General features: G+C 44.4%; 103 protein-coding genes and 3 tRNA genes. 60 read left to right on the top strand and 46 right to left on the bottom strand.

Features of this window, described 5'->3' with window-relative positions; genetic code table 11:
• The first annotated feature begins 247 nt into the window (after positions 1–247).
• Positions 248–418 (top strand): periplasmic nitrate reductase, NapE protein, encoded by a 171-nt coding sequence (locus WH96_RS08290; RefSeq protein ID WP_047763701.1) that lies wholly within the window; start codon positions 248–250, stop codon positions 416–418.
• 43 nt (positions 419–461) lie between these two features.
• Here WH96_RS08290 and WH96_RS21285 read toward each other — a convergent pair whose 3' ends face one another.
• The 10 genes from WH96_RS21285 to WH96_RS08240 form a co-directional block, all read right to left on the bottom strand.
• A complete protein-coding gene (locus tag WH96_RS21285) occupies positions 462–2,264 on the bottom strand; it encodes an ATP-binding protein (RefSeq protein WP_053005776.1) in 1,803 nt (600 codons plus the stop codon).
• A 280-nt stretch (positions 2,265–2,544) separates the two neighbouring features.
• Positions 2,545–3,156, bottom strand: coding sequence for a NapC/NirT family cytochrome c (locus WH96_RS08280; protein ID WP_047763700.1), 612 nt, complete (start codon positions 3,154–3,156; stop codon positions 2,545–2,547).
• Between the two features lie 8 nt (positions 3,157–3,164).
• A complete protein-coding gene (locus tag WH96_RS08275) occupies positions 3,165–3,617 on the bottom strand; it encodes a nitrate reductase cytochrome c-type subunit (RefSeq protein WP_047763699.1) in 453 nt (150 codons plus the stop codon).
• A 1-nt stretch (position 3,618) separates the two neighbouring features.
• Positions 3,619–6,126 carry a nitrate reductase catalytic subunit NapA gene (gene napA, locus WH96_RS08270; RefSeq protein ID WP_047763698.1) on the bottom strand — a complete coding sequence of 836 codons (2,508 nt, stop codon included), beginning with the start codon at positions 6,124–6,126 and terminating at the stop codon, positions 3,619–3,621.
• A 44-nt stretch (positions 6,127–6,170) separates the two neighbouring features.
• Complete coding sequence (locus tag WH96_RS08265; protein ID WP_047763697.1) at positions 6,171–6,509, bottom strand: chaperone NapD; 339 nt, start codon at positions 6,507–6,509, stop codon at positions 6,171–6,173.
• Positions 6,510–6,694: 185 nt separating this feature from the next.
• Positions 6,695–7,858 (bottom strand): ABC transporter ATP-binding protein, encoded by a 1,164-nt coding sequence (locus WH96_RS08260; protein WP_047763696.1) that lies wholly within the window; start codon positions 7,856–7,858, stop codon positions 6,695–6,697.
• A 78-nt stretch (positions 7,859–7,936) separates the two neighbouring features.
• The gene (locus WH96_RS08255; RefSeq protein WP_047763695.1) at positions 7,937–8,770 is read right to left on the bottom strand and encodes a carbohydrate ABC transporter permease; all 834 of its coding nucleotides are present in this window, start codon (positions 8,768–8,770) and stop codon (positions 7,937–7,939) included.
• Between the two features lie 12 nt (positions 8,771–8,782).
• Complete coding sequence (locus WH96_RS08250) at positions 8,783–9,715, bottom strand: carbohydrate ABC transporter permease (RefSeq protein WP_047763694.1); 933 nt, start codon at positions 9,713–9,715, stop codon at positions 8,783–8,785.
• 88 nt (positions 9,716–9,803) lie between these two features.
• Positions 9,804–11,075: an ABC transporter substrate-binding protein gene (locus tag WH96_RS08245; protein WP_047763693.1), complete on the bottom strand. Its 1,272-nt coding sequence runs from the start codon at positions 11,073–11,075 to the stop codon at positions 9,804–9,806.
• Between the two features lie 63 nt (positions 11,076–11,138).
• Positions 11,139–12,035, bottom strand: coding sequence for an N-acetylmuramic acid 6-phosphate etherase (locus tag WH96_RS08240; protein ID WP_204248152.1), 897 nt, complete (start codon positions 12,033–12,035; stop codon positions 11,139–11,141).
• A 279-nt stretch (positions 12,036–12,314) separates the two neighbouring features.
• Between WH96_RS08240 and WH96_RS08235 the strand changes: the two genes are divergently transcribed.
• The 7 genes from WH96_RS08235 to WH96_RS08205 are packed head-to-tail and all read left to right on the top strand — an operon-like array spanning position 12,315 to position 19,534.
• On the top strand, positions 12,315–13,208 hold the full coding sequence (locus tag WH96_RS08235) for a BadF/BadG/BcrA/BcrD ATPase family protein (RefSeq protein WP_156176751.1): 894 nt from the start codon (positions 12,315–12,317) through the stop codon (positions 13,206–13,208).
• Entirely contained in the window at positions 13,205–13,966 is a 762-nt protein-coding gene (locus WH96_RS08230; protein ID WP_047763691.1) for a GntR family transcriptional regulator, read from the top strand. The genes WH96_RS08235 and WH96_RS08230 overlap by 4 nt, the downstream gene beginning before the upstream one ends.
• A 17-nt stretch (positions 13,967–13,983) precedes the next feature.
• Complete coding sequence (locus WH96_RS08225; protein ID WP_047763690.1) at positions 13,984–15,015, top strand: SIS domain-containing protein; 1,032 nt, start codon at positions 13,984–13,986, stop codon at positions 15,013–15,015.
• Positions 15,015–16,175, top strand: a complete 1,161-nt coding sequence (nagA, locus tag WH96_RS08220) for an N-acetylglucosamine-6-phosphate deacetylase (RefSeq protein WP_047763689.1) — start codon at positions 15,015–15,017, stop codon at positions 16,173–16,175. The genes WH96_RS08225 and nagA overlap by 1 nt, the downstream gene beginning before the upstream one ends.
• 39 nt (positions 16,176–16,214) lie before the next feature.
• Entirely contained in the window at positions 16,215–17,306 is a 1,092-nt protein-coding gene (locus tag WH96_RS08215; RefSeq protein ID WP_047763688.1) for a Gfo/Idh/MocA family protein, read from the top strand.
• A 39-nt stretch (positions 17,307–17,345) separates the two neighbouring features.
• On the top strand, positions 17,346–18,419 hold the full coding sequence (fbaA, locus tag WH96_RS08210; RefSeq protein ID WP_047763687.1) for a class II fructose-bisphosphate aldolase: 1,074 nt from the start codon (positions 17,346–17,348) through the stop codon (positions 18,417–18,419).
• Positions 18,420–18,436: 17 nt separating this feature from the next.
• Entirely contained in the window at positions 18,437–19,534 is a 1,098-nt protein-coding gene (locus WH96_RS08205) for a carbohydrate kinase family protein (RefSeq protein ID WP_047763686.1), read from the top strand.
• 27 nt (positions 19,535–19,561) lie between these two features.
• On the opposite strand, the gene WH96_RS08200 is transcribed toward WH96_RS08205, so the two are convergent.
• Positions 19,562–19,804, bottom strand: coding sequence for a CDGSH iron-sulfur domain-containing protein (locus WH96_RS08200; protein ID WP_047763685.1), 243 nt, complete (start codon positions 19,802–19,804; stop codon positions 19,562–19,564).
• Positions 19,805–20,408: 604 nt separating this feature from the next.
• Between WH96_RS08200 and WH96_RS08195 the strand changes: the two genes are divergently transcribed.
• From WH96_RS08195 to mnmC, 3 genes are all read left to right on the top strand, one after another.
• Positions 20,409–21,266, top strand: a complete 858-nt coding sequence (locus WH96_RS08195; protein WP_047763684.1) for an OmpA family protein — start codon at positions 20,409–20,411, stop codon at positions 21,264–21,266.
• Between the two features lie 142 nt (positions 21,267–21,408).
• Positions 21,409–23,445, top strand: a complete 2,037-nt coding sequence (locus WH96_RS08190) for an AsmA family protein (RefSeq protein ID WP_053005775.1) — start codon at positions 21,409–21,411, stop codon at positions 23,443–23,445.
• A 124-nt stretch (positions 23,446–23,569) separates the two neighbouring features.
• On the top strand, positions 23,570–25,579 hold the full coding sequence (gene mnmC, locus WH96_RS08185; protein ID WP_162200134.1) for a bifunctional tRNA (5-methylaminomethyl-2-thiouridine)(34)-methyltransferase MnmD/FAD-dependent 5-carboxymethylaminomethyl-2-thiouridine(34) oxidoreductase MnmC: 2,010 nt from the start codon (positions 23,570–23,572) through the stop codon (positions 25,577–25,579).
• A gap of 37 nt (positions 25,580–25,616) precedes the next feature.
• Here mnmC and hutC read toward each other — a convergent pair whose 3' ends face one another.
• From hutC to hutU, 3 genes are all read right to left on the bottom strand, one after another.
• Positions 25,617–26,339, bottom strand: coding sequence for a histidine utilization repressor (gene hutC, locus WH96_RS08180; protein ID WP_047763682.1), 723 nt, complete (start codon positions 26,337–26,339; stop codon positions 25,617–25,619).
• 194 nt (positions 26,340–26,533) lie between these two features.
• Positions 26,534–28,066 carry a histidine ammonia-lyase gene (hutH, locus tag WH96_RS08175; protein WP_047763681.1) on the bottom strand — a complete coding sequence of 511 codons (1,533 nt, stop codon included), beginning with the start codon at positions 28,064–28,066 and terminating at the stop codon, positions 26,534–26,536.
• Entirely contained in the window at positions 28,063–29,727 is a 1,665-nt protein-coding gene (gene hutU, locus WH96_RS08170) for a urocanate hydratase (RefSeq protein ID WP_047763680.1), read from the bottom strand. Before hutU ends, hutH begins: the two co-directional genes overlap by 4 nt.
• 160 nt (positions 29,728–29,887) lie before the next feature.
• On the opposite strand from hutU, the gene WH96_RS08165 reads away from it, so the two are divergent.
• The 17 genes from WH96_RS08165 to WH96_RS08085 all read left to right on the top strand — a co-directional run bounded on the left by WH96_RS08165 (position 29,888) and on the right by WH96_RS08085 (position 50,629).
• On the top strand, positions 29,888–30,976 hold the full coding sequence (locus tag WH96_RS08165) for an aminoglycoside phosphotransferase family protein (protein WP_053005774.1): 1,089 nt from the start codon (positions 29,888–29,890) through the stop codon (positions 30,974–30,976).
• Positions 30,977–31,054: 78 nt separating this feature from the next.
• Positions 31,055–31,915, top strand: coding sequence for a pyridoxal kinase (gene pdxY / locus WH96_RS08160; protein ID WP_047763679.1), 861 nt, complete (start codon positions 31,055–31,057; stop codon positions 31,913–31,915).
• Positions 31,916–32,253: 338 nt separating this feature from the next.
• Positions 32,254–33,705: a siroheme synthase CysG gene (cysG, locus tag WH96_RS08155; protein ID WP_047763678.1), complete on the top strand. Its 1,452-nt coding sequence runs from the start codon at positions 32,254–32,256 to the stop codon at positions 33,703–33,705.
• A gap of 28 nt (positions 33,706–33,733) precedes the next feature.
• Positions 33,734–34,063, top strand: coding sequence for a DUF2849 domain-containing protein (locus WH96_RS08150; protein ID WP_047763677.1), 330 nt, complete (start codon positions 33,734–33,736; stop codon positions 34,061–34,063).
• Positions 34,064–34,067: 4 nt separating this feature from the next.
• Positions 34,068–35,720 (top strand): nitrite/sulfite reductase, encoded by a 1,653-nt coding sequence (locus WH96_RS08145; protein ID WP_047763676.1) that lies wholly within the window; start codon positions 34,068–34,070, stop codon positions 35,718–35,720.
• Positions 35,713–36,483, top strand: coding sequence for a phosphoadenylyl-sulfate reductase (locus tag WH96_RS08140; protein WP_053005773.1), 771 nt, complete (start codon positions 35,713–35,715; stop codon positions 36,481–36,483). Before WH96_RS08145 ends, WH96_RS08140 begins: the two co-directional genes overlap by 8 nt.
• A gap of 114 nt (positions 36,484–36,597) precedes the next feature.
• The gene (locus tag WH96_RS08135) at positions 36,598–37,131 is read left to right on the top strand and encodes a DUF934 domain-containing protein (RefSeq protein WP_047763675.1); all 534 of its coding nucleotides are present in this window, start codon (positions 36,598–36,600) and stop codon (positions 37,129–37,131) included.
• Between the two features lie 48 nt (positions 37,132–37,179).
• Positions 37,180–37,536: a ferredoxin FdxA gene (fdxA, locus tag WH96_RS08130; RefSeq protein ID WP_047763674.1), complete on the top strand. Its 357-nt coding sequence runs from the start codon at positions 37,180–37,182 to the stop codon at positions 37,534–37,536.
• A 183-nt stretch (positions 37,537–37,719) separates the two neighbouring features.
• Entirely contained in the window at positions 37,720–38,031 is a 312-nt protein-coding gene (locus tag WH96_RS08125) for a hypothetical protein (protein ID WP_047763673.1), read from the top strand.
• A 69-nt stretch (positions 38,032–38,100) separates the two neighbouring features.
• Positions 38,101–40,617, top strand: a complete 2,517-nt coding sequence (hrpB, locus tag WH96_RS08120; protein ID WP_047763672.1) for an ATP-dependent helicase HrpB — start codon at positions 38,101–38,103, stop codon at positions 40,615–40,617.
• A gap of 104 nt (positions 40,618–40,721) precedes the next feature.
• On the top strand, positions 40,722–41,483 hold the full coding sequence (locus tag WH96_RS08115; protein ID WP_047763671.1) for a DeoR/GlpR family DNA-binding transcription regulator: 762 nt from the start codon (positions 40,722–40,724) through the stop codon (positions 41,481–41,483).
• Positions 41,484–41,755: 272 nt separating this feature from the next.
• Positions 41,756–42,712 (top strand): ABC transporter substrate-binding protein, encoded by a 957-nt coding sequence (locus WH96_RS08110; protein WP_047763670.1) that lies wholly within the window; start codon positions 41,756–41,758, stop codon positions 42,710–42,712.
• Positions 42,713–42,851: 139 nt separating this feature from the next.
• Positions 42,852–43,883 (top strand): quaternary amine ABC transporter ATP-binding protein, encoded by a 1,032-nt coding sequence (locus tag WH96_RS08105; RefSeq protein WP_047763669.1) that lies wholly within the window; start codon positions 42,852–42,854, stop codon positions 43,881–43,883.
• 8 nt (positions 43,884–43,891) lie between these two features.
• Positions 43,892–45,901 (top strand): ABC transporter permease, encoded by a 2,010-nt coding sequence (locus tag WH96_RS08100; RefSeq protein ID WP_047763811.1) that lies wholly within the window; start codon positions 43,892–43,894, stop codon positions 45,899–45,901.
• Positions 45,902–45,909: 8 nt separating this feature from the next.
• Positions 45,910–46,797 carry a choline kinase family protein gene (locus WH96_RS08095; protein WP_047763668.1) on the top strand — a complete coding sequence of 296 codons (888 nt, stop codon included), beginning with the start codon at positions 45,910–45,912 and terminating at the stop codon, positions 46,795–46,797.
• Positions 46,794–49,253, top strand: a complete 2,460-nt coding sequence (locus WH96_RS08090; RefSeq protein WP_047763667.1) for a GcvT family protein — start codon at positions 46,794–46,796, stop codon at positions 49,251–49,253. Before WH96_RS08095 ends, WH96_RS08090 begins: the two co-directional genes overlap by 4 nt.
• 197 nt (positions 49,254–49,450) lie before the next feature.
• Positions 49,451–50,629 carry an iron-containing alcohol dehydrogenase gene (locus WH96_RS08085; protein WP_204248151.1) on the top strand — a complete coding sequence of 393 codons (1,179 nt, stop codon included), beginning with the start codon at positions 49,451–49,453 and terminating at the stop codon, positions 50,627–50,629.
• A 99-nt stretch (positions 50,630–50,728) separates the two neighbouring features.
• On the opposite strand, the gene WH96_RS08080 is transcribed toward WH96_RS08085, so the two are convergent.
• Complete coding sequence (locus tag WH96_RS08080; protein WP_047763666.1) at positions 50,729–51,955, bottom strand: TIGR03862 family flavoprotein; 1,227 nt, start codon at positions 51,953–51,955, stop codon at positions 50,729–50,731.
• Between the two features lie 107 nt (positions 51,956–52,062).
• Positions 52,063–52,302 carry a hypothetical protein gene (locus WH96_RS08075; protein WP_047763665.1) on the bottom strand — a complete coding sequence of 80 codons (240 nt, stop codon included), beginning with the start codon at positions 52,300–52,302 and terminating at the stop codon, positions 52,063–52,065.
• 281 nt (positions 52,303–52,583) lie between these two features.
• On the opposite strand from WH96_RS08075, the gene WH96_RS08070 reads away from it, so the two are divergent.
• From WH96_RS08070 to WH96_RS08060, 3 genes are all read left to right on the top strand, one after another.
• Positions 52,584–53,312: a hypothetical protein gene (locus WH96_RS08070; protein ID WP_047763664.1), complete on the top strand. Its 729-nt coding sequence runs from the start codon at positions 52,584–52,586 to the stop codon at positions 53,310–53,312.
• 25 nt (positions 53,313–53,337) lie between these two features.
• A complete protein-coding gene (locus WH96_RS08065) occupies positions 53,338–54,159 on the top strand; it encodes a hypothetical protein (protein WP_047763663.1) in 822 nt (273 codons plus the stop codon).
• Between the two features lie 143 nt (positions 54,160–54,302).
• Positions 54,303–55,202, top strand: a complete 900-nt coding sequence (locus tag WH96_RS08060; protein WP_047763662.1) for a tetratricopeptide repeat protein — start codon at positions 54,303–54,305, stop codon at positions 55,200–55,202.
• 31 nt (positions 55,203–55,233) lie between these two features.
• On the opposite strand, the gene WH96_RS08055 is transcribed toward WH96_RS08060, so the two are convergent.
• From WH96_RS08055 to WH96_RS08020, 8 genes are all read right to left on the bottom strand, one after another.
• Positions 55,234–56,211, bottom strand: a complete 978-nt coding sequence (locus WH96_RS08055; protein WP_053005772.1) for a type II secretion system F family protein — start codon at positions 56,209–56,211, stop codon at positions 55,234–55,236.
• On the bottom strand, positions 56,208–57,221 hold the full coding sequence (locus WH96_RS08050) for a type II secretion system F family protein (protein ID WP_047763661.1): 1,014 nt from the start codon (positions 57,219–57,221) through the stop codon (positions 56,208–56,210). The genes WH96_RS08055 and WH96_RS08050 overlap by 4 nt, the downstream gene beginning before the upstream one ends.
• A complete protein-coding gene (locus WH96_RS08045; protein ID WP_047763660.1) occupies positions 57,218–58,849 on the bottom strand; it encodes a CpaF family protein in 1,632 nt (543 codons plus the stop codon). The genes WH96_RS08050 and WH96_RS08045 overlap by 4 nt, the downstream gene beginning before the upstream one ends.
• Entirely contained in the window at positions 58,849–60,093 is a 1,245-nt protein-coding gene (locus tag WH96_RS08040) for a P-loop NTPase (protein ID WP_047763659.1), read from the bottom strand. Before WH96_RS08040 ends, WH96_RS08045 begins: the two co-directional genes overlap by 1 nt.
• A gap of 14 nt (positions 60,094–60,107) precedes the next feature.
• On the bottom strand, positions 60,108–60,842 hold the full coding sequence (locus WH96_RS08035) for a CpaD family pilus assembly lipoprotein (RefSeq protein WP_047763658.1): 735 nt from the start codon (positions 60,840–60,842) through the stop codon (positions 60,108–60,110).
• 3 nt (positions 60,843–60,845) lie between these two features.
• The gene (locus WH96_RS08030) at positions 60,846–62,228 is read right to left on the bottom strand and encodes a type II and III secretion system protein family protein (RefSeq protein ID WP_053005771.1); all 1,383 of its coding nucleotides are present in this window, start codon (positions 62,226–62,228) and stop codon (positions 60,846–60,848) included.
• A complete protein-coding gene (gene cpaB, locus WH96_RS08025) occupies positions 62,228–63,115 on the bottom strand; it encodes a Flp pilus assembly protein CpaB (protein WP_053005770.1) in 888 nt (295 codons plus the stop codon). Before cpaB ends, WH96_RS08030 begins: the two co-directional genes overlap by 1 nt.
• 203 nt (positions 63,116–63,318) lie before the next feature.
• Positions 63,319–63,498 carry a Flp family type IVb pilin gene (locus WH96_RS08020; RefSeq protein WP_047763657.1) on the bottom strand — a complete coding sequence of 60 codons (180 nt, stop codon included), beginning with the start codon at positions 63,496–63,498 and terminating at the stop codon, positions 63,319–63,321.
• A 295-nt stretch (positions 63,499–63,793) separates the two neighbouring features.
• Here WH96_RS08020 and WH96_RS08015 point away from each other — a divergent pair, with 295 nt between their 5' ends.
• Positions 63,794–65,287 (top strand): cobyric acid synthase, encoded by a 1,494-nt coding sequence (locus tag WH96_RS08015; protein WP_047763656.1) that lies wholly within the window; start codon positions 63,794–63,796, stop codon positions 65,285–65,287.
• A 35-nt stretch (positions 65,288–65,322) separates the two neighbouring features.
• Here the strand turns inward: WH96_RS08015 and WH96_RS08010 are convergent, their stop codons facing one another.
• From WH96_RS08010 to WH96_RS07975, 8 genes are all read right to left on the bottom strand, one after another.
• Positions 65,323–66,012 (bottom strand): fumarylacetoacetate hydrolase family protein, encoded by a 690-nt coding sequence (locus WH96_RS08010; protein ID WP_047763655.1) that lies wholly within the window; start codon positions 66,010–66,012, stop codon positions 65,323–65,325.
• A 76-nt stretch (positions 66,013–66,088) separates the two neighbouring features.
• Positions 66,089–66,460, bottom strand: a complete 372-nt coding sequence (locus WH96_RS08005) for a HesB/IscA family protein (protein WP_046504982.1) — start codon at positions 66,458–66,460, stop codon at positions 66,089–66,091.
• Between the two features lie 208 nt (positions 66,461–66,668).
• A complete protein-coding gene (locus WH96_RS08000) occupies positions 66,669–67,070 on the bottom strand; it encodes an iron-sulfur cluster assembly protein (RefSeq protein ID WP_047763654.1) in 402 nt (133 codons plus the stop codon).
• A complete protein-coding gene (locus WH96_RS07995) occupies positions 67,070–68,353 on the bottom strand; it encodes an aminotransferase class V-fold PLP-dependent enzyme (protein WP_245629469.1) in 1,284 nt (427 codons plus the stop codon). Before WH96_RS07995 ends, WH96_RS08000 begins: the two co-directional genes overlap by 1 nt.
• A 28-nt stretch (positions 68,354–68,381) precedes the next feature.
• Complete coding sequence (sufD, locus tag WH96_RS07990; protein WP_047763653.1) at positions 68,382–69,707, bottom strand: Fe-S cluster assembly protein SufD; 1,326 nt, start codon at positions 69,705–69,707, stop codon at positions 68,382–68,384.
• Positions 69,707–70,456, bottom strand: a complete 750-nt coding sequence (gene sufC / locus WH96_RS07985; protein WP_047763652.1) for a Fe-S cluster assembly ATPase SufC — start codon at positions 70,454–70,456, stop codon at positions 69,707–69,709. The genes sufD and sufC overlap by 1 nt, the downstream gene beginning before the upstream one ends.
• A 53-nt stretch (positions 70,457–70,509) precedes the next feature.
• Positions 70,510–71,967 carry a Fe-S cluster assembly protein SufB gene (gene sufB, locus WH96_RS07980; protein WP_047763651.1) on the bottom strand — a complete coding sequence of 486 codons (1,458 nt, stop codon included), beginning with the start codon at positions 71,965–71,967 and terminating at the stop codon, positions 70,510–70,512.
• Positions 71,968–72,002: 35 nt separating this feature from the next.
• On the bottom strand, positions 72,003–72,464 hold the full coding sequence (locus WH96_RS07975; RefSeq protein WP_047763650.1) for an SUF system Fe-S cluster assembly regulator: 462 nt from the start codon (positions 72,462–72,464) through the stop codon (positions 72,003–72,005).
• Between the two features lie 373 nt (positions 72,465–72,837).
• Between WH96_RS07975 and upp the strand changes: the two genes are divergently transcribed.
• Entirely contained in the window at positions 72,838–73,470 is a 633-nt protein-coding gene (upp, locus tag WH96_RS07970; protein WP_047763805.1) for a uracil phosphoribosyltransferase, read from the top strand.
• Positions 73,471–73,511: 41 nt separating this feature from the next.
• Here upp and WH96_RS07965 read toward each other — a convergent pair whose 3' ends face one another.
• The 3 genes from WH96_RS07965 to WH96_RS07955 form a co-directional block, all read right to left on the bottom strand.
• A complete protein-coding gene (locus WH96_RS07965) occupies positions 73,512–74,174 on the bottom strand; it encodes a substrate-binding periplasmic protein (protein WP_162200133.1) in 663 nt (220 codons plus the stop codon).
• A gap of 232 nt (positions 74,175–74,406) precedes the next feature.
• Positions 74,407–75,600: an MFS transporter gene (locus WH96_RS07960; RefSeq protein ID WP_047763648.1), complete on the bottom strand. Its 1,194-nt coding sequence runs from the start codon at positions 75,598–75,600 to the stop codon at positions 74,407–74,409.
• 204 nt (positions 75,601–75,804) lie between these two features.
• Positions 75,805–77,295, bottom strand: a complete 1,491-nt coding sequence (locus WH96_RS07955; protein WP_047763647.1) for a DEAD/DEAH box helicase — start codon at positions 77,293–77,295, stop codon at positions 75,805–75,807.
• A gap of 244 nt (positions 77,296–77,539) precedes the next feature.
• Here WH96_RS07955 and WH96_RS07950 point away from each other — a divergent pair, with 244 nt between their 5' ends.
• Positions 77,540–78,085, top strand: a complete 546-nt coding sequence (locus WH96_RS07950; RefSeq protein ID WP_162200132.1) for a hydrolase — start codon at positions 77,540–77,542, stop codon at positions 78,083–78,085.
• A gap of 4 nt (positions 78,086–78,089) precedes the next feature.
• Positions 78,090–78,794 carry an alpha/beta fold hydrolase gene (locus WH96_RS07945; protein ID WP_047763645.1) on the top strand — a complete coding sequence of 235 codons (705 nt, stop codon included), beginning with the start codon at positions 78,090–78,092 and terminating at the stop codon, positions 78,792–78,794.
• A gap of 43 nt (positions 78,795–78,837) precedes the next feature.
• Here the strand turns inward: WH96_RS07945 and WH96_RS07940 are convergent, their stop codons facing one another.
• From WH96_RS07940 to parE, 3 genes are all read right to left on the bottom strand, one after another.
• Positions 78,838–79,485 carry a class GN sortase gene (locus WH96_RS07940; RefSeq protein ID WP_204248150.1) on the bottom strand — a complete coding sequence of 216 codons (648 nt, stop codon included), beginning with the start codon at positions 79,483–79,485 and terminating at the stop codon, positions 78,838–78,840.
• Between the two features lie 2 nt (positions 79,486–79,487).
• Complete coding sequence (locus WH96_RS07935) at positions 79,488–81,758, bottom strand: marine proteobacterial sortase target protein (RefSeq protein WP_053005768.1); 2,271 nt, start codon at positions 81,756–81,758, stop codon at positions 79,488–79,490.
• 200 nt (positions 81,759–81,958) lie between these two features.
• Positions 81,959–83,950: a DNA topoisomerase IV subunit B gene (parE, locus tag WH96_RS07930; protein WP_047763644.1), complete on the bottom strand. Its 1,992-nt coding sequence runs from the start codon at positions 83,948–83,950 to the stop codon at positions 81,959–81,961.
• Between the two features lie 344 nt (positions 83,951–84,294).
• On the opposite strand from parE, the gene WH96_RS07925 reads away from it, so the two are divergent.
• Complete coding sequence (locus tag WH96_RS07925; RefSeq protein ID WP_047763643.1) at positions 84,295–84,678, top strand: hypothetical protein; 384 nt, start codon at positions 84,295–84,297, stop codon at positions 84,676–84,678.
• A gap of 400 nt (positions 84,679–85,078) precedes the next feature.
• Positions 85,079–85,243, top strand: a complete 165-nt coding sequence (locus WH96_RS21955; RefSeq protein ID WP_020593633.1) for a hypothetical protein — start codon at positions 85,079–85,081, stop codon at positions 85,241–85,243.
• Between the two features lie 203 nt (positions 85,244–85,446).
• Here the strand turns inward: WH96_RS21955 and WH96_RS07920 are convergent, their stop codons facing one another.
• Together WH96_RS07920 and WH96_RS07915 are read right to left on the bottom strand one after the other, a co-directional pair.
• On the bottom strand, positions 85,447–85,653 hold the full coding sequence (locus tag WH96_RS07920; protein WP_047763642.1) for a hypothetical protein: 207 nt from the start codon (positions 85,651–85,653) through the stop codon (positions 85,447–85,449).
• Between the two features lie 202 nt (positions 85,654–85,855).
• On the bottom strand, positions 85,856–87,169 hold the full coding sequence (locus tag WH96_RS07915) for a PAS domain-containing protein (RefSeq protein WP_053005767.1): 1,314 nt from the start codon (positions 87,167–87,169) through the stop codon (positions 85,856–85,858).
• 481 nt (positions 87,170–87,650) lie between these two features.
• Here WH96_RS07915 and WH96_RS07910 point away from each other — a divergent pair, with 481 nt between their 5' ends.
• Both WH96_RS07910 and WH96_RS07905 read left to right on the top strand, forming a co-directional pair.
• Positions 87,651–88,124 carry a FecR family protein gene (locus tag WH96_RS07910; protein ID WP_053005766.1) on the top strand — a complete coding sequence of 158 codons (474 nt, stop codon included), beginning with the start codon at positions 87,651–87,653 and terminating at the stop codon, positions 88,122–88,124.
• Between the two features lie 26 nt (positions 88,125–88,150).
• A complete protein-coding gene (locus tag WH96_RS07905) occupies positions 88,151–88,756 on the top strand; it encodes an OmpA family protein (RefSeq protein WP_047763641.1) in 606 nt (201 codons plus the stop codon).
• Positions 88,757–88,778: 22 nt separating this feature from the next.
• Here the strand turns inward: WH96_RS07905 and WH96_RS07900 are convergent, their stop codons facing one another.
• Positions 88,779–90,839 carry a CHASE2 domain-containing protein gene (locus WH96_RS07900; RefSeq protein ID WP_047763640.1) on the bottom strand — a complete coding sequence of 687 codons (2,061 nt, stop codon included), beginning with the start codon at positions 90,837–90,839 and terminating at the stop codon, positions 88,779–88,781.
• Positions 90,840–91,053: 214 nt separating this feature from the next.
• Between WH96_RS07900 and WH96_RS07895 the strand changes: the two genes are divergently transcribed.
• On the top strand, positions 91,054–91,680 hold the full coding sequence (locus WH96_RS07895; RefSeq protein ID WP_047763639.1) for a response regulator transcription factor: 627 nt from the start codon (positions 91,054–91,056) through the stop codon (positions 91,678–91,680).
• 317 nt (positions 91,681–91,997) lie between these two features.
• Here the strand turns inward: WH96_RS07895 and glnA are convergent, their stop codons facing one another.
• Complete coding sequence (gene glnA, locus WH96_RS07890) at positions 91,998–93,407, bottom strand: type I glutamate--ammonia ligase (protein ID WP_047763638.1); 1,410 nt, start codon at positions 93,405–93,407, stop codon at positions 91,998–92,000.
• Positions 93,408–93,472: 65 nt separating this feature from the next.
• Positions 93,473–93,811, bottom strand: a complete 339-nt coding sequence (locus WH96_RS07885; protein WP_047763637.1) for a P-II family nitrogen regulator — start codon at positions 93,809–93,811, stop codon at positions 93,473–93,475.
• 536 nt (positions 93,812–94,347) lie between these two features.
• Between WH96_RS07885 and WH96_RS07880 the strand changes: the two genes are divergently transcribed.
• The 13 genes from WH96_RS07880 (at position 94,348) to WH96_RS07820 (ending at position 106,317) form a co-directional block, all read left to right on the top strand.
• A tRNA-His gene (locus WH96_RS07880) sits at positions 94,348–94,424 on the top strand.
• Positions 94,425–94,607: 183 nt separating this feature from the next.
• Positions 94,608–94,961, top strand: coding sequence for a PilZ domain-containing protein (locus tag WH96_RS07875; RefSeq protein ID WP_047763636.1), 354 nt, complete (start codon positions 94,608–94,610; stop codon positions 94,959–94,961).
• A gap of 109 nt (positions 94,962–95,070) precedes the next feature.
• Positions 95,071–96,024: a tetratricopeptide repeat protein gene (locus WH96_RS21280; protein WP_053005765.1), complete on the top strand. Its 954-nt coding sequence runs from the start codon at positions 95,071–95,073 to the stop codon at positions 96,022–96,024.
• A gap of 162 nt (positions 96,025–96,186) precedes the next feature.
• Positions 96,187–97,659, top strand: coding sequence for an NAD(P)H-hydrate dehydratase (locus WH96_RS07865; RefSeq protein ID WP_047763635.1), 1,473 nt, complete (start codon positions 96,187–96,189; stop codon positions 97,657–97,659).
• A gap of 136 nt (positions 97,660–97,795) precedes the next feature.
• A complete protein-coding gene (locus WH96_RS07860; RefSeq protein ID WP_047763634.1) occupies positions 97,796–98,047 on the top strand; it encodes a hypothetical protein in 252 nt (83 codons plus the stop codon).
• 316 nt (positions 98,048–98,363) lie between these two features.
• Entirely contained in the window at positions 98,364–99,107 is a 744-nt protein-coding gene (locus WH96_RS07855; RefSeq protein WP_047763633.1) for a DUF4197 domain-containing protein, read from the top strand.
• Positions 99,108–99,256: 149 nt separating this feature from the next.
• Positions 99,257–99,341 (top strand) — tRNA-Leu (locus tag WH96_RS07850).
• A gap of 105 nt (positions 99,342–99,446) precedes the next feature.
• Positions 99,447–100,874 carry a trigger factor gene (gene tig, locus WH96_RS07845; protein ID WP_047763632.1) on the top strand — a complete coding sequence of 476 codons (1,428 nt, stop codon included), beginning with the start codon at positions 99,447–99,449 and terminating at the stop codon, positions 100,872–100,874.
• A gap of 145 nt (positions 100,875–101,019) precedes the next feature.
• A complete protein-coding gene (gene clpP, locus WH96_RS07840; RefSeq protein WP_047763631.1) occupies positions 101,020–101,664 on the top strand; it encodes an ATP-dependent Clp endopeptidase proteolytic subunit ClpP in 645 nt (214 codons plus the stop codon).
• A 188-nt stretch (positions 101,665–101,852) separates the two neighbouring features.
• Positions 101,853–103,118 (top strand): ATP-dependent Clp protease ATP-binding subunit ClpX, encoded by a 1,266-nt coding sequence (clpX, locus tag WH96_RS07835; protein ID WP_047763630.1) that lies wholly within the window; start codon positions 101,853–101,855, stop codon positions 103,116–103,118.
• Positions 103,119–103,253: 135 nt separating this feature from the next.
• Entirely contained in the window at positions 103,254–105,653 is a 2,400-nt protein-coding gene (gene lon / locus WH96_RS07830; protein ID WP_047763629.1) for an endopeptidase La, read from the top strand.
• Between the two features lie 168 nt (positions 105,654–105,821).
• Positions 105,822–106,097 (top strand): HU family DNA-binding protein, encoded by a 276-nt coding sequence (locus WH96_RS07825; RefSeq protein ID WP_046505047.1) that lies wholly within the window; start codon positions 105,822–105,824, stop codon positions 106,095–106,097.
• A 144-nt stretch (positions 106,098–106,241) separates the two neighbouring features.
• Positions 106,242–106,317, top strand: a tRNA-Val gene (locus WH96_RS07820).
• Positions 106,318–106,598: 281 nt separating this feature from the next.
• Here the strand turns inward: WH96_RS07820 and WH96_RS07810 are convergent.
• A complete protein-coding gene (locus WH96_RS07810; protein WP_047763627.1) occupies positions 106,599–107,120 on the bottom strand; it encodes a CBS domain-containing protein in 522 nt (173 codons plus the stop codon).
• An 83-nt stretch (positions 107,121–107,203) separates the two neighbouring features.
• Between WH96_RS07810 and WH96_RS21745 the strand changes: the two genes are divergently transcribed.
• Complete coding sequence (locus tag WH96_RS21745; RefSeq protein ID WP_082130386.1) at positions 107,204–107,389, top strand: hypothetical protein; 186 nt, start codon at positions 107,204–107,206, stop codon at positions 107,387–107,389.
• Positions 107,390–107,562: 173 nt separating this feature from the next.
• Here the strand turns inward: WH96_RS21745 and nqrM are convergent, their stop codons facing one another.
• Together nqrM and WH96_RS07800 are read right to left on the bottom strand one after the other, a co-directional pair.
• Positions 107,563–107,790 carry a (Na+)-NQR maturation NqrM gene (nqrM, locus tag WH96_RS07805; protein WP_047763626.1) on the bottom strand — a complete coding sequence of 76 codons (228 nt, stop codon included), beginning with the start codon at positions 107,788–107,790 and terminating at the stop codon, positions 107,563–107,565.
• Positions 107,791–107,808: 18 nt separating this feature from the next.
• Positions 107,809–108,855, bottom strand: a complete 1,047-nt coding sequence (locus WH96_RS07800; protein WP_047763625.1) for an FAD:protein FMN transferase — start codon at positions 108,853–108,855, stop codon at positions 107,809–107,811.
• 162 nt (positions 108,856–109,017) lie between these two features.
• On the opposite strand from WH96_RS07800, the gene WH96_RS07795 reads away from it, so the two are divergent.
• Genes WH96_RS07795 through nqrF form a run of 6 tightly spaced genes read left to right on the top strand, consistent with a single transcriptional unit; the run spans position 109,018 to position 114,862 of the window.
• A complete protein-coding gene (locus WH96_RS07795) occupies positions 109,018–110,361 on the top strand; it encodes a Na(+)-translocating NADH-quinone reductase subunit A (protein ID WP_047763799.1) in 1,344 nt (447 codons plus the stop codon).
• A gap of 4 nt (positions 110,362–110,365) precedes the next feature.
• Entirely contained in the window at positions 110,366–111,565 is a 1,200-nt protein-coding gene (locus tag WH96_RS07790) for an NADH:ubiquinone reductase (Na(+)-transporting) subunit B (RefSeq protein ID WP_047763624.1), read from the top strand.
• Positions 111,558–112,364 carry a Na(+)-translocating NADH-quinone reductase subunit C gene (locus tag WH96_RS07785; RefSeq protein ID WP_047763623.1) on the top strand — a complete coding sequence of 269 codons (807 nt, stop codon included), beginning with the start codon at positions 111,558–111,560 and terminating at the stop codon, positions 112,362–112,364. The genes WH96_RS07790 and WH96_RS07785 overlap by 8 nt, the downstream gene beginning before the upstream one ends.
• Positions 112,364–113,017, top strand: coding sequence for an NADH:ubiquinone reductase (Na(+)-transporting) subunit D (locus WH96_RS07780; protein ID WP_047763622.1), 654 nt, complete (start codon positions 112,364–112,366; stop codon positions 113,015–113,017). The genes WH96_RS07785 and WH96_RS07780 overlap by 1 nt, the downstream gene beginning before the upstream one ends.
• Positions 113,017–113,625, top strand: a complete 609-nt coding sequence (nqrE, locus tag WH96_RS07775; RefSeq protein WP_047763621.1) for an NADH:ubiquinone reductase (Na(+)-transporting) subunit E — start codon at positions 113,017–113,019, stop codon at positions 113,623–113,625. Before WH96_RS07780 ends, nqrE begins: the two co-directional genes overlap by 1 nt.
• A gap of 13 nt (positions 113,626–113,638) precedes the next feature.
• Positions 113,639–114,862: an NADH:ubiquinone reductase (Na(+)-transporting) subunit F gene (nqrF, locus tag WH96_RS07770; protein ID WP_047763620.1), complete on the top strand. Its 1,224-nt coding sequence runs from the start codon at positions 113,639–113,641 to the stop codon at positions 114,860–114,862.
• Positions 114,863–115,343 lie beyond the last annotated feature (481 nt).

The raw sequence follows: 115,343 nt of genomic DNA, 5'->3' as shown, positions 1-115,343 counted from the left end.
TGTATGATCTACAGTAAGCACTCTTGATAGAGCCGTATTATGAAACTGGAATCCTGATATCTTAAATTTACGACCAAGATAGATTATTTATTGCCGGACAAATTTATTGCTGGGCGAATTTATTGAATGAAAATTGATATGAATCAAAACTGTTTTTACCAGTGAGTGTATTATTGAGACCTGATTTAAAGTTTTCGTGCGTCTGCAAAGACGTTTTGTCAACCGATGTTAACCAGAGGGATGTAACGTGCAAGAAACCCCGACTGCAACACATGAGCAAACTAAGACACAAGAAGTGTCATTGTTCATGTTTTTGGCCGCAGGCCTCATTCCTGCGCTAACGATTGGCTTGGTTGGTGCTTATGGCTTCTCAATCTGGATGTATCAGATCTTCATCTCAGGCCCGCCAACGCAGTAATTAACCAGTACAATATAAGGATAATATTTATTGCGATGCAAAACTAAGAAGCTTTTTTTGCCTTTGTTTTGTTGTATTGATTGATTGCCGAGCGTAATTCTTGTTCGGAAAAGGGTTTTGATAAAACAGCATCCATCCCCATTTCTATAAATTGCGAATGACGTTCAGTAAACGCTTCGGCTGTTAATCCCACGATGGGTGTATCACTTCCGAAATCAAGCTGTCGTATGAGTTTGGTGGCCTCAAGGCCGTTCATCTCTGGCATATGGATGTCCATAAAAATCATGTCTGGTATGGAATTTTTTATTTCATCAATGGCTAATTTTCCATTTTCTGCAATGCGTACTTTATGTCCAAATTTTTCCAAAAAAGCACGAGCAATCATTGCATTTACCGGGTTGTCTTCGGCAACCAAGATATCAAGACCGTGATGATGTATGATTTGATCATGGTCTTTGTGATTTAGAAATATGTGCTGTTGGGAAGCAGAAGCAATTTCAAACGGTAAATAAACGTCAAAACAAGATCCCTCGTCTTTAATACTTTCTGCTTGAATATAACCACCCATTAATTCAACCATATTCCGAACGATAGAAAGACCTAATCCTGTTCCTCCATGTGTTCTGGTGATTGTATTATCTTCTTGTGTGAAAGGGTCAAAAATTATTTGAAGGCGTTCGGGCTCTATTCCTTTTCCGGTGTCTTCTACACGGAGACGTAAAATAGTATCTTTTAGTGTGATACGCTTATCTTCTACTTTTTCGTTCGTAAGTGTTACTGTGACACTTCCTTTATCAGTAAATTTAATTGCATTACTGATCAGGTTCCAGAGAATTTGCCTTATTCTTACAGGATCACCGATTAGATAATCTGGACAATCATCTGATTTGTTAAGTCTAAACTTTAATCCTTTTTCAGTGGCAAGACTTTCAACGGCTGTCATCGTGGTTGATGTAAAATCAGATAAACTGAAAATAGTATTTTCCAGTTCCACCGCGCCGGCTTCAATTTTACTCATATCAAGGATGTCGTTGATTATTGCGAGTAAAGTCTGTCCGGAAGACTGTATGGTTTGTATTTTATTTTTTTGATCTTGGTCCAATTTAGTATCTGCTAATAGCTGCGTTACACCTAAAATTCCATTTAACGGAGTACGAATTTCGTGACTCATTGTTGAAAGGAAATTGGTTTTTGCTTCATTTGCGCGTTTGATATTAGTTTGCCATTTTCTAAATGAACGAAAGACCATGATCCAGCCAACACTGAGAATTATGGCTATGCCAGAGATGACAATAATTTGGATTTGACTATTTTGTTGGCGCTGATTCTCTGCGTTAGTAATGGCATTATATAGGCTTCTTTCAAAAGCAATCATGCCTGTTGTGTAAATTGCTTTTTGTGTTTCATATCTTTTTGAATAAAGGAGCTCTTTAGCCTTTGATATTTGTCCTTTGTTAATGAAAGAAAAAGCCTGTTCTTCCATTTCAACTAGAGCGAGATTGGCGGCATCAACATTAGATATATTTTCTATATTCTGTACTTCAGGCACAAGCTCAATAGCACGTTCAATTTTTTGCCCTAGTTCAGCTTCATGTTTTCGGTATCTGCTTTCCCAATTCTGCTTCCCGGTTTCAGCAGCAAGACGTGCTGATGATGAAAGAATTTCATCCAATAAAATAATGTCACCACGTAAACTTGTTACTTCTAGTGTCCAGGCATTCTGTAACGATGCGTCGCGGAAATTTACTGAATAGATTGACCAGGTAACCCAGCAGAGCCCCATAATCGTCATAATTAATGTGGATAGTAAAATCCAAAGGGGAGATTTTTGTGAATGATTAACCATAATCTAGAGATTTCCTACGGCAAAACACTGCTGTTAAAGCATCCATTCTTCATAAATTTCATTTATATAATTAATTTAATGAGAGAGTATGAATACTTTATTTATATTCATCTTCTTATGGCTGTGTTTTGCTAGAGTTGAAATTACTATTAAGTAAGCTTTCCTTTATTTTGTGTTGAAGTATTTGTTCACTTTCATTTTATTTATATGAGGGAATAAAAAAACGGACCGTTAAAAGGTCCGTTTTTTTAAAGAGTATCCTTATTGCAAGTCAGGTTTCTTATTCCCAGCCTTCAACGCCTGTCATATCTGGTAGCTCGTGTGCGATACCTTTGTGACAATCAATACAGGTCTTTTCACCTGTAAAGAGGAAGGCTTGATGTGCTTCGGCGGCCCGAGTGGACTGGACGGTGATGTCCATTGACTCAGTAGAGTGACAGTTCCGACATTCCAATGAATTGTTTGCTTTCAGACGGTCCCATTCATGTCCGGCAAGACGTCTTCGTTCTGCTTGGAACTTTTCTCGGGTGTTAATCGTGCCAAACAGTTTGCCCCACACTTCTTTGGATGCCTGCATTTTACGAGAGATCTTGTCCGTCCAATTATGCGGAACGTGACAGTCCGGGCATGTAGCTCTTACACCAGATCTGTTGCTGTAGTGAATGGTTGGTTTTAACTCAACAAAAACGTTGTCGCCCATTTCATGACAGCTGACACAGAATTCTTCGGTATTGGTATATTCCAGGGCGGTGTTAAAACCACCCCAGAACATGACACCGGCGACAAAACCACCAATAGTCAGGAAACCAATAGAAAGATGTTTAGCTGGGCGATTGGCGCTGGACCAGATCCTGCAGACAAATCCCCATAATTTTTTGAAAGGTGTCAACATGGTTTTGCCTATTCACCCTTTATGATGTTTTCAACGTCAGTGAACTCGTTTTCTACAAGCGGAGGTGCTGTGACTTGAGTGACGTGACATTGATTACAGAAATATCTGCGAGGTGAAACGGTTGCGAGGACCTGATTATCCCGGTCCATATAGTGGGTCACGCTTACCATTGGTGCCTGTGATTCACCCGTCCGTGTTCTGGCATGGCAGGACATACACTTGTTTGCATTTAGCGAGATTTCATAGTCCCGGGTTTTGTGCGGAATGGTTGGCGGTTGCTCAGGATAGTTCCGAACCCGCTTAACATCATTGTTTTCCACCTTGGTTATTTTCGGTGCCTGAGGTTCTGAGGCAATTGGTTCACCCTGTCTCAAGGTAGCTGCACCGTCAGAGAATGCTGCTGTGCTTGCAAGTGCTAGAAGGCCAATCGTAGTGGTGATATGTATAAGAAAGCGTTTCATTTTATGCTCTCCCCGTTGCAACAATTTTAACAGCACATTTTTTAAAGTCTGTTTGCTTGGAAAGTGGGTCGGTTGCATCCAATGTGACCTTATTGATCAATTGACTTGCGTCGAACCAAGGTACAAAAACCAGACCTTTTGGTGGCTTGTTACGTCCGCGGGTTTCTACACGAGTAACCATTTCGCCACGTCGGGAAATAATTTTTACTTCCTGTCCGCGTCTCAAACCTCGTTTCCCTGCGTCATCCGGGTGCATAAAGACAACGGCGTCCGGGAAGGCTTTGTATAGCTCTGGTACACGTTGTGTCATTGATCCAGAATGCCAGTGTTCGAGAACGCGGCCGGTTGATAGCCATAGATCATATTCTTCATCCGGACTTTCTGCGGCAGGCTCGTAGGGAAGGGCAAAGATAATGGCGCGCCCATCCGGCTTACCATAGAAGTCATAATCACTGCCCGGTTTGGCGTATGGGTCGGAACCTTCTTTGAAGCGCCATTTGGTTTCTTTACCATCAACAACAGGCCATCTCAGGCCACGCTCTTTGTGGTATGTATCAAACGGTGCGAGATCATGAGCATGACCACGGCCAAAGGCTGCGTATTCTTCAAAAAGGCCTTTTTGCACATAGAAACCAAAGTCACTTGATTCCTGATTGGAATAATCTTTATGAGTTTGTTCCAATGGATACTTATCTACAGATCCATTTTTGTAGAGAACATCGTAAAGTGTTTTGCCTTTGTATTCTGGGTTCTCTTTCAGAACGTCTGCAGGCCATACTTCGTCAGTTGTGAAGCGTTTGGAGAATTCCATTAGCTGCCACAAATCAGACCGTGCTTCGCCCGGTGCCTCAACAAGCTGGTGCCAGAACTGTGTTCTGCGTTCTGCATTACCATAGGCACCTTCTTTTTCCACCCACATAGCTGTTGGCAAAATAAGGTCAGCTGCTTCGGCTGTTACGGTTGGATATGGGTCAGAAACGACAATGAAGTTTTCCGGGTTGCGATAGCCGGGATAACCTTCTTCATTGAGATTTGGTGCAGCTTGCATGTTGTTGTTACACATCACCCAATAGGCATTGAGTTTGCCATCTTTGAGCATACGGTTTTGCAATACAGCGTGAAAACCCGGTTTTGGGGGAATAACACCAGCGGGAATTTTCCAAATCTTCTCTGCTATGGCCCGGTGTTTTGGGTTTTTCACAACCATATCAGCAGGAAGACGATGCGAGAACGTTCCTACTTCACGGGCTGTACCACAAGCGGATGGCTGACCAGTAAGAGAGAAGGGGGAATTTCCGGGTGTAGAGATTTTACCAACAAGAAGGTGGATGTTGTAAATCAGATTGTTACACCAGACACCGCGTGTATGCTGGTTTACACCCATCGTCCAGAAAGAAACCACTTTACGATCGGGATCGGCGTAAAGTTCAGCCAATTCGACAAGGTGTTTTTCGGAAACACCTGACAGCTTGGATACTTTTTCAACAGTATAATCGGCAACAAAGGTTTTGAATTCTTCAAAAGACATTTCGGAAGAACCGCCAGCTTTATCCGCGTTCTTCGCTTTCTTCTGAAGTTCGTGTTCAGGGCGCAAACCATAACCAATGTCATCATTACCACGACGGAAGTTTACGTGCTTTGAGACAAAATTTTGATTTACCTTGTCGTTCTGAATGATGTAGTTGGCAATGAAATTCAAAATTGCCAAATCGGTCTGTGGCGTGAAAATCATTGGAATGTCTGCAAGATCGTAACAACGGTGTTCATAGGTTGAAAGAACCGCGACCTTGGTGGTGTCTGGTGCACTTAGTCGACGGTCTGTGACCCTGGTCCAAAGGATGGGGTGCATCTCTGCCATGTTAGAGCCCCAGAGAACAAAGGTATCTGTTGCTTCGATATCGTCATAACAGCCCATTGGTTCATCAATACCAAAGGTACGCATAAAGCCGCCAACGGCAGAGGCCATGCAGTGACGCGCGTTTGGATCAATATTGTTTGATGCAAAACCAGCTTTCATCAGTTTGGATGCGGCATAACCTTCCCAAACAGTCCACTGACCAGATCCGAACATACCAACAGAAGTTGGGCCTTTTGCTTTAATGGCGGATTTGAACTTATCAGCCATGGTATCAAAAGCAACATCCCAGGATACTGGGGTGAATTCACCTTCTTTATGGTATTTGCCGTCTTTCATGCGCAGAAGCGGTGTTTTGAGGCGGTCTTTCCCGTACATAATCTTAGACAGGAAGTAGCCTTTTACACAGTTCAAGCCGCGGTTGACTTCAGCCTTAACATCACCGTGTGTGGCGACAACTTTGCCTTCTTTTGTGCCAACCATCACACTACAACCTGTACCGCAAAAACGGCAGGGGGCTTTGGACCAGGTTAGGGCTGTTTTAGAACTTTCGGTAAGCAGATTGCTCGCGGCACTTGGCGCGGTCATTCCCGCAACACCTGCGGCGACAGCAACGGCGTTAGCCTTGATATAGTCACGTCTTGATAGCTTCATGACATAGGTTCCTCAGTTAATCTGTTGAATTTCAGATTTAATTTTCAAACTTCTTCGTGTTGGTAGACGGGGGTGAAAGAATAGACGTTTGCCAAAGATTGAATACTTTCAATAGTTCTGATGGCATCCTTGCTTGTGGGGGCGTCTACTAGAACAACCAGTTTTCCTTTGTCGTCGACCATGGGAACATCTGCATGGGGGTGTTCCATGATGGCACGAAGAGTTTCTTCAAGGTGCTCTGGTGGTGTCTGTGCGATATGGCTTGAAATAAATAACTGAGTGTCATCTGTCATGTTATCGTAATTCCCAAAGCCGTTGTTAACTGTCGCGGTTATTACCGGGTTTGTTCCGGTTGCTCGGTTGTTTTCAGTTAACTGTCTCATCTCTCGTGTCGTCTCTATAGATATTGTTTTGATATATCTTATAGAGACGACAAAATTTATCTTTGATATGGATCAAAGAAAGCAGTATCTGACGTGCTTGTTATTTAGAGAGGATAACACAAAAAAGCCCTGAAACTCGCATAAGTTTCAGGGCGCGTGGTATTTGTGGCTTATGGGTGTGTGTTTTATGCGCTTAATTGGGGGGCGATATACTTCTCGTCGCTGGTTGTGCGTGCCAAAGCGTTACCCTCGGCATTAAAAACGTGGACGGCAGAAAAGTCAGCGCAAAGCTCAACTTTATTACCTGACTTCGTTGTGCTGTGCCCATCTGTTTTCACACAAAGTGGATCGTTATCCCCATTTTCCAGATAGAGATAGCTGGCTTCGCCAAGTCGCTCGACGACATTTACTTTGGCCGACAGCTTGAAGGATTGGTCATTACCTTCTTTCATGTGCTCTGGGCGAATACCAATAGTGACTTTGTCACCAACTTTTGTTTCGTCGGGATGAATCGGGATACTTGCCGTGCTGTTATTATAATCCAGGAGCACATCAAGACTTCCGGCATGAACCGCAGTAATAGTTCCCTCTAGGAAGTTCATGGAGGGTGAGCCAATAAAGCCTGCGACAAACTTATTTGCCGGGTGGTGGTAAAGTTCTAGCGGAGAACCGCATTGGGCGACATGACCGCCGTTTACCACAACGATTTTATCGGCCAAGGTCATGGCTTCAACCTGATCGTGGGTAACGTATATGATTGTTGCTTCCAGATCTTGATGGAGCTTGGCTATTTCCAGACGTGTGTTCACGCGTAGAGCAGCGTCAAGGTTACTTAAGGGTTCATCAAAGAGGAATACATTCGGGTCACGAACAATCGCACGCCCAATAGCAACCCGTTGGCGTTGTCCACCGGAAAGTTCGCGGGGATATCGATGGAGATAATCTTCAAGTTTGAGGCTCTTTGCTGCCTTTTGAACTTTCTCATCAATCAGCTTTTTGTTTTCTCCGCCGCCAAGGAGACCGCCCAACGGTCCTTTATCGCCGAGGGTCAAACCAAAGGCCATGTTTTTGTATACAGTCATGTGTGGGTAAAGCGCATAGGACTGAAAAACCATGGCGATTTTTCGCTGCGAAGGCGTCATGTCGTTGACGGTTTCTCCGTCAATTTGGAGTTCCCCGTCAGAAATGGTTTCCAAGCCGGCAATTAACCGAAGTAGTGTTGATTTTCCACAGCCTGATGGGCCGACAAAAACCACGAACTCTCCATCTTTGATGTCGATATCTATCCCGTGCAGCACTTCCGCTTTGCCATAGGATTTCTTAATACCTGAAAGCTTGATATCAGCCATGAATCTATCTCTCCTGATGCACAGCTGTGCATGTCGTTATGAGTATTTTTAAGTTTTTTATATGTTGTTCGCGCAAGCTCATTTGACGGCCCCCGAGGTTAATCCACGTATCAACTGGCGAGAGAAGATAACGTACAGGATCAAAATAGGGACGATCGCAAGTGTCAGTGATGCTAATACGGCATTCCAGTCAGTAACGTATTGTCCGATGAATTGCTGGATGCCGAGTGTCACGGTTGCTGTTTCCTGACTTGGTGCAAGGATGAGCGGAAACCAGAGATCATTCCAGATCGGTATCATGGTAAAGACGGCAACAGTTGCCAGTGCTGGACGAATAAGCGGCAGTATAATAGACCAGAAAATCCTGTATTCAGAAACACCATCACAACGGGCCGCTTCCTTGAGATCATTGGGGATTTGCGCGATAAATTCCCTGAGTATAAATATTGCTAGGGGTAATCCCTGGGCCGTATAAACCAGGATAAGCGCAGTGAGCGTGTTCACAAGACCCATGCCGACAATCATTTTTAAGAGGCTAACACTGCCCAAGCGGATAGGGATCATGATGCCGATGGCAAGATAAAGTGCCATCATATCACTGCCGGGGAAATCGTATTCGGCCAATGCCCATGCAGCCATTGCACCAAGAAGCAGGACAAATATCAGGCTGATAACTGTGACCGATATAGAATTGGTGAAATAGACATCAAATGATGACCTGGCGATGACTTTTTCAAATCCGACGAGATCAAAAGTCGTCCCTGTTGGAAGGGCGAGCGGGTCTCTGAAAATTCCTTTTTTGCTTTTGAAGGAATTCATGATCACAAGGTAGATGGGGAACAGCGCGATAACTGTATAGCACATTAGGACGGCATGAACGCCTAACGGGCCAACGCGTTTTGAGAGTCTCATTAGTCCGTCCTTCTAAAGTTGATAGCGCTGTAAGCGACGTTGAATAACAAAAAGGTAGAGCATGACACCGCAAAGAATGACCAGGAACATCAAACTGGCAACGGTTGCACCCAAGGTGGCGCTGCCGGGTTGAAGTTGGTATCCAAAGAACGTTCGGTAGAACATTGTGCCCATGATATCTGTTTCAAAGTTAGGTCCTGCAAGAGCGCCCTTTACTGCATAAATCAGATCAAATGCATTAAAGTTTGCAACAAAAGTCAGGACAGAAACCATTGCAATTGTTGGTAAAATCAAGGGAAGCTTTATGCGCCAAAAGGCTGTCCATTGGTTCGCGCCATCAACAATGGCTGCGTCGACCAAATCGTCCGGGACGTTTAGCAGGGCGGCATAGATCAGCATCATTGGGATACCGACAAATTGCCATACAGATATAAACGACAGCGTAATCAAGGCTGTGGACTCTTCGCCAAGAAGAGCGGGTAGGCCGTCTGTCATTCCGACAAAACCAACCAAAGTATCGCCAACACCCCATAACGGGCTAAGGATCAACTTCCATATAAAGCCAATGATCACAACGGATAGCATTGTCGGCATGAAGATCAGGGTGCGATAGCTGTTCGCCATCTTTAATCGCGGTAGGCTTAATAAAGCAGCGAGAAGCAGGCCGATGGGGTTTTGAACAAACATATGAATGACAAAGAAGATAAAGTTGTTCTTCAGCGCATTGCTAAAGTCGGTCCACCAACGTTCATCAGTAAGAATGAGTATGTAATTATCCCAACCGACAAAAGCTGTAAGACCTTCGGTTGTTTCGTCATAAAAGCTGTATCTGACTGTATCGATCAAGGGTATGATCATAAACAGGGTGTAGATTAGGGCCGCAGGCAAAAGGAACACGAAGACATGTGTTCGAAGGAACGATCCCCTTTGGTTTTTTAAAGCCATATGGATAGGTACTCACTTCGATTGGGACATAGTTTATATGCAAAACGCCGGTACCGATCAGGCACCGGCGTTTATATTATACCAGATTTTATTGCTGTGGTTTGTACCAGCTAGCAAGTCCGTCCTGTGCTTTCTTGGCCGCTTCTTCAGCTGTCATGCTGCCGTTAATTACGCCAACAGAAGTATTCCAAAGATCGTTTTCGAGGTTTGGTGTGCCACGTGAAAGGATCTGATAGGAATTACGAATAGAAGATTCACACTTGCCGCGCCAGCTTACGAATTCCTGAGCAACAGGATCGCTGATGGTAAGTTCGTGCTTTGACAGGGCGTAGAAACCTGGCAGTGCATTTGAGAAAATGGAACCAGCTTCTGCTGATGCCATCCAGCTAAGGAAAGTTTCAGCGGCTTTTACATTTTTAGATGCTGCATTGATGCCAAGGCCAATGTCAGTGTGATCTGAAATGTAGCAAGTTTCCTGTCCGGCTGGAACGGGTGGTGGGAAAGCACCGAACTCGAAGTCAGCCTGACCATTAAATGTTGAAATATCCCATGATCCAGCAGGGTAGATTGCTGCACGACCCAGGCTAAAGAGGTTTTGGCTATCAGGATAAGACTGTCCTTTGTAGCCTTTGCCAAGATATGGTCCCCATTCAGCAAGATGCTCATATACTTTTACATACTGAGGGTCAGTCAGCTTTTCTGTGCCGTCAATCAGGCCTTTACGCCCTTTTTCTCCAGCCCAGAAGTTAGGGCCAACATTCTGGAAGCCCATGGTTGCTGCTTCCCACTGGTCAGCAGTTCCCATTGACATCGGAATATAAGTGCCATCTTCTTTGATCTTTTCAAGAGCAGCCATGAACTCAGGAATGGTTTTTGGAATTTCCAGGCCCAGTTCTTTAAAGGCTTCCTTGTTGTAAATGAATCCGTGGATCACTGATGCCATTGGCAGGCAGAAAGTTGTTGAGCCATCGTCTGTTTGCCAAGCTGATTTAGCAACGCTTGAGAAGTTCTCCATACCGGGAAGGTCGTCAACTTTTGTCAGGTGACCTTTGTTGTACAGGTCAAGTGAAGCGTCAAATGGCTTACAGGTAATCAGATCACCAGCTGTACCAGCTGTTAGCTTGGCATTCATGTTGGCGTTGTATTCTGTGGGCGGTGATGGTGCAAAGCGGACTTTGATGTCTGGATGCGATTTGTTGAATGCCGGAATAATTTGGCTTTCCCAAATTTCCAAATCATCCGTACGCCAGCTTTCAATAACAAGTTCATCTGCAAAGGCAGATACTGTTGGCGTTAATGACGCAGCTGCCAAAGCAATTGCAGCAACACTTGTGCCTAGTGTTAGATTACTTTTTTTCATCTTATCCTCCGAGTTAAAAGAGTGTCCGGGTTTTTCCCGGTTTTTGTTAAAATTATTAATAGGTTACTTCAGTTGTTCCATTGCCTGACGCAGGTGCCCACGATTATCGGTGAGGGCTTTTTCAGCATCGGCCTGGGGGTGGTTCATTGCCAGTAGAACAGCAAGTTTTATGTTCTTGCCAGCAGCTTTCAGGCATCTTTTTGCCGTTACGCTATCAGTTCCGGTAATTTCCTGAACAATAGCCGCGCCGCGTTTTTCCAGCTTTTCGTTGTTGATCACCATGGAAACCATCAGGCCGTCATGAACATGACCAAGCTTTGTCATGGTCAGGGTTGATAACATGTTCAACGCTGCTTTTTGGGCGGTGCCGGCTGCCATTCTGGTCGATCCGGCGATAACTTCGCTGCCGCTATCCAGAAAAATAGAATGATCGGCACAATCAAAGGTTGGTGCATGTTTGTTGTTGGCAATGCTAACGACCAGAGAACTTTGTGAACGAGCGTGTTTGACTGCTGCCAAAGTGTAGGGTGTAGATCCACTTGCCGCGACGGCGATAATCACATCCTGTGCATTTATTTTATGGTTCTTAAGAGCGTCGATAGCAATTGTTTCATCATCTTCTGCGCCGCCCATAGGCGCAAGAAGTGCGTCTCTGCCCCCTGCGATCAATGGAACCATTTTGTCCAACGGCCAGCCATATGTCGGGTTGAGCTCAACACAATCTTGAATGGCAAGGTGTCCGGAAGATCCTGCACCGATGTAGAAGAGACGTCCGCCATTCGACAGGCGATTGGCAATTGCCTCTGCACTTTCTGAAATTTCAGGAATGGCGTGTTGTAGGCAGGAAACAGCTCGCAGTTGAGATGCCCATAGCGACTCAAGGATCTCCTCGGCAGGCCAGCTGTCCAGACTATGGTACCGGGGGCTATGTTTTTCTGTGCCCTGCATCTCTTTCGACAAGCTTTTGAATCCATTAATTTGTGAATAACTGATTTCATAATACCAAAAAGAAACCAATTTGAAATCAATTTTTTCTATTTTTGTGATCAGTAAATGGATTTATTAATGAAGTGTTTATTTTAAATTCTTTTATCCTATTGAAATTATTTGTAAATTTTAGATGAAATTATTCTTTTTCAAAAAAATAAAATCTTTTGAATTTACCTTTCTCCAAAAATAACTTAAATTGGTATTTAATTGGTTTTGTGCATTGGTCTTTTATTGGTTCTGGAGTGGTAAGTGGTAAACGAGATGCTCTTTGCAGGTGTTGATGGCGGCGGAACGAGTTGTCGCGTTCGAGTTGAGGATGCGAATCGTAACGTTCTTGGTGAAGGATTTGCTGGGCCATCAAATTCAAGACTTGGGGCTGTTCGTGTTTACTATGAAATAGAAAAGGCTTGCCTTGAAGCTCTTCATCAATCCGGTCGAGGTCGGGAGGATTTTGCTTCCCTTCATGTCGGGTTGGGGCTGGCGGGGCTCGGTTTGGAAAGTGAGCTTCAGGCGATGCTTTCTTTCCCACATTCTTTTGCCTCTGTTTGCGGCGCTACCGATGCCTATACGGCATGTTTGGGAGCTCACGCCGGTGAAGACGGGGGCATTCTTATTTTAGGAACAGGTTCATGTGGACTGGGTATCGTTAAAGATGACGTTATCAATGTTGGCGGTTGGGGATTTGAAATTTCAGATCATGCCAGTGGGGCTGTTCTGGGGTTAACCGCCGTTCGCAGTTCGCTTTTTGCTGCCGAAGGATGTCGACCGGAAACCCCGCTAACAAAAGCAATTATGGCGCACTTTAAAAATGATCGCCAAGTGATGGTTAAATGGGCAGAGGAAGCAGAGCCGCATCACTATGGCTCTTTTGCGCCTCTTATATTTGATCATGCCGATGATGGTGATGAACTGGCGGGCCGCATTGTTGCGAAGTCTGTGCATGAAGCTGGCAGTATGATACAGGCTTTGCTTGATAGGGGCGTTGAAAGTGTTTGCCTGATGGGGGGTGTTTCCAAGCGTATTGCCCATAGATTACCAGAGGAATACCAAAATATTTTAAGTGAGCCGCATGGCGATGCGATGGATGGTGCAATAAGAATGATTCGAAAAACGGCCTCTGAAAATCAGGGGGCATCCAAATGAAAGTAAGCACCTTTCGCGCCCTAAAAGTAAAATCCCGACTGGATGGCAGTAACCCGACACCGCTTTATAAACAATTGCAGACCTTAATCAGGCAAGCGATAGAGAGTGGGGCATTCAAGGTTGAAGATGCTTTGCCCAGCGAGCGTGATATCGCTTCTGAGTTGGAGGTGTCTCGTGTGACTGTCCGCAAGGCAGTTCAGGGGCTGGTGCGTGATGGTTTGCTGGTGCAACGTCATGGCGCGGGAACCTTTGTCGCTTCCCGAATGGAACAACCTCTTTCCAAATTGACCAGCTTTACCGAGGATATTACGGCCCGGGGGATGCAGCCATCTGTGGTTTGGGTTGAGCGTGCAACCGGGCTTGCGACGCCTGAAGAAGCTATGGCGCTTAATTTATCACCAGGTGTTGGCGTGTCACGCTTGCACCGAATACGTTGCGCCGATGGTAAAGCGCTCGCGATTGAACTTGCCACTGTCCCACAGGAATTCTTGCCGGATCCTCTGGTTGTTGAAGATTCTCTCTACAGTGTACTGGATAAATCCGGGTTGCGCCCTCTCAGAGCCCTGCAAAGGTTGAGAGCAGAATTACTGCAACCAACACAAGCCGATCTGTTGGGTGTTCCTGTCGGTGGGCCAACTCTTTATATCGAGAGGCGTTCTTTCCTGCCCGATATGCGTCCTATTGAATTTACCCGCTCTCATTATCGTGGGGACAGCTATGATTTCATTGCTGAACTCTATTTGGATAGCCGTGATTAATACGAATGAAATGAAGAATGATTAAGACAATGAGCCTTATGGCAAAAGAAACAGCCGAAACACCGGCGGTGATTTCAAGACAACTCAGAGCGAACAGAGATGTGCTCGAGGATTTGTCTAGACGGATACGTGAGAAGAAGTTTCGTTTTATAGCCACCTGTGCGCGAGGCAGCTCTGATCATGCCTGTGCCTTTGCGAAATATGTATTGGAAATTGGCACTGGTCTTCCTGTGGTTTCTTTTGCACCGTCAGTCTCCACGCTTTATGGGGGCGCGCTAAAGTTGCAAGACAGTTTGTTCATTGCTGTATCGCAATCCGGGCGTAGTCCCGATTTGGTGCAGGCAACGCAACAGGCGAAAGACCAGGGCGCTTTTGTTCTCTGTATCTGTAATGATGCAACATCGCCGCTTGTCGCTCTGGCCGATTGTTTTCTGCCGCTTCATGCAGGACCTGAAAACTCCGTTGCGGCGACAAAGAGTTATATCGCGTCTTTGACGGCTTTGCTTCAACTTAGTGCAATCTGGAATTTTGACAGTGGTTTGTTACCCGCTTTGGAAAAGCTTCCGGATCAATTGGATCGGGGCTTGTCTGCGGATTGGTCTGAACCTGTTGAGTTGCTGGCGACATCGTCCAATCTCTTTACTGTTGGTCGGGGCCCCGGATTTGGTATCGCATTGGAATCTGCACTCAAGTTCAAAGAAACATCCTATATTCATGCTGAAGCTTTTAGTGCCGCAGAGGTAAAGCATGGACCAATGTCGCTCGTGGCTGATGGTTATCCTGTTCTGTTGTTCAGGCAGCGAGATCAGTCTTGGGATTCTGTTGGAGAGCTTGCCGAGAATTTCCGTGAAAAGGGCGGAGCTGTCTTCACCGCCCAAGAGGGGAGCTTGAGCAAAGGTATCTTACCAATTGAAACCAATATTCATCCCTTTTGTCAGTTGCCCGTAATGATCCAGAGCTTTTATGTCATGGCAGAGAAAATCACCCAGATGCGCGGTCTTGATCCTGATAATCCTCGTCATTTGAAAAAAGTAACGGAGACAGTTTGATGAAAACTGCTTTGACCAATGCATGTGTTTTTACCGGGGAAGAGTGGGTAGATGCAGCTACAGTGATTATCAGTGACACCATCATTGAGGCTGTCGGAACGTCTATCGCCATTCCTGATAATGTGGATTGTGTCAGAAATTTAAACAGTGCAAAGTTGGTCCCTGGATTTATTGATGTACAGGTCAATGGTGGCGGTGGTGTCATGTTTAATCAGAATACATCACCACGCGGGCTACGATCTATTGCCCGGGCTCACCGTCGTTATGGCACGACGGGAATGCTGCCGACCTTGATTACTGATGATCGCCCTGTGATGGAAGCTGCTGTTTCGGCAATGCAGCAAGCTATTGATAATCATGAACCTGGCATTCTTGGTATTCATTTAGAGGGTCCTTATCTTAATCAGGTGAGAAAAGGGGTGCATCAGGAAGATAAGATTAGGTCTATGGAAGCTGATGCTTTGGGTCTCTTATCTCGTCTTAAAGGGGGGAAGACGTTGGTTACGCTTGCCCCGGAAAAAAATACATCGGGAATTATTCGGCAGCTGGTTGAACATGGTGTTTTGGTCGCTGCGGGGCATACCGCCGGTGGTTATGATGATTATCAAGCCGCTTTTTCAGAGGGCCTTAGCTGCTTTACCCACTTGTTTAATGCCATGACGCCGATGGATAGCCGTGAACCCGGTGCTGTCGGTGCAGCGTTGGATCATGATGATAGTTGGTGTGGGTTGATTGTGGATGGATATCATGTTCATCCTGCAACACTACGAAACGCGATCAAAGCCAAGAAGCGCGGGAAAATGATGTTGGTCACTGATGCTATGGCTACGGTGGGCAGTGATCAGGACTTTTTTGAACTCTACGGACAAAAAATTTATAGTCGTGAGGGGCGTTGTACAACTGCTGAAGGTGTTTTGGCCGGTGCTCATCTGGATATGGCAACAGCGGTTCTTAATACTGTTGATATGCTAGGTCTTTCCCATGATGAAGCTTTGCGTATGGCATCCTTGTATCCGGCTGAATTTCTTGGTTTGGGCAATGAACTCGGACGCATTGAAAAAGGGTATAGGGCATCAATGGTTCTATTGAATGATGCCGGGCTTGTTCTTGATACCTGGATTGATGGGCGAGACACGGAAATGGATGCCCTGAAAAGCTAACTATATCTAAGCTAACGGTATCTTATGAGGGAATGAGCAATGGGCAATAAACAGAAGGTTCTTGTCGTTGGTTTGGGAAACATGGGGCAATCCCACGCCAAGGCTTATCATCATCTGGATGGATTTGAGATTGTTGGCCTTTGCAGTCGCAGCTTGAATAACAAGACACCTTTGCCTACTGATATTTCCGGTTATGATCGATTTTCAGATTATGACGAAGCACTTGATCTGTTGAAACCTGATGTTGTCTCTATCAATACCTGGCCGAATACTCATGAATCTTACGCCTTAAAGGCTTTTGACGCTGGTGCTCATGTTTTTCTCGAAAAACCGATTGCAGATACGGTTGCGGGAGCCGAACGGGTAATCGAAGTCGCGCAAAAGAAGGGACTTAAGCTCGTTATTGGCTATATTCTCCGCCATCACCCTTCGTGGCAGGAATTTGTTTCCCAAGCACAAAAATTGGGCAAGCCTTTGGTGATGCGGATGAACCTCAATCAGCAAAGCAGTGGCGAAACCTGGCAGGTGCATAAGCAACTTATGAAAAGCATTTCACCGATCGTAGATTGCGGTGTGCATTATGTGGATATGATGTGCCTGATGACACAGGCTCAACCGATCAAGGTACATGCTATCGGTGTTCGTTTAAGTGATGAAATTGATCCTGATATGTATAACTACGGTCAGCTACAGGTCACGTATGATGACGGTTCTGTAGGTTGGTACGAAGCCGGGTGGGGGCCGATGATGAGTGAAACGGCATTCTTTGTTAAGGATGTCATTGGGCCTAACGGATGTGTGTCTATTGTTGCTGAAGATCAAAACAAGGCAGAAGACAAGGCAATGGAATCTGATGATATTGATGCACATACCAAAACATCAGCGTTATTATGTCATTCATCAAAGTTAAATGATGCTAAGTCATTCGCACATAAAGATAATTTAATTCGGATGGATGATGAACCTGATCATGATGCTCTTTGTCAAAGAGAACAGGAGTTCCTGTTAAAAGCCATTATCGACGATTTAGATTTGACATCTCACATGCAGGATGCTGTGAACAGTATGAAAATTGTTTTGGCTGCGGATGAATCGGTTCGAAGTGGTCAGGTTGTACATTTGAAGCGCTAAAAGGCGTTTTGTGACATAGAAAAACAGGGAGGATCGGCGGTGTCTGAAAAACTTCGCCCGGGTGTTGTTACCGGTAAGGACTATGAGAAACTCGTAAAGGCATGTAAGGCTGGAAACTATGCGCTGCCAGCGGTTAACGTTACCAGCAGCAGTACAGTTAACGCCGTTTTGGAAGCCGCAGCGCGTAACAAATCGGATGTGATTGTTCAGGTTTCAAACGGTGGCGCAGGCTTTTACGCTGGCGCGGCTTACCCGGATGGCCTACAGGGCAAAGTAAAAGGCGCGGTTGCTTTGGCACAACACGTTCATCTTCTGGCTGAAGGTTATGGCGTTTGCGTTGTTTTGCACACCGATCATGCCAATCGCGGCCTCCTGCCTTGGATTGATGGTCTGTTGGCAGAGGGTGCAAAGTTCCGTGAAAAGAACGGAAAACCTCTCTACACATCACATATGATCGATCTCTCCGAAGAGTCTTTGGAAGATAACGTTGGCACATGTGCTGACTATCTGAAGAAGATGGCACCACTTGATATGAGCCTTGAAATCGAGCTGGGAGTGACCGGTGGCGAAGAAGATGGTGTCGGGTCCGAGCACACTGGTGCAGATAATCCGAAACTTTATACTCAGCCAGAAGATGTGGCTTATGCTTACGAGCAGCTAAATCCACTGGGTGATTTTTCTGTTGCTGCGTCATTCGGTAATGTTCACGGTGTATACAAGCCCGGCAATGTAAAGCTTCGCCCTGTAATTCTAAAAGATTCTCAGAAATTAATGTCAGAACGTTATGGCCTGGAAGAAAAGTCACTTGATCTGGTCTTCCACGGTGGCTCTGGTTCGTCTGATTCAGATATTAAAGAGGCTGTGTCTTACGGTGTGTTTAAGATGAACGTCGATACGGACCTTCAGTACGCATATTCAGAGCCTGTTGGTGCTTATGTAAATGCAAATCAGAATGCATTTGTTGCCCAAATCGATCCTGATACAGGTAAGCCGCTAAAGAGCAAATACGACCCACGTAAATGGGTGCGTCAGGCTGAACAGGGATTAGGCTCAAAACTGGATGGAATTTTCTCTGTCTTGGGATCTGTGGGCAAATCTCTCGCACAAGATTAATAAAATAGGACGATATGATGAAGGCACTGACACTGGGTGGGGCTACTGTCGATATTATCGCTTCGGTATCTGACGATGAAATCGAACGTATGACAATGCATAATGCGATCACAAATTTCCTGCTTTTAGAAGAAGGAAAGAAAGTGGAAGCAGAAAACATTGAAACCCACACTGGTGGCGGTGCCATCAATGCATCCGTTTCTATGGCTCAATTGGGCATAGATGTTTCCTGTGTTGTAAAGCTGGCTGATGATATCGAAGGCCACATGGTTTTGAAGCGTTTGGAAGAAAAATCCATTGGTAAGAAATGGGTTTTATCAAATGCAGATCTACCTACTGGCTGTGCGGTTATGGTTTCTTCACATGTTAGAAATCCAACGATTTTTGTTGCCCGTGGAGCGAATACGCTTCTTACTCAGGACGAAATTAAACCCGAGATGTTTAAGGATGTCGAGCTTACATACGTAACAGGCTTGAGTGGTGCCTCTGCTGATTGTTTTCCAAAAATTGTAAAATTGGCGAAGGCTGCGGAAAGTCTTGTTGTCGCTAACCCTGGAATTCGTCAATTATCTTCGCGAACCCAATCATTTTGGAATTCGCTGCAATATATTGATGTTTTGGTAATGAACGAAGTTGAAGCCGGGCAATTGGTACCATTTGTCTCTGCAAAATCGGAGATTGATGCAAACCGTCCTTGTGCCTATTCAGATGACAAAAAGCTTCCTGAGTTATTGAAAAAAGGCGTTGGCGTCTCTGGTACGATGATGGGGTTGCGGGAATTTACCAAAATAATTAACAGTCTTGGACCAGCGAGATTATTGGTTACCAACGGCAAAGAAGGTGCTTATTTGGGAACAAATGAACAAATTATCTTTTGTCCGGCACAAAAAGCAAAAGTAATGGGAACCGCAGGTGCCGGAGATTCATTTGCTTCAACCTTTGCTTCTTTTATCGGCCTTGGTAAAGGGGAAGAGTTAGCACTAAAAGCTGCTTCTATAAATTCAGCATCTGTCGTTTCGGTCATGGATACGCAGTCAGGTCTGCTAAATCATGACCAACTTTTGTCAGGCATTGAAAAGGCTGATTGGCAAAAGTATGAATGTTATAATCTATAGGAATTCTGATCTTTAGAGTGTCTGTATTCAAAGCAAGTGTTTGTGATTTCCGTCACAAAAGGGTTTTTTTGAGCTGTGTTTACATTGACACAGGAAATATTTCTTGGACTTTTCTGCTGTGAATGATAGCGGTTGAAAGCTGGTTCCCTTATGACTGCCGTCGCAAAAGGGCTGTTTTTTTGATTTGCCACAAGCGCACCAAAAATATGTTTTACCTTCTTCGAGTTCTATGGTTGCCGGAGTGATGTCCGCAATTTCAGGGGTTTCCATTTATCTTCTCCTGATCTTTTTTCTTTATAATATCATGTTTGATTGTTTTGTTGTCATATTTATCGCCTATTGGTTTAGTTGCTAGCGTAACTCGAAGAAAAGGTAAGGAATCTGTGCGCCTATATCTGTGGATACAAGCAAGTTTTCTACTTAAAGATGATTCCGGTACGTTTGATTTAGTTGCCCCGAAGGTTTTAATTAAAACAAGGTTATACTGGTACGTAATTTTACCAAGATGTGTTTTTAAACCAAATCTATATTCTTCTTAACAAGACGTTAAACAAACAAAAACTTTAATTACTTCAGGTTGATATTTTGTTTGTTCTATTCTAGTGTCAACCGAACTTTGGGAGAACATCTGGCAACAACAAGTATTGATTCCTTTTGGTATCTATCTGATTTTGTGTTATTTTCTCTGTGTAAATAATAGGGCTGGGAATGTGGTCCCTAGTATTTTAGTGAAAGAACCAGTAATCTTTTCATTCTCATTAGTGGTTATATTTTATAACTGAGTATGAATTGGTCTTTAATTAAATAGTACCGGGATTTGTTTGTTTGTTTGTCTCGTTTTCAATGAATATCTAAACCTTCAAGGGAGAATATCATGCGGGGTTTAAAATTTGCTTTGGTAGCCGGTGTTGCGGCTCTAACTCTGTCTGCTTGTGCTGATCGTTATCAGATGGCCAGCGATGCAGAACCATCAGGCTCTTCATTTACAAGAGAACTTTACAAAGGTTACGTCGGTCTTTCTGGCGCAGAGAAAGCTGAAAAAGATTGGACAGATTCTAATCTGTTCGCGGACAAAGCACTGGCCTCTGCTGATGGCAACGTTGTTGCGCCTGAAGAAGTAGCAAATTGGGATCTGGGTGCAGAATTTGTTGATGATTTATCCTCTGCTCATGATCGTTTAGCAGCTGCTCTTGCAAATGGTGCGGCAGACATTGCGCCAACATCTGCTGCGAATGCACAGGTTATGTTTGACTGCTGGATCCAGGAACAAGAAGAAAATATTCAACCTGATGACATCGCAGCATGTCGTGATGGTTTTCTAGCTGCGATGGCCAAAGTCGATGCGGCCATGGCGCCTAAAGCAAAAGCGCCAGCTCCTACACCAGCTCCTGCGGCTGCGCCAGCACCTTATGCAATTTATTTTGACTTCGATTCCGATGTTCTGACTGTAGATGCACAAGCCGAAGTTTCTGTGATTGTTGCTGCTGTGAAGAAGCATTCACCTTCAAAAGTGATCGTTGCTGGCCATACGGATACAGCGGGTTCATCTGCATACAACCAGAACCTGGCAAACAGACGAGCAGCTGCTGTTGTAACTGCACTTGAAAGCCACGGTGTTTCTGCTTCTATCGTCCAAAGCCAGGGCGTTGGTGAGAATGCGCCTGCGGTTGACACTGGTGATGGCATTTCTGAGTTCAGAAACCGTCGCGTTATTGTGACACTCGTGAAGTAATTCACATGTCTGGCTAACCAATGCCAGAATGAAAAGGCGGTACTGGCTTAAAGCGGGTACCGCCTTCTTGTTATTCGTCTAAACCTTCAATAATCGTGTCATTTGCATGATTTATTATCAAATCGTGTAATGGAGACTAAAAATGAAAAAAATACTCTTATCAATCGGCGGCTTAATTCTCTTGGTCATTGCTGTTCTATTGATTGCTCCCTTCTTTATTTCTCTCGAAGACTACAAGCCAGAAATTGCTGCAAAAGCAAAAGAGGCGACGGGGCGCGATTTGAAAATTGGAGGAGAAATTTCTCTCAGCCTATTCCCGACCGTTGCGGTTGAAGTCAACGATGTTGCTTTGGCGAATTATGATCAGGGGCAAAGTAAAGATATGGTAACTCTTGAGCAAATGGCGCTTGAGTTACAGATCATGCCGTTGTTATCGAGTGAAGTTGTTATTGATAAGTTTGTGCTGGTTAAGCCCGTTATTAATCTTGAAGTTGATAAAGCAGGTAAGCCAAATTGGGAGCTTGAAGGTACTCAGGACTCAACCGGTGATACAGCTGCGGCTGAAAGTTCTGAATCTTCTGATGGCGGAAGCGGTGCTGGTCTTAGTGGACTATCCCTAGGGGATGTTCGCATTGAAAATGGAGAGCTTCATTTCATTGATTTAGCTTCTGGTACAAAAGAAGGCATCGAAGCACTTAACCTTGAAATATCTCTGCAAGCGCTGAACGAGCCTCTGTCTTTGGATGGTCGATTGGACTGGAAGGCAGAAACAATTAACCTTAAAGCGGATGTTGCTAATCTTGAAAGCCTGATGAACGGGGGGAGCACAACGCTTGAAGCGTCTGTTAATTCAACACCAGTCAATTTTAGCTTCAGCGGTTCAGCTCAACAAGCCAGTGCTTTTTCTCTTGCTGGCGCTCTTGATCTTGATGTCCCATCTGTGAAGGGGCTAACTGATTGGGTCGGTGCACCGATTGAGCGTCACAACGAAGATACTTTTGGCCAGTTGTCGGTTAAAGGGCAGCTTGATCTGAACGGCCCTGTGGTTGCTTTTGATGATGTATCTCTTGTCTTTGATGCTTTGACTGCCCAAGGTGCTTTGAAGATTGATAGCTCGGGTACTGTGCCAAATATCGTAGCGGCACTTTCTACTGGTGTTCTTGATATTACTCCATACTTACCACCAGAAACATCTGGCTCTGAAGATACCTCCTCTGGGGGGGCATCCGGTGGTACTGCGTCACAAAGTGCGGCGACAGATCAAGGTTGGAGTGATGAGAAAATTGATTTCTCCGGACTGAAATCTGTGAATGCAGACTTGGCCTTGAAATCTGAAGGTGTGAAAATCCGCAAAATCACCATCGGTGTCAGCGAACTTGGTATTCTACTCAAAGGTGGAAAGTTAACTGCAGATTTGAAGCAGCTTGCTTTATATGATGGACAAGCCCGTGGTAAAGTAGTTTTAGACAGTTCGAAGGCTACACCTAGTACGGCAATCAATTTTGACCTTTCCGGGGTTCAGGCTGAACCATTGTTGTCTGATAGCGCGGATTTCGAAAAGCTTCTGGGGACTTTGAATTCCAAGGCTAATTTGACGACACAAGGTGCTTCTCAAAAGGCGATGGTCTCTAATCTGAACGGCAACGGAGATTTTGTTTTCAAAGACGGTGCAGTTAAGGGGATAAACATTCCCGGTCTGATCCGTAATGTATCACTGGATGCGTTGCAAAATTCCTTTGATGAGGCACAATCTACTGACTTCGCTGAGTTATCAGGTACCTACACAATTCAACAAGGTGTTGTGAATAATCAGGATTTGAGCATGATTGCTCCTTTGTTCAGGCTTTCTGGCAAAGGGACTGTTCCTATGCCTCCTAAAACACTGAATTATCGAGTAGAGCCAAAGCTCGTTGGTGATCTTGAAGGTCAGGGCGGTGATAGTGGGGCCAAAGGTCTTGCGGTACCGCTAATGATCACGGGGTCCTGGGATGACCCTAAAATTACGCCTGATCTTGCGGGTGCCTTGACTGATCAGTTGAAAGATCCTTCAGCTCTCATCGAAGGTGTTACTGGCGGTGAAGAGGGATTAAAACTGCCTCTCGGTGGTGATGATGCTGGTGGGGTAGAAGAAGTTATCGAAAAGCCTAAAGAGGCTTTGAAAAAACTTTTTGGTAACTAAGATCACACTTCCTATGAAAGCCAGTTATCTTAACGGTAGCTGGCTTTTTTATTTCCTGATGACAGTGCTTTTCTTTAATCTCTCAGGAAGTAAAAAGTCATAATCTCCTTTGATGAGTTTTTGTATGACTAAATTTAGTAAAGCCGAACTTGAATGGCGGGATGGCTTTGTCCCGGTATCAACCAAATATGATGATGTTTATTATTCCCTTACCAATGGTCTTGAGGAAAGCGCCTTGGTATTTTTGAACGGCGTTGGTGGTAAAGATCTTTGGGAAAACAAACAAAATACAATCATTGGTGAAACCGGGTTCGGTACAGGGTTAAATTTTTTAGCGACCTGGAGAGAATGGAAAAGATCTGCAAAATCAGATCAACGTCTAACCTTTGTTTCCGTCGAAGGTTTTCCTCTTAGCCGTGCTCAGTTACAAAAATCTTTGGAACCTTGGGATGAGCTTAGTGATATTCGTGATGCGCTCATTAAGGCTTATCCAGATCTAAGTCCTGGCTTTCATACGCTTGAGTTTGAGCAAGACAGGGTTACGCTTATTCTTCTTTTTGGGGATGTACAGGATGTTCTGTCACAGTTTTCTGGGCAGGTTGATGCCTGGTTTCTGGACGGTTTTACCCCTAAGAAAAATCCCGAGATGTGGAATGTTGATGTTTATAAATTACTGGCAAGAAAATCAAAACCTGGCACGAAGTTGGCAAGTTTTACGGCGGCAGGGCATGTTCGTCGCGGGCTAGAAAGTGTGGGATTTAAGATCGAAAAACATAAAGGCTATGCTTTTAAACGCGAACGCATTGTTGGCGAGTTTTCCTCTGTTGAAGCCGACGAAGATAAAAAAGTGGTGCACTCAGGGTCTCTGCCATGGTTTGATATCCCGAAAGTAAGAAATAAGCCTAAAAAGGTAGCCATCATTGGCGCAGGGATTGTCGGGAATTGTCTGGCTTATAGCCTGTCGCGTGCAGGTGTTGATGTTACTTTGATTGATAAGGCGCCTTCTGTTGCCGAAGGAGCATCAGGAAATCCAGCCGCAGTATTTGAGCCAAAACTGATGCGTAATGGTACTGTGCTGGGACAGTATTTGGCGTCTTGTTATCTCTTTGCTTTGAGCTTTTATCGAAAACTGGAAGAGCAAACAGGTGAAAAAATTTGGCATCATCAGTGCGGATCGTTGGATCTTATCGGTGATGACAAAGAACTTCAGCGTCGACAGTCTTTTGTCGCTTCGAATGTTCTCCCACAGGATCATTTTTCTATCGTGGATGCCCGGGGTGCTTCCGAGTTAGCAGGTATTGATCTAACGTCCTCTGCTGTTTGGTATCCGTATGCTGGGTGCCTTAATACGACTGCTCTTGCAAAGGCATTAACAGCTGAGATTGATGTCCGACTTAATTGCGAGGTGACATCGCTTGAACCCTATGCAAATCATGGACAATGTAATTGGAAACTCTCTGTTTCAGGAAGCAGTGAAGATCTCGAATTTGATAGCGTTGTTCTTGCCAATGCCTTCAATGCCAGGAATTTTACTCAATCTGAAAGCCTGTCTGTGATTATGAACCGGGGACAGGTCAGTACTTGTCTTCCTAACAAATCCAGCACAGATTTAAAAACCATTGTTAATGGTAGTGGGTATATTACACCCGCAATCAAGGGACAGCACGTTTTTGGTGCTACTTTTGAGCGGCTCTATTGCTATGATGAAGCTGAAAACAAGTCTGTTACAACAGAACACCATGGTCATAATCTGTCACTTCTAAACGAAATTGTTCCCAATATTTCTACGCAGATAGATCTATCTGCTTTAGGTGGCCGGACATCAGTTAGGGGAACAACGTTTGATCGTCTGCCTTTAGTCGGCCCGGTTTATGATGAAGATCAGTATCGTAATGATTACGCTGGCCTGAAGAACGGACAAAAAAGCAAGTCTTTCTGGCCACAGGGAGAATATTATCAAAACCTGTTCTGCGCAGTGGGCTTTGGGTCCCGAGGGTTTCTAACGGCACCTTTGATGGCAAACTACCTTATGAAATTAATATGTGGTTGTGACGCCTTGCCAATTCCGAACGAAATCAGAGATGCAATACATCCCGCCCGGTTTTTGATGCGGGATCTCAAAAAAGGTTTGTGACTCAGCAATCAGTGGAAACTGTTACTTTATAGTATCTCTATCCCTGAAATGTCCCGCCCAGGCTATATCGATCACCGGGATGGATAAGCTTGGCATAGGTAACCGTTTGTCCTTCGGACCACGTGCGCCTCTTCAGTAACAAGCAAGGTGTCGATGTAGAGATTTGCAATAGTTCAGCCTGCTTTTCTTCTGGCGCAATAGCAAAAATAGTATGTTCAGCGTTATCTAGCGAGGCGACTTGAACCAGATAATCATAAGGAGTGATATCCCTGAAATCCTGATCTAAATAATCGGGGGCAGAGGCGGGATTTATAAAACGGTCTTCAAGTTGAATTGGTGTACCGTTTTCTTTGTGAATAATAATAGAATGATAAACAGGCGCATTTAATTCCAATTCCATAACGCCTGCGATATAGGCTGAAGCCTGCTCTTGTTCGAGTAACATGACTTCGTTGCCATACTGCCCATTACGGGATCTGACTTCCTCGGCGATACTTTTAATTGCGAGCACAGCAGACTGAGGGCGAGGTTCGGCTACAAAAGTGCCGGCACCTTGAACGCGCATCAACCAGCCATCTGCAGTAAGTTCCCGCAAGGCTCTGTGGATGGTCATCCTAGACATATTCTGGCTTTGTGTTAGCTCGTTTTCTGACGGAATTTGAAAACCGGGTTTCCATTGGCCAGATTGAATATGACTAATAATGTGATCCTTCACCTTTTGGTAAAGAGGTATTTTTTTGTCGAAGCTCCCAGCATCCATTATAAATCCCCACACGCGCCAAGCGACGTTTATCGTTTCTTGTTATTATTGTAATAAATTAATAGATGCATGGTTTTACAGTGTATTTCCAGTGGAAAATTTTAAATAAACTGGAAATACACTGTTGTTGTGTCAATCAGAACCCAGTACCGAGCTCTTTTTATTAAAGAGCTCTAGATTATCGGCCTGATTGCCTAGTCAAAACTTGGCAGGAAATTAGGTTTGGAAATTGTGTTAAATGTTCCGTGCCATACCAAATCTTCTGCTGCTTCCAGATCGTCGGCAAAATAACGATCCTGTTCGAAGAAGGCGACATCTTTACGCAATCTTTCCATAACCGTTTCAAGTGTTGGTGATGTCTTTAACGGTTTGAGGAAATCAATACCTTGGGCTGCGGATAAAAGCTCTACTGCTAACACACCCGCTGTATTTTTTGCCATATCTGACAAACGCCTTGCGGCAAAGGTTGCCATGGAAACATGATCTTCCTGATTTGCAGATGTTGGCAGGCTGTCAACACAAGCCGGATGGGCAAGAGATTTGTTCTCTGATGCGAGGGCCGCAGCGGTAACCTGTGCAATCATGAAGCCAGAGTTGAGGCCACTTCCCGCAACGAGGAAGGGTGGGAGACCTGACATGGAGCTGTCCATCAAGAGTGCAATACGACGTTCGGACAAAGCGCCCATTTCCGATATGGCAAGGGCGAGGACATCAGATGCCATGGCCACTGGCTCAGCATGGAAGTTACCCCCAGATAGGATGTCGCCTTCTTTTGTGAATACCAGCGGATTGTCTGATACAGCGTTGGCTTCACGTTCGAAGATACCGGCGGCAAACCGCATGTGATCCAAACAGGCACCAAGAACTTGGGGTTGGCAACGAAGGGAATAGGGGTCTTGAACTTTTGAACAGTCGGTATGACTGTCATTGATCGGACTGCCGTCCAGAACGGTTCTGAATACAGATGCGATGTCTGCTTGTCCAATTTGTCCCCGGGCTTCTTGAATGCGGGGATCAAAGGGAACATGTGATCCTTTGGCGGCTTCTACGCTCATGGCACCAACCAGTGTGCTGGCATTCATCAGGTTTTCTGCTCTGAAAAGCCCTACAAGTGCCAGAGCTGTTGAAACCTGGGTACCGTTCAAGAGGGCAAGGCCTTCTTTCGGACCAAGAACCATTGGCTTTAACCCAATGCGTTCCAGCCCTTCCTTGGCTGGCATAATTTCACCTTTGTACCGGGCTTTTCCAGCACCGATTATCAAAGCAGACATGTGCGCAAGGGGCGCGAGGTCACCAGAAGCGCCAACAGATCCTTTTGACGGGATGCAAGGGTATAGACCTTCATTATAAAAAGTGATCAGATAATCGAGAACTTCCTGTCTGATGCCTGAAAAACCCTGAGCAAGCGAGGTTACCTTGAGTGCCAGAATGAGGCGAACAACTTCATCATCAAGCAGCGGCCCCATACCTGTTGCGTGGGACAACACAAGGTTGCTTTGTAACTCTTCTAGCTGTTCGTCATCAATACGTGTAGAAGCAAGTCGCCCGAAACCGGTATTGATACCGTAAACGGTTCTGCCGTCTCTCAGTACATCACGAACGGTTTCTGTCGATGCAGCAATTTGCGCTTTGCAAGCTGGATTCAGTTCGATTTTTACATCATCAAATGTAAGAGCGCGAAGAGTAGAGAGTGTCAGTTGACGGGGTGTCAGGATCAGTGATTTCATTTATCTGACTCCATAGGAAGGTCGAGATTATTATCCCGAGCACATTTTTTAGCAATTTCGTATCCGGCATCTGCATGACGCATAACACCTGTTGCGGGATCATTCCAGAGAACACGCCCCAATCGTTTGTCTGCTGCTTCTGTACCATCAGCACAGATAACAACACCAGAGTGTTGTGAGAAACCCATGCCAACACCTCCACCGTGGTGGAGAGATACCCATGTGGCACCGCCAGCGGTGTTTAAAAGCGCGTTAAGCAAAGGCCAGTCTGAAACGGCATCAGATCCATCCATCATGCTTTCTGTTTCGCGGTTCGGGCTGGCAACTGATCCTGAATCCAGGTGATCACGACCAATAACAACTGGTGCTTTAAGTTCGCCATTGCGCACCATTTCGTTAAAGGCAAGGCCTAGTTTGTGTCGTTGTCCCAGACCAACCCAGCAAATACGGGATGGGAGGCCCTGGAAGTGAATGCGCTCGCGTGCCATGTCCAGCCAGTTGTGCAGATGCGGATCATCCGGAATAAGCTCTTTGACTTTTTGATCTGTTTTATAAATGTCTTCAGGATCACCGGAAAGGGCTGCCCAACGGAATGGGCCTATACCACGACAAAAGAGGGGGCGGATGTAGGCTGGGACAAAGCCAGGGAAATCAAAGGCATTTTCAACGCCTTCCTCGAAGGCCATCTGACGGATATTGTTACCGTAGTCAACTGTCGGGATACCCTGTGCATGGAAATCGAGCATGGCCTGAACCTGTACGGCCATAGATTTCTTTGCGGCTGTTGTTGTACCTTTGGGGTCTTTTTCTGATCGGTCAACATATTCACCCCAGGTCCAGCCTTGGGGAAGGTACCCATTAAGAGGATCATGTGCAGACGTTTGGTCGGTGACAATATCTGGGCGGACGCCACGTTTAACAAGCTCCGGGAAGATATCAGCAGCATTGCCAAGTAAACCAACAGAGATTGCTTTTTTGTTGGCGACAGCATCATTGATAATGTTAAGTGCTTCATCAAGATCACTGCATTTTTTATCCAGATATCCTGTACGGATACGCATATCAATGCGGTCTTCCTGACATTCAACAGCTAACATAGAGGCACCAGCCATTGTGGCGGAAAGGGGTTGTGCTCCGCCCATCCCCCCAAGGCCACCAGTAAGGATCCAGCGGCCGGAAAGGTCACCGTTATAGTGTTGGCGTCCTGCTTCGACAAAAGTTTCGTATGTACCCTGAACAATACCCTGGCTGCCGATATAGATCCATGATCCAGCGGTCATCTGGCCGTACATCATCAAGCCAGCTTTATCGAGCTTGTTGAAATGGTCCCAGTTTGCCCAGTTCGGTACGAGGTTAGAGTTGGCAATAAGAACACGAGGGGCATCTGAATGCGTTGGGAAAATGCCAACGGGTTTACCGGATTGAACGAGAAGCGTTTGATCGTCTTTCAGTTTTTTCAGGCTTTCGACAATTTTATCGTAACATTCCCAGTTTCGGGCTGCGCGACCAATCCCACCATAAACCACCAGTTCTTCAGGGTGTTCAGCAACATCCGGATCCAAATTATTCATTAACATTCTAAGCGGTGCTTCACTCAGCCAGCTTTCGCATGAAAGCTCTGGGCCGTGTGGGGCGCGGATTGTGCGTGTGTTCTTTTTCATTTGTCCAACTTTCCGACTCAGGAATATGTATATACAAAATAACTTGTCTATACATCTTGTCAATATCCTGAATAGTACATCTGCTGTTTTTCCTTTTCTCTTTCAGATATAAGGTGAAAAGCTATTGAGAATACGTGTGTTTTGTTAAGTGGAGCTATTGGTGAGCATTACCCCCGATCAAAGAGAACAGCAGAGAATCGCTTTTATAAAGAATACAGGTTGGGAAGGTGCTGCTGTTGAAGCTTTGCCTGTTGATGCTTCTGCACGGTGTTATTTCAGGCTGACCAAAGGAAGCGAAACAAGGATCGTTATGGACGCACCGCCTGGTATTGCGGAACCTGTGGCAGTGTTCGCAAAGGTCGGGCGGCATTTATTATCCTGTGGCGTTTCAACACCTGTTATCCATCAAGAAGACATCGAAAATGGGTTTTTATTACTAGAAGATTTTGGCGACAATACCTACGCAAAGCTTTTGCATGCGGGATGGAACGAAGAAAAACTCTATGAACTTGCTATTGATGTGTTGGTTACAATGCATTCATCCGAAAGGCTGGCTCAAATTGATATGCCGCCCTATGACTTGGCTTTTTTAGTGAAAGAAGCGCTTATTATGGCGGATTGGTATGTGCCGAGTGTAAAGGGCGCAGCTTTGCCTGCCGAAGTACGGCAAGCCTATGTGTCGGCTTGGTGTCGGGTTTTTAAATTTCTGCCTCTGCTTCCGACTACTTTGGTTTTACGAGATTTTCATATTGATAATCTTATGATTTTGGACGGACGTGATGGTGTTGCATCGTGCGGTTTGTTGGATTTTCAGACCGCAGTACTCGGTGCTGCGCCCTATGATCTGATGTCTTTGGTAGAAGATGCCCGCCGTGATATTGATGAGGGACTGCGAACAAGGATGATTGAGCGTTATCTCAAAGCAATGAAAATTGACAGGGATAGTGAAGCGGGACAGGATTTTATGTCCTGGTATTATGTTCTTTCTGCACAGCGTCATGCTAAAGTCTTAGGATTATTTACGCGTCTTTATTCACGAGACCAGAAGGATGCCTATCTGAAACATGTAACGCGTGTCAGCAGTTTGATGGATAGCTCTTTGCAAAATAGTATTCTAGAACCCGTAAAGAGCTGGTTTGATAGATATTTTCCGGATTTTGTTGTTGAGTTAAAAGCTGAAACAATTGACCAAGAAAAAGTTATGAAGTCAGCTGCTCTAACGGAAGGGTTTCCTGTCTCGCTATCTTAGGCAATTTTTGTCTCTTTGAGAGCGGGGAGCTTTTGGTAAGGCATGTCATGCCTGTGGCGTTCATGTAGGGGAAAAGCTATGCCATCAATTATCTCTGCCCAATCCCATGTTTGTTATGGGCATGTTGGGAATTCTGCGGCGGCATTTCCGATGCAGAAGCTCGGGGTTTCTGTACATTTAGTTCCAACGACAATTTTATCCAATCATCCTGCGCATTCTAGCTTTTATGGGCAGGCAATAGAGAGCGACCTTTTGCAGGATCTGTTCTCCGGACTGGAAGAACGTGGCGCTTTTCATGGAAGTGCAGGATTTCAGAGTGGCTACCTTGCGACGTTAGAGAATGGATATGTTATTGAGAAAGCCGTAAAGCGCTTTAAAGTCTGCAATCCGCAGGGATTATATTGCCTTGATCCTGTTATGGGGGATGTTGGAAAAGGTTTCTTTGTTCAGGCGGGCATACCGCAGTTAATTACAGATAAACTGTTGCCTCTGGCTGATATTATAACGCCAAATAAATTTGAGTTTGATAGCCTTACTGCAACGAGTTGTCTGAACCATGGTGATATGGTTGCGGTTGCCCGCAAGCTCATGAAAGATTTTACTTTACGTTGTGTGGTTGTCACTTCTGCAGATTTTGCAGCAGATTCTACAGGCGAAGAAACAACACATACATTGGTTGTTCGTCCAGATAGAGCAATGTTGTACTCTACGCCATTCTTACAAAATGGCCCTTCGGGAACGGGGGATCTTTTTACAGCTATGTTCATAGCCAGAATACTTCTGGGGCAAAATGAGATGGATGCTGCTGAGTTATCTTTGAATGCTGTATATTCCATAATAAAGCACACAGTTGCGTCTGATTTAAGAGAACTTGATATAATTACACATCAAAAGTGTATTATAAGTGCAAGTAATATAATCACACGAAAAAAAGTGTAAATATAAAATTTATTTTTCCCCTGGATTTATGTTTTTCTCGATTGGAGGGATGATAAGATCTTTACCTTATAGGGTAAGATTCTTCTTTTGTAATATTATGCATTGTAACTAATATGTTGATTTTATTATAATAAAATCTTTTGTACATAAAAAATAATTTCCTGTTTCATTGAGTGTTTCATCGTCTGCACTATTTTTAACTAATTATTAGTGTTAAATATTAAAAAATTTCATTTTTACTTGTAATTTTTTCAAAACATGTCATCTATTCACTGTGAGTTAATGTAATTGAGAAAATAATTTCTCTAAATTATGTGTGAAATAGATGTGAGGGTGTCATGGATCACTTTCCGATTTTCCTGTCTCTTAAGGGGCAGAAAGTTGTTTTGGTTGGCGGCGGCGACTTAGCTGCAAGGAAACTGCGTTTGCTTCGTAAGGCTGACGCAGCAGTAACTGTGATAGCACCTTCACTCTGTCCTGAGATTCAGGAACTGGTTGCGCAAACTGAGGTTGATCATCTGGGGCGCAAGTTCCTGAATGAAGACGTCACAGGCGCAAGCCTTGTTTTTGCGGCAACTGATATTGAAGAAATTGATGCGGCAGTCGCACAAGCTGCGCGGGCAAAGGGTATTAAGGTTAATGCCGTAGATCGCCCTGAACTGTCAGACTTCATCATGCCTGCAATTGTTGACCGTTCACCGATTGTTATTGGTATTTCCAGCGGTGGTTCTGCTCCAATTCTTGCGCGTAATCTGCGTGAGAAAATCGAAGGAATGCTACCACCAGCACTTGGGCGTCTCGCATCCTTTGCGGATAGCTTTCGTGGTGCGGTGAAGGGAACGATCTCTCGCGGAAACGAACGTAGAAAATTTTGGGAAAATTTCTTTGATGGCCCCATCGCTGAATCTGTTCTCTCCGGACGCGAAGTTTCTGCTCGTGAGAGCATGCTTGGGCTGATTAATCGGAACTGGAAACAGGAAAATGCCACTGGTCATGTTGCCATCGTTGGTGCTGGCCCTGGTGATCCAGATCTTCTTACCTTCCGCGCCATGAGATTTATGCAGCAGGCTGATGTCGTTGTATATGACCGACTGATCAGTGATGAGATCCTCGATTATGTCCGCCGGGATGCCGATCGTATTTATGTGGGTAAAGCACCGGGACATCACAGTCATACTCAGGACGAGATCAATGACATTCTTGTTCGTGAAGCACGTAAGGGGCTGCGCGTTGTCCGCCTCAAAGGTGGTGACCCGTTTGTTTTTGGGCGTGGTGGTGAAGAAATGGATGTACTGAAATCTGTCGGGATCGAAGTTGATGTTGTTCCGGGCATTACGGCTGCGGTTGGTTGTGCGGCTGCATCGGGCATCCCCTTAACCCACCGCGAGCATGCATCAATGGTTACCTTTGTTACCGGGCAGACGGGTGATGATATGACTGCGGCTGATTGGTCGAGTTTGATCAATAGTCGCCAAACATTGGTCTTTTATATGGGGCTGAAAAATGCCGGGCAAATATCTGATCGGTTGATTAAACACGGCCAGGATCCAAAGACACCAATCGCGATCATCGAAAATGGTACGCGTGTTGATCAAAGGGTTCTTCCCGGACAGCTTTTTGATGCTGCTGAGATGGTCCAGCGACATCAGGTTACAGGTCCTTCACTGATCGTTATCGGATCAGTCGCGGCCTATGCCGATACATCGGATTTACAGCAGATTACAACTGCTGCGTTGGAAAATAAAAATACGGCTTCCTTTTTGAATGAAGTCGCCGTTGCCGCTCAATAAACGGCACGTTTAGGAGAGAGTAAAGAAAATGTCATTGCAAATTATGACTGCAAACAGATTGCTTGGCGGTGGTGTTGTCTATTTCGGTGAAAATGAAGAATGGACAGATCATTTTGCCTCAGCAAAAGCCGTTGAAGATAACGATGGCGCAGCAGCGTTGTTGACTGAGGCCGAAAAGGCCGAAGCGAACCAGCTTATTGTTGGTCCTTACTTGATTAAAGTCGAGCGTAATGAAGCCGGTCTTCAGCCACTTTCAGTCAAGGAAGGTATTCGGGCGAAGGGCCCAACCGTACTGTACGGTCACGGTACTCCGGCCAATTCATCGGAGTCAGTTTCATCCGGACCAGTTAAGGAATAACGTTATGTATCGCTATGACGAATTTGATTATGATTTTGTTCAACAACGCGTTGCACAGTTCGGGGATCAGGTCGAACGCCGTATCGAAGGTGATTTGACCGAAGATCAATTCAAACCATTGCGTTTGATGAACGGTCTTTATCTACAGCTCCATGCTTATATGCTTCGCGTTGCTATTCCCTACGGAACTTTCAATTCCGTTCAGATGCGCAAACTGGCTCATATTGCCCGCAAGTATGATCGTGGCTATGGTCACTTTACGACACGTCAAAATATCCAATACAACTGGCCTGTGTTGAAGGATGTTCCTGCTATTCTCAAGGAACTTGCCGAAGTAGAGATGCACGCGATCCAGACCAGTGGTAACTGCATAAGAAATACCACGTCTGATCAATATGCAGGTGCCGCCGCCGACGAGATCGAAGATCCGCGTGTATATTGTGAAATCATTCGCCAATGGTCTTCTTTGCATCCTGAATTCACGTTCTTGCCCCGCAAGTTCAAGGTTGCTGTGACGGGTGCAACAACAGATCGTGCAGCTATTCGCGTTCACGACATTGGCTTGGCTATTGTTAAGAATGATGATGGTGAAGTGGGCTTTGAAGTCCACGTTGGTGGTGGTCAGGGACGCACACCAATGATTGGTAAGGTCGTTCGTGAATTCCTGCCCAAGGAACACTTGTTGTCTTATCTTGAAGCCATTTTGCGCGTGTATAACCAGATTGGCCGTCGTGATAACAAATACAAAGCCCGTATCAAAATTCTGGTTCATGAAACTGGTATTGATGAAATTCGTCGCCTGGTCGAAGAAGAATGGAACCGCATCAAAGATACAGCGTTGAATCTGCCATTGGAAGAAGTTGATCGCATTAACGATTACTTCGCCCCTCCAACTTTCGAGACGCTTGATGCGACTTCTCGTTCGTTTGAGGTGAAACGCTTCGAAGATCGTGGCTTTGCCACCTGGGTGCGTGCGAATGTTGTTGCACACAAAAGACCTGGCTATGCCATTGCCAATATCTCTCTGAAACCAGAAGGGGAAGCGCCGGGCGATATCACAGATGATCAGATGGAAGTTGTGGCTGATCTGGCTGAGAAATATAGTTTTGATGAAATTCGGGCAACGCATGAGCAAAATCTAGTTTTGCCGCATGTGAAGCTCGATGATCTGTATGATGTCTTCCTAGGGTTACAGAAATCAGGATTGGCAACAGGTAATCTCGGCTTGATTTCAGATATGATCGTCTGCCCGGGGCTGGATTATTGTGCCCTTGCTAATGCACGATCAATCCCAGTTGCTCAGGCTATTAGCAAACGCTTTGCAGATATCGAACGTCAATATGATATCGGTGAGCTCAAGCTCAAGATTTCCGGGTGTATCAATGCCTGTGGCCATCATCATGTGGGGCACATCGGTATTCTGGGTGTTGATCGTAAGGGTGAAGAATATTACCAGATTACTTTGGGTGGAAATGCCAACGAAAATGCTGCGATAGGCAAGATTATCGGGCCGTCATTTGCCTATGATAAAATTGTTGATGCTGTTGAAACAGTGGTGAACACCTATCTCGAGATCCGTGACGGTGCTGAGGAAAGCTTCCTTGATGCTTACAACCGGGTTGGCATGGCTCCGTTCAAGGAAAGACTTTATGCTTAAGGCATCGACCTTGTTACCAAAAGAAGGAAGCGCACGAGAGCGTCTGGAGACGACAAAATCCCGCGCAGCAGAATTGCTGGATAGTGTTCGGAATTTGTCGACCCATGATGCGCTTGTCCGACTAATTGAAGATGAATTTAAAGGCCGTGTTGCACTTGTCTCTTCTTTTGGGACAGAGTCAGCAATCCTTTTGCATCTCGTTGCTCAGGTTAATCCAAACACCCCCGTAATCTTTATGGATACGGGAAAATTGTTTGGTGAAACGCATAGGTATCGACGTCAGTTGACAGAGTTTTTGGGGTTAACTGATGTGCGTCAAATCTTGCCAGAGGAAGCAAAGCTTTCTGAAAAAGATCCCAAAGGTATTCTCTGGAATCAGGATACGGATATGTGCTGTTGGGTGCGTAAGGTTGAGCCGATGAACCGTGCGCTTGATGATCTTGATGCCTGGATTTCCGGGCGCAAGAGATTTCAGTCTGTGACACGTGCCAAACTGGAACTCGTCGAAGCTGAAGGTTCCCGGATCAAAATCAATCCGCTTGCCTATTGGGAGCGTGACGAGATTACAGCTTATTTCAATAAGCATAACCTGCCACGTCATCCTCTGGAAGCTGATGGCTATCCATCGGTGGGATGTATGCCGTGTACCGACAAGGTCGAAGCGGGTGAAGATCCACGAAGCGGGCGCTGGAAAAATCAGGACAAGACGGAGTGCGGTATTCACTTCCTTGATACAGGCGCTGCAAGAAATAAAACGGCATAAGCCCGCAGGCTTTTGTTAGATAAGAGTTTAACCTAGCCATAGCTAGCATAAGTCCAAAAGAATTTCTTAGGGCGGGCTAGCATGACAAACAGATTGAAGAGAAAAGAGAGTAAAATGCCGCTCATAAAAGATGGACGCCATGTTGCTGATAAATGGATCAAACTGGATAGTGAAGCCGAAGTTCCTGCCGGGGTTTCTATCATTGTATCGCTTGATCGCTGGCAGAGTGAGAAAGAAGCTTTACTCGGTCTTGATCTCGAGCTTGGTGTTTTGCTTGAAAGCAATGAATCTCCCGAATTGATCGAAGATGACTTAAATAAACTCTCATTAGTTGCATTGAACTTTCCGGCTTTTGGTGATGGGAGAGCTTATTCCTATGCACGCATTCTAAAAGAACGTTATGGGTTTGAAGGTGAAGTCAGAGCAGTCGGTGATGTTTTGTATGATCAGATCCAGCTTATGGAGCGCTGTGGTTTTGATACGCTCAAAATTGAAAGTGAAGCCACGCTTCGTTCTTTAAAACGGAATAAATCGGCTGATGTGAACGTGTTCTATCAACCCACAGGTGATGGGGAAGCGACGGCTTCTTCTTTACGTAAGCGTTTGATTGAGAGCCATAAAGAACTTGGCTATCACAAGGCGTCCTGATTTTATTTGTCAGCCATAGTAATTGTTGGCTGATCACTGGAGTGCGTTATGACTTATGTCGTTGCGGATAATTGCATTAAATGCAAATACATGGATTGTGTCGAAGTTTGCCCCGTAGATTGTTTCTATGAAGGGGAAAATACACTAGTTATTCACCCTGATGAATGTATTGATTGCGGCGTTTGCGAGCCGGAATGTCCTGCAGAAGCGATTTTGCCTGATACCGATCCGGAAGCTGAGAAGTGGCTGGAGATGAACACCAAATACGCTGAGATCTGGCCGAATATCACTGAGCAGGGGCAACCTCCTGCTGACGCCGACGAATTCAACGGTGTAACTGGCAAGTATGAAAAGTTTTTCAGTCCGAATCCTGGTGGGCAGGAAGCCGAGAAAAAGGTTGGATAAAGTCAGCGCCGATGATTTTAAAGGGGCATCCATTTGGGTGCCTTTTTTGCTTGTGACTAGAGATAAGAAACTGTGATGACATAAGGTATTATCGCTTCCTTTACTATTCTCGGGTATCAAGGAGAGGGTAGCCATACGAACTGTGTGGGTTCCCTGTCATTTTGAAGTCACGGAAAAATTGATATGTCGAGTGTTATAAGAAGAGCTTCTATTCCTCTGATTGTTGGGGGGATATTATGGACGGGACCAGTTCTGGCTGAATGCAAGAAGCCAAATTATGATCCGCCTCGATGTACAAATCAGTTTATCGAAATTCAGTTTTTGGACGCCAAAGATTTTAAAAGCTGTAAAAAGGAAGTGACTTACTTCCTTGAAAGCTTGGATATCTGGTCAAAATGTGTTGCCGACGAAGCGCGCTTAAAAGGTGATGAAGCAATCAAGCTTTTTAATTGTAAGGTAAATGGAACTGCTAATTGCCTGGGGAGCTCTGGGTAAAATAATAGCCTAGTCCTTTTCTTGCCTAAGTTCTAGATATCTCAGAGTTAGTGATGATATAAGCCTGTTATGACTGGCTTACCTATAGATTCTGTTCTTCCACAAATCGCGCAGAAATTTGCAGAAAACGCATCGCTTGTGCTTCAGGCTCCTCCAGGTGCGGGTAAGACAACCGGCGTTCCCTTGCATCTTCTCCAATCCGATTGGCTTAGTGATAGTAAAATAATCATGCTTGAACCAAGGCGTCTCGCTGCGCGAGCTGCAGCCACAAGGATGGCCGAACTTTTAGGCGAGGATCTTGGTGAGACCGTCGGTTATCGTATCCGCCTGGAAAAAAAGGTGAGCGCAAGAACAAGGATTGAGGTTGTTACTGAGGGTATTTTAACCCGAATGCTGCAAAACGATCCTGAATTATCCGGTGTTGGATTAGTTATTTTTGATGAGTTTCACGAACGTAGTTTGCAGGCAGACTTGGGACTTGCTCTTTGTTTAGAGGTTCAGGCCGCACTTCGAGATGATCTTCGAATTTTGGTTATGTCGGCGACCTTGGATGGGCAGGCGGTTTCCCGTTTGATGGGTGATGCACCCGTTATTACAAGCGAAGGGCGCAGCTTTCCTGTTGAGATAAAATACGGGCGAGAAACTGAACGTCGGAATATTCCTTTTGATATGGCTGATAAGATAGAGGAGGTTCTTGCAGAAGAAAGAGGAAGTATTCTTGCCTTCCTGCCTGGGGTTGGAGAAATAAAGCGGGTAGAGAGCCTCTTAAAGGCAAAAAAAACGATGGCAAACGTTGAAATCTATCCTCTTTACGGCGATTTGCCTATGGCGAAACAACGAAAAGCAATCGAGCCTGTAAAAGGTGGCCAGCGTAAAGTAGTTTTGGCGACCTCTATTGCAGAGACAAGCTTAACCATTGATGGCATCAGAATAATTGTTGACTGCGGCTTTCGACGTAGTCCCCTATTTGATCCTTCATCGGGGTTAACAAGGTTGGAAACCATTCGTGTTTCAAGGGCGTCAGCGGATCAAAGAGCTGGTCGAGCTGGGCGATTAGAACCTGGTATTTGTTATCGTTTGTGGCAAGAATCCCAGAACGGAGCGCTGGCATTACAGGACAGGCCGGAAATTCAAGAGGCTGATTTATGTTCGCTTGTCCTAGAGCTTTTGAATTGGGGAGCGGCAGATCCTGAAGAATTATCCTGGTGCACAATTCCGCCGAAATCATCGTGGAAACAGGCGTTGGAGTTACTTCGATCTTTAGGGGCTATCGATCATAGTGATCACATTACGGCTCATGGGAAGAAAATGTCTCGACTTCCTGTCCATCCAAGACTTGCTCATATGCTTGTTACAGGAAAGGCAGAGGACGCTGGGTGGCTTGCCTGTCTCATTGCGGGATTGCTAACTGAAAGAGATATCTTGCAACAAGGCGGAAATAGAACACGGGCCGATCTTTTGGTCAGGATTGACGCTTTTACAAGGAAATCGAGAGATAAAGGCTTCGAATTTGATGCCTATCGTTTGAAGCAAGTCAAACGCACAGCAGAACAGTATGCCAGGTCGTTGGGCGTCACACCGGATAAAGAATTTGATACGACGAATGCTGGAGGACTCGTGTCCCTTGCCTATCCTGACCGAATAGGAAAACTGCGTAAAAATACAGCGGGTCGTTTTAAACTATCTGGCGGCAAGGGAGCTGAATTGGATGAGCTGGATCCTTTGGCATCAAAACCTTATCTGGTTATGACAAATATAGGTGGTGCAGGTGCTTCTGCGCGTGTTTACCAGGCTATTGAGGTATCCGAAGGTCAAGTTCGTAAGTTTCATGCTAAAACCATTGTATTGGAAGATCAGGTACGATTGGATGAAGCCAAAGGCCTTTTTCTTGGGGAGAGGGTTGAGCGTTGTGGCGAAGTCATTCTAAAGGCGATACGGGTTAAAGAGCCGGATCAGGAAGCAATCAAACAGGAAATCGTACAGTTGGTGCGTGGTAAGGGCTTGACGGTCCTTGAGCCAGATGTTGGGTTTGAGCACTTCTATCGTCGGGTTATCTCTGCGGGTGTGCTGTCAGAGGAGGCGGACTGGCCTGATTTTTCTGAAGCAGGATTGATCTCAAGTCTCGAAATTTGGTTATTGCCTTATCTTGATGGTGTCACGACCCTCAAATCTTTGCAGGCGCTGGATCTCAAGAATATTTTACTTTCGTCTTTGGATTGGAATAAACGCCAGTTTTTGAAGGAAAATTTCCCAGAACGAATTGAACTTCCAACTGGGAATACAGCTAAAATTAACTATATTGACCCCAAGCTACCTATTCTTGAAGTCAGGCTTCAGGAACTCTTTGGTTTGTCTGTGACACCCTCAATTTTTGGTGGGCGTATTCCCTTGCGTCTTCATTTGTTATCTCCGGCAAGGCGACCATTACAAGTTACAAGCGATTTGGCTGGTTTCTGGGCGAATACCTACCATGATGTAAAAAAAGATATGAAGGGGCGATATCCCCGTCATTACTGGCCAGATGATCCTTTGATCGCTGAGCCCACATCTAAAACGAAAAAGAATATGAACAAGGCGAGACGCTAGTAAGAAATGCTCTACTGTTGAGTAGGATACCTTCTATCCAAAAATTTGATTTTTGATTTGAATTACCCTATCTCTTAGGTAGTTGAGAGAGGGTAGCGAGTTTCATGCATTCAACAACAAGACAAAAAGAGATCTTGAAAGCTGTTCGACTCAAAGGGTTGTGTACAATTCTTGAGCTTGCTGATCAGTTTTCGGTCTCTGATGAGACCATTCGTCGGGATGTGAAGCCGATGGTTAGTGCTGGGCTGGTTGAAAAAGTGCATGGCGGCATCATTGTCCCTGACGAAGGACATGAACCTCCCTTTCAGTACAGGATGGTTGAAAACCATGAGGCCAAACAACGCATTGGTCATGAGCTTTCCAAAATAATTCAGAGCGGGGATTCGTTAATCCTGGATACCGGAAGTACGACTGCTATTGCTGCGCATGCGCTGCAGGAACATTCCAACCTTCTTGTGGTGACTAACTCTGTTGAAACCGCTAGAGCACTGGCAACCCGAAATGGGAACCGGGTCTATATTGCCGGTGGGGAATTACGTGCCGACGATGCTGCAGCTTTTGGACCTTCAGCTATTGCTTTTATCAAGCAGTTTGACGTGAAGTATGCTGTCCTTTCTCTTGGTGGACTGGATCCTGTTAAGGGGTTGATGGTTGATCATCTGGAAGAGGCAGAGTTTTCGCGTACTGTTATGGAGCAGGCACAAAAAACAATTGTTGTGGTCGATCAAAGTAAATTTAATCGATCTCGTCTGGTTAAGGTCGCACCTTTAAAAGTAATTGATATCTTGATCACTAACAGTGAACCTGATCCGGAATTGTCGGCTTGTTTTCGAGAAGCTGAAGTTGAAGTCATTGTAACTTCCTAATTGGGCTTTGTCTCGCTTTTGGCAGAGTGTTGTAGCGATCAGTATCAAAGTTAGCTATTTTATAGCTTAGGCAGCTTGGAATATTTCAAGCTGCTTTTTCGTATGCCGTTGATTCAGCCATTTAAAATCCACAAAACAACCTGCAAGGATGAATGCTCCTGTTTGCGGTGTTGTTTTTGTGTTGACTTTTGATGATATATGTTGATATTTTTGGATATTAAAATATAAAAATCAAAATAAAAAAACTCGAAATCCTTACAGGGAGTAGGTTTATGATTAAAACATCACGGTTTGCGTTGGCTTTATTGGGAAGTCTTGCGCTGTCAAATATGACAACAACAGCTTCTTTTGCTGATGTTGAGTCAAATGATCCTATTAAACTCACATTGCATGATTGGACGGGACAACTCTTAACAACCAAGATCATGGGGTCTGTTCTTCAAAAAGCCGGTTACAATATTGAATATGTTCAAGCAGATTATATCGCTCAGTTTGCAGGCCTTAAAGAAGGCGATCTTCATGTGGCTATGGAGATTTGGGAAACTACAGGTCGCGAGGCTATGGACGAAGCAGTCGGAACTGGTAAAGTCGAAAACCTGGGTGAGACTGGTATGCAGGCCATCGAAGAGTGGTGGTACCCTTCATATATGAAAGAAGTGTGCCCCGGATTGCCGAATTGGGAAGCTCTCAATGAATGTGCTGAGGCTTTCGCTACGCCAGAGACGGCACCAAAGGGGCGTTATCTAGGTGCTCCAGTGACATGGGGTGGCTTTGACGATGAGCGGGTTGAAGCACTTGAAATGGATTTTGAGGTTATTCACGCTGGGACGGATGCCGCGCTTTTTGCTGAACTTGAATCTGCCTACCAAAGAAAAGCACCCGTGTTGTTGTGGGTTTACGCCCCTCACTGGGCACCTGCAAAGTTCGAAGGCGAGTGGGTTGAATTCCCCAAATATACTGCAGAATGTTACAATGATCCCTCATGGGGATCGAACGAAGACGCTGCTTATGACTGTGGTAAACCCACCGGACCTGTTTGGAAAGTTGCGTGGTCTGGTGTGAAAGATAAATGGCCTGGTGCACATAAAGCAATTGAAGGCTTTAACATTTCTAATGATGAAATGTCACAGATGATTATTGAGGTCGATCTTGATGGCAAAGATATGGATGCTGTCGTGAATACCTGGGTCGATGCAAATAAAGATCGTTGGGCATCTTGGGTTAAGTAAGATGCCGATTGCTCAGAGGTAGCAGGGTGGTTCTTTCCTGCATCTCTCTGTCTCTGAGCAATCTTTAAATGCCGTAATTTTTAAAATGAGCGGCTTTAATATCAAAATGTAAAACTATTTCAGTATAGGTCCTGTGGGTATGAACTCATCAGTTAAATTGTCATGCCGTGGTGTCTGGAAGATTTTCGGCCCTGACGCAAAGAACTTTCTCGTAAAGCATAATCACAAACCGAATTCACGTGATTTGAAGGCGGCCAATCTTGTGGGAGGGGTCCGGGATGTAAATATAGATATTCATTCTGGTGAAATCTTTGTCATTATGGGGTTGTCTGGATCTGGTAAATCAACATTGGTACGTTGCCTTTCCCGTCTGATTGAACCAACAGATGGGGAGATTTTGTTTGATGGGCAGGATCTGCTAAAAGCCAGTGATAATAAAATGATTGAGATCCGCCGCCATAAAATGGGGATGGTCTTTCAGCACTTTGCCTTGTTACCGCACTTAACTGTTTTGGGTAATGTTGCATTCCCGTTGGAAATACAGGGAATTAGTAAAGATAAGCGAGAAAAGAAAGCGCAGGAAATAATTGAACTTGTCGGCTTGTCTGGGCGGGAAAACTATTATCCACGAGAGCTTTCTGGTGGACAGCAACAACGGGTAGGTATTGCTCGCTCACTTGCTGTGGAACCTGAAATCTGGTTTCTGGATGAACCTTTTTCTGCGTTGGATCCGCTTATTCGCCGAGAAATGCAAGACGAGTTCATTCGTTTGCAAAATGTCCTCAAGAAAACCATTGTTTTCATAACCCATGATTTCGATGAAGCTATTCGTCTTGCTGACAGAATTGCGATCATGAAAGATGGTAAGGTTATACAAATCGGCTCGCCAGAGGATCTGGTGATGAATCCGGCAACAGACTACGTTGCTGAATTTACACAACACATCCCAAGGGCAAAGGTTCTGACGGCAGGCTTATTAAAAGATGCCTATGATTCTACGATTGCAACTGCAGGAACAGTCACTCAAGATACTGTGATTGCTGATATTGCGGACGATATAGAGCAGTCTGATAAGCCTTTTGTTGTGACATCAGATGAAGATACTCCTGTAGGACTCTTGAACCGTAAAAGGGTTATGGACGTTCTTGTGGGGCGCGAGGTATCGTTGTGATCACCGCAATGAAGAACAGAGTTCTGGATATTGGGCCTCTTAAATCAGCCAAATTATTTTGGATATTGGCACTTTTTGTCACGGTCTTTCTGTACCTCGAAGGTAAGGGATTGTTTCCAAAATGGATGTTTAAGGTCCCACGTAAATCACAGCTTCCTGTTAAAAAATACATATCTGACTTTATGGACTGGTTAGTCCAAGAGGCAAACTTTGGTTTCTTTACTTTCAAAGAGCTAACTCGTGGAATGTCGAGCTTACTGGATATTCCCTTGTCTTTTGCCACAAGTCTTTTTTCAACCGGATTTTTAGAAGGGCAAGGATCTCAGGCTATTCAAATCCTTCCTCCCTTATCGTGGATTGCCGTGATAGCTGCCGTAGTGGCTATGGGACACTATGCTCGTGACTGGAAACTTGCCGCGTTTATCGGAGGGTGTTTTCTCTATCTGGCGATTTTTGGTCAGTGGGACAGTGCGATGGTAACTTTGGCATCAATTGTCATTGCTGTTCCTTTTGGTGTTGTCGGTGGTCTGTTGCTTGCAATAGGGGCCTATCGTTCTCCCTGGTTTGAGAAAACCATTTCACCAGTTTTGGACTTGATGCAGACCATACCCGTTTTTGCTTATCTGGTTCCGATTTTGTTTTTGTTCGGTTTTGGTCCTGTCGCGGCAATGATTGCTACTATCATTTATGCCATGCCACCAATGACACGTATTGCGATTATGTCACTAAAAAGTGTACCGAGCGAGATTGTTGACTTCGGAAACATGGCGGGCTGTACCAAACGACAATTGATGTGGAAAGTCCTTGTTCCTTCTGCTGCTCCCGGTCTTATGGTCGGGGTCAATCAGGTGATCATGCTGTCGTTGAATATGGTGATTATCGCTTCGATGATTGGTGCTGGTGGTCTTGGATATGACGTGCTGGCATCGTTGCGTCGATTGGATATTGGTGGTGGACTGGAAGCTGGGGTTGGTATTGTCGTACTGGCCATAGCATTGGATCGTTTAAGCCAGGCTTTCGCTACCAGATCTGAATCCGCTCATCTGGATGGCCGTCTTAATATCGTCAAACGACATCCTTGGTTTTTGACTGTATTAATCATTGTCCTGTTTACTCTGGTACTAGGCCACTACATACCGGCTATTCAGGGGTATCCGGCGTCTCTAGAGTTAGGCGTCGGAACATCCCTTGCCGAGTTTGTAGCATGGATTAATGTCAATTTTTTTGATGTGCTGGAAACTTATAAGACCTTTGTCTTAATTTATTTCATGGTGCCAGTGAAGCTTGTCTTGTTAAAAATGCCCTGGGCCTGGACAATTCTTTTACTCTGCGTAGGCGCATGGCAGTTAGGAGGCAAAAAGCTGTTTCTTCTAACGCTTCTTTTAAGCTTGTTTATTGTTGCCACAGGGATGTGGGAAAAAGCGATGATCACTGTATATCTCTGTGGTGTATCGGTCGTAATTGCATGTCTTATTGGTATTCCTGTTGGTATTTTGGCGGTGGAAAATGATCGCTTGGGACGAATTGTACAAGTCGTGATTGATACGCTTCAAACATTACCAAGTTTTGTTTATCTGATTCCTGTTGTCATGCTTTTCCGTGTTGGTGATTTTTCGGCGATGGTGGCGGTTGTTTTATATGCCATTGCGCCAGCCATCCGCTATACGACCCATGGAATACAGCAAATCCCATCGTCCTTGATAGAAGCGGGCATAACATCAGGATGCACACGCCGCCAACTGCTCTGGAAGGTTAAGTTACCACTTGCTTTGCCTGAGATCTTGCTGGGACTTAATCAAACAATAATGCTTGCCCTTTCCATGCTGGTTATCACCGCATTGGTGGGAACGCGTGACCTTGGGCAAGAAGTTTATATTGCGCTAACCAAGGCAGATACCGGGCGCGGTCTCGTAGCTGGTCTTTCTATTGCCTTTATCGCGATTATTGCGGATCGCATGATTGCCGCAGGTTCTCGTAAAGCAAAACAGCGCCTAGGATTGGGCGAGGAATTGGGATAGGAACCCCGATGACAAATAAAGAAGATATCATCAGACAGCTTCCCTGTTGGGATGGATCTGTTGACCCTGAACCATTGGGGGGAGGGATCACTAACCACAACTACACGGTTAAGGATAACAAAGGGAAATACGTCGTTCGTTTTGGGGAAGACATTCCGGTGCATCATGTAATGCGCTTTAACGAACTCGCGGCGAGTCAAGCGGCCTATCAGGCCGGTGTTTCCCCAGAAGTTGTTTTTGCAGAAAACGGGATTATGGTTTTACGTTTTATCGAAGGGATCTGTTTCGATGAAAGTATGGTTCGTGATCCTGAGAATTTAAAAAAGATTATTCCCCTGATCCGACGGGCGCATACCGAGATACCAAAGTACTTGCGGGGACCTTCCCTTGTATTCTGGGTTTTCCATGTCATTCGGGACTATGCAGCAACTCTCAAAAAGGGACAGAGCCGTATGGTTGGTGAAATCCCTTGGTTGTTGAATAGTGCAGAAGCATTGGAAAATGCCGTTGGTAAGGTCGATTTGGTATTCGGGCACAATGATCTTTTGGCAGCTAACTTTATCGATGATGGTAACCGTGTCTGGCTTTTCGATTGGGATTATGCCGGATTTAATTCCCCGCTCTTTGATCTCGGGGGACTTGTGTCCAATTCAGCACTAGATAAATCGTCAGAACAGTGGGTGCTCGAAAGTTATTTTGACAGCCCTGTTACGGATGAACTTCTCTATAGATACGAGGCCATGAAATGTGCCTCTCTCTTGCGAGAAACCATGTGGAGCATGGTATCGGAAATACATTCCGATATTGACTTTGATTATCAAAAATACACCGAGGAAAACCTCGAAAAGTTTAAAGCACAGCTTCAGGCCTTCCAAAAAAGTGAGATACTAAAATGACCGATTTACACTCTGATACCCTGCCTAAAGATGCACGGATCGTGATCATTGGTGGTGGTATAGTCGGGACCTCCACAGCCTATCATCTTGGCAAGATGGGATATAGCGACACGATACTGATTGAGCGTGGAAAGTTAACATCTGGCACCACTTTTCACGCTGCGGGGCTGGTGGGACAGCTACGTTCAAACGCCAATATTACCCAGCTGTTAGGCTATTCTGTTGATCTTTATAAAAATCTGGAAAAAGAAACGGAACAGGCAACTGGCTGGAAGATGAATGGCGGGCTACGTCTGGCTTGTAATCAAGAGCGTTGGACCGAAGTAAAGCGACAGGCAACAACGGCACATTCCTTTGGCTTGGACATGCAATTGCTTACGCCGAAAGAGGCGCAGGAACTGTGGCCGATGATGACAATTGATGATGTCGTTGGGGCTGCTTTCCTGCCGACAGATGGTCAGGCTAATCCTTCGGATATTACGCTTTCCCTCGCTAAAGGCGCGCGGATGAACGGCGTTTCAATTTTCGAAGATACCGAAGTGCTTGATGTTGAGGTGGAAGATGGCAAGGTTGTTGCTGTTGTCACGTCAAAGGGTCGCATTGCCTGTGACAAGGTCGTAAACTGCTGTGGACAATGGGCGCGTCAGGAGGCTAAGAAAGTTGGCGTTAATGTTCCGTTGGTATCGGTTGAGCATCAGTTTATGATCACCGAAAAAATCGAGGGAATTACCCCGGATCTGCCGACATTGCGGGACCCGGATCGCCTGACATACTACAAAGAAGATGTTGGAGGCTTGGTTATGGGCGGTTATGAGCCCAACGGTATTCCATGGGCGAAAAAGGGCTTCCCAGAAAAATTCCATTTCTCATTACTGGATTCAAACTGGGATCATTTTGAGCAGCTTATGGAACTTGCTTTGGGGCGTGTTCCTGCTTTGGAAACCGCTGGTGTTCGCGAGCTTATCAATGGACCTGAAAGCTTTACGCCGGATGGAAATTTCATTTTGGGTGAAGCACCTGAACTGAAGAACTACTTTGTTGGTGCTGGCTTTAACGCCTTTGGTATTGCTGCTGGTGGTGGGGCTGGTATGGCTTTGGCTGAATGGGTTATTAATGGCGAGCCGCCATACGATTTATGGCCTGTTGATATCAGAAGGTTCGGGCGAGCGCACTTTGATACAGATTGGGTACGCAAGCGCACACTAGAAGCCTATGGCAAGCACTATACAATGGCATGGCCTTTTGAAGAACATTCATCCGGTCGCCCTAATCGGAAGTCTCCGCTTTATGAGGTTCTGAAAAAACAAGGAGCCTGTTTCGGCGAGAAGTTGGGATGGGAAAGACCAAACTGGTTTGCCAAAGAGGGGCAGGAAGCTAAAGATATTTACTCATTTAAGCGTCAGAACTGGTTTGAGAATGTTGGTAAAGAACATGAATTAACACGTTCTAATGTAACTGTTTTTGATCAATCTTCCTTTGCCAAGTTTAAATTGATTGGTCCGGATGCACAAGAAGCCCTGAGTTGGATATGTGCAAATGATGTTTCCAAAAAAGCAGGTGCTTTAATCTATACGCAGATGTTGAATGATCGCGGCGGTATTGAATGCGATTTGACCGTGGTGCGAGTTTCTCAAAATGAGTTTTATATTGTGACGGGTACAGGGTATGCCACACATGACTTTGACTGGATCAGAAAAAATATACCAGCTGGATTAAATGCTCAGCTTGTTGATGTGACGTCTGGTTATTCCGTCCTTTCAGTGATGGGGCCTGATGCTCGAAAAGTATTGCAGAAGATTTCATCTGATGATCTTTCTAATGAAAATTTTGCCTTTGGCACAATGCAAACCATTGGTGTTGCAGGCGCACCAGTTATGGCTCTCAGGGTTACGTATGTTGGTGAACTGGGCTGGGAGCTTCACATCCCAACTGAGTTTGCGGTTAACGTCTATCAAGCCTTGATGGATGCCGGGGTAGAATATTCAATTGGTAATGCAGGATATCGGGCGATCGAAAGTCTGCGGCTTGAAAAGGGGTATCGTGCTTGGTCTTCTGATATCGGACCAGATCATACGCCACTGGATGCCGGCATGGCATGGGCCTGTAAGCTTAAAAAGAACATCGATTTCAAAGGTCGAAAAGCTTTGGAAGCACAACTCGAAGAGGGTGTCAAAAAGAGTTTGTGCTGTTTCACAATTGACGATGCGGATGTCATTCTTTTGGGGCGGGAAACAATTTACCGCAATGGTGAGCGGGTTGGTTGGTTAACATCAGCTGGCTTTGGTTTCACTCTAAGCAAGAATATTGGGTACGGGTATGTGCGAAATCAAGATGGGGTGGACCGGACCTATCTAGAATCTGGTTCGTACGAACTGGAAGTGGGCACAGTACGTCATAAATGTGAAATACACTTCGGCGCGCTTTTTGATCCAAAAATGGAAAAAGTGAAGCAATAACTGTGCTTTGCTGTTTAATCTTCAAGTGTTTTCTTTGCTTTTGACGCAGCCAGTCAGGTTAGAGGAAATGCTTGAAGATTTATTTGTTGGTATTTTTTCAATTTTTGTCTTAGATATCTTCGTTCGAGCCATAGGGTTCGATAAATAAGCAAATACGTGAAAAACGTAACGCCTTCCACTTCATACGGAGAAAAACCGTGAACGATAAAATTGAAAATATGCAGGGTAATTGGAATTACCCGACGACTGTTCGTTTTGGTGTTGGTCGTATCAAGGAAATCGCAGATGTCTGCAGTGACCTTGGAATGAGTAACCCTCTTCTTATTACTGATGCAGGACTTGCTGCATTGCCGATGGTTGCCGACGTTGTAGCAACCTGTAAAGCTGCCGGTCTTGGCTGTGACGTTTTTAGCGACATTAAACCGAACCCGATTGGCCAGAACATCATGGACGGTGTTGCTTACTACCACGCAGGCAACCACGATGGTGTTATTGCTTTTGGTGGTGGTTCAGGCCTGGATGCTGCAAAAGCTGTTGCCCTGATGGTTGGACAGGATCGTCCGCTTTGGGACTTTGAAGATGTTGGTGATAACTGGACACGTGCGAATGCAGACAAAATTGCACCAATCGTTGCTGTACCAACGACTTCCGGTACAGGGTCAGAAGTTGGTCGTGCCTCTGTAATTACACACGAAGAAACACACGTTAAAAAAATCATCTTCCACGCGAAGATGATGCCATCTGTTGTTATTGATGATCCAGAGTTGACCGTTGGCCTTCCTGCAAAATTGACTGCGGCAACGGGTATGGATGCTCTTTCACATAATCTGGAAGCTTTCTGTGCGCCGGGCTATCACCCAATGGCAGACGGTATTGCTGTTGAAGGTATTCGCCTGATCCAGAAGTCTTTGGTGAAAACTGTTGAAGATGGTACTGATCTTGTTGCTCGTTCAGATATGATGATTGCATCAAGCATGGGGGCGACAGCTTTCCAAAAAGGTCTTGGTGGTATGCACGCATTGGCTCACCCGCTTGGGGGAATTTATGATGCCCATCACGGTATGCTGAATGCTATTCTGATGCCATATGTCTTGATTGCAAACCGATCTGTAATCGAAGATCGTGCTGCCTATCTGGCGCGTTGTCTCGACCTGAAAGAGGTTTCTTTTGATGGGTTGCTACAGTGGGTGATGGATCTTCGCACAACACTTGATATTCCAAATGCTCTGTCTGCGATTGGTATTGATGAAGACAAGGTGGATGAAATCGGTGTTCTTGCGACACAGGATCCATCTGCTGGCGGGAACCCTATTCAGTTCACACCTGAAGAGTACTCTGCCATCCTTCTAAAGGCGATCCGGGGCGATCTTGGGTAAGGCCTAAGAGGAAAAGATACCCAAATATTTAGGGGTATAGGAAACCGGGGATGTAATGCATTCCCGGTTTTTTGTTTCTGGAGAAACGGGTTTTAATTGTTAAGACTGTTTGCTTAGATATTGGTCAATACCCTGAGCGACATGCACAGCCATAGAAAAGCATCCTTGAAGCAGGTAGCCACCAGTTGGTGCTTCCCAGTCCAGCATTTCACCGGCGACAAAAATTCCAGGTAAATTTTGCAGCATTAAATCGTCCGTGCATGCGTCAAATTTAATGCCACCTGCTGTAGAAATCGCCCGGTCAATTGGTCTTGCTTTATGAAGAGTAACAGGCAGGTTTTTTATTTTTTTTGCAAGTGTTTGCGGGCAGTTAAACTCTTCTTTACTGGTAAGGGTTTTGAGAAGGTTCAGGCTAACTGATGATAGTCGTAACTCTTGTTTCAGGAATTTCCCAAGAGGAAGGCGGTTTTTCCTTTCTTCAAGAGTTTTTGCCAATTTTTCTTCGCTATGTTTCGGTTTCAGATCAATGAAAATAGCTGTTGACTGATTACTATTAATTGCTTCACGGATAGATTTGCTTAGGGCATATATCGCGCCGCCTTCCAGACCATAGGAGGAAAGCATGATTTCTCCCTTTATTTTTTTGCCCGTATGAGAAATGGAGATATTCTTAAGTGGTTGTCCAAAACAGCTCTCTTGTAACGTTTTTGGCCAGTGCGTTTCGTACCCGCAATTTGCTGCTTCCAAAGGTTCTATTTCAATTTTTTCTTTAGCCAGGATTGGTACCCATGCGGCATCAGAACCAAGTTTCCCCCAACTGGCACCACCAAGGGCTAAAACAGTGGCTTGCGGGGTTATAGTGATGACTTGGTTTTTATTGTCTTCGACGAGTAAGTTTTTTTGTTGATCAAAGCCGATCCATTTATGCCGGGTAAAGAGTTTTAAGCCTTTATGAGATAAATCGGATAACCAGGCTCGTAAGAGTTCAGTCGCTTTAAACTTGGTTGGGAAAATGCGTCCGCTTGAACCAATAAAAGTTTCCTGGCCCAAAGTATGGCAGAAATCTCTTAAGTCATCTGGTGTGAATTTTTTTAAGAGGGGGATGAAACGAGCTTCATTCTCGTAGTAACGTGTAGCAAATACATCGAGAGGCTCGGTGTGCGTCAAATTAAGGCCGCCACGACCCGCAAGTTGAAATTTTCTGGCAACAGAGGGTTTGGCATCATAGAGATGAACTCTATGCCCCATTTCCAGTAATTTATGCGCGGCCATAAGGCCAGCAGGTCCGCCCCCAATAATAGCAATAAATTTTGATGTATCGTTCACATAACTCTCCTGAAGAAAGAGTTATATAGGCAATTGGTTAAGACCTGTCATCCGTTTCTAGATAAATTGGATTTGAGTAAAGTGTTAACGAACTTGGTAAACTTCAATTATTTACCGTCTTTTTCCTGATCTTTGACTTTTAGAGCTTTGAGAACCTTTTCTGCAAAAGCTCCCTGATCGTGACGGGCGTGAAGAAAAAGTTCTACAGTTTTCCGGGCAGATTCTTTGTCGTAGGGGACTTGCCCGTTCATGCGAAGCTCGACTTCTCGTAAAATTTCGGGGTCAAGTTTGCCACGGAGAGACCTTAAATCATTGAGGACTTTTTCCTTGATATCATCTTCTGCCATTGGCGGTTCCCTTAAACTGCGGTTATGAGTTTAATGTCATACTATACCATTTTGCCATGGAATGGACACAACTAGGGTATATTTTTCGAAATATCTATTATGGTAGGTAAATCACAGTCTTATTCTGTTGGTGCTCTTTATTGTCGTCTTTTACTTTGCTCAACAAGGCAAAAGCTGTAATTTAGAGTTGCCATTCAGTAAGTTTGTTGTATATCAACGGTTAGGCGCGTGGTAGAGGCGCAGCTTGACCTTAACACAATTAAGTATGGATAAAAATTTCGATGTCTCTCGGTCTTCGTGAAACCCGTCGCCGTCGTTCAAACAATTTTCGTTGGGCGGTTTTCAAATGGGCAATAGCGTTAATTCTTATTGGTGCTGCAGGCTGGTATTCGTATCGGGCAGGCCTTGAACTGGCCAATCGTAAGGTCATAACCCTGAATGATAAAAATAAAGAACTGGAACAAACTGTTCAGGAACTTATGGAGTTGAGAGACGAACTCAATAGTAATCTGGAAGCAACGAAAGAAACTGCTGCGGGTTGGGAAAATCGTTATCAAAAGGATGTCCCGACTGGTGAGTTGAAGCTTATTGTCACAGATCTGCAGGAAAAAATAGCGAACGGTGTTTCTCTTGATCGTCTTAAGTTCCTGATTGCGAGTGCCGAAAATAAGCGCGCGTGTGATAATAATCCTGTTGAGAAGCGTTTTTATGTCAATACGCCGATTTATACGGGCGTTAATGACAATGTCAGTTTTGCGCGCGGCGGTGTTACGATTACAGCAAAAGGTGAATCTGCCTATAATGCCGAAAATAAAATTGAAGCATGGTATGACGCGGCAAAACCCTTGGACTTTGTCTTTACGACTTTGGGCGGGAAGTCGGTTAAATTGTCAGGTAAGTTGCCATTACATAAATCCATTGTTGTAAATGGCTCTGAGTATAAGTTTACCCTTAAGACCGGGGCAAAGGGATTTGTACAGGTCATTGGCGATCGTTGTGATTACCCCTGATTTACTCGGTTATAAGAATTTATAGATGCTATCCGAAGCGTTCAGTTTTCTTTTTGCCAAGTGCGAGAATAAATTCAGACGCTTCGGATATTTGCATGAAGCCATAGCCATTGATGCAAGATTCCAGAGGTGTCAATCTGCGTGGGCATCGCATCTTGAAAATACCCGCTCTGAGATTTCTTCTGCTATTTGTAAGCTTTCAAAACATAAGAAAGTAATCGTTCTCGGGGCAGGGGCGGGGCACGACATTCCCCTTAATAATCTGGAACGCCAATTTGAAATGGTTGTTCTTGTCGATGTCGTCTTTTTAAAGTCTATACGCCAAAAGGCTCGGCGCAGTTCCTCTATATTCTTGGTCGAGGCAGATCTAACGGGTCTTGTTACTTCTGTTGAACAGTTAAAACCTGGTTTTGATGTATCAGAAGTTCGATCAAATCCACCTGCTGATTTGCTCAAAGACGCTGATCTTGTCATTTCCTGTAATGTTCTGTCTCAGTTACCAATCAATATTCAAAACTGGTTGATCAAGTCGGGAATTGATGAGGATAGCGATAAGCTAAAGATCTGTTGCCGTAATATCGTTATCGATCACTTGACGTGGCTGGAAGGTTGTGAAGCCCCGGTGCTTCTGATTACAGATCTGGATCGTCAGCTAAGTGCTGTTAGCGAACCAGGAAAAGAAGATCTCAGAGATAACGCACTTTATGGTCTGAAATTCAATAAACTTGATAAGAGCTGGATTTGGAATATTGCGCCAAGCCCGGAAATAGATAAGAACTATAACCTAAAGCACCTTGTTGGTTCGGTGTATCTTAATCGCGAAGAGTTTTTTGATATTACGTACTGAATTAATTCATTAGATTTTTATTGTTTTGATCTCGGATTATGTCGTTGATTATTGGTTTCAAGACGAATACTTAACGAAAGTTTAAGTAGATCTCCGCTATTTTAGCACGAGTCTGGGTTTGTGTTGCTAAACGGAGAATTGATATGTCCTTACTATTTGCCAAAAGGATTGTGATCCTTGGGGGGATATCCTTCGTATTGTCTGGCTGTTCTGTCATGCATAACATCTCATCTGCGGTTGGTATTAAACATCCGAAGAAGGAAGTGGCGCAAGGTAGTGTTGAGCCAGGTAAAACCCAAGAGTTTGACGAAGAAACCCAACAGGTTTTTGATATCGCTGAGGCAACTTACAACAGGGGCGATTATCGTACAGCCATTGGGTTGTATCAACGTGTCTTCGAACTCAATCCTGACAATCCTGAAGCTATGCTTCGAATTGGGGCAATCCTTAATAAAACAGGTGAACCTTTGGCTGCAGGACAAGCCTATCGACAGGTTTTGGCTGTAGATCAAACCAATCTTGAAGCAAAACGCGGTCTAGGGCTTTCTTTTCTGGCCAGAGGCCAAATGGATCTTGCTATTGAACAATTCTCTGAAGGGCTGGCAATAGAGAAGACCCCAAAGCTATTGAACGCGATGGGAGTTGCGTATGATAAAAAAGACGAACGGCAAACTGCTCAGCAGTATTACAAGGAAGGGCTTGAGCTTGATAAAGATAATCTAACTCTTCAAAGCAATTATGGTCTCTCAATGTCTTACGAAGGCCGCCACGACGAAGCTTTAGCTGTTTTATACCCTTTATCGAAAAATCCAAAAGCGACGGTTCAGCACCGTCAAATACTGGCCATGGCCTATACGCTTTCTGGTGATCTTGATGCTGCCGAACAGACATCTCGTATCGATATGGATGATGCGGATGTTGCGAAAAGGATGAGATATTTTAGCTCTCTTACGCCGACAAAATTCAATTCATCGTCATTGGCTGATGTCTCTACTATCGAAGGAAGTCCTGTAGAAAAAGTGATTACTGAACCAATACAATAATGCTTAGGAATGATTTCTGCTTATTATAGGGTTATCTGTTAATAAAATTATCAATGATTCTTATTATTGCCGGCCCCAAAAGCACTATAAACAGGGGTGGGAGAATAAAAATAATCATTGGAACTGTCATAATAGCAGGAAGTTTTGCTGCCTTTTCTTCAGCTTTCATAAGGCGCTCATTTCTTAATTCAGAACTCATAACTCTTAGCGATTGAGCTAATGGGGTTCCAAATTTTTCCGATTGAATAAGCGCATTTACCAAACTTCTCATCATCGAAATATCTACCCGGTCTGCTAGATTGAGAAGTGCTTTTTTCCTTTCAGGCAAAAAGCCAAGCTCAAGTGAAGTAAGCGTTAGTTCATCTGATAGCTCTGGAGCAACGAAAGCCATTTCTTTTGATACTCTTGAAAAAGCTGCATCTAAACTTAGACCTGCTTCTGTACATATGACCATTAAATCTAAGCCATCCGGTAATGATTTTTGTATTAACTCATGACGTTTCATTATCGAATTTTTGAGGAGTAAATCTGGAAGTTTAGCACAGATTATTGTTGAAATGACTGTGGTTAGTGCCTGGCCAAGGGATGAGAGCTCTATGGCATTTAGCTCGTATATATAGATATAGGAAATGCTGGCTCCTGCGATAGGGGCTATCAACTTAAAGAAAAGATATCGATAAAGTGCATCTGAAGTTCGTTTTCCGGCTTGGGATAGCTTGAACGCATATTTATCAGCTTGTTCGTTTTTCATAAGTTTGAAAAAATCAACAATCTGCTTCATAAACGTTGCTGAATTTGGTGTTATTCTTCTTCTTTGAGTTGGTAAGATGTAACTATTTCGCATGTTTTGTCGCAGCTTGGTCATCTCTGCAGTTTTTTTATTACTAGGGTCTTTTGCGAGTAAAGAGTACCAGATCGTAAAACAGATAACCAAAACGGTTAAGCTGGCGCTTAGTATTAAAAAGTTTTCTTCTGACATCCCTGCTGGAACAAAATCAGATAAGTTCATATTTCAAACTTAACCATTTTATACATGATACCACATCCGACCGCGATCATGGCTAGTCCAAATCCAACAGCAAATTGCCCCCGTGGATCTGTAATCAGTTCAACTGCATATTCTCTATTGAGAAAATAAATCATGAAGAACATGATAAAAGGGAGAGAGCCTATTATGTAAGCAGAGGCCTTTGCTTCAGATGACATTGCTTTTATTTTGAGTTGCATTTGTTTTCGTTTTCGAAGGATGTCCGACAAGTTGGCTAATGTTTCTGCAAGGTTTCCGCCAGTTTCCGTTTGAATAGACAATGCAACGGTGAAAAAGTTAAACTCTTGTAAGCCAATTCTTTCTTGCGCTTGTACTAATTCATCAGGCAGTTTTCCTCCTATCTTAACGCCATTGGTTACAGTGGTAAGTTCTATTCCGACGGGGTCAACAATTTCTTCTCCAGAATTTTTAATAGCTTCTGTGATCGGGAGACCGGATTTGAGCGCTCTGACCATTAGGTCTATTGCGTCTGGGAACAAAGCCAGAAATTTTTTTTGTCTTCGGGCCTTTAAGACGTGAAGAATAATATGAGGAAAGGTGAGTCCGATCATCGATGCAAACAAAGTAGCAATAAGAAGAGAATGGTCGGTTGTCAGTTGTAGAATACCTAGCGAAAGGACGGTTATTGTTATCGAAGCCATCAAAAAACGTCCAAGGTTTGGTTGGAGGCCCGCTTTCTGCATTTTTTCTCTGAGTAATTCTGGGCGCGGAGTTAACTTGTTAATAATTTCATCTAACTTTAAGTTGCCACTACTGTCGGTTTGACGCCTAATATTTACAAGAGATTTATAGTTGTTCTGGTGTTTAGTGGTATTTACAACCTTATTAATTCTAGTTTTCAAGTTTTTATTATTTGGAGCAAAAGCTATAAACAAAAGCAATAGAAAGATAAAAAATACTAAAAGAAGCATTGTTATTATTTGTAAATCAGTTGCCTGACCATTCGTAATATTCTGCAAAAACTCTATCATCCCATTGCATCCATTAAATGTTTGGCTAAGCTGAAATACTCTGCTTTTGGATAAAAATAGGGTCGTAAACCGCTTGATTCAAAGCTTCCTGTCAAATTTCCCTGATCATCTTCACCTTTGAAATTGAATGTAAATAGATCTTGTGTTGTGACAATATCTCCCTCCATTCCAATGATTTCTGTTATATGAGTAATCCTTCGCATGCCATCTCTCATACGAGATACTTGGATAATCATGTCCAGAGCATCAGCTATTTGTGTTCTGACAGCTTTGGCAGGTAAGTTAATTCCTGCCATGCCGACCATGTTTTCCAAGCGCGTAAGTGCCTCACGTGGACGGTTAGCGTGAACAGTGCCGAGAGAGCCATCATGACCTGTGTTCATGGCTTGTAGCATATCAACGGCTTCTGAACCACGGATCTCGCCTAATATGATACGATCAGGGCGCATACGAAGTGAGTTCTTTACAAGGTCTCGCATTGTAATTGCGCCTTCGCCTTCAAGGTTAGGTGGGCGTGTTTCCAATCGTACGACATGAGGTTGTTGTAACTGAAGTTCGGCTGCATCTTCGATTGTTACAATGCGTTCACCATGGTCAATCATTTGCGAAAGAGCATTTAGAAGTGTTGTTTTCCCTGATCCTGTTCCGCCTGATATCAAGATATTGAGCCTACTTCGTGAGGCGATTTTCATCACGGTTGCCATTTCAGGGGATATATTTTTTTGCTTTTTCATTATATCAAGCGTGATGCTTTGTTTGGCAAATTTTCTGATTGAAATAGATGAGCCATCAATCGCAAGAGGGGGGATGATAATGTTAACACGGCTACCATCTGCCAATCGTGCATCACAAAGTGGTGTTGTTTCGTCAACGCGTCGGCCTACATGCGCAACAATTCTTCTGGCGACGTTCATGACGTGATCATTGTCTCTAAATATCACATCTGTTAGTTGTAATTTTCCTCCCTTTTCTATGTATACTTGGTTCGGACCATTGACCATAATATCTGTAACTGCTTCATCTGCTAGTAAAGGCTCTAGCGGTCCAAGGCCGAGCATATCTGCTAATATAAGTTCAATTACGGCTGCTTTTTCAGGGGAGTTTAATCTTAGTTTATCTTCAAATAGAATTTCACCGACGATTTCTCCTAACTGGCTAGAAAGTTCCTCTTTTGGAAGCTTTGATGCAGCTGAAATATCCAGTCGGTCCATTACTTTGGGTTGGATCAGGGACTTAGCCTCTTCTACTGTACTAGAAGCAGAGCTTGCTTGTTGTTCGGTGTTGATCGTTGTTTGTTTGGGTTTGTTAATTGGATAAGGTCTGCTTTCGAACTTTGAAAGTGAGGCTACTGGTACAACTTCGGCTTCTGTCTTATTCGCTTTTTGTTTGGCTATGTCTTCTGCATACCAGTTAATTAAATTTGTGATTAATGAACGTCTTTGTAGAAGGTTCAAATGACTATTCTGTTGTTCTAACTCTTCAGTAATGATTTGCCCAATTTTAAGGCTCAATTCTGGACGTGACATGCCTGAAGCAGATTCGCTAGGCAACGTAGATTTTAATAACGCCTGAAGGGGCTCAATTTGTTCTAATTTTCCAGTTTGCTCTGTGTTCTGTTTTTGTTGCATTACTTGAGGCCGATGAATTTGCGCCAAATAGCTTTCTTCGATAAGGATTCATCAAATGGAGCAATTTGTTTTGCGAGTTTTATAAATGCCTTTGAGATTTTTGAATTGGGCTCTAAGGCAACAGCAGGTTTTCCATTGTTAGCGGCTTTAATTGATAATTTAATATCTTCGGGAATTTCCAGATCTACACCGATGCCAAGAGATTTTTCAAATTCAGAGGCTGGTATGGCGGAAAAATTGTTACCTGTTTTGTTAGCAACAATAATAATCCGACATTCTTCGTTCACTGCTTTAATTGAATTTTGAGTTCTAATGGTATCACGTAGGCAAGGTAAATTGTATTCAGTGACAAGAATAACTATTCCTGCTTCTGTAAGGATATCTTTTCTTAATTTTACAGCTGATTTCGGAGTGTCGACAATAAGTTGTTGATGTTCACGAGATAAAGCTTCCATTAGGATTGCAATTCCGTCGTGGGTAAAGGAGAGATCCTCTGTTAGGTTTTCTTCTGTTGCCATAATGGCAAGGTTTTCTGTCAACTTGGCAGTTGTGCTGGATATAAACAGACTGTCCAGCCGCTCGGGATTTTCCAAAGCCTCTCTTAAGCCTTGAGTTGGCTCAACATCAAGAGTAAGTGCTACCGTTCCAAACTCAATATCCATGTCGAGTAATGCTGTCTTAACGTTTACTTCTTCGGCTAATGTCCAAGCAAGGTTAACAGCAACTGTGCTTGCGCCAACTCCACCACGTGCACCTAAAATAATGACTTTATTATTTTCTTTTTGTGTTAGTTCTTCGTCTTTGGAGATATATACAACGTTGGATTTATCTGCATTATTGATCGATGTAAGAAGTGCTTTTTCTGTTAATGGCTTTAAGACATAATCTGATACACCAATCTCTATCATTTCACGATAAAATCCGATGTCGTTGATCGTCCCTACAGCAATAAGTTTTGTTCCTTCGGGGAGGGCTGTAATAAGTGAAAACAGTGATGTTGCTGCAGATAATTCGTCACTTCCTATATCTACTAATAAATACTGTGGAGCAGGGTTATCACCGAGATATGACATTGCATCTTGGCACTGACCATCCCTTACTTCTGCTGCGTATCCCAATTGTTTGGAAACAGCTAAAGCCACATCATGAGTCTGGCCATCGCTTACAAAAGCAACAAGTTCAGCTGTTGTATCTAGTTCTTCAGTGAGGTCGCCAAAAATATCATCTATATCGTTTGAAACCATTTTAACTTAACGCCTTATTGTGAAACGCCACTTGTGCTTAAGCTACTCAAAAGAGGAGTAATCTCGCCCTTTCTGTACCTTTCAACACCAAGAGCAACTGCGGTAGAATCAGCTGATGTTGTAGGTTTCGTTCCATCCAGAGCTTCGGGAGTAACGACCATGTTGGCTAGATTGATTTCCTGTGCACAACCAAATGTTCTTAAGGGAGGTCTGCCCCCTATTGGATGTTTTTTGATCTCACATTCTGGGGTAACAATAACTTTCCGATGAATTAATATTGCGGCGTTATGAGTTCCTTGGATAAAAATAGCTATGGGTTTTTTTGCTACTTTGCTTGAATATCCAAGATCTTTTAAAGAAAACTGAATACTGTTTATCGCTTTTTTTGACTCTTTTGTTGTGTCCCCTTCAGCATTTCTTAAACCATCCAAAATGATCACATCTTGGTTATTAACTTTGTAGCTTGTAATGAAGTTCCTTAGCTCTTTTTCCAGAGTCAATGAGTCTGCAAAGTCAGCTGGAATATAAAAGCCTTCAGTAGCTATGTAGCTATATGTTTTTGTATGTTTGCTTGTGGAAATTGGGCGCCATCTTCCAATATTCATGAAATTGACGACAGCTTGTGATACTTGCTGTTCAGGAGGGATCGTTTCAAAATCTCTTTGCGAAGTACATCCCATTGTAAGTGCCGAGGCGCTAAGGGAAGTAATTATCCAAAAGCCGGCTTTGTTGAGTAATATATTTTTCATTATTTATTCCACAATAAAAGTTGGCTCGGTATTTGGAAGTAAAGATGTTGTATTTTGTTCTTGAGCGGAATATTTGGGATCTGCAGTTTCAATTTTTTGCGAAGGTGTTATTGAGTTTGTTTGTGTAACATATGGATCAGTTGGAAGAGCGATTGGATTATTTGAAGGTTTTACCAGGTATGGGGTGACAACGATAACCAGTTCGCTCTCACTATTTTGGAAGCGCTCGCTTTTAAATAATCGTCCAAGAACTGGTATGTCGCCCAGTCCAGGAACTTTGTTCGCTACTTGTGTCTGGTTGTTTAGTATTAACCCGGCAATCGCAAAGCTTTGGCCTGATCCCAAATCTACTGTTGTTTCAACACGTCGTGTAGATAGGGCAGGGATCTCAAGATCTGATAATACGACAGCACCATCAGAGGATAGTTGACTGACCTCTGGGCGTACTCGCAATGATATTCGATTTTCAGAGACAATTGTTGGGGTAAAAGCAAGACTGACACCAAATGATTTAAAGGCAATAGATATTGTCCGTACACCGTCTTGCACGTTAGATCCCACGGGAACAGGAAACTCCCCGCCGGCCAAGAAGGTGGCTGTTTCTCCAGAAACGGCTGTTAAGTTGGGTTCTGCTAATATAGTGACCAGTTCATCTTGTGCGAGTGCATCGATTAAAACATTAAGATTAAAGTATTTTCCAACGGTAGAGGTAACCCCGAGTAGATTTGGTGGACTGGTTGCTAAGATTGAAGAAGTTGTTGTGCCTAAGAGTGCGTTCGTCTGTCCGTCATTGAAGCTCGATCCTGTCCAGTTAAACCCGAATTGTTCGAGCACGTCATTCCTTACCTCTGCAATACGTACTCTTAAGTGGATCTGATCTGAAGCCAGAACACTCATTTGCGAAATAACCTGTTCGGTTTCCGCTTCAATAAAACGTTCAGCTATTCTTTTTGCACTATCTGAATCAACTGCGTTATTAACCTCCCCCGTGAGAAGAATACCATTGTTGATTGTATTCGCCTGTATTTTGTTGCCAGGAAGCGCTGTATCCAGAGTTTCTTTAAGTAGTTCCAGATTATGAGTGATTTTTATAGGGATGCTGGCAATTACTTGATCGTTTGTATCAATAGCAAATATACTTGTTTCGCCGGCCTTTTTTCCAAAAACATATAAAAGCTTTGCCGACTTTACGTTCAAATCTGCAATTTCGGGGTTTGCGATGAAAATATTAGATGCGGATCGCGGAAGTTTAAGAAGTTTTCCCTTCCTAACCTCTATTTCCATAACCTCAGAGTTGGTATCGAATGTTTCAAATGATTGTGCGTTTGCAAAATTTAAACATGCAATAAAAGTTACACAGGACAGAAAAAAGGAAGCTAAATTCATCAGTTTCCTCCTGCTTTGACAGAGGAATTTCCTCTTGAAATAACAAGAGAGCTTTGAGTTGGTCCTTGTCCACCCGTTAAAACCTGTGTGGCTTCATAGTCCCAAGTATAGCTGTCTCCTTTTTCTGGACTACCGTCAGCAGCAATATTGCCAGTTTCAATCATTTCCTGTAACTCTTCTTCGTCTTTTGCAAGCGGACGTAATGCCAAAGATATTGTGCCGATAATTTTAGCTACGGAGACAATTTCAACTTGATTCGGTTTTAGCTCGACCGTGACTGTTTTTGCTCCGGCATTTGTCTTGCCTTCGGGAGTGTTGAGAGCAGAACCAAGCGCTAAAACACGTACATTGGTCATAACTGTTTCGCTGGCTTTTCGTGTGGTTGCTGAGTTATCTTCATCATTTTTTATTGATAGGGAGACAATTAGGTCAACTCTGTCTCCTGGAAAAACCAACCCACTCACACCTGTTGTTCCTGAAATTGGAATAGACAATGCTCTGTGCCCTGGTTTTAGTACTGCGGCAAGAAAACCGCGTTCACCGGGTCGGACAAATTTTTTGAGATTAATAGGCTCGCCTGCAGAAATTTCTTTACGGGCAACGCGCCCAATCAGATCCTCAAGTTTAAAGTTGTCTTTTAGTAAATGATGTTCAGATGCATAGTCTTCAGGCCAATCTTGCCATATGAAGTCATCTTCACTGATAAATTTACCAATAGGAATATCTATTTTTGCGGTTAAAATTTGGATAGACTCTTGGGGCGCTACGGCCACAGTTTGGTTCGATTGTAGTGGGCGCCTATTTGCTTCGAGCCATGATTTAGCGAGAAGAGCAGTACCACCACTTAGCATCAATGCTATGAGTATAAGAATAATTTTACGTGCCATGATAGCGTTATCATAGGGCTATATGGTAAATGCTTTGTAAATATTGGCTTCTGAATGTTTAATATATTTGGTTGATTTTGGTGGGTAATAGTGGGAAAAACTAGGTCGAAATTAAATCACTAAATTTATTTGTGTGTATAATAAAAAGCCGACTGCATTTCTACTGTCGGCTTTTTAGTCATATTTTGGACTAGTGATTTAGATTATTTTTTAGCTGCATCGCTAAGGGCTGATTCAGCCACACCGAAAATGGTATCAAGCGATGTTCCCAAAGATTTTAGGGTTCCCAATGCAGCAATTGATACTAGGGCAGCGATAAGGCCATATTCAATAGCTGTAGCACCAGATTCGTCAGTTAGAAAAGTTTTTACAAAATTTGTCATCGTTCAGGGCTCCTATTCCTCGAAAACTTGTAGCAATGATGTCACTTATCTCTTAATAAAAAGTAAATAAAAATATTAATTGTTAAAAATATAAGAATAGATTTTTTTTATTTAATTTATACTGTTTAATTATAAAGTAATTATGAATTAAATTCATATTTAACTTTAATTTATAGAAAATTTTATGTAATCTTTACTGTGCGCATTTTGTGCTATTTTAAACTTGGTTGTCGCTGTGATTCTCTGTAAAAAATATTAAATCTTCAACATTTACTTATGACGAGCAGGAAGCTTTATGACTGTCGCAATCATGTTTCAGGGCACGGGATCTGATGTTGGAAAGTCCCTTTTGGTTGCGGGAATTGCTAGGGCTTTGTCTAATCGCGGCCTGAAAGTTCGCCCCTTTAAGCCACAAAACATGTCGAACAATGCCGCTGTGACACCATGTGGTGGAGAGATCGGTCGTGCCCAGGCGCTTCAGGCCAAGGCCTGTCGTATCGAACCATCTACTGATATGAACCCTGTTTTACTTAAGCCGCAAACTGACATGGGATCTCAAGTTATAGTGCAGGGAAAGATATGGGGAAATACGAATACCGGTAACTATTGGGGTCGCCGACATGAATTGATGCCAACTGTCCTTGAAAGTTTTTATCGATTGGCTGCTGAAGCGGACATTGTACTGGTTGAGGGGGCAGGTAGCCCGGCAGAAGTAAATTTGAGATCTGGTGATATCGCTAATATGGGCTTTGCAATTGCTGCCCAGGTCCCCGTAATCCTAATTGGTGATATTGATCGAGGTGGAGTAATTGCATCTATTGTCGGAACTGGTGTGCTTTTGCCGCAGGAAGAAAAAGATTTGGTTCGGGGCGTTATTATTAATAAGTTCCGTGGTGATCTCAGTCTTTTTAAGTCCGGTGTAAGTATTATAGAAGAAAAGAGTAGCTTTTTTTCTCTTGGTGTTGTGCCTTATTTTAAGGACGCGCGTAAATTACCTGATGAAGATGCTGTGTCAGTGCAGTCTGGTGTCTCGTCAACAGATAATGTCTCTGATAAAAAAGGCACCATTCGTATCGCAGTTCCTTTGATTTCACGCATTTCCAATTTTGATGACTTTGATCCGCTCATTGCTGAAAAAGACGTAGAGCTGACCTTTGTTCATCCCGGGGATGTTATTCCTGTTGAGGCAAATTTGGTTATATTACCTGGGTCAAAAGCGACTATTGGTGATTTGGAATTCTTGCGAGCGCAAGGTTGGGATATTGATTTGCTCGCGCATGTCAGACGTGGTGGGCTGGTTCTAGGGATTTGTGGTGGGTATCAAATGTTGGGGGCCTTGATTACTGATCCTGAAGGTATCGAAGGGGAAGTTGCTTCCGTTCCGGGTTTGGGACTGTTACCAGTGACAACTGTTTTAACTGGGAATAAGAAGCTTAAGGAAGTCCACGGTCATGAGATCACTAGTGGAGAGCCGATTACGGGTTACGAGATGCACGTTGGCGTAACTGAAGTTGATGAACACCAAACAGATGGCACTCTGCCAATGCTATCCATTGGAAAAAGAGAAGAAGGCGTGCAGCTTGGTTCTGGGCAGGTATCCGGTTGCTATCTTCACGGTCTTTTTGTGTCTGATAGTTATAGGGCTGCCTTTTTAAACCGCATTAAAAAAAGAGAAGTTAGTACTTTGTCGTTTGAAAAAGAGGTTGATATGACCCTTGATGCTTTGGCACAGCATATGGAAGAAAATATTGATCTTGATAGGTTACTGTCAATTGCCGGGTATCAATAAGAATTTTAGGTAGGCCCTTTGGTCTCTGATCGATTTTAGGTCAGCTGGAAAGAGAGATCAGAGAGACCGTCTATTGAACATTTGATTTTATCACCAGATTTGATCGCGCTAACACCAGCGGGTGTCCCGGTCATGATGATATCACCTGCGCGAAGATCAAACAGGCGGCTCAGGTGATAAATAATGTTTTCAACAGACCAGATCATATCCCCGAGTGTCGCGTGTTGCCGAACCTCATTATTAACACTTAGAGAGATAGAGGACGATCCAGAGAGCACGAGCTCCTCAGTGAGAGGGGTGATTGCACTACAAGGGGCAGAATTCTCGAAGCCTTTGGCCACATCCCATGGATGGCGTTTGTCTTTGCAAATCTTCTGTAAGTCTCTTCTGGTTAGGTCAACGCCAGTTGCATAACCAAAAATATGAGCACCAGCTTGCTCTGGCGAAATATTGCTGCCCCCGCTTTTTAGTGCGACGACAAGTTCTACTTCATGATGAAGGTCAGTCGTTGCGTTTGGGTAGGGGATTGGTCCACCTTCTGAGGCTAAAGCAACAGCGGGTTTCATAAAAAACATCGGGGTTTCAACTTCGGGATCACCGCCCATTTCTTTTGTGTGTTCTGCATAGTTTCTGCCGACACAAAATATACGTCGGATAGGAAACAATAGCTCTGATCCTACAACAGGAAGAGTTACGGTAGGAGCAGGATCAAATGTATAAAGCATTATTTTTAGTTACGGGCTTCTTGTTAAAGCTCTGATAGAAGTTGATGAACTTTGTGTAGAGGATATAGAGATAAATCTAGGTGATTAATTCAGCTTTGTTGCTTTCAGGTGCAACGTGAAAACTTTCACCACAACCACAACGCCCTGCTTCATTTGGATTGTTAAAAACAAAAGAGCTCTGGAATTTATCCTGAACAAAGTCCATCTCGCTGCCGATCAAATACATGACGGCAGTTGGTTCAATAAAGATTTTGACGCCTTTGTCTTCGACAACATCTTCAAACTTCTTTTGTTCTTTGGCGTATTCCACGACATAGCTGAGACCGGAACAACCTTTGGTGCTGATGCCAACACGCAGGCCAAGAACAGCTTCGTCCTGGCTTTGGTCCATAAGCATTTTGACGCGATCTGCGGCAGCATCTGTAAGGGTGATGAGTTTTGGCATCATCGGATTATGTCTCTTAATTTCCAGTTTCTAATTGTACTATATCACTATATGGGGGAAATACCCCAAATAAAAAGGTTATAGTCGTTTAGCTTAACCCTTTCTTCCCAGTATCTCATGGGTTGTATTATCGTTCATGTAGAAATAACTACATTTCTCTCTTATACGCCTAGAGCTAAAATTAAGTTAAACAACAATATACAAATAAAATTTACATAAACAGGCCAAGTGCCAGTTGTGCATCGTCACTCATCATATTCTGGTTCCAGGGGGGCGACCAGGTCAGGATAACGGTCACTTCCCCGACACCTTCCGCAGCGGCAACAGCCTCTGCGACCTGCATGGGGAGTTCCCCCGCGACCGGGCAATTCGGGGCTGTTAGTGTCATGCTGACATTAACATTGCCCTTTTCATCCATTTCATGACCGTAGATGAGACCTAAGTCATAAATGTTTACCGGGATCTCAGGATCGTGGACACTTTGAAAGGCATCGATTATGTCATCTTTGCTTGCAAAGACTGTTCCCTCGTCCAGTGGTTTTCCGGCTGTAGCTTTAAAGCCTTCTTCTGCCTTTGGAAGAAAATCGCTTAAGTTTTTTCCATCATCAAACATTAGCTAAAGAGTTCCCGTACCTTTTCAAGAGCGTCAGCGAGCGCATCAACTTCTTCACGAGTGTTATAAATACCAAAGGAAGCACGTGCTGTCGCAGGTAGATCAAAGCGTTGCATCAACGGCTGGGCACAGTGATGACCAGCCCTGACCGCAACACCCCTGCGATCAAGGATCGTACCGATATCATGGGCGTGGGCTTCTTCCATGGTGAAGGATAGAATACTGGCTTTTTCTTTTGCCCGACCGATAATATTCAATCCGGGTATTCTGCTCAGGCGTTCTGTTGCATAAGCAAGAATGCCGTTTTCGTGGGCTGCGATATTATCTTTGCCAAGTGCTTCTATATATTCAATGGCCGCACCAAGACCTATGGCCTCGACAATTGCGGGCGTTCCAGCTTCGAAGCGATGCGGTATTTCTTTGTAGGTCGTTTTCTCAAAGGTAACGAGGTCAATCATTTCGCCACCGCCTTGATAAGGGGGCATTGAATTGAGAAGATCCGCTTTACCATAAAGGATACCGACGCCGCTTGGTCCATAAACTTTGTGACCAGAGAAGCAATAAAAATCCGGATTGAGATCCTGTACATCAATGTGCGCATGCGGGGCTGCCTGACAGCCATCAACCAGAACCTTTGCACCATGTGCATGGGCAGCGCGGATGATATCTTTAATCGGCGTTACAGTACCAACAGCATTGGAAATATGCGTAATAGCGACCAGCTTTGTTTTTGAACTGAAAAGGCTTTCATATTCTTCAAACAGGAAGTTTGCATCACCATCAATTGGCACGACTTTGATTTCGATACCAATTTGATCTCTGAGAATTTGCCAGGGAACAATGTTGGAATGATGTTCCATATGGGAAATGATGATTTCATCACCCGCCTTCAGGAAATTCCGGCCATAGCTTTGCGCAACCAGATTGATTGCTTCAGTTGCGCCTTTGGTCAAGATGCACTGATCCGGGCTTTCTGCATTAATAAAACGTGCAGCAGCATTGCGTCCGGATTCAAAGGCTTCGGTACAGGTTTGGCTCAGGCTGTGGACGCCACGATGAACATTGGAATAGTAAGTTTCATAGGCCTCTTGCATCCGATCCAAGACCTGACGAGGTTTTTGGGCAGATGCAGCACTGTCCAGATAGACGAGGGGGCGGCCATAGATCTCACGTTGAAGAATAGGGAAATCTTCGCGAATGCGATGAACATCAAATGCCTGTAGTGAATTGTCACCAGCTTTGATGGTTCCCATATCAACGTTCTTTACTGTACCTATGCTCATTGTGTTGTCCTTATGCCCTTACTTCAAATCAGGCTGGTTTGTTTGGATTGTTTTCTAACCAATCAGATATTCTAACCAGGAAGAGATCCTTTAGGTCTTCGTTCTGAACGGCTTCAACAGCATCAGCCAGGAAAGCGTTCACAAGTAGTGACTGTGCCTGTTCCTGAGAGAGACCCCGTGAGCGTAAATAGAACAGGGCGTCTTCGTCGATCTGGCCGGATGTGCAACCGTGACTACAGATCACGTCGTCAGCAAAGATTTCTAATTCAGGTTTTACATCCACTTCGGCACGATCAGAAAGCAACATGGCACGGTGAGATTGATTGCCCACTGTCTTCTGTGCTTGTTCATGAACAATGATTTTACCCTGAAAAACGCCTCTTGCTCTTCCCGCCAAGACACCTTTGATAACTTCGTCACAAGTTGTATGTGGTGTCTTGTGGTCAACGCGTGTTGTGATGTCACAATGTTGATCGTCAGTACCCATATAGGTGCCATTTAAATGACAGGCTGAATTTTCCGCTGCCAGACTGACATTAATCTCAGAACGTGCCAGTCGCGCACCGGTGTTCAGCAGGAAACTGTCGTATGTAGCACCTTTACCAACTTCCACTTCTGTTGAGGAGACCAAAAATGCCGATTTGTTGCTTGCCTGAACACGGTAGTGGTGCAATGTGGCATTCTCATTAACACTGATATCTGTGGCAGCGTTAGAGAAATATGCGTTTTCTCCGTGGTCTGCATTATGTTCGATAATTGTCGCTTTACTACTTGATCCAACAGAAATGATGTTTCTTGTGTGATGAGTGCTTTCAGCTTTCCCACTACCGAGATGAAGAATCTCGATTGTTTTCTCTAACGAAACATCCTTTGAAATGGATAGAATATACCCATCAGCCATAAGCGCAGTGTTCAAGGCAACAAGTGGTTGCTCTTCTGCACGTGGACGTGACAAGCGTTCTTGATTGAGATCACTGTTCCCGTTGTCGAGCACCGCTGCCAGACTTTCCATCGTAACGCCGGTTGGCAGAGTACTATCGGATAGAGCGTCGGAGTAGTTACCGTCGATGAAGACGAGGCGAACAGAAGATGCACTGTCCATAAGTCTTGGTAACTCGTCATTTGCTGCCGGTTCGGATGTTTCAGGCGCAGAGAAAGCTTGCTTCTTTAGCGGATTAAGGCTGGTGAACTTCCAAAGTTCGGTTTTTGCCGTTGGTAATCCGATGTCATTGAACAGAGCGATGTTTTTCGCCCGTATTTCATTGAGCCATGCGAGATTGTTCCCGGGTAAACGGTCTTTACTTTGGTCGTAGTGGGCGATGAACGCCTCTTTATCTGATGGAAGTGTTACCATTAGGCTGCCTCACCAGAATAATCTGCATAACCCTTTTCTTCCAGCTCAAGTGCCAGTTCTTTGCCGCCGGAACGACGAATTTTACCGTTAGCGAGAACATGAACTTGATCGGGAACAATGTAGTTCAGAAGACGCTGATAGTGTGTGATCACCAGAATGGCATTGTTTTCAGCACGGAGCTTGTTCACACCTTCGGCAACGACTTTAAGAGCATCAATATCCAGACCTGAATCCGTCTCGTCCAATACTGCAAGTTTAGGGTTCAGAACGGCCATTTGCAGGATGTCATTACGTTTTTTCTCGCCACCAGAGAAGCCGACATTAACGGCACGTTTCAACATGTCGTCTTTAATACCAAGCTCTTTGGTTTTGCCGCGGATCATCTTCACGAATTCCATACCGTCCAGTTCTTCTTCGCCGCGATAACGACGTTGGGCGTTCAGCGCTTCTTTCAGGAATGTCGTGTTGGTGACACCAGGAATCTCTACTGGGTATTGAAATGCCAGGAAGATGCCTTCGCCCGCACGTTCTTCAGGCTCCAGTTCGGAAATATCTTTGCCATCGAAAAAGATACCACCTTCGGTAACTTCATAGTCATCTCGACCGGCGAGGACGTTTGCAAGTGTAGATTTACCAGAACCGTTTGGTCCCATGATCGCGTGCACTTCACCTTTGTTGATGTTGAGGTCAATGCCTTGAAGGATAGATTTTCCATCGACTTCTGCGTGAAGGTTTTTAATTTCTAACATCTTTTTGCTCAGTTCTCTTTAATCTATGTGTCTAATTGGACTAGGGCGCTTCGTTATCCGACGCTGCCTTCCAGGCTTATTTTGACAAGCTGTTGTGCTTCAACAGCAAATTCCATTGGTAGCTCCTGAAGCACTTCGCGACAGAAACCATTCACGACAAGGCCGACAGCATCTTCCTCGGATATACCGCGTTGACGGCAGTAGAAGAGCTGATCTTCACTGATCTTGGACGTTGTCGCTTCGTGTTCCAGTCTTGCCGATCTGTTCTTGCTCTCAATATAGGGAACAGTGTGCGCCCCACAGGTCTCACCAACCAGAAGTGAGTCACACTGTGTGAAGTTGCGTGCACCTTCGGCTTTTGCTGCGACACGAACCAATCCACGATAGGTGTTCTGGGATTTACCAGCTGAGATACCCTTAGAAATAATCCGTGAGGTCGTATTTTTACCCAAGTGGATCATCTTGGTTCCGGTATCGGCTTGTTGGCGGCCATTAGTAATAGCAACAGAGTAGAATTCACCAACTGAGTTGTCACCTTGCAATATACAGCTTGGATATTTCCAGGTAATTGCTGAACCGGTTTCAACCTGCGTCCAACTGATTTTGGAATTCTTTCCCTTACAGATACCGCGCTTGGTCACAAAGTTATAGATACCGCCTTTACCGTCTTCATCACCGGGATACCAGTTTTGAACAGTGGAGTATTTGATTTCAGCATCGTCCATTGTCACCAACTCGACAACAGCAGCATGAAGCTGATTTTCGTCGCGTTGAGGTGCTGTACAGCCTTCCAGATAGCTCACGTAAGAACCTTCGTCAGCAACAATCAATGTGCGCTCAAACTGCCCTGTGTTCAGTTCATTAATTCTGAAATAGGTTGATAGCTCCATCGGGCAACGAACGCCCTTGGGGATGTATACAAATGAACCATCGGTAAAGACGGCTGAGTTCAGACAGGCATGCTTGTTATCGCCAGCGGGAACAACAGAGCCAAGGTATTTTTTGACCAGTTCCGGATAGTCCTGAATTGCTTCTGAAATCGGGCAGAAGATAACACCGACTTCTTTGAGCTGTTCACGGAAAGTAGTGGCGACAGATACAGAGTCAAAAACGTAATCAACGGCCACACCCGCCAACACTTCTTGCTCTTTAATTGGAATGCCCAGTTTTTCATAAGTCCGAAGAAGCTCGGGATCGACTTCATCCAGACTTTGTGGACGGTCTTCCATGCTTTTGGGAGAGGAGTAATAGTATGAATCCTGATAATCGATTTCAGGAATCTCCAGTTTTCCCCATTTTGGCTCTGGCATTGTCAGCCAAAGGCGATAGGCCTTCAGGCGCCATTCCAAAAGCCATTCTGGCTCGTTTTTCTTGGCAGAGATGAAACGGACAGTATCTTCACTTAAACCCTTTGGGGCTTTTTCAGATTCTATCTCTGTAACAAAACCATATTTATATTTGTCCATCTCAAGGGATTGGACCTGTTCGACTGTTTCTTGTGTGGCAGCCATTCTTTTACTCTCCTATCGGACTTTAATTCAATTGATCAGGTGAACTCTGCCGAGCTCGTGTCCGATTTTTGTTTGTCTATAATGAAACTGTCTTGAAAATCAATCATGTCGGCGAGTGTTACCGTTTTCAGGGCATTTGCGACGACTTGATTTACTTTGTTCCAATTCCCGCGCATTGGGCACATCGTCTCGACTGAACAGTTGTCAACGGCACCTTCGACACAAGCCGTTAAAGCAATCGGCCCTTCGATGGATTGAATGATATCTGCAACAGTAATAGTGGATGCATCTTGATGGCTTATATAGCCACCACCAGCACCACGCAGGGATGTGATCAGGTTTTGCCGGGATAACAGGCCAAGGATCTTGGCAACAGTTGGCAGGGGCAAGCCTGTTTCTTCTGCAATCTGGGGGGCTGTCATAACCTCCTCTTTATGCGAAGACATCTGTCCTAGAACAACAACTGCATAATCTGTTAACCTCGTAAGGCGGAACATAGCTTTTCTCCATACCGGACTAAAAAGGTCCGATTTTTTAAATAGCTCAAAAAAACGAAATTGCAACCTCTTTTTAACAGTTTTTTATAGTTCCAATCTGTGATGTAAGGTTCAGTAATCAATGAATTTACGTTTTGCTATCCGGAAAATATAATAAAGCCAATCTGTTAGGAAAAGGATGCCTATTTGATCGCGACCAAATGTCACCTTTTAAATGCATCTTTTAAAAATGATCAAGAATTACTCTTCGTATTTTGTCTTTCTGTGCGCCAGGCTATGCCATAAATACTGGGGGTCGACAGGAACTGTTGAAAAGGGTAAGTAACAGAGATAATTTGTTGAAAATGAAATATCAGAAATAAAGGCTATGAACATGAGCGCAAATGTAACCGTGGTTGACCATCCTTTGGTTCAGGTAAAACTTACTCAAATGCGTTCGAAAGAAACTGCGACCCCTGATTTTCGTCGGTTGCTGAGAGAAATATCTCTGTTGCTTGCGTATGAAGTGACACGGGATCTAGTGCTCACAGAGTGTGAAGTTGAGACGCCGGTTGAACGTGCGATGTGTCCTGTTCTTCGGGATCTGGAGCCTTGCTTTATTTCAATCCTGCGCGCGGGTAACGGTATTCTGGACGGCATGATGGATCTATTGCCATCAGCACGTGTTGGGCATGTCGGATTGTACCGGGATCATGAAACGCTAGAGGCAATTGAATATTATTACAAAGTGCCAACAGATATGTCCGATCGTGAAGTTATTGTTGTGGACCCAATGTTGGCAACGGGTCACACAGCTGTGGCAGCAATTGATCGTCTGAAGAAAGATGGCGCCAAAAACATTAAGTTCTTATGTCTGCTTGCGGCGCCTGAAGGAATTGCAGAGTTTCAAAAAGGCCATCCGGATGTACCGGTATACACGGCATCTGTTGATCAAAAACTAAACGAGCACGGTTATATCGTACCTGGTTTGGGTGATGCCGGTGATCGTATTTACGGTACGAAATAATCCCTGAGTTATTAGGTGTATGAAAAAGAAAGGCTCTGTTTTCAGGGCCTTTTTTGTTGGTATTTTCTTCTGATTTTTTCGTAGGCGCCGTTATGTCTGATTGTACGAAGGGCACGATTTACATCACTCAAAATACTCTGTGCCTGATCTGACTTTTTAGAAAAGCAAAAATAGTAAGGATTACTGACAAGTTCTTTGTAAGTGACGTGACCACTTTTCCCACGATTGGCCAGTGCAAAGAGTACAGTGTCCCGATAGGAATAAACGGCATCAACGCGACCATTTTCGAGCAAAGTTAGGAGCTCATCGTCATTTGTGGCTTCGTATGCATTTATACCATTTTCAATGAGTTCTTTATGAACGGCATAGCCTCTGACACTGGCAACTGAGAGATCTTTTAAATCAGCGACGGTGTTAAACTCATTAAGACTTGCCTTGTCTGATAAAAATACACCTTGGCTCAATTGCCCAAGTATATCTGAGAAAGCGAAATGCTGATCTCTGTCTGGATGATAAGAACAGCCACAAAGTCCATCGACTTTTCCTTGCTCAACTAATTTTACAGCTCTTTTCCAAGGATAAAACTTATAATCAAGATTTCGTTCTGCGAGGGCAAAAACTTCTAGCATGATGTCAACGTCAATGCCTTTAGGGCCTGTTCCCGGATTTGCTATCTTATAGGGGGGGAAGGAGCTACAAGCCATTGTGATTGTTCTGCTATTCTCTGCAATAGCATTTCTAGTCTCTGCGATAACATTTTCTGTTGTAAGCAGACTAAATAAGAGGGGCAACATACTTATGATATGTTCAGGGCGCATTTTCAAATTTTATGGTCCTTAACATGACGAACTACCAATACAGATAAAACTTGTTAACCAAACACGGCAATCAAGTTTTCTTATTTAAACTATCAAAATGCTAATAATTCTTTACGACCTATGGTAATTCTTGATGTATGTATTCTTTGGCAGGGGGCGCACTGCTTGGAGGCACCACTCTTGTCAGTGTCCATATTATCGCGCCACCTGTTGCGGCCATCCCGACCATGGCCAAAAAGGCATAAGATGGATCAATATCAAACAGTATTCCTGACACAAAAATGGATAGTCCCATCATCAAGCCATTGGCGATACTGGAATAGAGACTTTGTGCCGAAGCAGAGACATCTTTGGGAGCATGTTTGGTAATAAATGACATGGAGCCTAAATGAGTTAGACCGAATGTCAGGGCATGCAATACCTGGATGCCAATGATTAGAACCATACTGTCACTAAAGCCGAGCGTTCCCCATCTGATGATGCCTGCGATGCTACCTATGATGATTAAGTGTAATGAGCGTGCGCTTTTGAACAGCTTGTTACTGAAGGCAAACAAGAGAACCTCTGCCATAACTCCAAACGCCCAGATAAACCCGACCAGGCTTTTGCTGTACCCCAGTGAGGTGAGGTAAAGCGAGCCAAAGGCATAGTAAGCGGCATGGCTGCCTATAATCATACCTGCGCCAAGTATGAAAAATAGAAAGCTTGGTTTCCTGAGGAATATTCTCGGATTATCTGTTGTTTTTTCCTGTTCTTTTGGAAGTTTGGGAAGGGTCAGGCTGAAAAAAGCAACAATGATAAGTGCACATAAAATGAGCCACAATGTCCAGTTGATATCAATGACATCAAGCAGGTGTCCGACACCAAAGCTGGTTGCGATAAAGGAAAGCGACCCCCAAAGCCTTATCCTTCCATAATTCAAATCGTACAGTCGAACGGCTTTGAGTGTCTGGGTGTCACCGAGTGGGATAAGGGATAGGAAACAGCAGGATGCGCCAGCTTGGAGAAGCAGGTAAAGATAAAAATCCTCTGCAAAATAAAAGGCGAAGAAGAAGGTACAGGACACCAGTGCTGTTGTAAAAAGCACCGCTCTGCTATAGCCGCTTTTCTCTGAGATAAGGGCTATAGCGGGGGAGACCAACACCATCAGGAACGGGGGAATTGAAAGTATATTTCCAATCTCCGACTTACTAAGACCTCTGTCTGAAAGCCAAAGAGGCCAGAAGACAAGGATGATGCCCATGGTCATGAAGACAAAGATATAGAAAAGTGAATAGGGAACGCCTAAACGAGTTGCGGAATCTTTGTTCATATTGGTGCTCTAAGCTTAGAATCGCTTCATCAAAGGTTATGAGCGATGCAGGGAGGAATTCAGGTTTATAAATACCATTTTGTGATTATGCATCAATCACTATGTTTGCCGGATGTGTGATGATTTAAATCTCATCACATGATTTGAAAACAAAAAAGGCGTTCAAAATGAACGCCTTCTTCATACCACTTGAGTAAGTATATCTTAAGCGACTTTTGCTTCGCGAAGAATAAAAGCAGGCGTGTGATCACCAAAAGAGCTGGTTGGATTACTTGGCTCTGATGAAGGTTCTCTTTCACCAATAACTGCTGTCGGTTTGGTTTTGCGACGGGTTGTTCTCACTGGTTTTTTCACGCTACGTTTTTCGTCAGCACCGTTGCTTGCATCGGTTGATGCTACAGCGTCTGTTGAAGCGTCCTCTGCTATGTCATCGGATTTCTTGCGACGACGGCTTGGTTTTGCTTCTTTGAGGTCACTGCTTTTTGCAGCTGTTTTTGCAGCTGTTTTTGTTGGGCGACGCCGTCTGCGACCTTTTAGAGATGCGGCTTCTTCGTCCGTCCAGCTATCAAAGCCTTCAAGAGAAACAACCGGGATACCACTATTGATTGTCGTGAGCACGTTGCGTAAGCCCTTGTAATCTTCGATTGTCGCAATTGTGAATGCTTTACCTTCACGTCCTGCACGACCGGTTCTGCCAATACGGTGAACATAGTCTTCGGGGTTAACTGGAACATCAAAGTTAAAGACGTGTGATACAGCCGGGATATCCAAACCGCGTGCGGCAACATCTGAACAGACCAAAAGCTTAACTTTGCCTTCTTTGAAGTCGCTCAGTGTTTCCATTCGGGATGATTGAGCCATATCACCGTGGAGGGCCGCAGCAGAGAAGCCATGTACATTCAGAGATTTATTCAGAATGTCGACGTCTTTTTTTCTGTTGCAGAACAAAATCGCGGATTGAATTTCACCTTCACTGGTCATGATCTGGCGAAGAGCTTCACGCTTTTCTTTTGGGCCGCCATCAATCTTGATAATCGTCTGTTCGACTGTTTCGGCAGTAGATGCCTGTTTCGTCACAGAGATTTCTTTTGGATTGCTGAGGAATTTGTCAGAAAGCTTTCTGATTTCTGGTGCCATCGTCGCAGAGAAAAAGAGTGTCTGCCTCAGTGGTGGAAGCAAAGAGACAATCTTTTCCACATCGGGAATGAATCCCATATCCAACATCCGGTCCGCTTCGTCGATAACCAATAACTTGGTATCAACCAGCATGATTTTGCCCCTCTCGAATAGATCGAGAAGGCGACCAGGTGTTGCAATGAGAACATCAACGCCACGTTCAAGGAGTTTAGTTTGTTCCGCAAAGGAAGAGCCTCCGATAAGGAGAGCTTTGCTAAGCTTGCTGTATTTTCCATAGCTTTCGAAATTTTCCGAAATCTGATGGGCAAGTTCACGTGTTGGTGTCAGGATCAAAGAACGCGGCATTCTTGCGCGCGCCCGACCACTGGACAGCATTTCGATCATAGGCAGCGTAAACGAGGCAGTTTTACCTGTCCCGGTTTGAGCACAGCCCATTACATCACGACCCATTAACACGTAGGGGATTGCTTGTTCCTGAATGGGCGTAGGTGTTGTATAACCAACATCCTCGACAGCCTGCAGGAGCTTTGGATTTAATCCAAGATCAGAAAAGCTCATGTATTCCTTAGTTACGGTTGAGCGTTAGTCAAAAAAAGCAGAAATACGTAAAAACTTACGCATGCTTTCCAGAAGCGACGTGCGCATAATACGGAAAGCTTTGAAAAAGTCAATTTGTACTATGTTTTAGGTGCTGAAAATCGTCAAATAACCGTATAAAGTGATATTATTGTTTAACTTTAACGCTGGAATGTTTAAGTCAATACTGGTCAGATAACATAATAGAGGCGCTTTGAAGATGTTGATGTCTGTAGATGATTCGGTTGTTGTTGTCATAGACGTGCAAGAAAGACTGGCACCGGCAATCCCTGAACTCCAAGCTATCTTGAAAGCCAATGAGTTAATCCTGAAAACGGCGTCAGAGCTATCCGTGCCTGTTCTGGTTACCGAGCAATACCCCAAGGGACTTGGGCATACTGTCGAACAATTGCGTGATTTTTATGCTGAAAAAAATGTGTTCGAAAAGATTTCCTTCAGTTCTGCAGGGTGTGCGTCTTTCATGACTGCCTTGAAAGAAACGGGGCGACGGCAGGTTATTGTGACGGGTATTGAAGCGCATGTCTGTGTTCAACAGACTGTATTAGAGCTGTTGGCTGACAGATTTGATGTTTTTGTGGTGGCTGATGCTATTGGCTCGCGCGTTGATGATAACAGAAAACTGGCGTTGGAACGTATGATCAGATCAGGTGCTGAGGTGGTTTCTAGCGAGATGGTGATGTTTGAAATGTTGAAAAAAGCAGGAACGCCGGAATTTAAAAAACTATCGAACTTACTTAAAGAAAACGATTAATTTTATGAACGAAAAGGGACGTTTGGTTTTCTTGCCGGGGCTGTTGTGTAACGAACGACTGTGGAAACCGCAGTTGGCGTTTTTTGAAGAGAATTATCTTTGTGAAGTGCCTGATCTTACGAGGGCAAGTTCTATAAACGAACTGGCTTTACAGGCGCTGAAACAGGTTCGCGGTAAATTCAATCTCGTTGGGTTGTCTATGGGCGGGTACGTTGCGCTTGAGATCATGCGGATTGCGCCGGAGAGGATTCAACGCCTGGCTTTAATTGATACAAAAGCCCGAGCGGACAGCCCCGAGCAAAAAAGACGTAGACGTGGTTTACTTTCGTTGGCGGGGCGCGGGAAGTTTAAGGGTGTAACTCCGCACTTGATGCCGCTTCTTATTCATCCCGATCGTATGGAAGATGCTTCTTTGACATCTGAAATATACAAAATGGCAGAAGAGGTTGGACAGGAAGCTTTTGTTAGACAGCAAACGGCAATCCTTGATCGGGAAAGTCATTTGAGTATTTTATCTAATATCAAATGTCCTGTGCAGGTTATCTGTGGTCGAGATGATTTGATTACACCTTTGGACTGTTCAGAGGAAATCGTCACTTTGACGCCCAATGCAGAACTGTTGGTTTTGGAAGACTGTGGGCACTTATCTAATATTGAGTTACCGGAAAGGGTGAATAAATCTCTGCAAGGGTGGCTGGAGCGAAACTAAGTCTTTGGAAGTTGTTTTACTCTCTTGCACAGCTATCGTTTAATTAGTGAAGTGTGGAGTTTTTAATCAAATGGCCTTCGACGATATATCGAAGCGGGCCGGGTGTTTGGGCATAGAAGGGCCAGCATGTTATCAGGGCTATGCGTTGAGAAGTGTTTTCATTGGTAATGCCTGACTGATCCCATCTTGCAATACGGATGTTATCCACTTTATACAAGTGATCTCGCCCTTTGATATCTTTCACTTTGACGATATCAGTCGCTTTTATGTTCTCGAGAAAAGCAAAATGAGTATCTCTGTGTGCAGCATAGACTGCTGTTCCCTGTTGTCCGGGGAGGGCAGTATTTTCCAAATGACCTGGTGCAAATGCCAAGGCTTCGCCGCTACTGCCTTTCAACGCGATCACAGGTTTTAAATCAAGCCCTGGGAAACTTATTGCTGCAACAGGATAAGTATCCGCCCATGACCATGCTTTTTGTGGTGCTTGTGTGACAAGCGTTTCTTGCCAGGCTTGTTGTAACAAGTGCTGTGCCAGAACCGCTTTTAATTTGATGTACAGCCCGTCACCGAGTAATGCAAAGCCAGCCATAAACATCGCTAGCAAGAGGAGCTTTCTGGCTCCCCTTGCTAGAAATTGAGCAAACAATCGACGAACCGTTAAGGCAGGTTCCATGTCGTGAAGTGTCCTCATGATTAAGGACGTTGCCCATTTGGCAGCATTTTACGTGAAACCAGCATAAACAACACCGTGGCGAGGAGTATAAGAATGCCAAAAATTATCTTTAATTCTGCAGTTGTTGCTGTTGCAGGTAAGGGGATTGATTTGACCTTTGCAGAGGATGGATCACCAAGAGGGGTATCACGTGATGCCAAAGTATGCAGAGATGAAATACTGGCGTCTTCGAGTGGTTCTGGTACAGAGTTATAATCAGGTCCAAAGACTTTCTCAAAGTCCCACCCGGCTGGAAGATTTAAAGCAATTTCCTGACTGCTATAATCTGTACCAGTTGGTCGCGTCGGTGTAATGTCAACGGCGACCAAACTGGTCATTTTACTGACTAGACCATATTTTGTGGCAGTATCGAGTATTTCCTGATCAAGAACATTCCAGTTATCGGCTAGAAAATACCGTCCTTCTATTTCTGCAATTTTTTTTCTGCCCCAGAGTTTACTGATGCCATTACCTTGTTGTGCTTTGTGGAGAGGTAATTTAATCGTCCAGGGTTGGTTAGCGAATTGTCCTGAAACGTCTAAGGTTTCTTTGACCGACCTGATGGTATTTTTCGCTTTGGCCAGAATAACGACGGGTTCACCACTGTAGAGATCGGGCAGCTGGCTCGGACTCATTTCAAAATTGTTTTTTTCAGATTTGTTGCTTTCGGTCCAATTTGCGTGAAGATCAGTTAATACAGGGGTTTCAAGTTTTGTAAAAAGCTCATTCATACGTGATCGGACCTGTTGTTCTGATCCGATATGGGTAAAGGTGCCTTTACCATAGCTGGACGCGCGGTTCATAAAGTGACTGTTAGGGGCTGAACCTATACCGACGGTGAAAATTCTTGAACGACCACGTTTTTTAACAATGGTATCAAACATCTGTTTTTCGTTGCCAATGGCGCCATCCGTCAAAAAAACAATCTGTCGCAAGGTAGATTTATCATGTGGTGTCTGATCTTCCAATGCGGCTTCCAGCGCAGGCAGCATCTCTGTTCCGCCATCTGCTTCGAGCGAAGATACAAATCTTTTGGCGACATCAAGATTTCCGGTATTGGCTTTTAACGCTGAGGGGAAAAGAATTTCGTAGGTATCATCGAACCTGATGATATTAAAGCTATCTTTGTTGCGCAATTTGGCCAGTGCCAAAAGCAAGCTTTCTTTTGCCTGTCTCATCGATGGTCCGGCCATAGAACCTGAATTATCAATAACAAAGATAACTTCTCTGTCCGGCGTTGTTATTTCGTCCTGTTCAAATTGCACCAGTTTGGGCGGTGTAATGAAGGCGAGGAAGTAATCGTCCTGACCAATGGTTTCTCTGAACAATGCTACACGTGGAGATTTTTTTGGTTCGGCTTTCCAATTGAGTTCAAAATCACGATCCGCAGGTACGACATGATCGCTAAGAGAAACGGTCACCTGATCTTTGGATTTGTAATCTGCAGTGATGTCATGGAAAGGACTTTTGATTTCACCAATGGGAAAACCGGAAGCCAGATTGACATTCAGGGTTACCGGGTTACTTTTCGCCTGCTTTACCGGATTTATAATTGGTGACGTTATTTCTTCACGATCTGGAATGGGGTCTTTGACGGTTCCCCATTGCTCATCATTCTCAAAGTTTACACTTTCGACAATGCGGGGCTTGGGATTATAGCGGGGAGCTGCGACCATCGGAAAGCGAAGTGAGAAAAGGCCATTTGATTGTCTGACAGTCTCTTGATATTCAATTTGGACAACGACAATCTCTTGCGGACCGATATTGGCCACTGAATTAGTAAAGAGATTGGGGCGTAGCTGTTCAACAAGGCTGGCTTTTTTACCCTCTCTTTTAGCATCATCATAAATTTTGCGGGCTTCTTCTTTGGGTTTGATAACGCCTTCGATGAAACGATCACCTATTTGCATTTTAAGTGTATCAACAGCAGATGTTTCGGGAAGGGGGAAAACGTAGGTTCCTTCAACCCAACCATCCGAAGGATTTCTAAAGCGTTGAGTAACTTTCGTTCGGGCTATTGGTCCGTTGATGTCAATTTCGACATTTGTGGCAAGCTGTATGGCTTCTACCATTTTACCGGCTTTTGTTGTTTTTAATAACAACGAGCCTCTTTTCATATCGTTTGGCGTGACCAGGCCATTTGCAGCCCAGGAATTCCCGCCTGCAACAATCATAATGGCAGTTATTAGACCTGTAATGAATGTTGATTTGGTAAAAAAGTTGAATTGTCCGTGTGTGAGTTTTTTCAGCATGCCGCTGCCCTGCCATCCAAGAATAGAGTTGCTGGTTTCTTTGTATTCTTATCTCGCGGCTTTATGCCAAAAGGGAGAGGCTTTGTGACAAAAAAGGGGCAATGTTGCGGTGTCGGAGGTCGGGCTGACCATAATTCAAATGAAAAAGCACTGCTATCAGGTCCAATAGCAGTGCTTTTACGAAAGAATAGTTGTTCTATTTAGATATCAATATCCGAGACGAACTTTGCATTGTCCTGGATGAAATTAAACCGGAGTTCAGGTTTCTTACCCATCAGGCAATTAACTCTGTCAGCAGCGTTTCTCTGGCTTTCGGCTGGATCAAAATCATCATTATGATGAACGGTAACGCGCAGCAGGACTCTTTTCGACGGATCCATCGTTGTTTCTTTAAGCTGCCGAGGTGGCATTTCACCCAAACCTTTAAATCGGCTTACTTCAATTTTTGCGCGTCCGGTTAATTCGGTCTTTTCCAGTTCGAGGCGATGGTCATCATCCATGGCATAGACCGTTTTGCTCCCCTGCGTGAGGCGGTAAAGTGGTGGCATGGCAAGAAAGAGATGACCGCTTTCGATGAGACCCGGCATTTCCTGATAAAAGAAGGTCATGAGCAAGGAGGCGATATGAGCACCGTCGACGTCAGCATCTGTCATGATAATGACGCGTTCATAACGAAGTTTGTCTTTATCGAATTGTCCTTTGGTACCACAACCTAGCGCCAAGCTGATATCTGCTATCTCTTGATTTGCTTTAATCTTATCAGCCGTTGCAGAAGCAACGTTCAGAATTTTCCCCCGTAAAGGGAGAATTGCCTGTGTTTTTCTGTCTCGAGCCTGTTTGGCAGAACCACCAGCTGAATCGCCCTCTACCAGAAATATTTCAGTATCGTTTGATTTGTTACTGCTACAGTCGGCAAGTTTTCCAGGTAGACGTACTTTACGTGTCGCCGTTTTCCGGCTGGTTTCTTTATCTTGCCTTCTTCTTAACCGATCTTCGCTGCGCTCGATAATACGTTCCAGTAAAAGTCTGGAACTTTCAGGATTACTAGCCAGCCACAGATCAAAATGATCTTTAATGGTCGCTTCGGTTAGCTTTGCAGCAAGAGGCGTGGCAAGTCTATCTTTGGTCTGCCCTTGGAATTGCGGGTCTCTGATGAAGACAGAGAGGACAGATATACTCCCACTCAAAAGATCGTCGCCGGTAATCTGGGTCGCTTTTTTGATGCCTGTGAGCTCGCCGTATGCTTTGAGGCCCTTCAAAAGGCCTGCGCGCATACCACTTTCATGACTACCACCATCAGGTGTTGGGATTGTATTACAGTAGGAATTGACGAATCCCTGTTCGTCGCGAGGCCAACAAATTGCCCACTCGGCACGCCCTTGACCGTCAGAAAATTCGGCTTCACCAGCGAAGGCTTCTGATGTTAAGGCTGGGCGTTCACCAAGTTGCGAATCAATAAAATCCTTTAATCCGTTTGGGAAGTGGATGACTTCGCTTGGGGGAATGTTACTGCCCTCAACAAGAGAAGGTTCACATGTCCAGCGGATCTGAACGCCTTTGTAAAGATAGGCCTTTGAGCGCGTCATCTTATAAAGACGAGCAGGTTGGAATTTACAGCCGGGTTCAAAGATTTCGGCGTCTGGGCGGAATGAAATCGTTGTTCCACGCCTGTTGTTGGTTTTACCAATCAGTTCCAGTTTTGTTTGCGGGTGACCTTTGCTGTACTCCTGCCGGTAAAGCTGTCTATCTCTTGCTACTTCGACATACATAGCATCAGACAGGGCATTTACGACGGAAACACCAACACCATGAAGACCGCCGGATGTTGCGTAGGCATCTTGTGTAAACTTCGCCCCAGAGTGCAGGGTGGTCAGAATGACTTCCAGTGCAGACTTGTCCGTATATTTTGGGTGGGCATCGACGGGAATGCCACGTCCGTTGTCTTTTATTGTTATCTGGTTATCCAGACCGAGTTCAATATCGATTCGTGTTGCATGGCCGGCAACAGCTTCATCCATGGCATTATCCAGCACCTCGGCAACAAGGTGATGCATGGCACGTTCATCATTACCACCGATATACATTCCGGGGCGGTGTCGAACAGGCTCTAAGCCTTCGAGAACTTGAATATCCTTGGCTGAATAATCAACCGTGGTTTCATTCGTGGGAGCGGACTGGAATAGATCTGACATGAGGACATTATGTGTTGATGATTGGGCTAAAGCAAGTTCCAGATGAAGGGGAATTCACGTTTTGTTTTCCTAAAGACTGTTTTTTATTCCTGACGGATATTTCTCGGTCTTTGCCGCCGGATCTTCGTCACGCGAGTTGAATTTGCATGTTCTAGTGTGCAGAAGCGTTGCGTTTGGATTCTTGTCTTCTTTTTCGTTTTCGGCAGGTCATCACCTAGATCAGCTATTCTTTTACATACTGGGATTTATTGGGCACTTCACTGGGTTGTGAGAGGTATTGTCATAATGTCTCTGTTATAGATAGTTAGCTGTTATGGACGATAAGAATCCTTTGAGGGTAAATTATGCAAAAATTTGGTGCTGTCATTTGGTATGGGGTACTTCCGCTGCTTTTGCTTTTTTCATTTTTGAATCCAGTGGTTGCAGGTGAAGCTGATGTCATAAAGGTAGAAGGCTATAAAGACGGAGAGAGAGGCTGGCGCTTTAATGTGACAGTGCGTCATGATGACACAGGGTGGGATCATTATGCTAATCGTTGGGAGGTGATTACCGAAGACGAGGAGATTTTGGCAACACGTGTCCTTCATCACCCCCATGAAAATGAGCAACCCTTTACGAGATCTTTATCTGGCGTCGAGATTCCCGAGGGTGTAAAAAAAGTTTTCATCAGAGCTCATGATAGCGTGCATGGCTATGGAGGGCAGGTGAAACCTTTCGTTGTGGAATAATATATTACAGAAAAACGACGGAAAAATACGTTGACATGGTCAAATTTTACACGACGGTAGTTGATTTTTTTTCTCACTTACATTATTTAATACTTGTGCAATGCACAAAGTGCCTTTGTTGAGTCTCCGTTCCGTTTCTTACTGCATAAGTCTCTATGTAGTCGACTGTCGGAATCGCCACAATTTGAGACGCTTTAAAAAATGTATAGATACAGCGCTATTTTATGATTGGAAATAGTATTGTTGCCTGTGCATTTGCCCACAAAGGGTGTCAGGTTGTGATGGCTCTTGACGAGCTTTGGAGACCTTTTTCTTCTGCGGAAGAAGTTAAATAATTATCTATTTACCTAGGACTTCGGTTCTTGAGGTTATTAAGTTGCCGGATCCTACGGAGGGATTAATGAGCGATCAGTCCAATACAAAGCCGGTTTCTGACCGGGTGTATGAAAAGAAAAAACGTAATTGTCTGAAGTGTCGGGAAAAATTCGTAAGCGAATGGCCTGGCGAACGTATTTGCAAGACTTGCAAATCTTCTACCGCTTGGCGGGAAGGTATTGCAGCTTAAGTCGTTGCATAAGATGACATACAACAAAAGCGCGGATCGTTTGACCGCGCTTTTGTTGTATGTGGGTTAACGTTTTATTTGACCGTCTGAATGTTGAGTTTATGTACTGACTATTCCCAGTGACTATTCCCAGTATCTTTTAAGATGCCTTAAGAACCTTAACCTCTTTCAAATTAAAGCTTTTTTAATTCAAAGATCCTGCCTTAGACTAAAATATCAACACGGCTTCCTCTTCCATCCGTAGGAGGGGCAAGTAGTTTTTTGCCAGTCGTATTGTCTGAATTTATGGTTTTGATTGTTTGTACTTCAACAACGGTTTGTGTTGCAGGTTTGAAGGCTGGGCCTCGGTTAGCTTGAGGTTCAGGGGTAATGATTGTTCCCGTCCGTGTATAGAGAGGCGGAATGTACATTGAAACCTGCGAATGCAATTCTAGTTATTAAATTTTAATTAAAATACCATGTAATTTTTTTAATGTCTTTAATAAAGTCGATGTTTTTACACTAATGGTTGTTTTTTGTGCTTGTTAAATCTATTAAATCGTTGTGTAGCTCTTATTTTCGACAGTAAAGATACCTCTTACCTGTATTCAAACTTTAGGAGCACCCAAGCCTTTAAGAAAGCTCAAGTATGTAGTCGATGTTGTATTCGATTGCTTTATTGGCTTGGTCGATCAGCTTCAAACCATCAGAAATTGCTTCTTGAAATTGACCTAAGTCATTAATCAAATTTGGTAAGCTGGAGTTTGAAGCATCGAGAGATGCGCACTGTATCTTTCCCATAACTCTGGTAACTTCCAAGCTCGCTGTTAGTTTGCGCATTTCTAGACAGGCTTCTTTAAATTGAGAGATTTTTACAGAAATCTCCTTTAGCCCCTGAGCTGCTTTATGTGAATAAGCTTGTTGTTGTTGTTCTAGATTTATCATTTCTTTTTCTTGAGAAGCGCCTTCGTTGGGTGGCTCTTGCTTGAAAACAGAAGCAACTTCCCTTTGTATTTTGGCCGTGGCAGCCAGGAACAATCCATTATCAATGGTTTCTGCCACATGAGTCCCTGATGCCATGAAGCTTGTCATTTTTTCCTGAAGTTCTGTGGCAATCGTTGTGTAATTACTTGAGATAACGCCGATAGCAGCACCTGTTTCGCCGAGCTGCGCCGCATGGACACGTAAGTTAAGGGGGACGTGCCTATGCCCTTCGTAGGCTTGGGATATCTGTTTTGTATGATCTAAAAGATGTTGAGCTGATTCTACCAGCTTATTAAAGTTGGTAATCGAAGGGTCTTCAGGCTTCTTCAGCTGCTGTTCTCTTGCAATAATTTCATGGCTGAGAGCGGATGCCATGAAGGCATTATAATCCCTGTAGCCCAGTTTTTGCAGGCGTGAGAGTAAAGTGTTAGCGCTTTCTTCGGGAGTGGGATGATCGCTGTTTTCTGTTTTCCGGAGCGCTTTATATTCATTTTTTACTGTCTTGAAGAGTGAACTGCTGGGCTTAAGGCGAACAGAAAGAAAGCCACCTTCAATGGGTGTGACTATTGCAAAAACCCAATAGTGGCGACCATCTTTTGCTCTGTTTTTTACGTAGGCTCCCACAGGATGGCCGCTTTTAATCGTATCCCACAATAGCCAGAAAACAGCTCGGGGCATATCGGGATGACGGATAATCTTGTGTGGTTTATTGAGTATCTCGTTCCATGGGTAAATACTGACACGCTGAAAGACACTGTTCCCTGATAGAATGATGCCTTTGTCATTCGTTCTGGAAAAAAACAGTTCATCGAATGAGAAAGGAACTTCATTTGTTGTATTTGATGTGGAAGTATCTGTTATTTGAGCCGCAGCGACTTCTGTGTCTGAGGTGGCTCTTGTATCAAGGGGAGCTTTTACATCTGGGGCAATTTCAGTATCTGAGAGTTCTTTAAGTATATTCATGAGGTTTTACAGGCCTGATTGCGAGAGGTATTTATTCAGTCAAAAATTAAAAATGACTAAAATACATACCTGAACTCAATTGCAGATTTGCCATTCTTTGTTGTAAAAGTACCAACTTCTTTCATAATAAATCATTAAAACCGGATATTTTTTGTGGATACTCGTTGTTCATAATTTACTTTTTTTGCTGTGTAATCGGGGCATATAGAGAGTTTTAACAGTATAGTGTTAGTACTAACACTGATGTTTGGTGATGATGTGTGCTATGGTTTTGATATTAATGTAATTTAATGTTTATTTTTGTGTCTTCATTTAGGTTAAAAAATAACAGTGTGTTTTTATACTACTAGATTGATAATTGTTACTGATGTAAGTTGGGCGAGGCAGTATGGCTATCGTAAAGTTATTGGATTGATGTTTGTTATCATTAGATTGCGATAGCGCATACGTATACTCTCTGTAGATTAAAGGTTGTGAAACTATGTTTCTGGTCAGGAAATTACGCACGTCTTTTTTAACGTTGGCCTCTTTATCGCTTGTTTTTGCATTTAGTTCTGTCACGCAGGCAGATGAAAGTGCAATCGCGTATGTTAAGGTGCTGAATGGTGCTTGTTACGTCGAGAGTGGCGGAGCGGAGCGAATTCTTCAAATCGGCGACCCTCTTTACAAAGATGATATTGTGAAAACACGTAGTGAATCTTCCCTTGGCGTATCATTTAGAGATAATACCTTGGTTTCTTTGGGAAGCAATTCTTCACTGAAGCTGAACAATTTTGAATTCGATCCTGATAATAAAAAGCTGGCATTTGCAGTTCAGCTGTTTGAAGGAACGCTTTTATATATTTCGGGCATCATCGCAAAGCTGACAAAGAACCCTGATGAAGATCTGCAAATCACAACACCCGCTGGAACAATATCTGTTCGTGGCACGAAGATGTTTGTGCGTGCGGAATAATGTCAGTGAACAAGGGGGATAGTTTCATGCCTAAATTTACGTCTAAGATCCTACTTTCAGTACTCTTCCTGGTTTTGGCTGGTTGTTCGGCCCCTCGTGGAAACTATGTTATTCTTTTGCCCGAAGACGACGGAAGCGTTGGGGAAGTTAGCGTGCGAAATGATGCTGGTGTCCAGACAATTTCATCGGTTAATACCGTTGTTGAAATTCCGAGCGATAAAGCGCCTAAAAAACCAAGAGAACTTTCCAGTGATCTCGTGGCAAAGCTAGTGGCGGAAACTGAAGCGGCTCAACCGCCGAAACCGCTTTCATTTTTCTTTTTCTTTGGTTTTGACAGTGCTGAGTTAACAGAAGAATCAAACGTTATTTTTGAATCTGTTTTGGCAGAGATTCAAACCAGAGAGACAGTTGATATAAGCTTGATTGGTCACACAGACACGATTGGCGCATCAGATTATAACAAAGAGCTTGGTCTTCGCAGAGCTGGAAACTTGCGCGATAAGCTTATCGAAAGCGGGATTAATGCAAGCTCTATAGATATCAAATCCCTCGGCGAGGAAAACCCTCTGGGCGGCGATGAGGGGCAGGGCACAAATGCCTTTAATCGTCGGGTAGATATGGTGTTGCGCTAAAAGCGTAAAAATAAATATGGTTTTAGTGATGAAGGGGGAGAGTAAACCTAAAGGTTGCTCCCCCTTTGTTGTTATCTTCGACCCATAAATTACCACCCCATGCTTCAATAATAGAGCGACTGATAGCAAGTCCCAGTCCTGTGCCCTGTTCTTTTGTGGTAAAAAAAGGTTTGAAGAGATCTTTCTTCTGATCTTCTGTTAATCCCGGACCTGTGTCACTTACAGCGACTTCAATCATTCCTTTTGGGTTTTCGCAGGTTGAGATCATTATTTCATGATCAACTCTGTCGATCTCTTCCGTCGCTTGTTTGGCGTTGCGAATAAGGTTAAGGAGTACTTGATGGAGTTGAATTTCGTTTGCAGTACCATCTGTGATCTCTGAGGAGAGATCTGTCTTAATGGCAACCTTTCTTCCAAAGCCTGAATCATTAAGCAACTCAATTTCTTCGATAATAATCTTGTTTATGTTAAGTGAGGAGAGATTGGTCTTGCCAGTTTCTGCTGCGTCTCTGATCGTGCGTAGAATTTCATTGCCGCGATCAGCTTGTTTTAGAATTTTCTCTAGAACGGGTTTGACTGTTTCCAGATCTATATTGTCTCTATCTAAAATTCTCCTGGCGGCGTTTGCAAAGTTATATATGGCGGCAAGTGGTTGATTTAACTCATGAGCGATGGATGAGGATAGTTTTTGTACAGAACTTTTACCGATGGTGTGCAGCAACTCGTTTTGTAACTTTCTGATTCTGGCCTCTTTTTCCCGCTCTTTTTGTGCAGCTATCCTTGCTTCTTCCCGTCTGCGGGTTTGTTCCATGACAAAGCCGGTTGAGACAGAAATCATAAACATGATTAATGTGAGGATTAAGGGCAGAGAGGGATCAAAAAGTTCTGTTCTAAAGGCGAAAATGCCAGATGTTAAAAGGATTGTTGTCCAACATAGAGCGGCAAATGTAACTGTGACTTCCAAAGCGCCGTGTCGCTTGTGAATAACAAGAAAAAGAATACCGATGAGGAACAGGTAGCTTAATTCTATCCAGAAAAAAGAAGAGGGGCGCGTTAAAAGGGTGTCTGTCAGCATATTATCCAGTGCTTGGGCATGGATTGCCAGTCCTGACAGGTTTGATCCGACCGGTGTTAGTGAATAATCAGCTATACCAAGGGCCGTTACCCCCAGAATGACAATTTTATCTTTGAATAAAGTATCGTCAATTGCGCCTGTCAGAGTGTCGTTTGCCGATACCTTTGTGTAATCAGAATTTTTACTGAAATAGATCCACGGTTTACCGCGATTACTCATTGTCAGGTCGAAAGAATTTAGGCGGATGCTTTTGAGCTTATTGTTCTCTGTCGTTAATTCAATTTCATTGGCATTATTTGCGATGCGCAGAGTTTCTATCTCAAAAGACGGAATGATTGTGCCGTTTACATTATACAACAAGGGGAGTTGACGGATAATACCATCCCGCTCTGGTGCCAGATTATTGACACCCTGTGTTGTCACCTTTTCGAGTTGCTCAATGTTTCTGAGGACGTAGTTAAAACGAGGTAAGGTGGACCTGATATCGCCCCCGTACATTTTTATGCTTGTTGTTGTCTCAATCGGGGCACGTTGATCTGTGCCATAGCCTGTGGCCATACCTAAAATAACCGGATGCCCATTGAGAATATCTGCGAAAGTTTTGTCGTAAGAAGGGAAATCGTGTCTATGAAATTTCAGCTGCTGAGCGAGCGCGGGATTGTTTTCAAGGATAAGGCTTGGAGATGTTCTGTCCGGTTCAGGGAAGACGATATCTATAGCCAATACCTGTGGCGATTGTTGTAAAATTTTGTCGGCAAGATCTGCGAGAATATTTCTCTGCCATGGCCATTGTCCTCTGGCTTTGAGGCTTTTTTCATCAATCTCAACCAGAACAATCTGTTGAGTCTCTTTTTGATTTGGGCTTATCTTCTGGAAAATATCAAAGGTATTATGGCGTAAAATTCTTATCGCCCAGGGATCAGAAATTTTGAGAATGATCACACAAAGGAAAACGGCCACCAGGATTGTGGTGGTTTTTGAAAAAGCTTTGGTCGCAAATGTTAGCATTTAGTGTGATCAATAAGCGGTTATTGGAATTTTGGTGACTGTATTCGGTCTACAAAGACCAAATCTATTCTGCTTGTGGTGGCGAAAGCAAACTAGAACTTGTTGTCTTTCTATTTGTTGTAAATAATGGCCGGAAGCTTTGGAGTATTTAGATGCCTTTTGTGTGGATCGCTGTTGAGTTCACAGGGTTCAAAGAGTTTTACTGAGAGACTATATGTATATATACATTATTGATGACGACGATGCTGTACGTGAATCTACTGAATTGCTGTTAAGCACATCTTCTTTTGATGCTTCTATTGAAACCTTCGCCTCAGCTGAAGAGTTCTTCGATCAAGATCTTCTGGGGCATTCCGGTTGTGTGTTACTTGATATCAGAATGCCGGGAATGGATGGTGTTGAGGCGCTTAAAAAAATTACGGCCTCAGAGAGTAATCTTGTTGTTGTTATGATCTCGGGGCATGGGGATATTCCAAAAGCCGTGGAGACAATGAAGGCCGGGGCCTTTAGTTTTGTCGAAAAACCCTTTTCTGATACGGCGATTACCGAGGTGGTGACATCTGCTCTTCAGCAGAGTGAAGCACAGCAAGAAGAGGCGGAACTCAGAGCACACGCAATTATCGCCATTGAAAAGCTGACGCTGCGAGAGAAAGAGGTCTTGGATAAACTTGTTCTCGGATTGCTGAACAAGGTTATTGCCTATGAATTGGGTATCAGTACTCGAACTGTTGAGGTTCACAGAGCCAGAATTATGGAAAAGCTGGATGTCAGGAGCTTGCCGGAAATGGTACGCCTCTGCCTGTTGGTTGAGGGAAAAGATAACGCGCTGGCTGCAACGTAAGCAGGGATATTCCACGTTTTGCTCATAAGGGGTGCTAGATATACCCTTTATACGCCTGCGCCTGCGCAAGGGGATGTCACTTCGGGGGATGTGAAGTGACCGTGCAAGAGTAGCAGTGCTGCAAGAGTATACCTAGCTTTTAAGAGATAAGATGATCCGTGATCTCTTGTAATTGAGTGATTTACGTAGATAAAACTACCTATAAAAGAAGAAAAGCCCTCAAAAGTGAGGGCTCTTTTAGTTTGAGGTGCTATTCCTGTTTGCAGGGACGCCCCCGGTGAAGGGGGGCATCGGAATAGTCACTTCTGATAACAGTCTTAGGCGCTGTAATACATATCGAACTCAACAGGGTGAGGTGTCATTTCAAACCGCTGTACTTCTTCCCATTTCAGGTTGATGTATGCTTCGATCTGATCTTTGGAGAAGACGTCACCCGCAAGCAGGAACTCGTTATCTGCTTCCAGAGCTTCCAGAGCTTCTCTCAGAGATCCGCAAACTGTTGGGATATCTTTCAGCTCTTCTGCTGGTAGATCATAAAGATCTTTGTCCATCGCATCACCAGGGTGGATTTTGTTACGAATACCGTCAAGGCCAGCCATTAGAAGGGCTGAGAACGCCAAGTATGGGTTTGCAACGGGATCCGGGAAGCGAACTTCTACGCGTTTTGTTTTCGGGTTCGAGCCGTGAGGAATACGGCAAGATGCAGAACGGTTACGTGCAGAATAAGCAAGGAGCACAGGTGCTTCAAAACCAGGAACAAGACGCTTGTAGCTGTTTGTTGACGGATTTGTGAAAGCGTTAAGTGCTTTTGCATGTTTAATGATGCCGCCGATGTAGTGCAGGCAGGTTTCAGAAAGACCTGCATAGCTTTCGCCGGCAAAAGTTGCTTTGCCATCTTTCCAGATTGACTGGTGACAATGCATACCTGAACCGTTATCGCCAGCTACTGGCTTTGGCATGAAGGTTGCTGTTTTGCCATAGGCGTGGGCAACGTTTTGTACAACGTACTTGTAAATCTGTAGTTCATCAGCCGCGCGAACAAGTGTGTTGAATTTAACACCAAGCTCGTGCTGTGACGGTGCAACTTCGTGGTGATGCTTTTCAGCTTCAACACCCATTGCTTTAAGGACGGTGGTCATTTCGGCACGAAGGTCGATGCCGGTATCTACTGGACCAACAGGAACGTAACCCCCTTTAATGCGTGGACGGTGGCCAGAATTTCCGCCATCGATTTCTGCGCGATTCATGTGCGGGGATTCTTCGTCATCCAACTGGAAGAATGTGCTGTGGCTGTTTGTGTCAAACTGAACATTATCAAAGACAAAGAACTCAGCTTCCGGACCGAAGTAAACAGTATCACCGATGCCAGTGGACTGAAGGTAAGCTTCTGCACGTTCTGCGGTTGCACGTGGATCTCGATTGTAAAGTTGTCCTGAATCTGGCTCGTATACTGTACAGGTCAAGATCATTTGAGCCTGGGCAGAGAAAGGATCCATAACGGCAGAAGTCAGATCAGGTTTGATGATCATGTCTGATTCGTTGATTGCTCTCCAGCCTTCGATGGATGAACCATCAAACAAGATGCCATCTTCTAGTTCATCTTCGCCAACAGCAGAAGCGCACATTGTCATGTGGTGCCATTTACCCCGTGGATCTGTGAAGCGGTAATCAACAAATTCAACTTCGTTTTCCTTGATCATATCAAGGACGCTCTGTACATCAGCCATAAGCTCTTTCCTTTGTACTAAAGTATTTCTTTATGAAATTTGGATGTATTAGGTTTCGGGTTTGTTTAAATGGCGTCGCCGCCGCGTTCACCTGTTCTGATTCGAATAACTTCTTCGATGTGGCTGACAAAGATCTTGCCATCGCCGATACGACCAGTTTGAGCAGCTTGCTGTATTGCCTCTGTAGCGCGTTCGGCCAACTCGTCTTCAAGAACGATCTCAACCTTCACTTTGGGTAGAAAGTCGACAACATACTCTGCACCGCGATAAAGCTCTGTGTGGCCTTTTTGACGGCCGAAGCCTTTGGCTTCAGTAACGGTGATTCCTTTAATGCCGACTTCATGAAGGGCTTCTTTCACTTCGTCGAGTTTAAAAGGTTTAATGATCGCTTCGATCTTTTTCATTTGTCCGAATGCTCCAGCATCAGTAAAGGGGCGGCTCTTTCGTCCATATTGTTATGCCCCTGATTTGCAGGATGCATGCCAAGTCTGAAATGGCACATTTTAGGGAGGTGTAGTTACTTGAAACGTCAAGTTGCCTAATTTTTAATCATGTAATGCTCATTATTTGGATGTCTTCTTGTTATTTGATTATATTCGCGCCACGACTGGTAAAATGAGGGATTTTAAAGGAATAGAGCAGGGGCGAATGTTTGGTGTCTATGACTTGTTGTTTTCAGATAGATATTACGAATCTGATATCTGATTTTATCTTATAAAGTAGTGGTTAACTCATTGCCTCAAAGGCGCACTGTTTAATTGAGGCGGAGTAAAGCTCCGACGAGTTTTTATGCTTCATTCAGGTCGGTTGTTACCTGTAATAACAAGAAGAGGATGAAAACAATTTTCTTTGTGTGTACAGTTGCGCTTGACGGCTTCGATCTATGTGTATAAAAGCTCGCTCATCGGTAACGACTATACGTTACCTCGTTGACCTTGTGGTGGCTGTAGCTCAGTTGGTTAGAGCACCGGTTTGTGGTACCGGGGGTCGGGGGTTCAAGTCCCCTCAGCCACCCCATGTCAATGTTTATCCTTGTTTTATGCGGTAACCAGTCGGTTAGCCGCTTTTTTTGTATCTTGTGGTTTCGTTTTTTCGATCACAGTTAGTTTATTGCCAGCCTTTGTTTTATTAACGACTGATTAGGTTGTTTTGATTTATCATTAATTTGACATAATTGTTTCATTAATGAAGGCATGTGTGATGGAAAATAACGCGATCGCTGGTGAAGATAGACGCCAGGCTCCTAGGTTTCCGGCTTCAGAACCGATTTCATTAAAAGTTGTTGATAGAGAAGGGCAGGCGGTTATGACAACCATTGCCGATTTGTCTTTTGGCGGTTTTTGTCTCAAAGGAAATCTTGGGGCTGATATTGGGGAAGAGGTCACGCTGACACATTCCATTGCGGGTGAATTCCGAGGTGAAGTCATGTGGCAGCGGGACAACCAGATTGGTGTGCGTGTTATCATGTCTTCTGGTAATCGCGAAAAATTGCTTCAATACACGTGTTTGGCTTTGTATCCGGATAAAGATATTCCTGCGCAAATAAGATCATGAATTAAGTACTCATATAAATAAATGTTCATTATGTGAAGGTCATTGTTGAGCCATATTGATCTAATATGTAGGTTCACACCTGTAGTTTAGATTCGTAGGTTTCAATCATATGCGTAAGACCCTTTATTGTGTCCTTTTTGCCAGTGCAGTGACACTATCGCCGTTACATGCCGTAAAGGCAGATGATTATTTGAACGGTGTTACTGCCTTTGAACAGGGGGATCATGCGCTTGCTTTATCATTCTGGTTGCCGTTGGCTGAGGGCGGACATGGAAAAGCCCAGTATAGTCTGGGAAAGCTCTATGAAACACCAGAATACGGCGATGAGCCTAAGTACCTTGAAGCTATAAAGTGGTATGAAGCCGCCGCGAACCAAGGTGTTGCCGCTGCGCAAAATAATCTTGGAAGATTATATGCGCAAGGCAAGGGTATCAAAGCAGACAGAGCGAAAGCTGTCGGCTATTGGCGCATGGCATCGGAATCGAATCATCCAATGGCTCAATATAATCTTGGCCTTGCTTTGTTTCGTGGTGAAGGCGTTACGCAAAACTTCGAGCGTGCCGTTTTCTGGTTTCATCAATCTGCAAATAACAATGTCTCGGGTGCTCAGTACGCTCTTGGCGAAGTTTATCGTCTTGGTCTCTCGGTCCCGGTTGATAATCAAGTTGCGGAAAAGTGGTATAAGGCTGCAGAGAAAAATGGCAATAACTCTGCGACAGACAGGCTTACAGAGCTTGCTCAGCTAAAAGTTGAAGCAGGGGCACTGCCACAGCCTGTTACTGAAGAGATTGCTCCTGTAGAAACAGATGTTGTACTTGCGGTCGCGGGCAGTGTTAAGGGGGATGCCTCTCATGAGCCATCTGTCTCTGATGTGCAAATTATAGTACCAAATCCAAAGGCGAAACCTGAACCAAAGACGGTTGAAATTGTTTCTGCTCCGTCTGTGGCGTTAATTGGGCCGCTTAAAGATGACCCTAACTTTAGGCCGAAGAGAAATCCCAGGGGTTATGCTGGTGTTGGGGGGCTGTTGGTGCCAAAACCCAAATCTAATCCGAGGCGATAGTATTACTGAAAACGGGTCTTGATTAAATAATGCTTTGATGGCCTGATAGGCCTCCATTCCTTCTATCTCTGCATCTCTCGCAGATCTATATCAATGCCAAGAAATGTATTCGTGTTATGGTAATAGTTAGAAATATTTCTCTAACTATTACCATTATTACTGATGCCTAGGCTTAATCATTTTCTTCTTAGTGTTCGTGACATGTATCAGGCTGATCGTCTGGCAATGAAATCTGGTGTGAGCGGAATTTTATTGATGCATGAGGCCGGACAGGCCGTCGCAAGAGCTGTCTGTGATATAATTCCAGAGGGTAGAGTGCTTGTACTCTGTGGTCCCGGCAATAATGGTGGGGATGGATTTGTTGCGGCAGCGGCGTTGGATGAGTTGGGCTATGAGGTTCAGCTATATTCTATGTTGCCGTTGCCTGAGCTTAAAGGAGAAGCGCTTCACTTTGCAAAGGAATGGCGTGGGACTGTTGCCCGTGAACTTGATGCAGAGAATTTTGCGCAAGCTGACGTGATTGTTGATGCGCTTTTCGGAGCAGGTCTGGCGCGACCTCTAGATCGTAACTGCTGTGATTTTGTTGGCTGGTCGCGGAAAAAGCGTGTTGTGTCTGTCGATGTGCCAAGCGGCGTGTCTGGTGATACGGGGGAGGTCTTTGGAGATGTTGCCTTTCAAGCAACAAAAACAGTGACCTTTTTTATGAAGAAGACAGGGCATTGTCTCTACCCCGGTGCTGATTTGTGCGGTGATCTTGTTGTTGCGGATATTGGTATTCCGAAAGAGATAGCGGTGAAACTCTCTTTATTGTTTAAGGAAAATCATCCTGACCTCTGGTCTGAACAGATCCCTCGTTTCAGCTATGACCGTCATAAATATCATTTCGGCCATAGTCTTGTATGGGGTGGCGAGATGTCAGGCGCGGGGCGCTTGGCTGCAATGTCTGCATTGCGCGCTGGCTCAGGCCTTGTGACTGTCCTCTGTTCCGAATCTGATAAGCAGATCTATGAATTAACATCACCGAGCCTTATCGTAAACGAGCACAAAGATCCTGCGGCACTTAAGGCGTTTTTGATAAAGAGGAAGATTAGCGCCTTTGTTATTGGGCCTGGGGGAGGGCAAACTAATGCCTTCAAATCTTTTATTTCTGTGATTTTGAAAGACTGCTCTGTACCCGTTGTTTTAGATGCTGGTGCCATCAGTGTTTTTGACGAAGATCCTGAAGAGCTATTATCTCTATTGAATGACCAGGTCATTATCACTCCTCATGAGGGCGAGTTTAGGAAGCTCTTTCCTGACCTTCAAGGCAGTCGATTAGAGCGGGCGCTTGAAGCTGCGAAAAAAGCCGCGTGCATCGTTGTTTTGAAGGGGGCTGATACGATTGTTGCATCACCTAATGGTCAGGTTGTTATTAGTACCAATGCGCCTTATTGGTTGGCGCGTGGTGGAACGGGTGATGTTCTTGCTGGTATTATTACGGGATTACTTGCTCAAGGAGTATCTGTATTTGATGCGGCTTGTGCCGGAGTTTGGTTGCATAGTGATACTGGGCAAAGGGCTGGAAGTGCTATGATTGCTGAAGATCTTCTTTCTTATATTGATGAGGCTATAGCGCCCTTTAGGGAGTCAGTGTGATGAGTATCAATCTGTAAGTCCTTAGAGTTACGAAAAAATATATGGTTTTTGATCTATTTATTTACTTTTATTTAATAGCTATCGGCGATTATTGGTACTGTCATGTATAGCAAGTGTTCGTATTTAGGGTTTAATTATGTCATTCGTTGATAGTCTATATAAATTCAAGCGCGACTCTGATGAAGTCAAAGTTGGTCACAAATATCGTTATGTGAATCCGCATCGGGTCGTAGAAACAGCTAAGGTTATTAATGTGAAGAAGGATACCTTTGGCATCCCGCATGTGCATTTCTCCATATCTGTTGATGGTGATACCAGTACCGGGTTCGAAGACTTCAGGACACTTGGCCTTTCAAGCTTTTCCGAGCGTTACTGCCAGGCAATTTAACTCTCTCAAACGTAGAGATAGATAGAGAACACTCTCTTTTGGCCTTGAACTGAATGTTCAGGGCCATTTGTTTTCTTTTGAATCTCTTATGGTGGAGTGTGATTTCTTTGCGTTCAGTGTTTTACGTATATATACGCGCTTTCCGAATCTGTTATATGTATAGATGTTTAGCTCAGCTCTTCTTCGCCGTTGTTTCATCGTTCGTGTAGGGAAGCGATTACATTTCTCTCTTCACGTCTAGAGTAAGAATTAAGCTAAACAATTATAAGAGCTAACTTCGGTTAGGTAATTTTTATATCAGGTTCGGAATATCTTCATGTTCAAAAAATCCATTACAGTTTCTGCTGCTTTATCATTTACGCTTTTTACACTGCCCGTAGAGGCCGATTTATTCAGTGATGGTCTTAAGATACTCCAGGGCGGTGACGCGAAGCAGGGGGAGCAAAGTCAGGGCAATTTAAGTGTTGGTGAGATTTCGGCGGGTTTAAAAGAAGCCTTGCGAGTTGGTTCTTCCCGCGTTGTTGATCAGGTTAGCTTGCAAGATGGTTTCAATGCAGACAGCAACATTCATATTCCTTTACCAGATAACTTGAAGAAAGTTCAAGGCGCACTGCGTACCGTTGGTCTGTCTTCCATGGCTGATGATCTGGAGCTCAAGCTTAATCGCGGCGCAGAAAAAGCATCTGTTGAAACACGGGAACTTTTTCTTGATACGATTTCTAAAATGACGCTGGAGGATGCTCGACGGATTTATGATGGTCGTAATGATGAGGCGACGAGATACTTTAGGGAGAAAATGAGCCCTGAATTAACGGCAAAATTTAAACCTATTATTGACCGGACCCTTTCAGAAGTTGGTGCGGTGAATAGCTATGAAGAAATGATTTCCAGCTACAAAACGATTCCTTTTGTACCAGATGTGAAGTCTGATTTAACTGATTATACAGTTTCAAAGGCGCTGGAAGGGTTGTTTTACTATCTGGCAAAGGAAGAAGAACAGATTCGTCAGAATCCGGTCGCACGAACAACAGAGATTCTCAAAAATGTTTTTGGTTCTTGATGAAAATATCAAAATTGGCTCTATTCCTCAGTTTTTTGGTCGATATGTCAAAAACGCGATGAGAAAATCAAAAAAAAATAACAAAATTCAAAAGTCTTAGTTGCGTACTCCGTAATGATGTATTAAACCCCTCCAAATCGAGACGAAATGCGGGTGTGGCGGAATTGGTAGACGCACCAGATTTAGGTTCTGGCGCCGAGAGGCGTGGAGGTTCAAGTCCTCTCACCCGCACCATCTCGAAACTAATTTGTTTGACCCTGGAAGGCCAGCGCTGCCCGGGCAGCTTGCTTTTGTCCTCCAAGGTCTTTTTTACGTTAAAATGAAAGGCGTCGCCGGCAAATGCAGGTAACTGAGACAAACGCGGACAATCTGAAACGCGAATTTACGGTGGTCGTTCCCGCCAATGACATCGACGCAAAAATCGATAGTCGCCTGGTTGAGCTAAGCTCTCAAGTCAAGCTCCCAGGCTTCCGTCCTGGCAAAGTTCCAATGAAAATGATGAAGCAACGTTACGGTAAATCCGTAATGGGCGAAGTTCTCGAAGCATTGGTGAACGAAACCTCTCAGGAAGTTATCTCAGAGCGTAGTCTTCGTCCTGCAATGCAGCCAAAAATCGAAGTTACTTCTTTTGATGATGGTAAAGATCTCGAATATTCAATCGCCTTTGAAATCATTCCTGATATCGAGCCAATGGATTTCGCTAAACTGAATCTTGAAAAGCTTTCTGTCGATGTTCCTGCAAAGGAAGTTGACGAATCTCTTGGTCGTATTGCTGAGAATCATAAGACAACTCAGCCACTGAAACGTAAGCGTAAAGCTAAAGAAGGCGATGTTGTAACTATTGACTTCAAAGGTACCGTTGGCGGGGAAGCTCTTCCTGGTATGGCCGGCGATGATTTCAAACTGGAACTTGGTTCTGGTCAGTTCATCCCGGGCTTTGAAGAGCAAGTCGTTGGCGCAAACATTGATGACGATGTAACTGTAAACGTTACTTTCCCAGAAGGTTACGGCAACGAAAAATTATCCGGTCAGGATGCTATCTTTGAAGTAAAAGTAAAAGATATTGAAGAGACTGTAGCCGCTGAAATCGATGATGCTCTTGCTGAAAAACTTGGCGAAGAGAATCTTGAGAAACTTAAAGAACGTGTTGCTGAGCAGGTTAAAGCTGAATATGACCGCATCGCACATTCTCACCTGAAGCGTGAAGTTCTTGATCAGCTTGCTGATAACCATGACTTTGATGTTCCAGAAGCAATGGTTGAAGCTGAATTTGACGGTATCTGGAAACAGATTGAAGCCGACAAAGAACAAGGTAAACTTGACGAAGAAGATGCTGCAAAATCCGAAGATGAGCTAAAAGCTGAGTATCAGGACATTGCTGTTCGTCGTGTTCGTCTTGGCCTGCTTCTTTCGGAAGTTGGTGGCAAGAACGAAATCGACGTTACTCAAGAAGAATTGAACGCTGCTCTTCTTCAGGAAGCACGTAATTATCCAGGTCAAGAACAGGCTGTTTTCGAGTTCTATCAAAAGAATCCGCAAGCTCTTGCTAACCTGCGTGCGCCAGTATTTGAAGACAAGGTTGTTGATTTCATCGTTGATCTTGCGAAAGTTACAGAGAAATCAATTTCTCCTGATGATCTCCGCAAACAGATCGAAGCTGAAAATGCTGCTGTTTCTAAAAAGAAACCAGCTAAAAAAGCTGCAGCGAAGAAAGCTCCGGCCAAGAAGCCAGCTAAAAAAGCTGCTGCTAAAAAGGCAGATGCTTAAGGTCTGATCACCTTAATAAAACTAAACGTGTTGTATGGGTTGTGCGAATCTCTCGCGCAACCCATATTACTTTCTAGTGAGATATAGTTAACGATTTTAGTTTGTTAATTAATATGTGACACGCGAATTACGTTGAGGGGAAGCTATGAGTGATCCACGCGATATATACATGAATACTCTCGTTCCTATGGTTGTTGAGCAAACAAGCCGCGGTGAACGGTCTTATGATATCTACTCAAGGCTTCTAAAAGAGCGAATTATCTTTCTAACTGGTCAGGTGAACGATCAGGTGGCTAGCCTTATATGCGCTCAATTGCTGTTCCTTGAATCCGACAATCCAAAGAAAGATATCTCTTTCTATATCAACTCACCTGGTGGTGTGGTGACATCTGGCTTGGCGATGTATGACACTATGCAGTACATCAAGCCGGAAGTATCAACTGTGTGTGTTGGTCAGGCTGCATCAGCCGGATCTCTGTTGTTGATGGCTGGTGCGAAGGGCAAACGCTTTGCGCTGCCGAATTCAAAGATCATGATCCACCAGCCTTCTGGCGGTTTCCAGGGGCAGGTGACAGATATCGAAATTCATGCGAAAGATATCATAGATACCAGATCTCGCTTGAACGGCCTCTATGCCGACCACTGTGGTCAGCCGATTGAGGTCATCGAGCAGGGCATGGAGCGTGATAACTTTATGACGCCTGATGAAGCCAAGAAGTTTGGTTTGATTGATGAGGTGATTTCTCATCGTGAAGCGGATGCAGGCGATAAGGACGATGCATCTAAATAATTAGTAATTTGACCGGCACTGGGAAGAGTTCATTAACAAAGCTCTGTTATCCTCATCATAAATGGCAGGTACTTTAATTGGTAATTGTCGAGGTATTTTGCTTAATACATGGATTTTTCCCATTGTGCGGGTCGGGTCTGTCTGTCAACATGACCTATATTGGGAATTGATTTCGAGGCTCATACGTAATGTCAAAATCGAGCGATAACGACTCGAAAAATACTCTCTACTGTTCCTTCTGTGGCAAGAGCCAGCATGAAGTTCGCAAGTTGATTGCGGGACCAACCGTCTTTATTTGTGACGAGTGTGTCGAACTATGTATGGATATCATTCGTGAAGAACATAAATCATCATTGGTAAAATCTGGTGACGGGGTACCTTCTCCTCAAGATATCTGTGATGTGTTAAACGATTATGTCATAGGGCAGGGACACGCTAAAAAAGTTCTCTCTGTTGCTGTGCATAATCATTACAAACGTCTGGCACATGGGAACAAATCTGGCGATGTAGAACTCGCCAAATCCAATATTATGCTCGTTGGGCCAACCGGTTGTGGTAAAACACTTCTGGCACAAACTCTGGCGAGAATTCTGGATGTTCCTTTCACCATGGCTGATGCGACGACATTGACTGAAGCAGGGTATGTTGGTGAAGATGTTGAGAATATCATTCTCAAGCTTCTACAATCTGCTGATTACAATGTTGAACGTGCTCAACGTGGTATCGTCTATATTGACGAGGTCGATAAGATCAGCCGGAAGTCTGATAACCCATCCATTACGCGTGACGTGTCTGGTGAAGGTGTTCAGCAGGCGTTGTTGAAGATTATGGAAGGCACTGTTGCTTCTGTACCGCCTCAAGGCGGCCGGAAACATCCGCAACAGGAATTCCTTCAGGTTGATACAACAAATATTCTCTTTATTGTTGGCGGTGCTTTTGCCGGACTGGATAAAATTATCTCTGGTCGTGGTAAAGGGTCATCCATTGGTTTTGGAGCGGATGTTGTTGGGCCAGATGAACGAAGAATGGGTGATATTCTGCGTGAGGTCGAGCCAGAAGACTTGTTGAAGTTCGGTCTTATACCTGAATTTGTTGGTCGTCTACCAGTTGTTGCAACACTGGAAGACCTTGATGCTGATGCATTGGTTGAGATTCTTTCTGAGCCAAAGAATGCGCTGGTTAAGCAGTACAAACGTCTTTTCGATATGGAAGATGTTGCGCTGAACTTTACTGAGGGTGCTCTTTTGGGAATTGCAGAAAAGGCAATTGAGCGGAAAACTGGTGCACGTGGCCTGCGTTCTATTATGGAAGGTATTCTTCTTGATACAATGTATGAACTGCCAGGTCTTAAAGGTGTCGAGGAAATTGTTATTAATAGCGAAGTTGTGACCGGTAAGGCACAGCCTCTCTATATATATGGTGATAGCAAGGAAGAGACCGGCACGGATGCATAACTTTTAAGGCCATTCTTTCGTAATGGCTTGAAGCTTATGCGCCTGTTCTTATCTATATATAGTTGTTTATTTTTATGGGGGGTGAGTGATCACCCCCTAGACTCTGTTTTTAAGCCAGCGAGCTTGTGAGGATATATGTTGGAAATTTCTCACGGTGATGTTTATCCCGTACTCCCTTTACGTGACATAGTTGTCTTCCCGCATATGATTGTTCCCCTATTTGTCGGACGTGATAAATCTGTTCGTGCGCTTGAAGATGTGATGAAGGAAGACAAGCAGATTCTGCTTGTGACACAGAAGAATGCATCCCAGGATGATCCAAGCCCTTCAGATATCTACACTGTAGGTACAATCGGCACAGTTCTTCAGTTGCTGAAATTGCCTGATGGTACTGTTAAGGTACTGGTTGAAGGTGTTCGGCGTGCGAAGATTACGAAGTTTTCTGACAACGAAGACTTCTTTCAGGCCGAGGCTGAGCCACTGGATGATGATGAGGGAGATGAAAGAGAACTTGATGCCCTTTCAAGAAGCGTTGTTTCCCAGTTCGAGCAATATATTAAGCTGAACAAAAAAATCCCGCCGGAAGTTCTGGTCTCAATTAACCAGATCGACGAATCAGGTAAGCTTGCGGACACAGTTGCATCGCATCTGTCGTTGAAAATTTCCGAGAAGCAGGAGCTTCTTGAGTGCGAAACAATTGCGGAACGCCTGGAAAAAATCTACGGCTTTATGGAAGGCGAAATTGGTGTTCTTCAGGTCGAGAAAAGAATTCGAAATCGCGTTAAACGCCAAATGGAAAAAACCCAGCGCGAGTACTATTTGAATGAGCAGTTAAAAGCTATCCAAAAAGAACTTGGCGAAGGGGAAGATGGTCGTGATGAACTTGCTGAACTTGAAGACAAGATAGCAAAGACCAAACTGACCAAAGAGGCGAGAGAGAAATCAACTGCTGAATTGAAGAAGCTGCGTAACATGAGCCCCATGTCAGCAGAATCTACAGTTGTTCGTAACTATCTTGATTGGATGCTGTCTATTCCATGGAAGAAACGCAGTAAAATCAAAAAAGACATTCCCAATGCAGGTAAAGTTCTTGATGAAGAACATTTCGGTCTTGAGAAAGTTAAAGAACGTATTTTGGAATATTTGGCTGTTCAGCAGCGTATGCGTAAGGTCAAAGGCCCTATTTTGTGTCTTGTTGGTCCTCCGGGCGTTGGTAAAACATCACTGGGTAAGTCGATTGCACGGGCAACTGGTCGTAACTTTGTCCGCATGAGTTTGGGTGGGGTTCGTGATGAGTCCGAAGTGCGCGGCCATCGTCGTACTTATATCGGATCAATGCCGGGTAAAGTTATTCAAGGCATGAAAAAAGCGAAATCTTCTAATCCATTATTCTTGTTGGATGAGATTGATAAGCTCGGTAATGACTGGCGTGGTGACCCTTCTTCGGCTTTGCTTGAAGTTCTGGATCCAGAGCAAAACAATACATTTAACGATCACTATCTCGAAGTTGATTATGATCTCTCGGATGTGATGTTTGTAACCACTGCAAACTCTTTGCGTATGCCTCAACCTTTGTTGGATCGTATGGAAATTATACGAATCCCTGGCTATACCGAAGACGAGAAGCTTCAGATCGCTATTCGTCATTTGCTGCCAAAGCAAATGAAAGATCATGGCATGAAAAAAGAAGAGTGGTCTATTGATGATGAAGCCCTTCGCAAGCTGATACAGCACTATACGCGTGAAGCAGGTGTTCGTAATCTGGAACGTGAAGTTGCAAAGCTATTGCGTAAAGCTGTCAAAGAAATAGAGATGGGAACAATGGATACCGTTCACGTTACTGTTGATAACCTTGGTGATTTTGCTGGGATTCAACGCTATCGTTACGGCGAAGCTGAACAGAAAGATCTTGTGGGTGTTGTTACCGGTCTTGCCTGGACAGAAGTTGGCGGTGAGCTCCTAACAATCGAATCTGTAACGGTTGCCGGTAAAGGGAAAGTTTCTGCGACCGGTAAGCTTGGCGATGTAATGAAAGAATCGATCCAGGCTGCAGAATATTTTGTGAAGAGTCGTAGCTTGGAATTTGGTATCAAACCATCCCTATTCGATAAAAAAGATATTCACGTGCACGTTCCAGAGGGAGCGACTCCTAAAGACGGACCTTCGGCTGGTGTGGCAATGGTAACATCTATTGTCTCTGTTTTGACGGGAACACCGATTCGACATGATGTTGCCATGACTGGTGAGGTAACTTTACGTGGTCGCGTGCTTCCGATCGGCGGTTTAAAAGAGAAAATGATGGCTGCGCTTCGTGGAAACATCAAAACAGTCATTATTCCGCAGGAAAACGAAAAAGATTTAGCCGATATCCCTGATAATGTTCTTCAGGGACTCAAGGTAATTCCTTGTTCTACGGTCGATGAGGTCCTTAAAGAGGCGCTTTCAGAGAATCTAACGCCTATAGAGGATTGGAACGAAGGTAGTGATGCAGAAAAGCATCATGAAACCGATCGTGAGGGGGTAATTACGCACTAGTTGTGCTTTTTGTGGGGCAAGATAGATAAAATGCGATCAAAACCCTTGGGATTCGGTCGTTTCTTGCATTGACGTCGCTGCCATTAGCGATCTACAATCACCCCACAATCAAGAAGTCGTTAGACACTTTTTTCAATCTTACCCGTATAATTAGAGGGGGGGTCAACCATGAATAAAAATGATTTGGTCGCAGCTGTAGCTGACAAAACTGGTCTATCAAAGGCCGATGCAGGTAAAGCTATCGACGGTGTGTTCGAAGCTGTAACAGATGCTCTAACCGGTGGTGATGAAGTTCGTCTCGTTGGTTTTGGTACTTTCAGCGTAGCTGCACGTGCTGCTTCTCAGGGTCGTAACCCACGTACTGGTGAGGTTATCCAGATCCCTGCGTCTAAGCAGCCTAAGTTTAAAGCCGGTAAAGGCTTGAAAGACGCTGTAAACAAGTAATAACTGTTTGTAGTTGTTGATGAAAAACCGGTTAGCCTTAGGCTAGCCGGTTTTTTTTTATTTATTGTCAATTTTGTGTAATTTTAGGCTTGCCAAGGGCGGCGAATCACCTTAAAAGCTCCTTCATCAGACGAGACGTCTGGTGGGCGATTAGCTCAGTTGGTAGAGCATCTCGTTTACACCGAGAGGGTCGGCAGTTCGAGCCTGTCATCGCCCACCAGACGTCTTAATAAAACGGCGCTTCAAACAAATGAAGCGCCGTTTTTGGTTTTACAAATCAATGCATTATGCTTTTGATGTTGAAAATCAAAAGCTGATTTTGAAGCCAGTGGTAAGCATCTTTATAATCGTGTCTCTTCAAGCTCATAGTTCCATCAAAAAAGATTATCTTGAGGGCTAATAAACAAATGTCCTTTGGTGACGTTTCGTTGTCAGGGGGCGACTGAAAAGAGCTCTAGGACGCAGACATGTAAAGTTTTGTCCTAAGTACAGGGTTTTATATTAACCAACGACGAGCTGTTTAAGCTGTAGGGCCTCGTATTCCAGTTCATTCAGGCGATAATTTACAACATCCCCGATCGTGACGACACCAACAAGCTTTTCGTTTTCCACAACGGGCATATGGCGAAAGCGACCATCCGTCATGCGACGCAGGACAGAAACAAGCGCTTCGTCCCGTGTGCAAACTTCGACATTGCTTGTCATGACCTGTTCGACTTTATGGGGGAGGGTGCGTCCAGGCGTTTCGGCGAGTTTGCGGACAATATCACGCTCTGAGAGAATGCCGAGTAATCCAACGCCGGTGTCTGAGACAACCAAGGCGCCGATCCGCTTTTCGCTGAGTAATTCGACCGCTTTTCCAAGAGTGTCTTGAGGACTGATCGAAAAAACGTCATCGCCTTTATTGGTTATGATATTTTGCACCGTGGCCGTACCGGCAGCAAAATTAGATTGCGTTGACTGACTAACCGTTTTTTTCTGCTGGTTATCGCTTTTTCTTGGTGCTTGGTAGGTTGTAGGCATAAGAAGCATCCTGACTTGATTGTCATAATGGACTGTGCTTAATAACTATAAGACAAATCATTTACTTAGGGAAGTCTTGCTTTTTGACCGCAATAACTCTGGCTCCTTGGAGCGCGACGTTAATCTTCATAATTGCCTGTCTGGCCGGTTATAAATATCGCCGTGTTTGGAAGGCCGAAGGACCAAGGTGGCAACTGTGGATTTCCGGCCTTGCCGCAGCAGTTTGTCTATTGTTATTAGGCTTTGTACCTCTCTCAACCGAGGGATAGGCAATTTGATCCTGCGTAAGGGGAGAGCTTGGGTTCAGAATGCCAGATTTCTTGATTCACACTATTTTTTTGGTGAAAATTTTCGGTTTTTTGGTGACTGGTTTTGCATATAAAAAAACCCTCTCTAACACGATGATTAGAGAGGGTTTTTGATTGAAAAATCTGCTAGCTATTTAGCTAATTTGATTTTGTTTTTCTCGTGCGCGTGGACAACTTAGTCTGTCGCGAAGCGGGCTATTCGGATCAACTTCTTTATTACAGACCAAACAATGATCAGCGCCACTGATAGCATTCAAACCGCCACAACTTCCCTTGATCGTCTTGCCTTGCATAATGACACCAATTGCCATTCCAAGGACGAGTAAGGCTAAGATGCCGAATGCTAAAAAGAAAGTTGCCACTGGTCAGTTATCCAATCTCTAAGCTTGCATATCGCTAAAACGCGCACTTGGCGTTGTGATAAACTTAGTATGGGTAGCATTGCTGTCACGTTCAATGAACAATACTGCCATATCAAGATTATTTGCGATTTTCAGACCGCGCTCTTTACCCAAGACAAGCATTGCAGTTGCCCAGGCATCAGCCAGCATGGCATTCTCTGTTAACACAGTAACTGATGCTGTTGTGTGGGTAATAGGGCGACCTGTTTGAGCGTCAATGATGTGTGAATAACGCACGCCATCTTGTTCAAAGTAATTGCGGTAGTCACCAGATGTCGCCATGCCCAGGTTTGAAAGGCCAACAACTTCGTGCATTGTACGGTCGTGTGCATCCGGTGTTTCGATACCGATTTGCCACGGTGTTCCATCGGGGTTGAGTCCAGCAGTATAAAGGTCTCCGCCAATCTCTACCATGAAATCCTTAATGCCAAAGCTTTCAAGTTTACGGGCGATGACATCAACACCATACCCTTTGCCGATAGCTGAGAGATAGATCTCTGTTTCTGGTGTTTGTTTCTGAAGTGATTGATCAGAAATACGTAATGTCCGGCTTTGGCCGGATTTACGAAGAGCTGCTTCAATTGCCTCTGTTGCTGGTGTCTGCACAGTATTATCTGCGGCACCAAACCCCCAAAGATCAATCAAAGGACCTAGGGTAACATCAAATTGTCCGTCACTAGCGGTATGAACGGTATTTGCTGCATTCATAACTTCAGCCAGAGCAGGGGAAACCGCTGTCGAGTCGGTTGATGTCGATGCGTTGAAGCGTGAAATTTCTGATGTCGGATCCCAGTTTGATAGCTGTGCGTTGACTTGCAGCAAAGCCTTATCAATATCTTTTCGCAGATCTTCTTCTGATAAAGTCTGGGTGTGATCGACCGCAACTATAGAGTAGTTGGTGCCCATGGTGAAGCCGGCGACTTTTAACACCGACGCTGATGATCCCAATTTGCAAGCACTTAATGCGGCTAGGCAGGCTGGCATGATCATGAAATTTCGGCGCGAAATGAGGAAATTATCCGGCACTATTAAGGCCTCCGTGCTAATATAAAAGCTAGTTTCATTGGCTTATGGGCGAGTTTTATAGCAGATTCAACAAAAAATTAAGTCTTTGTGGCCAAAAAAGTACTTTAAGAGGCAGCATAATTGTCGCATAAGGGCTAAAAATTTTTACAGGACTGCATGAACGTGCCGAAATTCTCGTTACGAAAAGGTCTTGATGTTCCTGTGCTGGGGGCACCCAAGCCTGGTATCAAAGATCCTGCTATTGTTGGTTCCGTTGCTATATTGGGCGCGGACTATATCGGCCTGAAGCCGCGACTTGCGGTTCAGGAGGGGGATGTCGTTGCGGCAGGAACCCCTATACTTTCTCATAAAGATACACCTGAAGTTATGGTCACTTCACCAGTTGCCGGTCGGGTTAGAGCTATTAATCGTGGTGCGCGCCGTGTTTTGGTCAGTGTCGTAATTGACATTGACGAGGCTGTTGCTGAACCAGTTGATTTTTCTAATGTCGGTGATGTGTCTACAGCAGAAGGTTTTACTGAGCGTCTTTGTGCTTCCGGGCTTTGGACGTCGTTTCGCACCAGACCTTATTCCAAAGTTCCCGCACCGGATACCAAACCATCAGCTATTTTTGTGACGGCTATGGATTCAGAGCCGCTCTCGGCAGATCCGGCAGAAATTATTGCAGATGAAGCGGAAGCTTTCCGCAAAGGCCTTGAAGCGATCACCCAGCTTACAGAGGGCAAAATCTATCTTTGCCAATCACCCGATGCTGATATTCCGGGTTCAGACATTTCTGATGTAACTGTTGCAAGCTTTTCCGGCCCGCACCCGGCTGGCCTTGCTGGTACTCATGTGCATTTTCTAGAACCGCCAAAGGGTGATCAAGCCGTATGGACGATTGGGTATTCCGATGTAATCTCTATCGGTAAGCTATTGTTGACCGGTCGTTATGATGCAAGCCGTGTAGTTGCATTGTCCGGCCCGCTTTGTGCCAACCCCCGGTTGGTTCGGACAGTTTCCGGTGCGTCGATGGCGGATCTGGTCGCCCAGGATATTCCCGGCGATGTACCTGTTCGCATGATTTCAGGGTCAATTCTTAGTGGCCGGATGGGTGAGGGCGAAGATGGATATCTTGGTCGCTATGCACGCCAGATTACATTGATTGAAGAAGATCAGAAACAGATCACGATGGGTTGGATACTACCAATGCCGTCGAAATATTCGGTACAACCTGTATTGGGGTCTGCTTTCTCAAAGAAGTTTTATGCTTTGACATCTAACCTTAACGGTGGGCGCAGAGCTATGGTGCCGCTTGGCACTTTTGAAGAACTTATGCCGCAGGACTATCTGCCAACACAGTTGTTACGTGCGCTTTTGGTGATGGATACTGATCAGGCACAGGCGCTTGGCGCGATGGAACTGGATGAAGAAGATCTTGGCTTGGTTGGCTTTGCCTGCCCTGCCAAATACGAGTATGGCATGGCGCTGCGCGATTGCCTTAACAAGATCGAAAAGGAGGGCTGATCACGTGGGTATTCGCAACTTTTTCGATCGTATAGAACCTCACTTTACGAATGGTGGTAAATACGAAAAGTTCTTCCCAATCTATGAAATGGTTGAGAGCTTTCTATACACACCAAAAACGGTGACCAAAGTCGCACCGCATGCAAGATCTTACGTGGATATGAAGCGGATCATGACCTATGTGGTCATAGCAACGATCCCTTGCATTCTGATCGGCCTGTATAATGTCGGATTTCAGACTAATACGGCAATGGAAGTTCACAACGCATCAGGTTGGCGCGTGTGGCTTTTGGATTTATTAGGGGTCGGCTTTAATCCTGACAATCCCATTGCGAACTTCTTGCATGGGCTGCTTTATTTCCTCCCGATCTATATTGTGACACTGGTTGTCGGGGGTATTTGGGAAGTTATCTTTGCGACGGTTCGGGGGCATGAAGTTAACGAGGGTTTTCTTGTTACTTCGATGCTTTATGCGTTGATCTTGCCACCAAGTGCTCCTTTGTGGCAGGTGGCCCTAGGGATTTCCTTTGGCGTCGTTATTGGTAAAGAAGTCTTTGGCGGAACTGGCAAAAACTTTCTCAATCCTGCGCTTACCGGACGTGCTTTCCTCTATTTTGCGTATCCCGCGCAAATGTCGGGGGAAACAATCTGGACACCTGTTGATGGTTTCTCTGGTGCGACTGCGCTTTCCGTGAGTGCTTCTGACGGTTTTACCGAGCTTGCAGTACGAGGGATTGATTGGACAAGTGCTTTCATTGGTACAATCCAAGGATCTATCGGTGAGACCTCTACATTGGCTTGCTTAATCGGGTTGAGCTTTCTGCTTATTACCAAGATTGCCAACTGGCGTTTGGTTGTCGGTTGCCTGGCAGGAATGATTGGCTTTTCATTGCTTCTTAACTGGGTTGGTTCTGACAGTAATCCAATGTTTGCAATGCCTTGGTACTGGCATCTTGTAACGGGTGGTTTTGCTTTTGGTCTAGCCTTTATGGTTACGGAACCCGTTTCTGCCAGCCACACCAACGTCGGACGTTATATCTATGGTGCGTTGATTGGTTTTATGGTGGTGATGATCCGGGTGATTAATCCGGCTTTCCCCGAGGGTATGATGCTCGCCATTCTATTCGGAAACGTCTTTGCACCGCTGATCGATTATTTTGTGGTGCAGGCCAATATTAAGCGGAGGGCAAAGCGTAATGCCTGACGAAAATAAAAAACCTGGTTTGTTGCGTCGTTTTCTTGATACGCCACCGGATTCTGTGGGCAAAACGGTATTCGTTGCTGTTGTTCTCTGCCTTGTTGCTTCGATGATTGTGTCTGCTGTTGCTGTGTCGCTAAGACCTGTGCAGGAAATCAACAAACTTAAAGATAAGCAGATTAACATTCTTCAGGTGGCTGGACTTTATAGCCCTGACACAGATGTAACAGAGGCATTCAAGGTTTTCGAACCACATGTACTTGATATCGCAACCGGCAAGTTTACGGATCAATTCGACGCCAGTACATTCGATGATCGTGCTGCAGCAGATGATCCAGAATTGTCTGTTGAACTGACGGATGATCCTGCGTCGATTGGTCGACAAGCCAAGTTTGTCACCGTTTATCTTCTTCGTAATGAAGATGGCAGCCTCGATAAGGTGATCTTGCCCTTGCATGGTTATGGTCTTTGGTCGACGCTTTATGGCTTTATTGCTGTTGAAGAAAACGCGAACGATATCTTTGGATTACAGTTTTACAGTCATGCTGAAACACCGGGCCTTGGTGCTGAAGTTGATAATCCGCGCTGGAAGTCGCTATGGCGTGGTAAAAAGCTCTATGATGAGAATGACGTGCTACAGATTACAGTAGCCAAAACGGCACCTCCTGCTGGTCAGGAATTTCATGTAGATGCCTTGGCTGGTGCGACACTGACGTCGAATGGTGTGGATAATCTGGTGCGTTTCTGGATGGGTAAGGCGGGATATGCTTCCTTCCTGGCATCTGTTAAAGCAGGAGAGATCTAATGGCGCAGACTCCTAAAGAACTTATTCTCGATCCGATGGTCGACAATAACCCGATTACTCTCCAGGTTCTCGGGATCTGTTCGGCGCTTGCGGTAACATCTTCGTTGCAAGTAGCATTTGTTATGGCCCTTGCAGTGACGGCAGTTACAGCGTTTTCATCAATGTTTATTTCGATGATTCGAAATCAAATCCCTGGTTCTATCCGGATTATCGTGCAGATGGTGATTATTGCGTCACTGGTTATTGTTGTTGATCAGGTTCTCAAAGCCTATGCTTTCGAGATTTCCAAAACGCTTTCTGTCTTTGTCGGTTTGATTATCACCAACTGTATTGTGATGGGACGTGCTGAAGCCTTTGCTATGAAGAATCCACCGATTGCATCTTTCATTGACGGAATTGGTAATGGTTTGGGGTATGGGCTGATCTTGATGCTTGTTGGTGTAATCCGAGAGCTTTTCGGTTCTGGTTCGCTCTTTGGTGTGACGATACTTGAGACGGTTAATAACGGTGGCTGGTATGTACCTAACGGTCTCTTGCTGTTGCCGCCATCAGCGTTCTTTGTCATTGGTTTGCTTATCTGGGCGTTCCGTGCCTGGAAGCCAGAGCAAGTGGAAGAGCGTGATTATAAAATTCAAGTGGTTGAGGAACACTAATGGAAGAGCTGATCTCTTTAGCCGTAAAGGCGGTTTTCGTTGAAAATTTGGCGCTTTCATTTTTCCTGGGCATGTGCACTTTTATTGCTGTGTCCAAAAAGATCGCGACTGCTATTGGCCTCGGTATTTCCGTGATGATTGTGCAGGCTATTACTGTGCCGGCAAATAATCTGATCCTGACTTATCTGTTGGCGCCGGGTGCTCTTTCCTGGGCAGGATTTGATAATGTTGATCTTACTTTCCTTGGCCTGATTTCCTATATCGGTGTTATTGCTGCGTTGGTTCAGATCCTTGAAATGGTTTTGGATAAATACTTCCCACCGCTTTACAATGCATTGGGCGTGTTCCTACCTTTGATTACGGTGAACTGCGCTATTCTGGGTGGCTCGCTCTTTATGGTCGAACGCGATTATAATTTTGCAGAGGCAACTACCTACGGCATTTCATCCGGTTTTGGTTGGGCCTTGGCAATCACGGCGATGGCTGGTGTTCGGGAAAAGCTAAAGTATTCAGATATACCTGACGGTCTTCAGGGCCTTGGTATTACCTTCATCACTGCCGGCCTTATGGCGATGGCCTTCATGTCTTTTAGTGGCGTGAAACTGTAAAGGGGAGGCTCAATTGATCACATTTGGATTAGGCATCCTGCTTTTTACGTTAATCGTTCTAGCGCTTGTCACGATTATTCTCGCAGCACGTTCCAAACTGGTTTCTACCGGAAGCGTTGACATCACCATTAACGGTGAGAAAACAATCTCTGTTCCGGCTGGTGGAAAGCTGTTGCAAACACTGGCTGAACAGAAGCTTTTTGTTCCTTCTGCCTGTGGCGGTGGCGGTACCTGCGCGCAATGCCGGGTGAAAATTTTCTCAGGTGGCGGTTCTATTCTTCCGACCGAGGAAAGCCATATCACAAAGCGTGAAGCTTCTTGCGGTGACCGCCTTTCCTGTCAGGTTGCGGTTAAGCAGGATATGGAAATCGAGGTTCCCGAAGAAGTCTTTGGTGTTAAGAAATGGGAGTGCACGGTTCGTTCAAACGAAAACGTGGCGACCTTTATTAAGTCACTGATACTTGATTTACCCGAAGGTGAGGATGTGAATTTCCGCGCTGGCGGTTATATTCAGATTGAGGCCCCTGCGCATCAATTGAAGTATAAAGATTTCGACATTGAAGAAGAGTATCGGGAAGATTGGGATAAGTTCAATCTTTGGCAGTTCGAGTCGACTGTTGCAGAACCCGTTGAACGCGCTTATTCAATGGCAAACTACCCGGAAGAACGGGGGATGATCATGCTTAATGTGCGTGTGGCGTCGCCACCACCGGGCACACAAGGTATTCCTCCGGGGCAGATGTCATCTTATATCTTTAACCTGAAGCCAGGTGACAAGGTGACGATCTCAGGACCTTTTGGTGAGTTCTTTGCTCGTGATACGGATAAGGAAATGGTCTTTATCGGTGGAGGTGCTGGTATGGCACCAATGCGCAGTCACATCTTTGACCAACTCAAACGTCTTAAGAATAAAGATCGCAAGATCACGTTCTGGTACGGTGCACGGTCGAAACGGGAAATGTTCTTTGTTGAGGACTTTGACCAGTTGGCTGCCGAGTTCCCTAATTTTACATGGCATGTGGCACTATCTGATGCGCTGCCTGAAGATGACTGGGATGGTTATACAGGCTTTATTCATAACGTTCTTTATGATGAGTATCTCAAGAACCATACAGCACCGGAAGATTGTGAGTATTATATGTGTGGGCCACCGATTATGAATTCGTCGGTAATTAACATGCTCCTTGAGCTTGGAGTCGACCGCGAAGATATTATGCTAGATGATTTCGGTGGTTAAAAGCTGAAGCGAAAAATGGCCAGAGTGATACTCTGGCCATTTTTGTTTTTGAGATATTATTTTTATGGGGTTCTACCAGATTACGAGTCCATTTTCTGCTTATATGGTTTTTCTTTGTTTGGTAATCTGTCGATGACAGGCACAAAAGTCATTACGGCTCGACTATTTGTCTCTTCTTTTTATCGAGTAATTATGATGTTGAACTCAGATGGTAGCCTGATTTGATCTTAAATTAGGAGGGATTTTAGAGTCTCGGTAAAATAGGTTGCTGTTTTCTTTGGTTTTATCGTGAAGATAGGGCGAATTTTTCAACTATTACCGGACGAAAATCGATTCGTTAGATCATTGAAGCTAAAGGATTTTCTTCTTATTTCAGCCTTTATTCAAAAAACTAAAAAAAAACTGTCAAAAATCTATTCCGTCGCTTGACAGGGCGAGGGTACTACACTAAATAAACCCTCGTCCGCAGGGATGGTTATGT

Origin of the sequence: Kiloniella spongiae, assembly GCF_001026905.1 — a bacterium.
Classification (GTDB): domain Bacteria; phylum Pseudomonadota; class Alphaproteobacteria; order Kiloniellales; family Kiloniellaceae; genus Kiloniella; species Kiloniella spongiae.
Note: the sequence above shows the minus strand (reverse complement) of the source record. Positions and strands in the feature narration are given on the sequence as shown.

Bases quoted from the DNA above. Each gene is read 5' to 3' on its own strand.
- WH96_RS08205 (WP_047763686.1), top strand. From the start codon at position 18,437: ATGAAGGCACTGACACTGGGTGGGGCTACTGTCGATATTATCGCTTCG.
- WH96_RS08020 (WP_047763657.1), bottom strand. From the start codon at position 63,498: ATGACAAATTTTGTAAAAACTTTTCTAACTGACGAATCTGGTGCTACA.
- WH96_RS08095 (WP_047763668.1), top strand. From the start codon at position 45,910: ATGACAAATAAAGAAGATATCATCAGACAGCTTCCCTGTTGGGATGGA.
- WH96_RS08230 (WP_047763691.1), top strand. From the start codon at position 13,205: ATGAAAGTAAGCACCTTTCGCGCCCTAAAAGTAAAATCCCGACTGGAT.
- WH96_RS08065 (WP_047763663.1), top strand. From the start codon at position 53,338: ATGCTATCCGAAGCGTTCAGTTTTCTTTTTGCCAAGTGCGAGAATAAA.
- WH96_RS08250 (WP_047763694.1), bottom strand. From the start codon at position 9,715: ATGGCTTTAAAAAACCAAAGGGGATCGTTCCTTCGAACACATGTCTTC.
- pdxY (WP_047763679.1), top strand. From the start codon at position 31,055: ATGCCATCAATTATCTCTGCCCAATCCCATGTTTGTTATGGGCATGTT.
- WH96_RS08215 (WP_047763688.1), top strand. From the start codon at position 16,215: ATGGGCAATAAACAGAAGGTTCTTGTCGTTGGTTTGGGAAACATGGGG.
- WH96_RS08090 (WP_047763667.1), top strand. From the start codon at position 46,794: ATGACCGATTTACACTCTGATACCCTGCCTAAAGATGCACGGATCGTG.
- sufB (WP_047763651.1), bottom strand. From the start codon at position 71,967: ATGGCTGCCACACAAGAAACAGTCGAACAGGTCCAATCCCTTGAGATG.
- mnmC (WP_162200134.1), top strand. From the start codon at position 23,570: ATGACTAAATTTAGTAAAGCCGAACTTGAATGGCGGGATGGCTTTGTC.
- WH96_RS07780 (WP_047763622.1), top strand. From the start codon at position 112,364: ATGGCGCAGACTCCTAAAGAACTTATTCTCGATCCGATGGTCGACAAT.
- hutU (WP_047763680.1), bottom strand. From the start codon at position 29,727: ATGAAAAAGAACACACGCACAATCCGCGCCCCACACGGCCCAGAGCTT.
- WH96_RS08030 (WP_053005771.1), bottom strand. From the start codon at position 62,228: ATGAATTTAGCTTCCTTTTTTCTGTCCTGTGTAACTTTTATTGCATGT.
- WH96_RS07895 (WP_047763639.1), top strand. From the start codon at position 91,054: ATGTATATATACATTATTGATGACGACGATGCTGTACGTGAATCTACT.
- WH96_RS07825 (WP_046505047.1), top strand. From the start codon at position 105,822: ATGAATAAAAATGATTTGGTCGCAGCTGTAGCTGACAAAACTGGTCTA.
- WH96_RS07995 (WP_245629469.1), bottom strand. From the start codon at position 68,353: ATGAGCATAGGTACAGTAAAGAACGTTGATATGGGAACCATCAAAGCT.
- WH96_RS21955 (WP_020593633.1), top strand. From the start codon at position 85,079: ATGAGCGATCAGTCCAATACAAAGCCGGTTTCTGACCGGGTGTATGAA.
- WH96_RS07855 (WP_047763633.1), top strand. From the start codon at position 98,364: ATGTTCAAAAAATCCATTACAGTTTCTGCTGCTTTATCATTTACGCTT.
- WH96_RS07960 (WP_047763648.1), bottom strand. From the start codon at position 75,600: ATGAACAAAGATTCCGCAACTCGTTTAGGCGTTCCCTATTCACTTTTC.
- WH96_RS08055 (WP_053005772.1), bottom strand. From the start codon at position 56,211: ATGAACTTATCTGATTTTGTTCCAGCAGGGATGTCAGAAGAAAACTTT.
- WH96_RS08150 (WP_047763677.1), top strand. From the start codon at position 33,734: ATGTCATTGCAAATTATGACTGCAAACAGATTGCTTGGCGGTGGTGTT.
- WH96_RS07945 (WP_047763645.1), top strand. From the start codon at position 78,090: ATGAACGAAAAGGGACGTTTGGTTTTCTTGCCGGGGCTGTTGTGTAAC.
- WH96_RS08280 (WP_047763700.1), bottom strand. From the start codon at position 3,156: ATGTTGACACCTTTCAAAAAATTATGGGGATTTGTCTGCAGGATCTGG.
- WH96_RS08195 (WP_047763684.1), top strand. From the start codon at position 20,409: ATGCGGGGTTTAAAATTTGCTTTGGTAGCCGGTGTTGCGGCTCTAACT.
- upp (WP_047763805.1), top strand. From the start codon at position 72,838: ATGAGCGCAAATGTAACCGTGGTTGACCATCCTTTGGTTCAGGTAAAA.
- WH96_RS08000 (WP_047763654.1), bottom strand. From the start codon at position 67,070: ATGTTTGATGATGGAAAAAACTTAAGCGATTTTCTTCCAAAGGCAGAA.
- WH96_RS08260 (WP_047763696.1), bottom strand. From the start codon at position 7,858: ATGGCTGATATCAAGCTTTCAGGTATTAAGAAATCCTATGGCAAAGCG.
- clpX (WP_047763630.1), top strand. From the start codon at position 101,853: ATGTCAAAATCGAGCGATAACGACTCGAAAAATACTCTCTACTGTTCC.
- sufD (WP_047763653.1), bottom strand. From the start codon at position 69,707: ATGGTAACACTTCCATCAGATAAAGAGGCGTTCATCGCCCACTACGAC.
- WH96_RS08035 (WP_047763658.1), bottom strand. From the start codon at position 60,842: ATGAAAAATATATTACTCAACAAAGCCGGCTTTTGGATAATTACTTCC.
- fdxA (WP_047763674.1), top strand. From the start codon at position 37,180: ATGACTTATGTCGTTGCGGATAATTGCATTAAATGCAAATACATGGAT.
- WH96_RS08040 (WP_047763659.1), bottom strand. From the start codon at position 60,093: ATGGTTTCAAACGATATAGATGATATTTTTGGCGACCTCACTGAAGAA.
- nqrE (WP_047763621.1), top strand. From the start codon at position 113,017: ATGGAAGAGCTGATCTCTTTAGCCGTAAAGGCGGTTTTCGTTGAAAAT.
- WH96_RS07875 (WP_047763636.1), top strand. From the start codon at position 94,608: ATGGAAAATAACGCGATCGCTGGTGAAGATAGACGCCAGGCTCCTAGG.
- WH96_RS08105 (WP_047763669.1), top strand. From the start codon at position 42,852: ATGAACTCATCAGTTAAATTGTCATGCCGTGGTGTCTGGAAGATTTTC.
- WH96_RS08190 (WP_053005775.1), top strand. From the start codon at position 21,409: ATGAAAAAAATACTCTTATCAATCGGCGGCTTAATTCTCTTGGTCATT.
- cpaB (WP_053005770.1), bottom strand. From the start codon at position 63,115: ATGGCACGTAAAATTATTCTTATACTCATAGCATTGATGCTAAGTGGT.
- WH96_RS08060 (WP_047763662.1), top strand. From the start codon at position 54,303: ATGTCCTTACTATTTGCCAAAAGGATTGTGATCCTTGGGGGGATATCC.
- hutC (WP_047763682.1), bottom strand. From the start codon at position 26,339: ATGGATGCTGGGAGCTTCGACAAAAAAATACCTCTTTACCAAAAGGTG.
- WH96_RS07955 (WP_047763647.1), bottom strand. From the start codon at position 77,295: ATGAGCTTTTCTGATCTTGGATTAAATCCAAAGCTCCTGCAGGCTGTC.
- WH96_RS07975 (WP_047763650.1), bottom strand. From the start codon at position 72,464: ATGTTCCGCCTTACGAGGTTAACAGATTATGCAGTTGTTGTTCTAGGA.
- lon (WP_047763629.1), top strand. From the start codon at position 103,254: ATGTTGGAAATTTCTCACGGTGATGTTTATCCCGTACTCCCTTTACGT.
- WH96_RS08010 (WP_047763655.1), bottom strand. From the start codon at position 66,012: ATGCTTTATACATTTGATCCTGCTCCTACCGTAACTCTTCCTGTTGTA.
- WH96_RS21285 (WP_053005776.1), bottom strand. From the start codon at position 2,264: ATGGTTAATCATTCACAAAAATCTCCCCTTTGGATTTTACTATCCACA.
- napA (WP_047763698.1), bottom strand. From the start codon at position 6,126: ATGAAGCTATCAAGACGTGACTATATCAAGGCTAACGCCGTTGCTGTC.
- WH96_RS08015 (WP_047763656.1), top strand. From the start codon at position 63,794: ATGACTGTCGCAATCATGTTTCAGGGCACGGGATCTGATGTTGGAAAG.
- WH96_RS08275 (WP_047763699.1), bottom strand. From the start codon at position 3,617: ATGAAACGCTTTCTTATACATATCACCACTACGATTGGCCTTCTAGCA.
- WH96_RS08045 (WP_047763660.1), bottom strand. From the start codon at position 58,849: ATGCAACAAAAACAGAACACAGAGCAAACTGGAAAATTAGAACAAATT.
- WH96_RS07905 (WP_047763641.1), top strand. From the start codon at position 88,151: ATGCCTAAATTTACGTCTAAGATCCTACTTTCAGTACTCTTCCTGGTT.
- WH96_RS08005 (WP_046504982.1), bottom strand. From the start codon at position 66,460: ATGATGCCAAAACTCATCACCCTTACAGATGCTGCCGCAGATCGCGTC.
- WH96_RS08115 (WP_047763671.1), top strand. From the start codon at position 40,722: ATGCATTCAACAACAAGACAAAAAGAGATCTTGAAAGCTGTTCGACTC.
- WH96_RS08100 (WP_047763811.1), top strand. From the start codon at position 43,892: ATGAAGAACAGAGTTCTGGATATTGGGCCTCTTAAATCAGCCAAATTA.
- WH96_RS07910 (WP_053005766.1), top strand. From the start codon at position 87,651: ATGTTTCTGGTCAGGAAATTACGCACGTCTTTTTTAACGTTGGCCTCT.
- WH96_RS07885 (WP_047763637.1), bottom strand. From the start codon at position 93,811: ATGAAAAAGATCGAAGCGATCATTAAACCTTTTAAACTCGACGAAGTG.
- WH96_RS07860 (WP_047763634.1), top strand. From the start codon at position 97,796: ATGTCATTCGTTGATAGTCTATATAAATTCAAGCGCGACTCTGATGAA.
- WH96_RS08135 (WP_047763675.1), top strand. From the start codon at position 36,598: ATGCCGCTCATAAAAGATGGACGCCATGTTGCTGATAAATGGATCAAA.
- WH96_RS07810 (WP_047763627.1), bottom strand. From the start codon at position 107,120: ATGCCTACAACCTACCAAGCACCAAGAAAAAGCGATAACCAGCAGAAA.
- WH96_RS08125 (WP_047763673.1), top strand. From the start codon at position 37,720: ATGTCGAGTGTTATAAGAAGAGCTTCTATTCCTCTGATTGTTGGGGGG.
- WH96_RS08110 (WP_047763670.1), top strand. From the start codon at position 41,756: ATGATTAAAACATCACGGTTTGCGTTGGCTTTATTGGGAAGTCTTGCG.
- WH96_RS07950 (WP_162200132.1), top strand. From the start codon at position 77,540: ATGTCTGTAGATGATTCGGTTGTTGTTGTCATAGACGTGCAAGAAAGA.
- WH96_RS08050 (WP_047763661.1), bottom strand. From the start codon at position 57,221: ATGATAGAGTTTTTGCAGAATATTACGAATGGTCAGGCAACTGATTTA.
- WH96_RS08140 (WP_053005773.1), top strand. From the start codon at position 35,713: ATGCTTAAGGCATCGACCTTGTTACCAAAAGAAGGAAGCGCACGAGAG.
- nagA (WP_047763689.1), top strand. From the start codon at position 15,015: ATGAAAACTGCTTTGACCAATGCATGTGTTTTTACCGGGGAAGAGTGG.
- WH96_RS07865 (WP_047763635.1), top strand. From the start codon at position 96,187: ATGCCTAGGCTTAATCATTTTCTTCTTAGTGTTCGTGACATGTATCAG.
- WH96_RS08225 (WP_047763690.1), top strand. From the start codon at position 13,984: ATGATTAAGACAATGAGCCTTATGGCAAAAGAAACAGCCGAAACACCG.
- WH96_RS07925 (WP_047763643.1), top strand. From the start codon at position 84,295: ATGCAAAAATTTGGTGCTGTCATTTGGTATGGGGTACTTCCGCTGCTT.
- parE (WP_047763644.1), bottom strand. From the start codon at position 83,950: ATGTCAGATCTATTCCAGTCCGCTCCCACGAATGAAACCACGGTTGAT.
- cysG (WP_047763678.1), top strand. From the start codon at position 32,254: ATGGATCACTTTCCGATTTTCCTGTCTCTTAAGGGGCAGAAAGTTGTT.
- WH96_RS08245 (WP_047763693.1), bottom strand. From the start codon at position 11,075: ATGAAAAAAAGTAATCTAACACTAGGCACAAGTGTTGCTGCAATTGCT.
- clpP (WP_047763631.1), top strand. From the start codon at position 101,020: ATGAGTGATCCACGCGATATATACATGAATACTCTCGTTCCTATGGTT.
- WH96_RS07785 (WP_047763623.1), top strand. From the start codon at position 111,558: ATGCCTGACGAAAATAAAAAACCTGGTTTGTTGCGTCGTTTTCTTGAT.
- WH96_RS07900 (WP_047763640.1), bottom strand. From the start codon at position 90,839: ATGCTAACATTTGCGACCAAAGCTTTTTCAAAAACCACCACAATCCTG.
- WH96_RS07935 (WP_053005768.1), bottom strand. From the start codon at position 81,758: ATGCTGAAAAAACTCACACACGGACAATTCAACTTTTTTACCAAATCA.
- tig (WP_047763632.1), top strand. From the start codon at position 99,447: ATGCAGGTAACTGAGACAAACGCGGACAATCTGAAACGCGAATTTACG.
- WH96_RS07940 (WP_204248150.1), bottom strand. From the start codon at position 79,485: ATGAGGACACTTCACGACATGGAACCTGCCTTAACGGTTCGTCGATTG.
- glnA (WP_047763638.1), bottom strand. From the start codon at position 93,407: ATGGCTGATGTACAGAGCGTCCTTGATATGATCAAGGAAAACGAAGTT.
- WH96_RS07965 (WP_162200133.1), bottom strand. From the start codon at position 74,174: ATGGCTTGTAGCTCCTTCCCCCCCTATAAGATAGCAAATCCGGGAACA.
- WH96_RS07920 (WP_047763642.1), bottom strand. From the start codon at position 85,653: ATGTACATTCCGCCTCTCTATACACGGACGGGAACAATCATTACCCCT.
- WH96_RS08265 (WP_047763697.1), bottom strand. From the start codon at position 6,509: ATGAGACAGTTAACTGAAAACAACCGAGCAACCGGAACAAACCCGGTA.
- sufC (WP_047763652.1), bottom strand. From the start codon at position 70,456: ATGTTAGAAATTAAAAACCTTCACGCAGAAGTCGATGGAAAATCTATC.
- hutH (WP_047763681.1), bottom strand. From the start codon at position 28,066: ATGAAATCACTGATCCTGACACCCCGTCAACTGACACTCTCTACTCTT.
- WH96_RS08075 (WP_047763665.1), bottom strand. From the start codon at position 52,302: ATGGCAGAAGATGATATCAAGGAAAAAGTCCTCAATGATTTAAGGTCT.
- WH96_RS08145 (WP_047763676.1), top strand. From the start codon at position 34,068: ATGTATCGCTATGACGAATTTGATTATGATTTTGTTCAACAACGCGTT.
- WH96_RS08200 (WP_047763685.1), bottom strand. From the start codon at position 19,804: ATGGAAACCCCTGAAATTGCGGACATCACTCCGGCAACCATAGAACTC.
- WH96_RS08070 (WP_047763664.1), top strand. From the start codon at position 52,584: ATGTCTCTCGGTCTTCGTGAAACCCGTCGCCGTCGTTCAAACAATTTT.
- WH96_RS07915 (WP_053005767.1), bottom strand. From the start codon at position 87,169: ATGAATATACTTAAAGAACTCTCAGATACTGAAATTGCCCCAGATGTA.
- WH96_RS21280 (WP_053005765.1), top strand. From the start codon at position 95,071: ATGCGTAAGACCCTTTATTGTGTCCTTTTTGCCAGTGCAGTGACACTA.
- WH96_RS08255 (WP_047763695.1), bottom strand. From the start codon at position 8,770: ATGAGACTCTCAAAACGCGTTGGCCCGTTAGGCGTTCATGCCGTCCTA.
- hrpB (WP_047763672.1), top strand. From the start codon at position 38,101: ATGACTGGCTTACCTATAGATTCTGTTCTTCCACAAATCGCGCAGAAA.